The sequence below is a fragment of the Streptomyces sp. NPDC048521 genome (assembly GCF_043199855.1).
GTDB lineage: Bacteria > Actinomycetota > Actinomycetes > Streptomycetales > Streptomycetaceae > Streptomyces.
This window is the reverse complement of sequence record NZ_JBICWR010000013.1, coordinates 114,580-229,922: the sequence shown is the minus strand read 5'-3', so window position 1 is coordinate 229,922 and position 115,343 is coordinate 114,580. Positions and strand designations below refer to the sequence as shown.

At 70.0% G+C, this 115,343-nt stretch carries 87 protein-coding genes and 15 pseudogenes (1 of these 102 running past the window's edge); 46 read left to right on the top strand and 56 right to left on the bottom strand.

Features of this window, described 5'->3' with window-relative positions:
* Window positions 1-28, bottom strand: partial view of a polymorphic toxin-type HINT domain-containing protein gene (locus ACGFRF_RS28305; RefSeq protein ID WP_393744595.1) — the 5' end (the start) only. It extends 7,157 nt beyond the left edge of the window; the window shows 28 of its 7,185 coding nt (coding positions 1-28); the start codon lies at window positions 26-28; its stop codon lies off the left edge, out of view.
* A 584-nt stretch (window positions 29-612) separates the two neighbouring features.
* Here ACGFRF_RS28305 and ACGFRF_RS28300 point away from each other — a divergent pair.
* On the top strand, window positions 613-4,044 hold the full coding sequence (locus ACGFRF_RS28300; protein WP_393744683.1) for a DNRLRE domain-containing protein: 3,432 nt from the start codon (window positions 613-615) through the stop codon (window positions 4,042-4,044).
* A 96-nt stretch (window positions 4,045-4,140) separates the two neighbouring features.
* On the opposite strand, the gene ACGFRF_RS28295 is transcribed toward ACGFRF_RS28300, so the two are convergent.
* Complete coding sequence (locus tag ACGFRF_RS28295; protein WP_393744681.1) at window positions 4,141-4,542, bottom strand: hypothetical protein; 402 nt, start codon at window positions 4,540-4,542, stop codon at window positions 4,141-4,143.
* Window positions 4,543-4,736: 194 nt separating this feature from the next.
* Here ACGFRF_RS28295 and ACGFRF_RS28290 point away from each other — a divergent pair.
* Window positions 4,737-5,990: pseudogene (locus tag ACGFRF_RS28290) on the top strand (IS701 family transposase).
* Window positions 5,991-6,209: 219 nt separating this feature from the next.
* Window positions 6,210-7,778 carry an alpha-L-arabinofuranosidase B gene (locus tag ACGFRF_RS28285; protein ID WP_393744593.1) on the top strand — a complete coding sequence of 523 codons (1,569 nt, stop codon included), beginning with the start codon at window positions 6,210-6,212 and terminating at the stop codon, window positions 7,776-7,778.
* Between the two features lie 78 nt (window positions 7,779-7,856).
* On the opposite strand, the pseudogene ACGFRF_RS28280 reads toward ACGFRF_RS28285, so the two are convergent.
* Window positions 7,857-8,051: pseudogene (locus ACGFRF_RS28280) on the bottom strand (LLM class flavin-dependent oxidoreductase); the annotation flags it as partial.
* A 19-nt stretch (window positions 8,052-8,070) separates the two neighbouring features.
* Here ACGFRF_RS28280 and ACGFRF_RS28275 point away from each other — a divergent pair.
* Window positions 8,071-8,459, top strand: a pseudogene (locus ACGFRF_RS28275) (transposase); the annotation flags it as partial.
* Window positions 8,460-8,489: 30 nt separating this feature from the next.
* Here the strand turns inward: ACGFRF_RS28275 and ACGFRF_RS28270 are convergent.
* The gene (locus ACGFRF_RS28270) at window positions 8,490-8,966 is read right to left on the bottom strand and encodes an ATP-binding protein (protein ID WP_393744591.1); all 477 of its coding nucleotides are present in this window, start codon (window positions 8,964-8,966) and stop codon (window positions 8,490-8,492) included.
* Window positions 8,967-9,090: 124 nt separating this feature from the next.
* Here ACGFRF_RS28270 and ACGFRF_RS28265 point away from each other — a divergent pair, with 124 nt between their 5' ends.
* The 3 genes and pseudogenes from ACGFRF_RS28265 to ACGFRF_RS28255 all read left to right on the top strand — a co-directional run.
* Window positions 9,091-9,222: a hypothetical protein gene (locus ACGFRF_RS28265; RefSeq protein ID WP_393744589.1), complete on the top strand. Its 132-nt coding sequence runs from the start codon at window positions 9,091-9,093 to the stop codon at window positions 9,220-9,222.
* Window positions 9,223-9,680: 458 nt separating this feature from the next.
* Window positions 9,681-10,436 (top strand): ANTAR domain-containing protein, encoded by a 756-nt coding sequence (locus ACGFRF_RS28260; protein WP_393744587.1) that lies wholly within the window; start codon window positions 9,681-9,683, stop codon window positions 10,434-10,436.
* Window positions 10,437-11,268: 832 nt separating this feature from the next.
* A pseudogene (locus ACGFRF_RS28255) lies at window positions 11,269-11,400 on the top strand (transposase); the annotation flags it as partial.
* Window positions 11,401-12,195: 795 nt separating this feature from the next.
* On the opposite strand, the pseudogene ACGFRF_RS28250 reads toward ACGFRF_RS28255, so the two are convergent.
* From ACGFRF_RS28250 to ACGFRF_RS28240, 3 genes and pseudogenes are all read right to left on the bottom strand, one after another.
* Window positions 12,196-12,643, bottom strand: a pseudogene (locus ACGFRF_RS28250) (leucine zipper domain-containing protein); the annotation flags it as partial.
* Window positions 12,644-12,774: 131 nt separating this feature from the next.
* Entirely contained in the window at window positions 12,775-13,839 is a 1,065-nt protein-coding gene (locus ACGFRF_RS28245) for a CU044_5270 family protein (protein ID WP_393744585.1), read from the bottom strand.
* Complete coding sequence (locus tag ACGFRF_RS28240; protein ID WP_393744583.1) at window positions 13,836-14,474, bottom strand: RNA polymerase sigma factor; 639 nt, start codon at window positions 14,472-14,474, stop codon at window positions 13,836-13,838. Before ACGFRF_RS28240 ends, ACGFRF_RS28245 begins: the two co-directional genes overlap by 4 nt.
* A 641-nt stretch (window positions 14,475-15,115) precedes the next feature.
* Here ACGFRF_RS28240 and ACGFRF_RS28235 point away from each other — a divergent pair.
* Complete coding sequence (locus ACGFRF_RS28235) at window positions 15,116-15,241, top strand: hypothetical protein (protein WP_393744581.1); 126 nt, start codon at window positions 15,116-15,118, stop codon at window positions 15,239-15,241.
* 101 nt (window positions 15,242-15,342) lie between these two features.
* On the opposite strand, the pseudogene ACGFRF_RS28230 reads toward ACGFRF_RS28235, so the two are convergent.
* The 5 genes and pseudogenes from ACGFRF_RS28230 to ACGFRF_RS28210 all read right to left on the bottom strand — a co-directional run.
* Window positions 15,343-15,492, bottom strand: a pseudogene (locus ACGFRF_RS28230) (helix-turn-helix domain-containing protein); the annotation flags it as partial.
* An 806-nt stretch (window positions 15,493-16,298) separates the two neighbouring features.
* Window positions 16,299-16,439, bottom strand: a complete 141-nt coding sequence (locus ACGFRF_RS28225) for a hypothetical protein (protein ID WP_393744579.1) — start codon at window positions 16,437-16,439, stop codon at window positions 16,299-16,301.
* 351 nt (window positions 16,440-16,790) lie between these two features.
* Entirely contained in the window at window positions 16,791-17,561 is a 771-nt protein-coding gene (locus ACGFRF_RS28220; protein ID WP_393744679.1) for a GNAT family N-acetyltransferase, read from the bottom strand.
* Between the two features lie 216 nt (window positions 17,562-17,777).
* On the bottom strand, window positions 17,778-18,404 hold the full coding sequence (locus tag ACGFRF_RS28215) for a hypothetical protein (protein WP_393744577.1): 627 nt from the start codon (window positions 18,402-18,404) through the stop codon (window positions 17,778-17,780).
* A 17-nt stretch (window positions 18,405-18,421) separates the two neighbouring features.
* A complete protein-coding gene (locus tag ACGFRF_RS28210) occupies window positions 18,422-18,838 on the bottom strand; it encodes an MmgE/PrpD family protein (protein ID WP_393744575.1) in 417 nt (138 codons plus the stop codon).
* 20 nt (window positions 18,839-18,858) lie between these two features.
* On the opposite strand from ACGFRF_RS28210, the gene sigJ (ACGFRF_RS28205) reads away from it, so the two are divergent.
* A complete protein-coding gene (gene sigJ, locus ACGFRF_RS28205) occupies window positions 18,859-19,803 on the top strand; it encodes an RNA polymerase sigma factor SigJ (protein ID WP_393744573.1) in 945 nt (314 codons plus the stop codon).
* A gap of 93 nt (window positions 19,804-19,896) precedes the next feature.
* Complete coding sequence (locus tag ACGFRF_RS28200) at window positions 19,897-21,090, top strand: NAD(P)/FAD-dependent oxidoreductase (protein WP_393744571.1); 1,194 nt, start codon at window positions 19,897-19,899, stop codon at window positions 21,088-21,090.
* 518 nt (window positions 21,091-21,608) lie between these two features.
* Here ACGFRF_RS28200 and ACGFRF_RS28195 read toward each other — a convergent pair.
* From ACGFRF_RS28195 to ACGFRF_RS28185, 3 genes are all read right to left on the bottom strand, one after another.
* Window positions 21,609-21,971 carry a DUF1304 domain-containing protein gene (locus ACGFRF_RS28195; protein WP_393744569.1) on the bottom strand — a complete coding sequence of 121 codons (363 nt, stop codon included), beginning with the start codon at window positions 21,969-21,971 and terminating at the stop codon, window positions 21,609-21,611.
* Window positions 21,972-22,316: 345 nt separating this feature from the next.
* Entirely contained in the window at window positions 22,317-22,871 is a 555-nt protein-coding gene (locus tag ACGFRF_RS28190) for a hypothetical protein (protein ID WP_393744567.1), read from the bottom strand.
* 358 nt (window positions 22,872-23,229) lie between these two features.
* Complete coding sequence (locus ACGFRF_RS28185; RefSeq protein ID WP_393744566.1) at window positions 23,230-23,367, bottom strand: hypothetical protein; 138 nt, start codon at window positions 23,365-23,367, stop codon at window positions 23,230-23,232.
* A 652-nt stretch (window positions 23,368-24,019) separates the two neighbouring features.
* Between ACGFRF_RS28185 and ACGFRF_RS28180 the strand changes: the two genes are divergently transcribed.
* Entirely contained in the window at window positions 24,020-24,625 is a 606-nt protein-coding gene (locus ACGFRF_RS28180) for a dihydrofolate reductase family protein (RefSeq protein ID WP_393744564.1), read from the top strand.
* Window positions 24,626-24,690: 65 nt separating this feature from the next.
* Here the strand turns inward: ACGFRF_RS28180 and ACGFRF_RS28175 are convergent.
* Together ACGFRF_RS28175 and ACGFRF_RS28170 are read right to left on the bottom strand one after the other, a co-directional pair.
* Window positions 24,691-25,046: pseudogene (locus ACGFRF_RS28175) on the bottom strand (response regulator transcription factor); the annotation flags it as partial.
* A gap of 168 nt (window positions 25,047-25,214) precedes the next feature.
* Window positions 25,215-26,774 carry an AMP-binding protein gene (locus ACGFRF_RS28170; protein ID WP_393744562.1) on the bottom strand — a complete coding sequence of 520 codons (1,560 nt, stop codon included), beginning with the start codon at window positions 26,772-26,774 and terminating at the stop codon, window positions 25,215-25,217.
* 492 nt (window positions 26,775-27,266) lie between these two features.
* Here ACGFRF_RS28170 and ACGFRF_RS28165 point away from each other — a divergent pair, with 492 nt between their 5' ends.
* Window positions 27,267-27,410, top strand: a complete 144-nt coding sequence (locus ACGFRF_RS28165; protein ID WP_393744560.1) for a hypothetical protein — start codon at window positions 27,267-27,269, stop codon at window positions 27,408-27,410.
* A 151-nt stretch (window positions 27,411-27,561) separates the two neighbouring features.
* A complete protein-coding gene (locus tag ACGFRF_RS28160) occupies window positions 27,562-31,800 on the top strand; it encodes a carboxypeptidase regulatory-like domain-containing protein (RefSeq protein ID WP_393744558.1) in 4,239 nt (1,412 codons plus the stop codon).
* A gap of 379 nt (window positions 31,801-32,179) precedes the next feature.
* Here ACGFRF_RS28160 and ACGFRF_RS28155 read toward each other — a convergent pair whose 3' ends face one another.
* The gene (locus ACGFRF_RS28155; RefSeq protein WP_393744556.1) at window positions 32,180-35,077 is read right to left on the bottom strand and encodes an ATP-binding protein; all 2,898 of its coding nucleotides are present in this window, start codon (window positions 35,075-35,077) and stop codon (window positions 32,180-32,182) included.
* A 243-nt stretch (window positions 35,078-35,320) separates the two neighbouring features.
* The gene (locus tag ACGFRF_RS28150; RefSeq protein WP_393744677.1) at window positions 35,321-35,764 is read right to left on the bottom strand and encodes an MFS transporter; all 444 of its coding nucleotides are present in this window, start codon (window positions 35,762-35,764) and stop codon (window positions 35,321-35,323) included.
* A 28-nt stretch (window positions 35,765-35,792) separates the two neighbouring features.
* Here ACGFRF_RS28150 and ACGFRF_RS28145 point away from each other — a divergent pair.
* A pseudogene (locus ACGFRF_RS28145) lies at window positions 35,793-36,267 on the top strand (transposase family protein); the annotation flags it as partial.
* A 37-nt stretch (window positions 36,268-36,304) separates the two neighbouring features.
* Here the strand turns inward: ACGFRF_RS28145 and ACGFRF_RS28140 are convergent.
* A complete protein-coding gene (locus tag ACGFRF_RS28140) occupies window positions 36,305-37,258 on the bottom strand; it encodes a GlxA family transcriptional regulator (protein WP_393744675.1) in 954 nt (317 codons plus the stop codon).
* Between the two features lie 164 nt (window positions 37,259-37,422).
* On the opposite strand from ACGFRF_RS28140, the gene ACGFRF_RS28135 reads away from it, so the two are divergent.
* The 12 genes from ACGFRF_RS28135 to ACGFRF_RS28080 all read left to right on the top strand — a co-directional run bounded on the left by ACGFRF_RS28135 (window position 37,423) and on the right by ACGFRF_RS28080 (window position 53,233).
* Window positions 37,423-38,061 (top strand): HD domain-containing protein, encoded by a 639-nt coding sequence (locus ACGFRF_RS28135; RefSeq protein WP_393744554.1) that lies wholly within the window; start codon window positions 37,423-37,425, stop codon window positions 38,059-38,061.
* Between the two features lie 84 nt (window positions 38,062-38,145).
* On the top strand, window positions 38,146-39,531 hold the full coding sequence (locus ACGFRF_RS28130) for an MFS transporter (RefSeq protein WP_393744552.1): 1,386 nt from the start codon (window positions 38,146-38,148) through the stop codon (window positions 39,529-39,531).
* Window positions 39,524-40,414 (top strand): RNA polymerase sigma factor SigJ, encoded by an 891-nt coding sequence (sigJ, locus tag ACGFRF_RS28125; RefSeq protein ID WP_393744550.1) that lies wholly within the window; start codon window positions 39,524-39,526, stop codon window positions 40,412-40,414. Before ACGFRF_RS28130 ends, sigJ (ACGFRF_RS28125) begins: the two co-directional genes overlap by 8 nt.
* A 181-nt stretch (window positions 40,415-40,595) precedes the next feature.
* Window positions 40,596-41,516 (top strand): NADP-dependent oxidoreductase, encoded by a 921-nt coding sequence (locus ACGFRF_RS28120; RefSeq protein WP_393744548.1) that lies wholly within the window; start codon window positions 40,596-40,598, stop codon window positions 41,514-41,516.
* A gap of 22 nt (window positions 41,517-41,538) precedes the next feature.
* On the top strand, window positions 41,539-42,012 hold the full coding sequence (locus ACGFRF_RS28115) for a cupin domain-containing protein (RefSeq protein WP_393744673.1): 474 nt from the start codon (window positions 41,539-41,541) through the stop codon (window positions 42,010-42,012).
* 124 nt (window positions 42,013-42,136) lie between these two features.
* Window positions 42,137-42,595 (top strand): carboxymuconolactone decarboxylase family protein, encoded by a 459-nt coding sequence (locus tag ACGFRF_RS28110; RefSeq protein ID WP_393744546.1) that lies wholly within the window; start codon window positions 42,137-42,139, stop codon window positions 42,593-42,595.
* A 939-nt stretch (window positions 42,596-43,534) separates the two neighbouring features.
* Window positions 43,535-44,500 carry an SGNH/GDSL hydrolase family protein gene (locus ACGFRF_RS28105; RefSeq protein ID WP_393744544.1) on the top strand — a complete coding sequence of 322 codons (966 nt, stop codon included), beginning with the start codon at window positions 43,535-43,537 and terminating at the stop codon, window positions 44,498-44,500.
* A gap of 219 nt (window positions 44,501-44,719) precedes the next feature.
* A complete protein-coding gene (locus ACGFRF_RS28100) occupies window positions 44,720-47,638 on the top strand; it encodes a BTAD domain-containing putative transcriptional regulator (RefSeq protein ID WP_393744542.1) in 2,919 nt (972 codons plus the stop codon).
* 136 nt (window positions 47,639-47,774) lie between these two features.
* Window positions 47,775-48,017: a hypothetical protein gene (locus tag ACGFRF_RS28095; RefSeq protein ID WP_393744540.1), complete on the top strand. Its 243-nt coding sequence runs from the start codon at window positions 47,775-47,777 to the stop codon at window positions 48,015-48,017.
* A gap of 66 nt (window positions 48,018-48,083) precedes the next feature.
* Window positions 48,084-48,326 (top strand): putative ATP-grasp-modified RiPP, encoded by a 243-nt coding sequence (tgmA, locus tag ACGFRF_RS28090; RefSeq protein WP_393744538.1) that lies wholly within the window; start codon window positions 48,084-48,086, stop codon window positions 48,324-48,326.
* Complete coding sequence (gene tgmB / locus ACGFRF_RS28085; RefSeq protein ID WP_393744536.1) at window positions 48,326-49,294, top strand: ATP-grasp ribosomal peptide maturase; 969 nt, start codon at window positions 48,326-48,328, stop codon at window positions 49,292-49,294. Before tgmA ends, tgmB begins: the two co-directional genes overlap by 1 nt.
* Before the next feature lie 486 nt (window positions 49,295-49,780).
* On the top strand, window positions 49,781-53,233 hold the full coding sequence (locus ACGFRF_RS28080) for a phosphodiester glycosidase family protein (RefSeq protein ID WP_393744534.1): 3,453 nt from the start codon (window positions 49,781-49,783) through the stop codon (window positions 53,231-53,233).
* 433 nt (window positions 53,234-53,666) lie between these two features.
* Here the strand turns inward: ACGFRF_RS28080 and ACGFRF_RS28075 are convergent, their stop codons facing one another.
* The 14 genes and pseudogenes from ACGFRF_RS28075 to ACGFRF_RS28010 form a co-directional block, all read right to left on the bottom strand.
* Complete coding sequence (locus tag ACGFRF_RS28075) at window positions 53,667-57,035, bottom strand: S8 family serine peptidase (protein WP_393744532.1); 3,369 nt, start codon at window positions 57,033-57,035, stop codon at window positions 53,667-53,669.
* 249 nt (window positions 57,036-57,284) lie between these two features.
* Window positions 57,285-57,440 (bottom strand): annotated as a pseudogene (locus ACGFRF_RS28070) (peptidoglycan-binding protein); the annotation flags it as partial.
* A gap of 271 nt (window positions 57,441-57,711) precedes the next feature.
* A complete protein-coding gene (locus ACGFRF_RS28065; RefSeq protein ID WP_393744671.1) occupies window positions 57,712-58,677 on the bottom strand; it encodes an alpha/beta hydrolase in 966 nt (321 codons plus the stop codon).
* A 286-nt stretch (window positions 58,678-58,963) separates the two neighbouring features.
* On the bottom strand, window positions 58,964-60,181 hold the full coding sequence (locus ACGFRF_RS28060) for a cytochrome P450 (protein ID WP_393744530.1): 1,218 nt from the start codon (window positions 60,179-60,181) through the stop codon (window positions 58,964-58,966).
* A gap of 886 nt (window positions 60,182-61,067) precedes the next feature.
* Window positions 61,068-62,363, bottom strand: a complete 1,296-nt coding sequence (locus ACGFRF_RS28055; protein WP_393744528.1) for an MFS transporter — start codon at window positions 62,361-62,363, stop codon at window positions 61,068-61,070.
* A gap of 51 nt (window positions 62,364-62,414) precedes the next feature.
* Entirely contained in the window at window positions 62,415-63,173 is a 759-nt protein-coding gene (locus ACGFRF_RS28050; RefSeq protein WP_393744526.1) for a GntR family transcriptional regulator, read from the bottom strand.
* A 617-nt stretch (window positions 63,174-63,790) separates the two neighbouring features.
* On the bottom strand, window positions 63,791-63,985 hold the full coding sequence (locus ACGFRF_RS28045) for a hypothetical protein (protein WP_393744524.1): 195 nt from the start codon (window positions 63,983-63,985) through the stop codon (window positions 63,791-63,793).
* A gap of 15 nt (window positions 63,986-64,000) precedes the next feature.
* Window positions 64,001-64,987: a hypothetical protein gene (locus tag ACGFRF_RS28040; protein WP_393744669.1), complete on the bottom strand. Its 987-nt coding sequence runs from the start codon at window positions 64,985-64,987 to the stop codon at window positions 64,001-64,003.
* Window positions 64,988-65,047: 60 nt separating this feature from the next.
* Window positions 65,048-65,252 (bottom strand): annotated as a pseudogene (locus ACGFRF_RS28035) (IS5/IS1182 family transposase); the annotation flags it as partial.
* A 288-nt stretch (window positions 65,253-65,540) separates the two neighbouring features.
* Window positions 65,541-65,777, bottom strand: a complete 237-nt coding sequence (locus ACGFRF_RS28030) for a hypothetical protein (RefSeq protein WP_393744523.1) — start codon at window positions 65,775-65,777, stop codon at window positions 65,541-65,543.
* Between the two features lie 339 nt (window positions 65,778-66,116).
* Entirely contained in the window at window positions 66,117-66,959 is an 843-nt protein-coding gene (locus ACGFRF_RS28025; RefSeq protein WP_393744521.1) for an ABC transporter ATP-binding protein, read from the bottom strand.
* Window positions 66,956-68,035: a FecCD family ABC transporter permease gene (locus ACGFRF_RS28020; protein ID WP_393744519.1), complete on the bottom strand. Its 1,080-nt coding sequence runs from the start codon at window positions 68,033-68,035 to the stop codon at window positions 66,956-66,958. The genes ACGFRF_RS28025 and ACGFRF_RS28020 overlap by 4 nt, the downstream gene beginning before the upstream one ends.
* Window positions 68,032-69,036 (bottom strand): FecCD family ABC transporter permease, encoded by a 1,005-nt coding sequence (locus ACGFRF_RS28015; RefSeq protein ID WP_393744517.1) that lies wholly within the window; start codon window positions 69,034-69,036, stop codon window positions 68,032-68,034. The genes ACGFRF_RS28020 and ACGFRF_RS28015 overlap by 4 nt, the downstream gene beginning before the upstream one ends.
* 30 nt (window positions 69,037-69,066) lie before the next feature.
* Window positions 69,067-70,122, bottom strand: a pseudogene (locus tag ACGFRF_RS28010) (ABC transporter substrate-binding protein).
* A 590-nt stretch (window positions 70,123-70,712) separates the two neighbouring features.
* Here ACGFRF_RS28010 and ACGFRF_RS28005 point away from each other — a divergent pair.
* Entirely contained in the window at window positions 70,713-71,375 is a 663-nt protein-coding gene (locus ACGFRF_RS28005) for a hypothetical protein (protein WP_393744515.1), read from the top strand.
* Window positions 71,376-71,751: 376 nt separating this feature from the next.
* Here ACGFRF_RS28005 and ACGFRF_RS28000 read toward each other — a convergent pair whose 3' ends face one another.
* The 3 genes and pseudogenes from ACGFRF_RS28000 to ACGFRF_RS27990 form a co-directional block, all read right to left on the bottom strand.
* The gene (locus tag ACGFRF_RS28000; RefSeq protein ID WP_393744667.1) at window positions 71,752-72,873 is read right to left on the bottom strand and encodes a cytochrome P450; all 1,122 of its coding nucleotides are present in this window, start codon (window positions 72,871-72,873) and stop codon (window positions 71,752-71,754) included.
* 132 nt (window positions 72,874-73,005) lie between these two features.
* Window positions 73,006-74,376: pseudogene (locus ACGFRF_RS27995) on the bottom strand (NAD(P)/FAD-dependent oxidoreductase); the annotation flags it as partial.
* The gene (locus tag ACGFRF_RS27990) at window positions 74,373-74,600 is read right to left on the bottom strand and encodes a ferredoxin (RefSeq protein WP_393744513.1); all 228 of its coding nucleotides are present in this window, start codon (window positions 74,598-74,600) and stop codon (window positions 74,373-74,375) included. The gene ACGFRF_RS27990 and the pseudogene ACGFRF_RS27995, both read right to left, overlap by 4 nt.
* A 705-nt stretch (window positions 74,601-75,305) precedes the next feature.
* Between ACGFRF_RS27990 and ACGFRF_RS27985 the strand changes: the two genes are divergently transcribed.
* Window positions 75,306-75,863, top strand: coding sequence for a GNAT family N-acetyltransferase (locus ACGFRF_RS27985; RefSeq protein ID WP_393744511.1), 558 nt, complete (start codon window positions 75,306-75,308; stop codon window positions 75,861-75,863).
* Between the two features lie 96 nt (window positions 75,864-75,959).
* Here the strand turns inward: ACGFRF_RS27985 and ACGFRF_RS27980 are convergent, their stop codons facing one another.
* Window positions 75,960-77,111, bottom strand: coding sequence for a cytochrome P450 (locus tag ACGFRF_RS27980; RefSeq protein ID WP_393744509.1), 1,152 nt, complete (start codon window positions 77,109-77,111; stop codon window positions 75,960-75,962).
* 382 nt (window positions 77,112-77,493) lie between these two features.
* Between ACGFRF_RS27980 and ACGFRF_RS27975 the strand changes: the two genes are divergently transcribed.
* Window positions 77,494-77,736 (top strand): hypothetical protein, encoded by a 243-nt coding sequence (locus ACGFRF_RS27975; protein ID WP_393744692.1) that lies wholly within the window; start codon window positions 77,494-77,496, stop codon window positions 77,734-77,736.
* The gene (locus ACGFRF_RS27970; protein ID WP_393744507.1) at window positions 77,733-78,578 is read left to right on the top strand and encodes a hypothetical protein; all 846 of its coding nucleotides are present in this window, start codon (window positions 77,733-77,735) and stop codon (window positions 78,576-78,578) included. The genes ACGFRF_RS27975 and ACGFRF_RS27970 overlap by 4 nt, the downstream gene beginning before the upstream one ends.
* A gap of 89 nt (window positions 78,579-78,667) precedes the next feature.
* On the opposite strand, the gene ACGFRF_RS27965 is transcribed toward ACGFRF_RS27970, so the two are convergent.
* The gene (locus ACGFRF_RS27965) at window positions 78,668-79,054 is read right to left on the bottom strand and encodes an ArsR/SmtB family transcription factor (protein ID WP_393744505.1); all 387 of its coding nucleotides are present in this window, start codon (window positions 79,052-79,054) and stop codon (window positions 78,668-78,670) included.
* A 93-nt stretch (window positions 79,055-79,147) separates the two neighbouring features.
* On the opposite strand from ACGFRF_RS27965, the pseudogene ACGFRF_RS27960 reads away from it, so the two are divergent.
* The 5 genes and pseudogenes from ACGFRF_RS27960 to ACGFRF_RS27940 all read left to right on the top strand — a co-directional run.
* Window positions 79,148-80,341, top strand: a pseudogene (locus tag ACGFRF_RS27960) (HAD-IC family P-type ATPase); the annotation flags it as partial.
* A gap of 1,040 nt (window positions 80,342-81,381) precedes the next feature.
* The gene (locus ACGFRF_RS27955) at window positions 81,382-81,999 is read left to right on the top strand and encodes an NADPH-dependent FMN reductase (RefSeq protein WP_393744503.1); all 618 of its coding nucleotides are present in this window, start codon (window positions 81,382-81,384) and stop codon (window positions 81,997-81,999) included.
* 709 nt (window positions 82,000-82,708) lie between these two features.
* A complete protein-coding gene (locus ACGFRF_RS27950; RefSeq protein ID WP_393744501.1) occupies window positions 82,709-84,628 on the top strand; it encodes a PQQ-binding-like beta-propeller repeat protein in 1,920 nt (639 codons plus the stop codon).
* Complete coding sequence (locus tag ACGFRF_RS27945) at window positions 84,625-85,899, top strand: MFS transporter (RefSeq protein ID WP_393744499.1); 1,275 nt, start codon at window positions 84,625-84,627, stop codon at window positions 85,897-85,899. The genes ACGFRF_RS27950 and ACGFRF_RS27945 overlap by 4 nt, the downstream gene beginning before the upstream one ends.
* A gap of 58 nt (window positions 85,900-85,957) precedes the next feature.
* On the top strand, window positions 85,958-86,104 hold the full coding sequence (locus ACGFRF_RS27940) for a hypothetical protein (protein WP_393744497.1): 147 nt from the start codon (window positions 85,958-85,960) through the stop codon (window positions 86,102-86,104).
* 134 nt (window positions 86,105-86,238) lie between these two features.
* Here ACGFRF_RS27940 and ACGFRF_RS27935 read toward each other — a convergent pair whose 3' ends face one another.
* Window positions 86,239-86,553, bottom strand: a complete 315-nt coding sequence (locus ACGFRF_RS27935) for a hypothetical protein (RefSeq protein ID WP_393744495.1) — start codon at window positions 86,551-86,553, stop codon at window positions 86,239-86,241.
* Window positions 86,554-87,000: 447 nt separating this feature from the next.
* Here ACGFRF_RS27935 and ACGFRF_RS27930 point away from each other — a divergent pair, with 447 nt between their 5' ends.
* The gene (locus tag ACGFRF_RS27930; protein WP_393744493.1) at window positions 87,001-87,903 is read left to right on the top strand and encodes a TIGR03619 family F420-dependent LLM class oxidoreductase; all 903 of its coding nucleotides are present in this window, start codon (window positions 87,001-87,003) and stop codon (window positions 87,901-87,903) included.
* Between the two features lie 15 nt (window positions 87,904-87,918).
* Here ACGFRF_RS27930 and ACGFRF_RS27925 read toward each other — a convergent pair.
* Window positions 87,919-88,141: pseudogene (locus ACGFRF_RS27925) on the bottom strand (IS5/IS1182 family transposase); the annotation flags it as partial.
* A gap of 196 nt (window positions 88,142-88,337) precedes the next feature.
* Here ACGFRF_RS27925 and ACGFRF_RS27920 point away from each other — a divergent pair.
* The gene (locus ACGFRF_RS27920) at window positions 88,338-88,811 is read left to right on the top strand and encodes a hypothetical protein (protein ID WP_393744491.1); all 474 of its coding nucleotides are present in this window, start codon (window positions 88,338-88,340) and stop codon (window positions 88,809-88,811) included.
* A gap of 329 nt (window positions 88,812-89,140) precedes the next feature.
* Here ACGFRF_RS27920 and ACGFRF_RS27915 read toward each other — a convergent pair whose 3' ends face one another.
* The 4 genes from ACGFRF_RS27915 to ACGFRF_RS27900 form a co-directional block, all read right to left on the bottom strand.
* Window positions 89,141-89,503: a DUF1304 domain-containing protein gene (locus ACGFRF_RS27915; protein ID WP_393744489.1), complete on the bottom strand. Its 363-nt coding sequence runs from the start codon at window positions 89,501-89,503 to the stop codon at window positions 89,141-89,143.
* 243 nt (window positions 89,504-89,746) lie between these two features.
* Window positions 89,747-90,169: a CU044_5270 family protein gene (locus ACGFRF_RS27910; protein ID WP_393744487.1), complete on the bottom strand. Its 423-nt coding sequence runs from the start codon at window positions 90,167-90,169 to the stop codon at window positions 89,747-89,749.
* 291 nt (window positions 90,170-90,460) lie between these two features.
* Window positions 90,461-90,997 carry a cysteine hydrolase family protein gene (locus ACGFRF_RS27905; RefSeq protein WP_393744485.1) on the bottom strand — a complete coding sequence of 179 codons (537 nt, stop codon included), beginning with the start codon at window positions 90,995-90,997 and terminating at the stop codon, window positions 90,461-90,463.
* Window positions 90,998-91,293: 296 nt separating this feature from the next.
* Complete coding sequence (locus ACGFRF_RS27900) at window positions 91,294-91,572, bottom strand: GlsB/YeaQ/YmgE family stress response membrane protein (protein WP_393744483.1); 279 nt, start codon at window positions 91,570-91,572, stop codon at window positions 91,294-91,296.
* An 875-nt stretch (window positions 91,573-92,447) separates the two neighbouring features.
* Between ACGFRF_RS27900 and ACGFRF_RS27895 the strand changes: the two genes are divergently transcribed.
* From ACGFRF_RS27895 to ACGFRF_RS27875, 5 genes and pseudogenes are all read left to right on the top strand, one after another.
* Window positions 92,448-92,819, top strand: a complete 372-nt coding sequence (locus ACGFRF_RS27895) for a phage holin family protein (RefSeq protein WP_393744665.1) — start codon at window positions 92,448-92,450, stop codon at window positions 92,817-92,819.
* A complete protein-coding gene (locus tag ACGFRF_RS27890; RefSeq protein WP_393744481.1) occupies window positions 92,816-93,262 on the top strand; it encodes a DUF3618 domain-containing protein in 447 nt (148 codons plus the stop codon). Before ACGFRF_RS27895 ends, ACGFRF_RS27890 begins: the two co-directional genes overlap by 4 nt.
* A gap of 277 nt (window positions 93,263-93,539) precedes the next feature.
* Window positions 93,540-93,737, top strand: coding sequence for a hypothetical protein (locus tag ACGFRF_RS27885; RefSeq protein ID WP_393744479.1), 198 nt, complete (start codon window positions 93,540-93,542; stop codon window positions 93,735-93,737).
* Window positions 93,738-94,250: 513 nt separating this feature from the next.
* Complete coding sequence (locus ACGFRF_RS27880; protein ID WP_393744477.1) at window positions 94,251-95,081, top strand: alpha/beta fold hydrolase; 831 nt, start codon at window positions 94,251-94,253, stop codon at window positions 95,079-95,081.
* A gap of 95 nt (window positions 95,082-95,176) precedes the next feature.
* A pseudogene (locus ACGFRF_RS27875) lies at window positions 95,177-95,840 on the top strand (transposase family protein); the annotation flags it as partial.
* Window positions 95,841-96,045: 205 nt separating this feature from the next.
* On the opposite strand, the gene ACGFRF_RS27870 reads toward ACGFRF_RS27875, so the two are convergent.
* The 6 genes from ACGFRF_RS27870 to ACGFRF_RS27845 form a co-directional block, all read right to left on the bottom strand.
* Window positions 96,046-96,633, bottom strand: coding sequence for an isochorismatase family protein (locus ACGFRF_RS27870; RefSeq protein ID WP_393744475.1), 588 nt, complete (start codon window positions 96,631-96,633; stop codon window positions 96,046-96,048).
* 625 nt (window positions 96,634-97,258) lie between these two features.
* The gene (locus ACGFRF_RS27865; RefSeq protein WP_393744664.1) at window positions 97,259-98,074 is read right to left on the bottom strand and encodes an urease accessory protein UreD; all 816 of its coding nucleotides are present in this window, start codon (window positions 98,072-98,074) and stop codon (window positions 97,259-97,261) included.
* Window positions 98,075-98,184: 110 nt separating this feature from the next.
* A complete protein-coding gene (ureG, locus tag ACGFRF_RS27860) occupies window positions 98,185-98,880 on the bottom strand; it encodes an urease accessory protein UreG (protein ID WP_393744473.1) in 696 nt (231 codons plus the stop codon).
* A gap of 30 nt (window positions 98,881-98,910) precedes the next feature.
* Window positions 98,911-99,585, bottom strand: a complete 675-nt coding sequence (locus ACGFRF_RS27855) for an urease accessory protein UreF (RefSeq protein WP_393744471.1) — start codon at window positions 99,583-99,585, stop codon at window positions 98,911-98,913.
* Between the two features lie 69 nt (window positions 99,586-99,654).
* Window positions 99,655-101,490 carry an urease subunit alpha gene (locus ACGFRF_RS27850; RefSeq protein WP_393744469.1) on the bottom strand — a complete coding sequence of 612 codons (1,836 nt, stop codon included), beginning with the start codon at window positions 101,488-101,490 and terminating at the stop codon, window positions 99,655-99,657.
* A complete protein-coding gene (locus tag ACGFRF_RS27845; protein ID WP_393744467.1) occupies window positions 101,474-102,136 on the bottom strand; it encodes an urease subunit gamma in 663 nt (220 codons plus the stop codon). Before ACGFRF_RS27845 ends, ACGFRF_RS27850 begins: the two co-directional genes overlap by 17 nt.
* Before the next feature lie 727 nt (window positions 102,137-102,863).
* Here ACGFRF_RS27845 and ACGFRF_RS27840 point away from each other — a divergent pair.
* Window positions 102,864-103,397: an EF-hand domain-containing protein gene (locus ACGFRF_RS27840; protein WP_393744662.1), complete on the top strand. Its 534-nt coding sequence runs from the start codon at window positions 102,864-102,866 to the stop codon at window positions 103,395-103,397.
* A gap of 151 nt (window positions 103,398-103,548) precedes the next feature.
* On the opposite strand, the gene ACGFRF_RS27835 is transcribed toward ACGFRF_RS27840, so the two are convergent.
* From ACGFRF_RS27835 to ACGFRF_RS27815, 5 genes are all read right to left on the bottom strand, one after another.
* The gene (locus tag ACGFRF_RS27835) at window positions 103,549-104,454 is read right to left on the bottom strand and encodes a class I SAM-dependent methyltransferase (RefSeq protein ID WP_393744465.1); all 906 of its coding nucleotides are present in this window, start codon (window positions 104,452-104,454) and stop codon (window positions 103,549-103,551) included.
* An 80-nt stretch (window positions 104,455-104,534) separates the two neighbouring features.
* The gene (locus tag ACGFRF_RS27830; RefSeq protein WP_393744660.1) at window positions 104,535-105,641 is read right to left on the bottom strand and encodes an NAD(P)-dependent alcohol dehydrogenase; all 1,107 of its coding nucleotides are present in this window, start codon (window positions 105,639-105,641) and stop codon (window positions 104,535-104,537) included.
* Between the two features lie 2 nt (window positions 105,642-105,643).
* The gene (locus ACGFRF_RS27825; RefSeq protein WP_393744463.1) at window positions 105,644-107,047 is read right to left on the bottom strand and encodes an aldehyde dehydrogenase family protein; all 1,404 of its coding nucleotides are present in this window, start codon (window positions 107,045-107,047) and stop codon (window positions 105,644-105,646) included.
* An 8-nt stretch (window positions 107,048-107,055) separates the two neighbouring features.
* Window positions 107,056-107,811 (bottom strand): (5-formylfuran-3-yl)methyl phosphate synthase, encoded by a 756-nt coding sequence (locus tag ACGFRF_RS27820; RefSeq protein ID WP_393744658.1) that lies wholly within the window; start codon window positions 107,809-107,811, stop codon window positions 107,056-107,058.
* A gap of 466 nt (window positions 107,812-108,277) precedes the next feature.
* On the bottom strand, window positions 108,278-109,549 hold the full coding sequence (locus tag ACGFRF_RS27815) for an MFS transporter (RefSeq protein WP_393744461.1): 1,272 nt from the start codon (window positions 109,547-109,549) through the stop codon (window positions 108,278-108,280).
* Between the two features lie 1,461 nt (window positions 109,550-111,010).
* Between ACGFRF_RS27815 and ACGFRF_RS27810 the strand changes: the two genes are divergently transcribed.
* From ACGFRF_RS27810 to ACGFRF_RS27800, 3 genes are all read left to right on the top strand, one after another.
* Window positions 111,011-112,441, top strand: a complete 1,431-nt coding sequence (locus ACGFRF_RS27810) for an MFS transporter (RefSeq protein ID WP_393744459.1) — start codon at window positions 111,011-111,013, stop codon at window positions 112,439-112,441.
* Between the two features lie 602 nt (window positions 112,442-113,043).
* On the top strand, window positions 113,044-113,844 hold the full coding sequence (locus ACGFRF_RS27805) for an SDR family NAD(P)-dependent oxidoreductase (protein ID WP_393744457.1): 801 nt from the start codon (window positions 113,044-113,046) through the stop codon (window positions 113,842-113,844).
* Between the two features lie 193 nt (window positions 113,845-114,037).
* Window positions 114,038-114,838 carry an SDR family NAD(P)-dependent oxidoreductase gene (locus ACGFRF_RS27800; RefSeq protein ID WP_393744455.1) on the top strand — a complete coding sequence of 267 codons (801 nt, stop codon included), beginning with the start codon at window positions 114,038-114,040 and terminating at the stop codon, window positions 114,836-114,838.
* Window positions 114,839-115,343: the final 505 nt, after the last annotated feature.

The window sequence follows — 115,343 nt, the reverse complement described above, 5'->3', positions numbered from 1 at the left end:
GGAGTCCCACCAGCAAGACGGCTGCCACGGTCGGCAGCGTCGTACGGGTGAGGCGGCGACGGGCGTACGAAGGGCGCTCGAACACGACGAAGTCCCCCGGACCACTTCTAGGCGGGCCGGTGACGGACCACGCGACGACTTAAAGACAGCGTGAATTCTGTGGTTCTGCTGTGAAGAAACGCCAGACCGTTGAGTCCTATGTGAAAACGATCACGGTGCGTAGCGTGTGATCACCATGCGAAAACACCACAGGTGAGCTTTCCGGCAACGAGCGGGCCGTACTCCGTTTTTGACGACTTCTCAGCAAAAATTTGCACCGAGGGGTCCAAAACCTCGACCGCTCGTCCCTTTTTGGGTAAGTTCGCTCCTCCACAGGTCGACAGCCGTCGCCACTGCGGCCGCCCTGCGACCGCCACCGTCCGACGGTCATCGGACGCGTTCGGACGCGCGCACAGGATGACGACGCCACGGCGATGGGTCATCATCAGCTGCCCGGCGGGGTGCCGTTCCGTCTTCTTTCTCGTCGGGTCCGAGGAAAGCTTTGAGGTGAAGGGAACTCGCCCGGTGACGCGTACCTGGCACCGAAGGCCCGGTCGCCGGGCCACCGCCACCATGCTCGCGAGCGTGCTCGCCGCGACCGGCATCGTCTGCGCGGGACTGACACTGGTTGGTGACGACTCGTCGGATACGGCGGGCCGGCATCGGCGCACCGAGCCGGTCACCGAATCCGCAGCTCTCGCGCGGGCCGCGCAGACCAAGCGGAACGTCGAGGTCACCGCGGCGCGCACCGCCCACTCCACCACCTGGGCACGACCCGACGGCCTGATGGTGAAACAGCTCTACTCTTCCCCGATCCGCGCGAAGGCGGACGGCCGGTGGCGGCCTATTGACCCGAGTCTGCACCGCACCGAGGAGGGATGGGAGCCAAAGGCCACCAACACCCGGATGGTGTTCTCGGCCGGCTCTGGCACGACGGGCTCCGGCGAGCACAGACGCGCTTCCCGGGCCCAGGTGCGGCGGATCTCCCTGTTGAGATCCGCCGCGGACACCGGCACACCCTTGGCGACCTTGTACGTCGGCGGGGGCGACGACGCCATCCAGCTGACCTGGCCGGGCGTGATACCGACGCCGGTCGTCGACGGCAACCGCATCCTGTATCCCGAGCTCTTCCCCGGCGCTGATCTGGTGCTGACCGCCGACGACGACGGTTTCGCTCAGGTGCTCGTACTCAAGAACCGTCAGGCTGCGGCCGACCCTCACACGCAACAGCTCGCTTACGGCCTGCACTCGTCCAGTCTTACCTTCCGGCTCGACCCCGCCTCCGGCATGGTGAGTGCCGAGAACGGCCACGGTGACGAGGTCGCCGTCTCGCCGACTCCGCTGATGTGGGACAGCAGTGGTCAGCCCGCCGTCACCGACGGGGCGGTCGGGACCAGCGCCCAGCCCACCTCACCCGAGTCGCCCAATCCGACCGATGCTGTAAGCGAGTCCCCTTCGGACACGTCGAGTCCGACCGAGGAGCCCGTCGAGTCGGACGAGCAGGGCGACACGGACGTCGAGGTACTCCCGTCGGCCAGCGACGGCCCCGAACCGACAGTGTCGGAGTCCCCGCAGCCGACCGCACCCGCCGAGCCGACGCCCGATCCCTCTCAGACCGGTTCCGCGGCGACCCTGAGCCTGCCGTCCCTGGACGGTCCGTCCCCGGATTCGCACGGCGATCTCGTCGAGGCCGATCTCAACGGTGGCCAGTGGACGCTCACTCCTTCCCGGGAATTCCTCGACGACCCGGCCACCACCTACCCGGTCTTCATCGACCCGGCGGTCAAGAAGCACGTCCAGAACTGGACCACCGCCTACGACCGGCACCCCAACGCCACCTTCTATAACGGCAAGGGCTTCAACAAGGGCGGTACACACGAGGCCCGGGTCGGCTTCGAGTCCGACACGTGGGGCACCTCGCGGTCCTACTTCAACATCGGCTTCGACGAGGACCTCAAGGGTACAAAGATCACCAGTGCCAAGCTGCGGATGCTGGAGACGTACGCCTGGTCGTGCCAGGACCGCTCGATGAGCGTCCACCTCACCGGTGAGATCGACGCGCACACCAACTGGAAGAACGCCCCGAAGCTGCACGACGGAAACAAGCTCACGACCAAGAGCTTCGCCCACGGCTACAAGTCCGGCTGCCGGGACGCCTTCGAGGCCTTCGACGTGAAGAAGGGCGCCCAGAAGGCCGCCGACAAGGGCGAGGACACGATCACCTTCGGACTGCGCGCCCGCGACGAGAACGCCCAGTACGCGTGGAAGAAGTTTCAGGCCGACGGCGATTACCCTCCGGTGCTCGAACTCGTCTACAACCGGAAGCCGGCCATTGTCTCCAACTCCCTCGACCTCGGACCCGACGGCAAGTGCACCACTACCAAGCCGTACGTCCGCATGGGATCCGGTGACCTGACGTTCACCGCGAAGGCCACCGACAAGGACAAGAACCTCGACCACCTCGACTTCGACCTGTGGGAGACGGGCCACTGGGACACCACCGGCGACCTGCTGAAGTCGACCGGCAAGGTCTCCGTGGGCTCCGACACCGACAGCGCGCTGCGCACCACGTCGCGGTTCGCCACCAGCGGATTGAAGAGCGGGGGCACGTACTCCTGGCGGGTGCAGGCCAAGGACGACGCCAACTCCACGTCCGGCTGGTATCCGAAGACACCGTGCCGTTTCGTCCTCGACACCACCGCGCCGCGGCCACCGAAGGTCAGCTCCACCGACTTCCCCGACGCAGACGGCAACGACAACGGCTTCGGCAACGACGCCGAGGACGCGAACTGGTCCACCAAGAAGTTCGGCACGCCCGGATCGTTCACCGTGCGCGCCCTGAACGCCGACGTCGTACGGTACGAGTACGGGTTCAACTCGGCCCTCTACACCGGCAGCCTGGCACGCACCAGCGGCACGTCCACCAGCGTCAGCGCCCTGATCTCCAACGCCAAACCGCCCACCGCCGGACCGAACGTGCTGTACGTCCGGGCCGTCGACGGTGCGGGCAACCCCTCGGAGCCGACGAAGTACTTCTTCTACGTCACCCCGCGCGACCAGGCCGACAAGCCCGGCGACTTCACCGGCGACGGGCTGCCCGACCTGATGACCGTCACCGAAGCCGGCAACCTCGCGCTCTACCCGTCGCAGGCCGACAAGGACGTCCTCAAGGGCACCGGTGACCTGGACTACTCGATGCCGGGCGCCTACCGCGGCAACCCCGACAAGGACCCCAACGGCGACGACCTGCCCCCCTACGTGCCCGCGCCGAGCGGCCACTTCAAGGGTGCTCTGATCACCCACAACGGCGACATCTACGGCGGGGACGGCCTCCAGGACCTCGTCGTGCGCCTCGACGGCAAGCTCTGGGTGTATCCCGGCGACGGTTACGGAGCGGTCAACATCGACAGGAGGCGGGAGATCCTCCTGCCCTCCGGTGCGCCAGCCCCGGACACCTTCACCCAGATCGTGGCCGCCGGTGACGTCACCGGTGACGGACGCACCGACTTCTTCGCCACCGTCCGCAGGAGCGACGGAACCGACGACGAGCTATGGGCCTTCACCGGATACCACGGCGCCACCGTCGACCAGGCGATTCGGCTGTCCGGCTCGGCGTGGAAGGAACGCGACATCGTCCTCGCCCAGGACATCTCCGGTGACAAGGTGGCCGACCTCGTCTACCGCAGCGACGCCTCGGGCAGGCTGCTGCTCCGCACGGGAATCGCCGCGTCCGGTGGCGGTGTCGACCTCACCTCTCTGGGATCGGCCGCGAACTCCTCCGGCGGCGCCGACACCTACTGGACCGGCACCGGCTGGCTCACCACCGCCATACCGCACATCCTGGGCACCCCGGACGCCAACGGCGACGGCATCCCCGACGTGTGGACGGTCCGGTCGGACGGCACCGTCCGCTTCTACGCCGGCGGCCGAGACGCCATGACCGGCTCGGGAACCGAGATCATCGGCCCGAGCGACTGGTGGAAGACCCGCATCGCCGTCGGCTGAGTGCTCCCGCACTGCCGCTCAGGGCCCCGTTCCCCGGTCTCGCCCGGGAAGCGGGGCCTTCGGCGGTCGGACCCTCGGTTCGGTACGTCGCCTGGCTCACCCAGCGAGGACGGTGGCTGTTGACCGTGCTCGCCGCAGCCCTGCACCTCCGCGGCGGGCCACCTCGGGTTCGGGAAGTGCGTCGACCAGTCGGAGCACCGTGCTGCGACTGATGGATACTCCGAGAACTCGGGCGAAGCCGGCTCCGGCCCGGCCTGCGAGTGCCAGACCGACCGCGGCCAAGGTGGAGCGCAAACGCTCGGTCCGCTGACCGTGCCGACGCGTCAGGCCAGGTATCTGCTCGACGAAGGTACGGCGTGCGCGGCCCGAGTTCTCACAGGTGAACGGGCGGACTCTCAGCTGGAGGACAGCGCTTCGGCCACCGCTCGGCACATCGGCGGGAAACCGCAGGTAGGAACCATGAACTCGGTTCGACCAGACTCCGCAAACTGGACACACAGTGCCGCCCGCGATGCTCTGCGCGTTAACGCGCACTATCTCGATGTCAACGTCCACCGACAGCACCGCGGCGTTGGGGATTGACGGGAACAACAGCTCCTTCAGCCGGAGCGCGACCTCTTCCACGGCCCCGAAATGTCAGCCCGACTGCCTGGGCCACGGACCATTTTCGGGCGACTTCGCGGACGGTTCGAATGAGTCCGTCTGTTACTCGGAGTGGCCGCATCACAGAAGTTGTGCCAGAACCCGTGGCTGATGTGTTCGCGTCGGTGCCGCGCAAGGACCAACGAGGCAAGGGCGACTGCTACTCGCGGGGACTGATGCTGGACGGTCGCCGCAATTCGATCCAAGCCATGGCCTCGAGGCTGCCGGACGGCAACGAGCAGAACCTGCAGCAGTTCGTGAACCAGTCCACCTGGGACCCGGTTCCCGTGCAGCGGCGGATCGCAGAGCGGATGCTGCCGCTGGTCAATCCGGCGGCCTGGGTGATCGACGACGTGTCGGTACCCAAGGACGGAAGAATGTCGGTCGCCGTGGCCCCGCAGTACCGCGGGGCGCTGGGCAAACGCGCCAACTGCCAGGTCGCGGTCAGCGTCCACGCCGCCACCGACACCGCCTCCTGGCCGCCGCAGTGGCGGCTGTTCCTGCCCAAGGAGTGGGCGGCGGACACCGACCGCCGCGCCCCCACCCGCGTCCCGCCGGAGGTCACCCACCGCCAGAAGGGGCGGCTGGCCTAGGACATGCTCGACACGCCGGCCGACGGGGGCATGCGCCCACCGGTTGTCGTGGCCGACGCCGCCTACGGCACCAATGCCCACCTGCGGGCCGGCCTGGCCGAGCGGGGAATCGACTACGTGCTGGCCGTCCACGCGGACGTGAGTGCCCACCCGTTCGACGCGAAGCCCGTGGCCCCGGACCGCAACGGTCCCATCGGGTGCTGGACTCAGCCCCGCTACCGCCAGCCCGCACCCTCGGTGGCAGCCCTGGCCGCCGGCCTCGGACAGGAGGCATTCACCTCCCTCACCTGGCGGCAGGGCTCACGCGGCGCGTTACGGTCGCGCTTCGCCGCCGTGCGCGTCCGCCCGGCCGGCAAGGCCGTCGAGCGTCCGATCCGGGCCGCCGCCTCGGCCGAACAGGGCTGGTGGGACGGCATCCTGCCCGACTGCTGGCTGCTGGTCGAGTGGCCCGAAGGCGCCGAGGCGCCCACCGACTACTGGCTGTCCAGCCTGCCGGCCGACACTCCGATCACCGACCTGGCCCGTCTGGCCAAGGTCCGCTGGCGCATCGAGCACGACTACCGCGAACTCAAGCACGGCCTGGGACTGGACCACGTCGAAGGCCGGTCCCGGCCCGGCTGGCACCACCAGGTCACCCTCGTGACCGCCGCCCACGCCTTTCTCACCGGACAGCGGCTGGCCCGTCCTACTAGGGCAGGCAGCGCCTGGTGAGCGGGTGCGCCCCGTCCCGCGACGGGGCGCACCCGCCCAACCGCGCACCATGCTTTTCGTACCCGTGTATTGACTGCCCGTCACGGTGTCACTACGGTCTCGACGAATTCACGAACGACGTTCGGTATAGCGAACGCACCGAACAGCCGTGAATGTCATGTACATGACTAAATGAAGAACGGACTCCGCTCCCCCATTCCCAATCCCAGGAGACCGCCCATGTCGGTGAGATCACCCCACACCTGGCGGGACAAGCCGCTCGTCCTGCTCGCCCTCGCACTGGCCCTGGTCAGCGCCGTGTTCGCCACCCAGACCTCCGCGAGCACCAGCGCGGCGGCCGCCGGCTCGCTGCCCTGCGACCTGTACGCCGCGGGCGGCACCCCCTGCGTCGCCGCCCACAGCACCACCCGCGCCCTGTACTCCGCGTACAACAGCCGCCTGTACCAGGTGAAACGCGCGTCCGACGGCGCCACGCGGGACATCGGCGTGCTCAGCGCGGGCGGCTACGCCGACGCCGCTGCACAGGACGCCTTCTGCGCCGGCACCAGCTGTCTGATCACCGTCGTCTACGACCAGTCGGGCCGCGGCAACCACCTCACCCAGGCCCCGCCCGGAGGCTTCCAGGGCCCGGCCGCCGGAGGCTACGACAACCTCGCCGAGGCCTCCGCCGCACCCGTGACCGTGGGCGGCCACAAGGCGTATGGCGTCTTCATCGCGCCCGGCACCGGGTACCGCGACAACAGCACCAACGGAATCGCCACCGGTGACCAGCCGGAAGGCATGTACGCCGTCCTCGACGGCACCCACTACAACGGCGGCTGCTGCTTCGACTACGGCAACGCCGAGACGAACAGCCGCGACAACGGCAACGGCACCATGGAGACCATCTACTTCGGCAGCAGCAGGACCTGGGGCTACGGTTCCGGCAACGGCCCCTGGGTCATGGCCGACCTCGAGAACGGCCTGTTCTCCGGCGTCAACCGGGGCTACAACGCGGGCAATCCCAGCGTCAGCCACCGCTTCCTGACCGCCGCTGTCAAGGGTGGACCGAACCACTGGGCCATCCGCTCCGGCAACGCCCAGTCGGGCGGCCTGGCCACCGCCTACGACGGTCCGCGCCCCAACGCCACCGGCTACAACCCGATGAAGAAGGAAGGCGCGATCATCCTCGGCATCGGCGGCGACAACAGCAACGGATCGGCCGGCACCTTCTACGAGGGCGTCATGACGTCCGGCTACCCGACCGACGCCACCGAGGACGCCGTCCAGTCCAACATCAACGCGACCGGCTACTCCACGTCCACCGTGGCGGGCGCTCCCGCCGTCGGCTCACGCGTCTCCCTGCGGGCCACCACCTCCTGCTGCACCGCCGACTACCTGCGGCACAACACCGCCGACGCCAACGCCGTCATCGCGGCGACGTCCTCCTCCAGCCCGGCCGCCGAGAAGGCCGCCGCCACCTGGACCGTGCGCGCGGGGCTGGGCGACGCCACCTGCGTGTCGTTCGAGTCCGCCGACAAGCCGGGCCAGTACCTGCGCCACTACGACTTCCGGCTGCGGGTCGACACCGTCGACACCGCGCTGGCCCGGCTGGACGCCACGTTCTGCCCGCAGGCCGCCCACAACGGCCAGGGCGTCTCACTGCGGTCCGCCAACTACCCCGCCGACTTCGTCCGCCACTACAACTACGCCGCCTACGTGGCCGCCGACGGCGGCACCAACACCTGGGACAGCGCCACCTCCTGGGCCGACGACACAAGTTGGGTCGTGACCTCACCCTGGGCCTGACCCCTCAGTCCTGACCCCTGTCGCGCAGGACGGCTGTGCCACCCGCCCCGGTGGCACAGCCGGTCGCCCGTCGGCCGGTCAGCGCCAGCCGAGTCCCGGCGCCACGTGCGTCAGGCTGCTGCCGATGACATGCGCGTTGTGGTCGACACCGAGCTGGTTCGGCACGGTGAGCAACAGCGTGTCGGCCGCGGCGATCGCCTCGTCCCGGGCCAGCTGGTCGACGAGTACGTCGGGCTCGGCGGCGTAGGACCGGCCGAAGACGGCGCGGGTGGTCGGGCTCCATCTCATCGCCGGGCAGGCCAGTGACGCGCCGGCCTTCACGGACGTCGTGGCCCGGCTGCGCGTTCCCCGCCGTCGTGGACGGCCCCGCACCGGGCCGGACATGGTCCTGGCCGACAAGGCGTACTCCTCCCGCGAGATCCGGGACCACCTGGGCAGACGCGGTATCCGCAGGGTGATGCCTGAACGGGCCGACCAGCGGGCCAACCGGATGCGGCGGGGACGGGGCGGGGCAGACCGCCGGCCTTCGACCCGGAGGCGTACAAGCAGCGCAACACCGTCGAACGGTGCATCAACCGCTTGAAGCAGTGGCGCGGCATCGCCACCCGCTACGAGAAGACCGCGACCATCTACCTGGCCGGACTCCACATCACAGGCATCTTCCTCTGGTCCGCACGCTGATCCCACACGAAACCGCCTAGCGGCCTGATGTCACAGGGCCTGACGGCCGGCCACGTCGCCGTCGGGGTCGTCGGCGAGTACGACGGACGCGGTGATCCGCTTGCCCACCGGTTCCCGGTGGATGCAGAAGCTCTGGGACACGGCCATGACGATCTCCAGGCCGTGCTGGCCGACCCGGTCCGGGTTCGTCTCCTGGACCGACGGCAGGATGGTGGCGCTGTCCCACACGGTGATCTGGACGGCGCCCTCGCTGATCTCCAAATGCAGCAGGCACGGTCCCGGCGCGTATTTGCGGGCGTTGGTGACCAGCTCGCTCACCACCAGCTGCACCATGCCCATCGCGCGAGCCGACACCGGCAGCCCGTGCTCGGCCTGCACCGACGTCAGGAAGCCGCGGGCCATGTCACGGGCCTCGGCGATCTGCGCGCTGCCCTCGAACGCGGCGGACGCCGCGATCGGACGGTCGACGAGCGGCTCCTGGCCCTCGTATTGGGCAGCAGTATCCATGGCCCCGCCTCACTTCCGAAGCGCCGAGCAGTGCCCACCCGGCTACCCCGGAAACTTCGCAGCATCCTCACACCAGCGAGGTCTGTTTCTGGAAATTCTCTGCGGGTATTCCCAGCAGCGGATCGTGGAGGAGCAGGCCGGGAAGCTGGGCTTCCTCACCACCCACGCCCGCGTGCTGCTCGTCCTCGCTCGCGACCTGGCAGCCGCCTTCGCGACATCGCCGCGGCCCGCCACGTCACCGAACGCACCGCACTGAGCATCGTCACCGACCTCGACCAGGCTGGATATCTGCACCGCGAACGCGACGGACGGCGCACGCGCTATATCCTCAACCGGGACAGCACCCTCCGCCACCCACCGGAAGCACACGTGCCTGTCCGGGAACTGCTCGAACTCTTCACCGCAGACGACAACCAAGACTGAAGCCCGACGACAAGTCCACAAGCCTGCAACTTCGAACTTCCAGCAGGGGAGGCCCTGTATCGAGCTGGGCGGTGGTGTGTTTAGGCTGAGGGTGAGTGCTTAGGCCACAGGCACACCGCGGGACGCATCACGAGCAAGCGTGCGTTCCTGCGGTTCTGTCATGTCCTAATGCCCTCAGGAGGTGCCGTTGTGATCGACGGAAGTCAAGGGATGTCCGGCTCCTTGCCGGTCGGTCCCCACACGGACGGGCCTTGTGAGGGCGTACCCACCGCTGCGCCGGGTGCACTTGAGGTGCGCAACCGGCAGCTCGCGCGGGCCGCGGTCGAACCGGCGCAGCGGATCCTGGTCCACCGCTACCGTCTGGCCAGTCCCGCCGCAGGGTTCGAACTGCTGAAGCAGACGTCTCAGCGCTTCAACATCAAGCTGCACACGCTCGCCGATGCCGTGGTGCGCATCGCCGGCCCGGACGCCGGTGCCGGGCAGTGGTTTCCGCGCCGGGCCCGCTTCGTCGCCCCCGCGCTGCCGGATCTGGCGCTGCAAGGGGCAGGGGCCGAAAGTCAAGCAGTGGTTCTTCGGGCAGCGCTGCGACGGGTCCTGCACGTCACCGAAACCGATATGGGCAACGTCCAGCTCGCCGAACACGGGATGCTGCGCCTGGAGAAGCACACCGGCCTGAACCGGTATTTCACTGACTTCTTCGCCTTCGTCCAGGATTCGACCACCTTGTGCGCGCAGGCCGCCCAGCAGCGTCAGCAGATCACCGTGAAAGACGTCGAATCAGCCGACATCTTCGATGACGACTCCCGCCACGCCATCCTCCAGGCCGGCAGCCGCGCCGCCCACAGCCTCCCCCTGACCAGCCGTGGCCACGTGCTCGGCATGATCTCCTCCCACCACGAACAGCCCCTGGCAGGCCTCAGCCAGACACAGCTCACCGCCTTGGAGAAGACCGGCACCACCGTGGGCCGATGGCTGCACTGGCACCGCCACACCGTCGTCCTCGACGCCCTGGAGCACCTCCACACCACCGCGCGCAATCACCACTGACCGTTTCGTGTCGGGCCGGTGAGGAAAGTGTGCTCAAGACGTAGGCCGGGCGCGCTGGCCAAAACGCTGCTTGTGATGACAGGGTGGGCAAGGGGGTGCAGGCTCTGGTCGAAACAGAGACGGCCCCTCGCAACCGGGGCTCGCTTAGGAAGACAGGCGAGAGCCGTCAACTCTTATTGAGGTGGACGGCTGTGCGTCCGCTCGACCGTGCTCAGTGCCTGGCCCCGCAGATGCATCCCCACCCACCGCGGCACCGACGCTCTCGCCCGCCTGCGCACCCACGCCGGCCCCGGCCACAGCGCGGTCGTCAGCCGTTCTCGAACAGGTGCGCCACCTGCGCCGCGAACGCGTAAGGATGGCGCACACGCTACATCCTCCGCCAGGACGGCGCACTCCGCCATCCAGCAGAAGCGCACGACCTCGCGGTCACCCTTGCCGCCCCGACGGTCGTCCTGTCCCGGCCGGACGGCAACCTGGACGCATCCGCTCCCGGGGCCGCCGTGCACGGGCTCTTCCACGCCGATGTACGGGCGGTAAGTGTGCTGCGCGTGACGCTGCACCCCGATCACGCAAGACGCCACCCGCCGGCGGGGAGGGCGCGGGGACAGGCGCGGGCGAGACCGTCGACGCGGACTGGCTGCCGGTCGTCTCGGTCATGCACGCGACGGGCGGGCCCGGCCGCAGCCGTTTCGTCGGCCTCGCCCAGGCCCTCGGCGACGCCGTTCCCGACCCGACCGTCCGGGTCGACCGGCGGCGCACCGTCACTCCCGGCCGGCTCGTCGGCTCGTCGGCTCGGCGGGAGAGCGGGGCGCCGAGCCCGACTTGGTGTGCTCCGGTCGAGGTGAAGGTCCCCCGGGACATGGCCGGCACGTTCGAGCCGCAGCTCGTCAAGAAGCGGCAGCGGCGCCTGACCGGCGTGGACGAGATGGTGCTGTCACTGTCTGCGAAGGGGCTCAAGCACGGGGCCGCGCCCGGCAGTTCCTCGCGCAGCTCGGCCATGATCCGGACGGCCGAGCGCAGCGAAGAGGGCGAGGTCGGGCGCGCCTCAGCACAGCCATGCGGTGGCCGGGGAGCCCCCGCTGCTCACCGACCGGGCCCTGGGACGGCATCTGGCGCGGCCCTGCACCAGCGCCTGCTGCCGTGGAGCCGGAACCGCCCGACGGCATGACCTCACCTATCTGAAGAACACAGCCCCTTCAGCCCCTTCCTTCCTGGAAGGACCGGTCCTGAGCTGTGCTTTCGTTCAGGGACTGGAAGGGCAGGGGGTGGAAGCGGCAAGCCGGCCCAGCCCCGTCACCCCGGCGGTCACTGAGCAGCAGACCGATCGAGTCGAGGCCTTCTTCCGGAAGGCGACATGGGGCCTGCGGGGCGGCAGAGCTCCGCCGCTCCCGCTCGGTCACACCGCCCACCACGCCCCCGGCTCGGCACGGTTGTCAGGGGGCTCCGCCAGGCAGTCGGTGGGCACCGGGTATCCCGTGCAGCCGGTGACCGCCGGTTCGCGGGCCTGTTCTCCACTTGGAACCCGCAGGGGTGGCGATCACAAGGGAGAGCGACCGCCACCCCGTGCGGTGAGTGATGATCGCGTTGACGGCCTGGTCGAGGGTGGTGGTGGGGCGTCCGAGGACGTTCTGGAGGTCGTCGGTCTGCCGTTCCTGTGCTTTGCCCCGGACCTGGTCCTCGAGCCAACCCTGGGCACCGGCTACGCGGTCAAGCCGGTCCCGGGTGACGACGGACCTGCCGGAGACACGGCTGAGGGCGTCGGGGATATTGCCGAGCTTCTTGATGTCGGCATGCACCAGCTCGCCGGGGCGGTCGCGTTCGTAGCGGCGTATGACATCGCCCGTGGCCCGGTCCAGGTGGGACAGGCGAGCCAGGCCGTAGCGGGTCAGCACCCGGTGTACGGTCCAGGGCACCAGGTGCAGCACGTGTGCGATGCGGGCCGGCCCCCAGCGGCGCAGGAGGCGGACCTTGGTGATCCGCCGTTCGGCGCGGGTCGGGGTGCGGCGCGGGCTCGTACGCGGGCGAGAGGACAGATCGGCCATCCCTTGCTCACCCCGCGTGCGGTAGCGGTCGGCCCACCGCTGAGCGGTGGTAGGCGACACCTGGAAGCGTTCGGCGGCACGGCGAAGAGTCCAGCCGTCCTCGACCACGCAGCGGGCCGGCCGCAGGCGTCCGGTCTCGGTCAGAGGTGCATCACGGTGGGACACGAGGGCCTTTCGGTCGGTGCAGACGTCGCAATCCACACCGACCCCGGAAGGCCCTCACCCGTTCAAGACCCCACAGCCGAGACCTGGCTCACCCGTCCGCAACCTCCCCGGACAGAACAACTAGAGCGTCCTCACGCATCGGTACCTTGCGCGCCCGGGCGCTGCTTCTGGGCGTCGACGACGGCCCGCTCCAGCACGGCGGTGTTCTCGAGGACCGTGCCGGGCTTGATGCCGTCGGCCTGCTTGACCTGCACAGCGCGGCTGCCGAGATACGCATATGTCCTGCGGTCGAAGATCCACTCGGTGCGATCGCCGCTCTGCTGGTCGACGTGGGCCAGGGCGATGCCCTCGCGTCCCGCGGCGTCCTTCACATGCTCCACCACCACAACGCCGGGGATCTTGGCCGCGGCCCGGTACAGCGCCGCGTTGAGCTTCGCAGGTGCGAGCTGCTCATCGAGCAGGTCGCCGACCGTGGTGAACGCCTGCTGGTCCGGGGAGTTCCCCTTGCCCTTGGTCTCCTTGTAGATCTTCTTCAGCAGGGCGTCCGGGTCGGTGGGCAGCGTCTTGAGGTAGTCGTAGGAGGGGGCGTTCAAGCTGCGCTCGACGTCGCTGTTGAGGGTGATGCCGCCCTTGGGATGGTAGCCGGGCTCGTCCAGCCAGCCCTGCTTGCCGTCGGGAGAATTCCAGACCTCACGGATGTGCAGGGGCTGGACCAAGGTCTTGGACTCGTCTGTGTCGGTGTGCGAGACGGTGAGGTAGGAGACCTTGCTCTTGATGTAGATGTACTGGCCCGGGCCGGGTTCGGGCGTCTTGCCGGCCGAGGCGGCGGCGGCGATGTGCTCGACGGTGGAGGCGAGCTGGGCGGTGCTGCCGGGTTCGATGTGGACGACCGGGGCTTCGACCGGGGCCGGGGTGGTCGCATTCGTGTCGCTGCCGCTGGAACTGGTCAGCGCGGTGAAGGCGAATGCGCCGGCCAGGGCGGCGGCGGTGACCGGGACACCGATCAGCAGGACACGGCGTGCGGGGCGGCGGGACGGCGCGGGGGCGGGTGCTGTTCGCTGGATCTCGTTCATCAGGTGCTCCTCGAGAAGCTGGTGACGGTCGAGCGACAGGTGCGGGTCTCCGGGCGCCGGCAGCAAACGGGCCAGCTCCGCGTGGTCCAGCGATTCTTCACGCCGCGACTTCTTGCGGATCATTCGGACCTCTCCTCGTACGACTCGTGTGACCGGGCCGCAGGAGTGCGGCCGCCCTGTACTTGTCCGTTGCGCGGCGGCGGTTCCCTGCGCTTTTCCAGTTCTTCCTCAGCCAGCTTGCTCAGCCGTCTGCGGGCGCGGGACAGGCGCGAGCGCACGGTGCCGACCGGCACGCCGAGCACGGCTGCTGCCTCCGCGTAGCTGAGCCCGGACCACACACAGAGTGTGAAGACCTCCCGTTCACTCCGGCGCAACTTCTCCAGTGCCCGCTGGGCGGCGGCCAGCTCGTCGGCATCGGCTATCCGGCCGACGAGTTCGTCGGCGAAGTCCGGGACCGTTTCCTTGACCGGCAGACGCTGCAGGGCCCGCTGGTGGCGGCGCGCGGCGCGGGTGGTGTTGCGCAGTACGTTCACGGCGATGCCCATCAGCCAGGGGCGCGGGCTGTCGCCCTCGTCCCGCAGCTTGGTGCGCAGTCGCCACGCCTCCAAGAAGGTCAGCGAGACGATGTCCTCGGCGACGGTCCAGTCCCCGGTCACTCGCACCGCGTGCCGGTGGACCAGCCGGGCGTGGTCACGGAAGAGCTCGCGGAACGCCTCGGGGTCGCCTGCCCGTATCCGGGTGTGCAATGAGTAATCCACGTCCAGCCTTGTCCACGTGTCGACACAGGTTCCTGTGGCGTGCGTCACACGACCCCCGTCCGTATCCGGCAGGGCGTTCAACAGGTGTTCGGGTGCGGTGACGACGGCCGGGTCGGGAACAGCGCATCAGCGGGGCGGCGGCGGTGGCGGCCCGGGTGAGCGGCTCCCGCACGGCGGCCACGGTCTGCTTGCTCGCCGCCCGTCCCGGGCTCAGCATCTCGGCCACGCGTCCGAAGCCCACGAGCCCGTTCTGCACGTCTGTTCCGCCGGCGATCCGGGCGCGGGCCACACCCCAGCGAAGGCGAGCGCAGTCAGCGGCAACGTGCGGCCGCCCTCGGCCGGCCCCTCCCACTGCAGCCGGTCGGCTACGGCCGTGCCCTGTAGTTCCATCACCGCCACCGTCATCGCATGCTCCTGAACCGAAAAGGCCCCGATCGTGGCTTGCTGCTCCTGGTGGTTGCGGGCGCGGCCGGTCAGCCATCGGTGCGCGCCGCCGGGACGAACCGGTGGCTTCCCGAATGACGTTGTCACTCTGCGCTGACGGTCGGCGGGGGCCTTGGCAGGTTGTCGCGAAAGGATGATGGCTGGTCTCCCCGAGCCTGTGGCGTGTCGGGCTTCGGGGTCAGATCTGTCCGACAGCGGTGGCAGCGAGCCAGGCAGCGGCTTCGGCGTCGGCGGCGATCACCGCGCACGCCGAGCAGGCCGCCCTGGACGGGTATCAGGTCGAGATGGAGCTCAAGCGGGTCGTGCGGCATCCTCCACGGTGATCTGCCGTCCATCCCACACCAGAGTGTCCCCGAGGCTCGCGACGACTGGCAGCTCGCTGCCGCGCTGCGCGATGACGCCCATGGCTCCCCTGCTGGAGATACTATGCCGGCCCCTGTGACCGCAGAGCCCGCGGACCGCCCTCATCCCACATCCGCCGCCACCGCTGCACCGGGCGGACGCTGACCCGCAGGTCCCTGGCGATCACCGAGCTCGCCTCGCCCTGGGCGAACCTCTCGGCGGCCTTCAGCCGTAACTCCTCGCGGAACTACTGCCGTTCGGCGGTCAACCCGCCCCCTTGTGTCGCACGGATACCGCATGCCCCGGTGATACCGCACAGGCGACGAACCGTCAGCCCCTACGACTCCACGAGTTCAACCTCAGGTAGATCGGCGACTGATCCGCAGGCGCAGATGAACAGCGATCGACCCTAGCCCCGATCTTTTGTGAGGGTCCGTCGACGGAGTCGGCGGGCCTTTTCGGTTTCCGGGGCGGGTGGCGAGCGAGCAGGCCGGTGGCCCGGCTGTCGCGTCGGGTGGGCGCCGGTTCCACTGCCCCGGGGTCGGGTGGTGCTGTCGTTGGGACGGGAAGTCTGCTGGTCAGCCCGGAGTGGGCAGGAGCGCGAGTCGTTCGAGGGCGCCTGTGATCTCACCTGTCCAGGGCCAGCGCTTGGTGAGGCGGAGGATCCTGGGACTGTCCCGTCCCGGCAGCCACACACGATGGGCCGGCCACCCCGGCACGGCAGTGAGTTCGTCTTCGTACAGCCCGACACCTGGGGCATCCCGAACACCGAGACTGTCAACGTTCCGTAGGACTGCCCGGCTGCGGGCAGTGCGCCGACGACCAGGTGACCTGGCTGACGGAGAACCGCACCACCCTCGACCTCGCTCCGGGCCACTCGGCGCGGATCAGGGGTCACCGGGGACGGTTCCGCCGTCGCCACGCCGGGAACGTACTCCGGCGTCCTGTCCCTGACCGCCGACTCGCCCTACGTCAACCCGCCCGTCCCGTTGAAGTTCCTGGGCGAACGGCACACGGTGCTGGCGTTCTCGGGAGTGGTCAGTCCTCGAGCACCAGGCGGACCACCTCCAGTTCCCGGGGCGAGGGCTGGTCGCCGTAGCCGCGCTGACCGCGCCGACCGGTGTCCGGCGTCCCCTGCGGCGAAAGGCCCCTCAGTCGGTCGCACGTGGCCCTGGACATGTGCGGGAACCATCCAGGCACCGCCCCGGTCGCACGGTGGGACCGGACCAGTGCCGCCGAGACCGGCCACGTGCCTCGGGTTCGGCTCAGGGAGCCGGCGCTTTCCGCCAGGGCGACGCACCCCGCGGCATCAGGGCGCCGTTCGCATCCGTGTCCGGCCGGGCCGCCGGTGCGAGACGGCCGGCAGCCAAGGCCACCGAGCCGAAACGCACGTGTGTCGCTGCCGGATTCCGCCCGGCAGCGACACACCGGCCACACCGCCGGCATCAGTCACCGGCCCTCACCCTTCGGGCCAGCGCGGGCGCGGCGGTCCGGTGCGCGCGGGCGGGACCCACCGGAGGGCCACATGTGTCAGCGTGTGTAGAAGGTCCAGAACTCCTCGGTGCGGAAACCCAGCCGCTCGAAGAGGGGCAGCCCCTCGTCGGTGGAGTGCAGATACGCCGTGCGCGCTCCGGAGGCGTGCCCGTCCCGCAGGATCCGCTCGGCGACGGCGCGGCCCAGGCCCTCCCCGCGGTGCTCGGGCACGGTGCCGATGTTGACGAGGCCGACGTGTGCGCCGGTGCGGATCGCGATGCCGGCCGTGGCCGGTACTCCGTCCGTCTCGGCCACGTAGCCCTGGACAAAGGGCAGACCGAGGACGAGCGGGGTGAACAGGCTGGTGATGACCGCCGGGGGTGCGCCGAAGGCGGCTCCCATGACAGCCGCCAGGATCTCGTGCTCGTCGTCGCCGAGCGGACGCACGGACTCCGCCTGCGCAGCCGCCTCCCGTCCGGGCCGGCCGTCCCCCAGTGCCAGCAGCATGAACGGACGCCTGCTGACCGTGTTGAGGCCGTGACGGGCGGCGAGTGAGGTGAGGTCCTGCCCTGGTTCGCCGCGTAGCCGGATGCTCCAGGGCAGGTTGTCGACATGGGAACCGGCCTGCTCGCAGAGCGCGGCGATCTCCGCCGGGTCCGGGACCGGGGACACACTCATGACTCCGTTGAAGACGGGGAAGTGTGAGCCGGTCGTGGCCAGCAGGGCGCCGCCCCGGCCGCGCTCGTGGAACCCGCCGGGTATCGCGGCCGCGAGGCCCTCGACCGCGTCCTGGAAGGCTCGCGCGGCCCCGGCAATGTCATCTTTCATAGTCACACGTATGAGTGTATGGCTTATATCCGGAAACATGTTTCCGCGGACTTCCGCGGTCGGGTGGCGGGCGAGGTTCCCCCAGCCGCGCTCGAAGTACTCCGTACTCCGGCTGGACAACCCGCGGCCATGGTGGGGTCTCCGCGCGGCAGCTCGCCGAACACCGCGTGGTCCGCGCGGACGTCAGGCCTGCGGTCAGTCCGCGCCGACCGCGTTTCAGGCCGTGGGACGGCCGGGCACGCCGTAGTGCTTCGTCACCGCACGGACGGTGTCCTGCTCCTCCAGGGTGGTCACGGCGGTCAGCAGCGCGGCGGCGCGCTCAGCGGGAAGGAGCCCGTCGACCGCTGTCAGGAACTTGCGCTCGATGTCCTGGCGGGTGGCGGGCCGGCTGGCGTGTCCCGGGAAACCGGCCTGGTAGGCGCTGAGAACGGTGCCGTCCCGCAGTTCGATGTCCACCTTGGTGCTGAAGACGGGGTCGCCCTCGGGAATCGGCATCGGGTACGACTCGACGAGATCACCGATGGCGAGGATCTCCGGGTCGGTCCAGCGGGAGGGCTCGAAGTAGTCGGCGGGGGCGTTGCGGCCCGTGACGAACTGCAGGCCGACGCTGAAGGCGAGGCTGAACTGGGCGGAGATGGCGTCGCTGGGCCGCGTGATGCTGCCGCCGTGCCCGATGGCGAAGTCGACCAGACCGATCCGGATCCGGGCGACGTCGGCCGCCTTGATGCCGTGTCGCCTGCGCAGTTGTCCTACGACGTCCAACGGGGCGTGGTTGGTGGCCACGCCGGGGAAGAACCGGATCATCGTGTCAAGGATGAGCCAGCGGTTCCACAGCGGCTCCATGGCCGCGATGTCCCCCCTCAGGCGAAGAGGTTCAGCAGCCCCTTCGGGCCGTCGTAGATGGTGGCCGGGCCGGTGAGGCCGAGTCGCGCCAGTTGCGCCGCTTCCACGCCGGACCGGGCGGCCGACCCGGGGTGCGTCCGCTTGACCTCGCCCCCGTGCTGGGCGTACTCCACCGTGCCGCCCGAGTCACTGCCGGCGATGCCCAAGGCGTTGGTCTGCTGTTCCGGCGTGAGACCGAGGATCACTCCGGCCGCTGCGGCCGCGCCGTGCACGCCGAGCACCTTCGCGCCGTGCCAGCCCGCGGCCAGCATCTGCGGGGTGCTGGCGGACCCGATCAGCGCCATCGTCTGGACGCCCGCGACGACGGCGGTGATGAGGTCACGCCCGTCCCCGACGTGCGGCGGGGCCGCACTGCCGAGGCCGGCCGGCACCACGGGGGGCTAGGATCCGAGCCATGGCCCTGACGGTGAACGACGTGGACCGGTTCGAGGCGTCCAGGCCCCGCCTGGAGGCCATCGCCTACCGTCTCCTCGGCTCCGCGGCCGAGGCCGAGGACGCCGTGCAGGAGACGTTCCTGCGCTGGCAGGCCGCCGACGTCGACCGTATCGAGGTCCCCGGGGCATGGCTGACGAAGGTCCTCACCAACCTGTGCCTCAATCAGCTCTCCTCCGCCCGCGCGCGGCGCGAGACCTACGTGGGCCAGTGGCTGCCCGAGCCGCTGCTCGCCGGAGACCCGATGCTGGGCCCGGCCGACACCGCCGAACAGCGCGAATCGGTGTCGTACGCAGTCCTCGTCCTCCTGGAGCGCCTCTCCCCGAACGAGCGGGCCGTGTACGTGCTGCGGGAGGCCTTCGACTACCCGCACCGGGAGATCGCCGCGATCCTCGGCACCACCGAGACCGCCAGCCAGCAGATCTTCCACCGCGCCAAGAAGCACGTCGCGGCCGGCAAGGCACGCAGCGAGGTCGACGAGGCGGCCGCCCGCCGGATCGTCGACGAGTTCCTCGCGGCCGCCACCAGCGGCCGCACTGAGCCGCTGGTACGGCTGCTCACCCAGGACGCCGTCTCCATCGGTGACGGCGGCGGGAAGGTCCCGGCCCGCGCCAAGGCGTTCGAAGGCGCCCTCGCGGTCGCGAAGTTCCTCCGCGGCCTGTTCAAGCCGAGCGCGGCCAAGCGCGCTCTGGTCGGCGGCCCGGCCGAGGTCCACGCCACGACCGCCAACGGCGACCCCGCCCTCGTGGCGGTCGTCGGCGGCCGGGTGGTCGGAGTCATGTGCCTGGAGGTCACCGCGGGCGGCATCGCCGCGTTCCGCAACCAGGTGAACCCCGACAAGCTCGAGCGCGCCACCCGGCGGTGGGCGGCCGCCGACCACGGCGAGCCCCTGCTCACCGCGTTCTGACCGCGATGTGAGGTGCTTCACACCCCGTTCCTGTCAGGAAACGGCGGGCCGCCCGGTTCAAGGGGCGAATCCGCTCAAGACAGGAGCCCGGAAATGCAGCACCGCATCGTCGTCCTCGGAGCCGGATACACCGGAGCCATCGCCGCCGGACGCCTCGCCAGGCGGCTGAGCCGCGAAGACGTCACCATCACGCTCGTCAACGCCGAGCCCGACTTCGTCGAGCGCGTCCGCATGCACCAGCTCGCGGTCGGCCAGGACCTCAGGCCCCGACCCTTCAGCGAGATGTTCGCGGGCACCGGCGTCGAACTGAAGCTCGCGCAGGTCACCGGCGTCGACGCCGACCGCAGGTCCGTCGCCGTCACCGGCGCGCACGGCGCCGAGGACCTGGAGTACGACACCCTCGTGTACGCCCTCGGCAGCGGCTGGACGGACCACGGAGTCCCGGGCGCCGCCGAGCACGCCCACGAGATCGCCAGTCGCCCCGGAGCACTGCGGCTGCGCGAGCGGCTGGCCCGCCTGGCCGCCGGGGAGCCCGTTGTCGTGGTCGGCGGCGGTCTCACCGGCCTGGAGGCCGCGACCGAGATCGCCGAGGCCCGCCCGGACCTCGATGTCGCCCTCGCCGCCCGTGGCGGCCTCGGCGACTGGCTGTCGCCCAAGGGACGCGCACACCTGCGGAAGGTCTTCGGCACCCTCGGCATCACCGTCCACGAGCACGCCGTGGTCACCGCCGTCGAGGCCGACCGCATCACCACCGCCGACGGCACGTCCGTCCCGGCCGCGGTCACCGTCTGGACCACCGGCTTCGCCGTGCACCCGATCGCCCTGGCCACCACCCTGGAGGTCACCGACACCGGCCGGATCGTGGTCGACCGGACCATGCGCTCGGTCTCGCACCCGGACGTGTACGCCGTGGGCGACGCGGCCATGGCCCTGGGCTCCGGCGACAGGCCGCTGCGGATGTCGTGCGCCTCGGGCGTTCTCATGGCGTGGCAGGCCGCCGACGCCATCGCGGCGCGACTGACCAGCGGGAAGCTCCCGAACGTGCCGCTGCGCTACTTCAACCAGTGCATCTCGCTGGGCCGCAGGGAGGGCCTGATCCAGTTCGTCACCGCCGACGACCGCGCCGTGCGGGCGGCCCTGACCGGACGCACGGCCGCCGTCTACAAGGAGCTGGTCTGCAAGGGCGCGGCCTGGGGCGTCGCCAACCCGCTCCTGCTGCCGGCCCGCCGCCGCCGTGTCGTACGGGAGCGGACCCAGGCGGACGCGACGGTCGAGGTACCGGCCTGACGGCGGTACCGGGCACCCACGCCGCGACCGAACCCGAGACGGGGAGGCTCACACAGACCAGCCTCTTGCCGCTGCGGCGCTCGCTGTTCCTGCGGCCGGACGAGTAGGAGTGCGTACAAGCCTTTGCTCAGCATGCAACAGAGATCGACACGTTGCTCCGGACGGGGTCGAACGGTGATCGTCCTACCGGTGCAGAGTGGTGGGCGGCCTCCCGAGAGCCTCCTTCCGCACCACGTCGCGTCCACGGCAGCGGACCAACTCAGGCTTTTGACCGACAAGTCGGGTGAGCGCTCTGCGGCAGTGACGCAAGGGGAACACGAATAGGCCTGCTGAACCCGTGGCGACCGCTGCATGGAAATGTGCTCTTGAGCAGGCTTCCACTGGATGCTGCATTCGCTGTCGTTCCGGCAGGGCAGCAGCGAAGTGCACACAGCAAGTGGTCCCATTGCGTAGCGTGCTTGGGAACCGTGGTCGGCGGATCCGGGAGCGCCGGCCCGGGCTCCGCCACAGGGCGTCGGTCAGTGGGCCAGGAACACGAGCGTGAGGCCCAAGGCCGCCGGGAGCGTCTGGACGTACAGGATCCGCCGGCTGGAGCTGGCGGCCCCGTACAGGCCCGCCACCGCGACGCACACCAGGAAGAACACCTTCACCTGGAAACCCACCGGGTCGGAGGCCACCGCGCCCCACGCCAGGCCGGCGGCGAGGAAGCCGTTGTACAGGCCCTGGTTGGCCGCGAGCGCCTTCGTTCGGGAGGCGAACTCGACACTGGTCCCGAAGGCCGCCCGCGCTCTCGGGCCGGTCCAGAGGAACATCTCCAGGACGAGGATGTAGGCATGCAGGCAGGCGACGGCCCACACCACGACGGATGCTATGAGTGACATGCCGACCATGATCGGTCATGCCGCGGGTGCGGAGCACCGTCTCGGCGAATTGACGCGCTGTCCCCGGCGCGCGGTCTGTGTTGCGGCCTGGAGCGGGTTGCCGCGCCCAGTTCGGTCATCAGCCGGAACGTACGCTGGGCAGGACGTCGTCGCGCAGGCGGCCCGGCCAGTCCACCGCGGAAGAAGTCCGGACGACCGCCGGTACACACTCAACAACAACGGATGGACAGCCCAATGACGCTTCGCCCTTTGGGTTGGCCGCCTCCGAAACGGTGTCACTCCACCCACTGGTCGGTCGGGTGACCGCTTCCGGCCATCATGTGCCGGCCAGGACCTGTCCGACCGTCACCGGACGGCTGCAGCTCTCGGATCGACCTCGCAGTGATCGATCGCGTCCACGCGTCCCGAGCCGGCAACGGGCACCCGGAAGGTTGTTCTGTCCTTCGCGGGTACCGGCACCTGATCGCCAGTGTCCATCATGGTGTAGCCGTGCTTGTCCTTGAACCTGACTTTCACGGTGAAGAGGCCGTCGCGTCCGTTCGGATTCCTGATCTCGACGGTCGCGTACGGGTCTTCCATGCTTGCGCAGTGCACGAGCACGGCGGTGCCGTCCTTCAGGGGGCGGGCGGTACCGCTGGAGGGGGACGCCGTGGGGCTGGGCTGTGAACTGCCGCCGCTGCCAACGGTGCTGGTTCCGGAGTCGTGCGAGTCACTGGGTGAGCCGCTGGACGAACCACGGTGCGGGTCGCTGCCATGCGAGCCACCGCCGCCCGACGTCGAACTGTCGTGGTCCTGGCTGGAGTTGCTGCAACCGCCGCCGGAACTGCTGTCCTGGCTGCTGTTTCCTTGGCCACGGCCCGACGAGAACCCGGTCAGGGCCAGCACGACCAACGCCGACACCGCTGTGCATCTGAGCCTGCGCCCCCGTATGTGCATGCCCCCACCCTAGCCGCGGGCGCCGTACCGGTCTGCATCGGTCGTCTTGCCGGACTGGCGAGGTTCTCCGCGATCTGCGGGAGGTTCGGGCGCCGTCCTCGGACTGGTTGCGGTTCAGTTGCTCCAGGGAGGCGTGGGCCAGGGCCGTGGCCCGGGTGAACCACTCCGTGATGACGGCCAGTTCCTCCGCGGAGTTGCCGCCGAACAGGCCGTCAGGCGCTGGTAGCGGCCCGCGAAGCCTCGACCCGGCTGACCGCGTCCGCTACGCGCGCAGCTCGGAGCGTGCCGCCGGCACCGATGGGACGGTCGCCCAGTAGGGGTGTCACCACAGTCGTACGGACAGGAGCAGCAGGCGGCGGCGCAGGGCGGTGGCGTCGCGGGGACGGGATGCGGCGAGCGCTTGGTAGGTGGCGTTCCAGGCGTGCTGCGTCCGCGCCAGGTCGTCGGGTAAGCCGGTCACGCCCATACCGGCATGAGATCGCTTGTTCGATTTGCGTGTCACTTCGGACGCGCTTCGACGGCCCCGCGGTCGGGGTCGCACCGGGCATGGTCGGCCTCATGGTCGGGCCTGTGGTCGCCGCCACCACGGCGCCCGGTGGGGACTGTAAATCGTTCGGTGTAACTCCCGATCATGGAGGATGCATCGAACTGGCGTTGCCTCCCGCCGTGCGGGCGCCGATGGCGCGGGGCCGGGCGGTGCCGTCCCCGGCGGCTCCGGCGGCGGCGCGCGGGCGCCGCTGTTCAGCGCTGCGGCCAGCGGTCACGTCGGATCGCCGCATCCACACCATCGGCGGCTCCGGGAGCCAGGGCATGGACGAGCGAGACGACGCGGTCGGGGCGTCCCGCGGGTGAGGTCGTTGATCCAGATCATCAAGGTGCAAAGGCGGCCAACGCGTCTCATCTACGGCGGGTGCACCGCCTGAGACTCCCGCACGGGCCACGTCGCCGTCGGGCACGAGAGCCTGGCTCAGCTCGATGGCCGCGGCGGCGTGACGGGGGTGCCGTTGGCACCGGCGTCGCCGTTGTGAGGTCGTAGGTGTAGGACCACTCGGTCTGGTGCCGATGAGTTTCCGGCGGTCGTGCGGTCTACCCGTCGACGAAGGGAGCGCACCATGCGCAAGGTCATCGTTTGCACGTTCCTGACACTGGACGGCGTCATGCAGGCGCCGGGCGGTCCGGACGAGGACACTGAGAGCGGCTTCGAGCACGGCGGCTGGCAGAAACCGGTGTCCGACGACGAGGTCGGCACGGCCATCGCCGGTTGGTACGAGCACTCCGACGCGATGCTGCTCGGCCGCAAGACGTACGACATCTTCGCGTCGTACTGGCCGACCGCCGATCCCGACAACCCGTTCACCCATCGGATGAACACCATGCACAAGTACGTGGCGTCCCGGACCCTGACGTCCGTCGAGTGGCAGAACTCCACGCTGCTGGAAGGTGACGTCGTCGAGGCCGTACGCAAGCTGAAGGCGTCCGACGGCGGCGACATCAACGTCGTCGGCAGCGGCGACCTCGCCCAGACCCTCATGCAGCACGGCCTCGTCGACGAGTACCGGCTGACCATCCATCCGGTGATCATCGGCACCGGCAAGCGGCTGTTCGCCGACGGAGCGATCCCCACCGCGCTGGACCCGGTCAGTGTCTCGACGACGAAGGGCGGCACCATCGTCGGCGTCTACCGGCCGAACGGTCAGCCCAGCTACGACAGCTACTAGGCGCATTGCGGCTTGTGGCCTGCCGCCTTCTGTGCGCCCGTCGTAGGACAGTTCGGTGGTGTGAACTACGGGGGCAGGTGCCGGATCTGACTGCTGTCCTTGGGCCGCCGCACGACAGCGCCGGGGGGGCCAGGGCTCCGCTTCGATCTACGTCTGCTCGGTGGACCGCTGGCGGCTCCGTGTTCGCCGGCGCTGACCAGCCCCGTCTCGTAGGCGACGATGACGGCTCTGACACGATCACGGAGTCCGAGCTTGGCGAGGATGCGGGTGACGTGCGTCTTGACGGTCGCCTCGGCCAGGTGGAGACGTGTGGCGAGTTCGGCGTTGCAGTCCTGGCCGGCAGACCGAGGACCTCCAGTTCGCGCGGGGTGAGCGAGGCGAGGTCGCGGTGGAGGGCGGGGGTGTCGCTGCCGCGAGGGGTGCTGTGCCGATGCTCGCCTGCGGCACTGAATCGATGTTCAGTGAACGTCAGGATCAGAGTCCATACCCCCGGCCCCACCGCAAGCAGCGATGGGGGCCGGTTGGCTGGTCCACTCCGAAGCCAGGTGGGGCGTACCGGACATGGCTTGTACGCCGCACCCGAGGGGTTCTATGCGCCGGATGCCAGCAAGGACGCGCGGAGGGCCTTTTTGTCGATCTTGCCGACGGTGGTGATGGGCAGGGCGTCGGTGATCGAGTAGGAAGCGGGAGTGTAGAGGTCACCAAGGGCGTCGACGATCTCGCGACTCAGCCGGGCGAGGTCCGGGACGTCGGCCCGGTCCTCGAGTACGAGGACGACGTGCACGGTCTCCTTGTCGTCGTCGCCGGGCAGGCCGATGGCGGCGGCGTCCTTGATGGCAGGCTGTGCGGTGAGGAAGTCGTCCAGAAGCCGGGAATAGACGTTGTCGGCCGTGCTGCCCGTCACGATGATGTCCCGTGCCCGGTCGACGATGTACAGGTAGCCGTTCTCGTCCTCGCGCGCGATGTCCCCGCTGCGGAACCAGCCCTCTTCGTCGAGGACTTCAGCAGTACGTTCCGGGTCGTTCCAGTACCCCTCCATGACCGTGCGACTACGCACGAACAGCTCACCGAGTTCCCCCACCGGCACCGGCTTGCCATCGTCGTCACGCAGCTCGATCTCGACTCCGGGTGCTGGGCGTCCGCAGCTGGTCAATGACTGGGGACGCTGCAAGTCGTGTTGCTGGGGGGTGAGTTGGGTGACGAGTCCGTTCTCGGTCGCTCCATAGATCTGGTCCAGAATCGGACCGAAACGCCCGATTGCTTGTCTGAGGCGTGCGGGGGATGCGGCCGCACCGGTGTAGTGGAGGGTGGTCAACGCAGGAAAGCGACCGGCGAGACAGCCCGGGTGATCGAGCAGCTCGTAGAGCATGGGTGTCACCACCACCATCCTGGTGACACGCTCGCTGTCCATCACGGACAGGGCCGTGCCGGCGTCGAATGTCCTCAGCAGCACGATGGTGTGGCCGCTCAGGACGCCCATCAGGAAGGCGCCGTGACCGCTGGTATGTGTCACCAATGTGCCGATCAGCACTGCGGGATCATCGGACTCGCTGTCGGAGAACGCGGCCGACGCCTGCACATAGGTGTCGTAGAAGCCGCTGCGGTGGACGACCAGCTTGGGCAGTCCGGTCGTACCGCCCGTGTAGAGCAGCGTCGCGATGTGGCGGCCGTCTGCGGCGTCGCGGAGCGAGAGGCCCGCGTTGCCGGAGGCTGCCGTCAGGAAGTCGGCCGCGATCGAGGACGCGCCGATGCCGAAGAGATACGGGATGTCGATCCGGCCGGCCAGCCGCTTGGTCCGCTCCTCGAAGACCGGGTCGAACAGGAGCATCCTGACGTCGGCGCGCTCGACCAAGGCTTCCAGTTCACTGTTGCCAGGCTCCGGCGGCACGAAGACCAGTCGACAGCCTGTGAAATGAACCGCCAGCTGGAGCAGAAGCGCCTCCGGGGAGTTCTCCACGAACAGAGCGACTCCGTCCCCCTCCACCAGACCGCTGCCCCGCAGCGCCGCAGCGAAGCGCAGGACCGTGCTGACGGCTTCGGCGCCGCCGACCCGCCGCGACCCCGCGACGATCGCGTCACGATCACCTCTCTCCGCAAGGCGTTGCAAGACGGAGACCGTGTAGTTCTCGCTGCCAGTGACCGCGTTCATGATCCTTCTTCGTGCTTGAGGGTGCATCTGGGGCCCGGCGGCCCCGGGCATTGCCTGACTACCCATTGAGAAACCGTGTCGAGGCGCCAAGAAGTTCATCGAGGTGACGGGAAGTCTGGCAATCAGTAGGAAAGTGACGTTTGTGCGTGGCGGCAGGTGTCGGTGAACCGTCGAATGCCGACGGATATGGCGAGCGTTCAATGAACCCGGACATTCCGGCGCCCGACGGCGACGCCGGATGCGGCCACCGAGACGGGGAGCGGCATGGCCGAGGCGGCGGCGGGTGCGGACTTGCGTGGCTGCCGACCGGGTCGGCCTCATGCCGCCGGTTCGGCTCGACGGCCGCGGCCCGTACACCGGCTCGTCATGCTCGCGTGGCCCACTGGTCACCCGAGCTTTAGGTCATTTGCCCAATCGTTCCCGACGACGGGCCCGGCCATACTCGCCCCGTGACGCGCCCCGCCCCGGGGTGCCCTGGTGGAGAGGCTGCCGATGATCGGTCCCCTGGACGGCCAACCGGATTCCGATGAAGTGCGCGACGGGACACCCCCGTCGCTGACCGAGGCCGACCTGGAGCCCCTTCCCGGCCAGGAGTCCGCCGAGCACGATCCGGCGCCGGGCTACGAACCGCTGTGAGCGCGCACCGCCCACCCGGGCCCGTGTTCTGACAAGGCCCCGGCCGCCCTGCTCCGCTTCCCCGCACTGACAAGGCCCCGGGCCGCCCCGCCCCCCTTCCCCGCACGGGTCGTACCCCAGCCCCCTCCCCCGAAGGAAAAGGAACTCCCCCATGTCTGGACGTGGGCGCGTGCGCGCGCCTGTCTCGCTGTTGATAGCGGCGTGTCTGAGCCTGTTCGTCGCCGCCCAGGCCCCCGTCGCCGCAGCGGCCTCCGAGCCGGCCACCGCCGAGGCCGCATCCATCACGGGGTCCGCGTCAGCCGACTCCTCCGCGGAAGCGCCGCTGGACGTGGCCTCGGAACAGGCCGACTACAGGCCCGCGGACTGCAACAAGCCCGCGCCCGACCCGGACACCCCCACCGCTCGCTGCTACGCCCTGATCAGTACGGAAGCCGGGCAGAGGAAGGAGTCCGCCGCCACCGGCCCTGCGGCCACCGCGCTCACCCCGGACGACATCCGCTCCGCGTACGACCTCCCCGACGGCGGCAAGGGCCGTACCGTCGCGATCGTGGATGCCGGCGGCTACTCATCGGCGGAGGCCGATCTCGCCGTGTTCCGGAAGCAGTTCGGGCTGCCGGCCTGCACGACCGACAACGGCTGCTTCCGCAAGGTCGACCAGCGCGGCGGCGTCGACTACCCGGTGGACGACCTGGGATGGGCCGAGGAGACCGCTCTCGACCTGGACGCCGTCTCCTCCGCCTGTCCGGCCTGCCGCCTGCTGCTCGTCGAGGCCGACTCGGCCGGCGCCTACGACCTGGGCGCCGCGGTACGCACCGCCGTAGCCCTCGGGGCGAAGTACGTCTCGAACTCTTACGGCATACCCGGTGAGGACCCCGGGCAGGCGACCCTCGACGCCTGGCGGCAGCCCGGTGTGGTCGTGACCGCCTCGGCCGGCGACACCGCCAACGTCGTCAACTGGCCCGCGTCCGACCCCGATGTCGTTTCGGTCGGCGGCACCCGCCTCACCCGGGACACCGACACGGCGCGCGGCTGGACGGAGAGCGCCTGGTCGGCGAGCGGAAGCGGCTGCTCGGCGTACGAACCGCGGCCCGCCTACCAGCAGGATGTCGCCACCTCGTGCGCCCGCAGGGCCATCTCCGACATCTCGGCCGTCGCCGACCCCCACAGCGGGCTCGCGGTCTACGACTCCCTCGGCCACAGCGGCTGGCTCCAGGTGGGCGGCACGAGCCTGTCCGCTCCGCTGGTCGCCGCGATGTACGCGCTGGCGGGCGAACCCGCCGCCGACACGTACCCGGTGACCTATCCGTACGCCGACCAGGGCCACCACCTCTTCGACGTCACCGAGGGCAGCAGCGGGACCTGCGCCACCGTGCTGTGCGACGCGGGCACGGGATGGGACGGGCCGACCGGCCTCGGTTCGCCGAACGGCGTGACGGCCCTGGCGATGGGCCCGCACGGCACGGTGACAGGCCGGGTCACCGACACCGCCGGCGCTCCCGTCGCCGGTGCGAACGTGCTGCTCACCGGCAAGGACAACGGTCGCGTCTACCACGCGACGGCCGACGCGAAGGGCGCGTTCCGCGCCATCGTCGGTGCCGGTCCGTACGAGGCGAGCGCGACCGCCTTCGGCTACGCGGACGCGGGGCACGCCACGCTGACCATCGCGGACGGCGGCACCGGCAGCACCGTGATCACCCTCCGGAAGCTGCCCAGTCACACCGTCTCCGGAAAAGTCACCGACGCCTCGGGGCACGGCTGGCCCCTCTACGCCACGATCGCCGTCGACGGCTACCCCGGAGGAGCGCTGCACACCGATCCCAGAACCGGTGAGTACAGCGTCGAACTGCCCGATCACGCCTCCTACACCCTGCGTGTGACGCCGGATCAGCCCGGCTACGCCACCGACACCGCCACCGTCGCGCTCGGCTCCAGCGACACCCGCGCCGACTTCCCTGTGAAGGCCGACCAGACCATGTGTGTCGCACCCGGTTACGCCTACCCCGTGCGGGCGGACTTCGAGGGATGGACCGGCGCGCGCAACGGCTGGACCGTCGTCGACCACGGCTCCTCCGGCAACGCCTGGGAGTTCGGCGACCCGCACCAGCAGTGGAACTTCACGGGCGGCAGCGGAGACTTCGCCGCGGTCGACCCCTTCGACAACAACGGCACCGCCGAGGACGCCGACCTGCTGTCCCCGGTCCTGGACCTGACCCACGAGACCGACGACCATCTGCGCTTCGACGCCGGTTTCGCCCACACCGACGGCAGCGAAGCGGACGTCGCGTTCAGCCTCGACGGCGGAGCGACGTGGACCACGGTCTTCCGCACTGGAAGCACCGACTACGCCGGACCCGTCGACGTCCCGCTCAAGGGCGCGCTCGGCCACCGTGACGTCCGCGTCCGCTTCCACTACTCCGGCTCCGGAGGGAGCATCTTCGAGATCGACGACGTCTCCGTAGGCAGCTGCGGCACCCTCGCCGGCGGCATCCTGGAAGGCACCGTCACCGACGCCAACACCCACCGACCCCTGGTGGGAGCGACCGTCAGCGACGGCGCGGCCGTCACCGCCTCCGTCGCCACCCCCGACGATCCGGCGCTGAGCGACGGCTTCTACTGGCTGTTCAGCCCGGTCGCCGGCAAGAACACCGTCACCACCACGATGCCGCGCTACAAGACCGCCACGGCAGAGACCACGATCACCGCGGACTCGGTCCGCGTCCATGACCCGTCCCTCGCCGCGGGCCGGCTCGCGGTCTCCGGCGGCGACATCACGGTCGGCGCGGAACTCCGCCACCGCGCCTCCCGCGAGATCACCGTGAAGAACACCGGCGGGGCACCCCTGCATGTGACCGTCAACGAGCAGAACGCCGGCGGCGACACGACCGTACCGGCCGTCTCCGGAGCGGCGCCCCAGTTCGTCAAGGGCGTCTTCCCGGACGGTCCCGCCACTCCCGCGGCCCCCGGCACGGCTCGGCAGGCGGCTCCCTCCAGCAGTCCGGCCGCCGCTCCTGCCACGTCGTCCGGCTCCCCCTGGCAGATCCTGCCGGACTACCCGGAACCGATCATGGACAACGCCTCCGCGACGTTCGAGGGCAAGACGTACTCGCTCGGCGGCATCGACAAGGTCAAGGGTGGTCACTGGACCAAGAACTCGTACGTCTACGACCCGGCCGCGGCCACGTGGGCGCCGATCGCTCCCCTGCCCGTGCCGCTCGAGTCCCCGGCCGCGGCCTTCGTCGACGGCACTCTCTACGTGGTCGGCGGCTGGGCCGCGCAGGGCACGAGCGCCACGGCCGTCTCCACGGTGTACGCCTACCACCCTGCGAGTGACACGTGGTCGCGCGTCACCGATCTGCCGACACCCATCGCTGCGGCGAGCACGGCGGTCCTCGACGGCAGGCTCTACGTGGTCGGGGGCTGCCCGGACGGGTGCGGCACAGTGAGCGCACACGTCTACCGCTACGACCCGGCGTCGGACAAGTGGCGACAGCTCGCCGACTACCCCGTCCCGGTGCACTGGGCCGGGTGCGCGGGCACCAGTGGCGCCGTCACCTGCGCGGGCGGTGTCAATCTCAGCACCACGGGGCACGCCCGTGCGCTGAAGGGCACCTACGTCTACCACCCGCGCACCGACACCTGGACCAAGGGGGCGGACGCGCCGTACGCCGTGTGGGGCATGGCGGCCAACGGCGGCAACGGACGGCTCCAGATCGTCGGCGGTGTCACGGCCGACGGGGCGACCAACAAGGCTCTGCAGTACGACCCGCTGGGTGACGTCTGGAGCTCCCTGCCCAACGCCGCCCAGCCGATCTTCCGCTCCAGCGGCAGCGGCTGCGGGCTCGCCCAGGTCGGCGGCGGTGTCTCGCCGAGTGCGCTGGAGTTCCCCGTGGGAACCCGCACGGTGCAGAACCTGCCCGGCTTCGGGCAGTGCGCCGACGACCAGGTGACCTGGCTGACGGAGAACCGCACCACTCTCGACCTCGCCCCGGGCCACTCGGCGCGGATCAGGGTCACCGCGGACGGTTCCGCCGTCACCACGCCGGGAACGTACTCCGGCGTCCTGTCCCTGACCACCGACTCGCCCTACGTCGACCCGCCCGTCCCGGTGAAGTTCACCGTCACGGCGCCCGCGTCCTGGGCGGAGGTGACCGGCGCCGTGACCGACGCGGCGACCGGTACGCCACTCGCGGGGGCCACGGTCACCGTGCACGGCCCGGGCGGTGCCGCGACCGTCCTGCACACGGACAGAGAAGGCACCTATGACGTGTGGCGGCGGCCCGGCCCGCTGACCCTCACAGCCGAGGCGGCCGACCACCGTGCTCGCACCGTCCGGCTGACACCGAAGCGCGGCTCCCGCACCACGGTCGGCCTGCCCCTCTCCGGAGCCTGACCGGCCGGACCGACTGCGGTGCCCTCATCGACAGGCACTGTCAGTGGGTCTGGGGCCCGCGTATCGACTGCCCGCACGACCCCCGTGGGGTTGTGCGGGCAGTCGTCGTGTGCGGGACGGATGCGGGTCGTCGCAGGGGTGGAGGTGTCGCGGATCGCCAGGGGACCGGCAGCGTCGCCCATGGTGATCGCCGACTCCGGCCCACCCCCCTCGCAGCCGCCCCCGCCGCGTCGCACTTGTCCTCGGGAGAACGGCTCACGTGCGGTGCTCTCCAGCATCCGCCGTGTGCGTGCGGGACATGTGCGCGGCTTGTGTCGCCACGGCACGGCGGACGGATCGATGGGGCGACTGCCCAGGCAACGCGGCACCCCCGCTGGGGCTACGCCTCCTGACCGGTCTCCCCCGCCCGGACCTCGGGTGTGATGCCCGCCCGCAGGGCGCTCACGGCCAGTGCTGTGCGGGAGGTCACCCCGTGTTTACGCATGGCGGACTTCAGCTGCGCGGCGATGGTCTTGGGCGAACGGCACAGGGTGCGGGCGATCTCGGGAGTGGTCAGTCCGGCGAGCACCAGGCGGACCACCTCCAGCTCCCGGGGCGAGAGCTGGTCGCCGTAGCCGCGCTGACCGCGCCGGCCGACGTCCGGGGTTTCATGCCGCGCGAGGGCCTTCAGTGTCTCGGTGAGCCGCTCGACGTCGTATGCGGCACCCAGCTCGCGCAGCCCGTCCCGGATCCCCGGCAGCAGCGCGAGCGCCTCGCCCGGCGCGCCCGCGGCGGCCAGACATCGCGCTCGCGCCTCCCGGGCGAGCAGCGCCGCGTACGGCCGCGGCAGCGCCTCGTACGCATGGGCGGCTGACGCCCAGGCGTCGGCCGCACGCGCGGGTGGCTGCTCAGCCTCGGCCAGGTGGGCCCGGCAGACGGCCAGGGACGCCTCGACGACAGGGGCAGGACAGCCACGCGCACCGCGAGCGAAGCCGGAGACCAGCTCCGCCACGTCCGTATGCCGGCCGGCCGCCACCAGTGCCTGCGCGCGGGCCGGGGCGATCTCGGCCGCGGCCAGCCAGATGCCCTTGCGCAACACCGAACGCCAGCCTTCCTCCGTCACCGTCAGGGCCTCGTCCAGCAGTCCCTGTGCCAACCGCACGCGGGCGAGCGCGGCGGCGGACTCCAGCGACATGCCGAGGATGCCTCTGCGGCGGCTGTCGGCGAGTACGTGTGTCAGCTGTTCGGCGGCCGTGTCCAGGTCGCCGGCCGAAGCGGCCAGGAGTCCGGTGACGAGCGTGGTGTCGAGCTGGATCAGCGGCTCGTCCGGGGCGGCGGCGGCGAGTTCGGCGGCTCGCCTACCGAGGCCGTCCCACGCGCCGGTGTGCCAGTCGAGGTGGACCAGGGTCGTGGCAGCCATGTCGCGCAGCCGAAGCTGTCCCTGCGCCTGGGCCGACCGGTGGCCGGAGGTCAGGCGGCGCCTGGCCTCGCCGTACCGGCCCCAGTGCATCGCCGCGTCACCGATGTTGAGGTCCGCGCGGGTCAGGTCGACGGCCTCCTGGGGCGAGGCGGCAGTGACGGGGATCTCCCGTGCGGCCTCCCAGCCGGCGGGGTCTCCCATTTCCAGCAACGCCGTGACCTGCTCACCCTGGAACGTCAGCCGCTGCTCCACCGGCAGCACGGTCCGGGCCAGCTCCGTGACCCGTTGCAGCCAGCGGCGCTGGGCCGCCACCGGCCACGAGGGCGCCGTCAGCCGGGCCAGCGCGCTCATCGCCGACGCCGCCTCCAGCGGACTGTCGGCGAGGTCCGCGACCGCCCGCTCCAACTCGGCCGAACCGGCCTCGTACTGGCCGGTGTGCAGCAGCATGCGGCCCAGCTGGACGCGCACCCGGCCGCGCTCGGCAGGGTCCAACGCCGCGTCGTCGATGAGTGAACGCAGCGTGCGGACCAGATCGGTGCTGCCGAGGTAGCCCGAGAACGCGAAGACAGGGAACTTGCGGCACACGCGCACCACGTCCGCAGCCGGCAACTCGCCCTCCTCCAGCACCGCGTGCAGCATCGCGACCGCGGTCTGGTGGTCGCCGGAGGCCAGGGCCAGGTCACCGGCCCGCTCAGCGTACTGGCACCAGCGCTCCCGGGCGCCGGCCTCGCGGAAGTGGTGGGCCAGCCGGGACAATGGGGCGGGCGTGACCTCTTCCAGGACCTGCGCCGCCCTCAGATGCAGGGCACGACGCGGGCCGACCGGAATGTCGTCGTGCACCGCGCGGGCGGCGAGGACGTGCCGGATGCGCAGCCGCCCGCGGGCGTCCTCGACCAGCACCCCGCCCCGGACAGCCGCCTCCAAGGCTGCCGTGGTGCGCCGCTCGGGCAGGCCGGCGATCTGGGCGATCACACGGTCGTGCGCGGGTTCGACGAGGACAGCCGTGGCGCGCACCACTTCCTGCACCTCCGGATCCAGCCGTGCGAAACGTTCCAGCACGGCGTCTCTGATGGTCGGCGGCACACTGATCTCTCCCAGCGTGCGCCGCACCCACTCGCCGCGGGAGCGAACCAGGTCGGCCCGGTCCCGCAGGAGACGTACGGATTCCTCCAGGGCGAGTGGCAGGCCCTCCGTGCGCTGGTGCAGGAACTCGGCGAAGGTGTCGGACACGTGCTCGTCGTCGAGCATGGAGGAGACCAGCTCGGCGCACTGGGCCACAGACAGGGGGCTGAGGCATGTCCGGACGTGCCCGGCGCCGACGGCGGGCCGTGCGGCCAGGGACAACAGGGCGGATCCGGTGGGCACTTCCTCGGGCCGGTAGGTGAGCATCAGGCTGACGCTCCGGGTGTGCTGCGCGGCCAGGAACAGCAGGAAGCCGAGCGTCGCGTCGTCCGCCCAGTGGACGTCCTCGATGACGAGGACGCCAGTGCCGAGCCGGTCCAGCAGTTCGGCGAGCGCGCGGAACAGCCGGTGCCGCGCGGCGCCGGCGTCGTGGAAGGGGTCCGGGGCCGGCGGCAGGTCGTGGGCCCACTCGGGGAACAGCGGCCGCAAGGCTCCGGCCAGGGTCGTGAACCGTAGGTCGGCCAGGGTCGTGCGGGCCTGGCGTACGGCGTCCACGACCGGCTGGAGGGTCAGCGCCTCGCGGTAGGGCGGGCAGGAGGCCACCAGCGGTCCGAGCGACTGTACCTCGGGGACGCGCAGAACTTCCTGGAGCAGGCGGCTCTTGCCCACGCCCGCCTCGCCCTCGATCAGCACCGTCGCCGGGGCCCGGGTCAGCGCCTGGACGATCTGCTCCAGTTCGGTGCGACGGCCGATCATGCGCGGAGGACGTACAGGGACGAACTCCGGTGCACCGTCTGCCGTCCGTCTCTCCACTGGACCCCCTCCCGAGATGACCACCGATGGGGCAACAGTCTGACTCTTTCACACCTCGCGCTACGACGTTCCAGGTTGGTGTCCGGTTGCTCGGCCCCAGGGCGGATTCGTCACCTCCGTTGTCTCACATGTCGGCCGGAAGGAGCCTTCGACATGTGAGGGAAACCTGGCGGGTGGCGACCTGACCTACCGATCTGGTTCCGGAGACGTCCCCGTGGGCTTGCCGGTGTCGAGTTCCTTCCAAGCGGGGAACATCGTGTTCGCCAGAACGACGGCGAAGTACAGGGCAGAGCCCGTCAAGAGCACCGCAGGTGCGCCGAGAGTTCCGACCAGGATGCCTGCGGGTATCCCGCCGAAGGGGATGCCCGCGTATGCCATCGCGTCAGCGATACCTCCGACACGTCCCAGCATGTCTCGGGGGATACGTTCCAGGACTGCTGCGCCAAGGACGGGGTTGAGCATGCCCTCCGCGAAACCGCTGATCGCGATGATGACGAAGACCCAGCTCACGGATACATCGAGTCCGAGGATCAAGAATCGAGGGCCACCGGCGATCAAAAGGGCGCCGAGGAAGAGAGTTCGGCGCGGGAGCCGGTGAGCGAAGGCGGCTGCAACGGCGCTGCCTGTGATCGCGGCGGCGGCCGGCGTGCCGCCAAGTGATCCCGAGTACGAGCTGCTCGACGGAACACTCGCCGAGTGCGACCGCGTCGGTGACGGCCGGGCCGACTTCTCGCAGAAGCACCGCCGCCACGGCGTGAACGTGCAGGTCGCTGCCGATCCCGCAGGCAACCTGCTGCGGACCTCCGCACTGTCAGGCCGCACCCATGACCTGACCGCGGCCCGCACCTACCGAGTCATCCGGATCTGCGAGCGCCAGAGCATTCCGGTCCTTGCCGACCGCGCCCACATCGGGGCCGGCTCCTGGGTGACCACGCCGATCGGGCGACTTCCGCACCAAGACCTCAGCCCGACCCATCGGAGGGTCGACCGGGGCCCTGCCAGCGGCACGTGCACCAGTCGAACGAAGCGTCGCGGGACTGAAGTCCTGGCACGTCTTCCACAAAGCCCGCATCAGCCCCCACCGCATGACGTCAGTCGCCAAGGCCGTCCTCGCCCTGGAGTGGCGAGGCTGAAGTGGCGAAGCCGAGAAGGGTCAGTGGCAGCTTCGTCCTACTGCTGCCCCTCGTCGGCTCGGCGCGCTGTGCTGAAGCGTCGCTGATAGGCGGCGGGACTGAGTGACAATTCCCTCACGAAAACTCTCCGCATACTCTCGTAATTCGGGAATCCGGCAAGGGATGCCGTCTGCGTTGCGGTATGCCCTTGGTCGAGGAGAGCTTTCGCCATGTCGAACCGGATCATCTCCACGTGCCGGGCCGGCGTCGTGGACAGCTCGTCGTGAAAGAGTCGCGTGAGATGCCGAGGGCTCACATTGAGGTGCTTGGCGAGTTCGCCCAGTGAGTGGTTTCCTCCGGGATTCGCCGTGATCAAGTCCGTGATTCTACGGACGGCCGGAGACCGGGGCGGCGGTCCTTGCAGTGGGGCGGAGAACTGTGACTGGCCGCCCGAACGCTGCAGATAGACCACCAGGGCGCGGGCGACGTCGCGGGTGAGATCAGGGCCGTGATCCTCCTCGACGAGTGCCAGTGCCAGGTCGATGCCGGCGGTCACGCCCGCCGAGGTGTAGGTGGTGCCGTCACGGACGTAGATCGCTTCGGGGTCGACACGGCTGGCCCGGCAGCGGGCGGCGAGCTCGTGCGCGACCTTCCAGTGCGTCGTAGCACGCTTGCCGTCCAGGAGGCCGGCGGCGCCGAGGATGAATGCTCCGGTGCAGATGGACGCGACCCGGCCGGCCCGGCCCGCCAGCGTTCGCGCGGCCTCGACCAGATCACGGGGGACTGGCGTGCGCGGGTAGATGTCCGCGCCGGCCACCAGGAACGTGTCGGGAGCAGGCTCCGTGGCGGCGGCGTCGTCGACCGCGATCCGGATCCCGATGGACGAGGTGACATCGCCACCGGTCGGCGACACCAGCACGATCGTGTAGTCGGCACCGAGCCGGTTCGCCTCCCCGAACACCTCGGCTGGGCCGGCGACGTCCAGGAGTTTGACCCCGTCGTAGACGAGGATCGCAACCCGATGCGGGGCGGAACCCGCAACCCCGCTGCCTGCCTGTCCGGATTCGGGTGACTCATGGCCGGACCGAGGGAGCGCCGGACGCCGGGTGGTCGGCAGTGTGGAGGACGGACTCACCATCCATTCGTAACACACTGATATCGGAAGGAGCAGAGGTCATGAGCGAGATCATCGCGGGGGTAGAGATTCCTGAAACGGCGGCGGTCGCCGAGGCCACCCGCCTCATGCAGGAGATGACCAGCCCCCTCATCTACCACCACTCCCGGCGCGTTTTCGTCTTCGGCGCCATGCATGCTCACAGGCTCGGCCTGGAGCCCGACCCGGAGCTTCTCTACCTGTCCGCCATGTTTCACGACACCGGCCTTTTGACCCCGTTTTCCGACGTTGAGCAGCGCTTCGAGGTCGATGGAGCCGACCACGCACGTAAGTTCATGCTCGACCGCGGTTTCCCGGCCGGGGCCGCCGACGTGGTGTGGACGGCGATCGCGCTGCACACGACCCCGGGGATTCCCGGGCGGATGGGCCCGGAGATCGCCATCACGAATGTGGGGGTCCTGACCGACGTGCTCGGCCTGGGCCTGAACGAGCTGGATCGCGGCCAGGTGGACGAGATCACCGCCGTCCATCCGCGGGGTGACTTCAAGAACGAGTTTTTGCAGGCCTACCTCGAGGGACTCAAGCACCGCCCGGAGACCACGAACGGAACCGTGAACTCGGATGTGCTGGAGCACTTCATTCCCGGCTTCCAGCGCACAACCACGGTCGAGCGCATCATGGACGCTCCCTGGCCGAGCTGATCAGGGCGCCATGAAGGCAATGCGATGAAACGTGTGAGTCGCCCTCGCGACGGGCGTCGTCTCGGGCGAGGTGCGGCCTTCGCCGTGCTGGCCTGCGCCCATGTGGTGATGATGGCCACGGCAAGCGCACCGTCACCGATCTACCCGCTGTACAGGGAGCGTTGGGGCCTGTCGGTCACGATGCTGACAATGATCTTCGCCGTGTATGTCGTGGGTCTGCTCGGCGCCCTGCTGACGGTCGGATCACTGAGCGACCAGCTGGGTCGCCGCCCGGTGCTGGTCGCCGCCCTTCTGGTGGCGGCGACCAGCACGGCGGTCTTCTGGACGGCCGACGGCGTCGTCTCCCTCCTGATCGCTCGGGTGGTGCAGGGCATCGCCACGGGGACGGCCACGGGCGCTCTTGCCGCCGGACTGGTCGAGCTCTCACCCAAGAGACGTCCGCAGCTGGGACCCACGACGACAGCGGTGGGCACGAGTATCGGCATGGCCACCGGCGCCGGAGTGGTGGGACTGCTGGTTCAGTCGACCTCACGCCCCGACGCGTATGTCTTTCCCGTCTTCACGCTGACCTTCCTCGTTCTGGCCGCGGTCGACCTCACGATCCCTGAGACGCTCGTCCCGCGAGCGACGGGACTGCCGTCGTTGCGACCGAGCGTCCGGGTTCCTCGGGAAGTCCGGCCGGAATTCTTCGCCTCCGTTCCCGCCCTCGTCGCGGGGTGGTCCGTCACGGGTCTGTTCCTCGCGCTCACTCCGTCCCTGGTGAGCAATGTCCTGCATGTGCGGTCCGGCGCTGCGGGCGGGCTCAGCATCACGGCGCTGTTCGTGGCCAACAGCGTGGGCGGGTTGTGGTCCGTTCGGCATACGGCACGGCTCGCCACCTTGCTGGGGGCGGTCCTCCTGACTCTGGGTGCGTCCGGACTGGCGGTGGCCATGGCTGTTGCGTCGCCGGCCGTATACGTGGGCGGATCGGTCGTCGCGGGGCTGGGCGTCGGTCTGACGTTCAACGGCAACCTCCGCGCCATCAGCGCGGTCACCACCGTGAAGTCGCGGTCGGAGGTCTTCTCGGCCGTCTACGTGATCAGCTATGCGGCGTTGAGTCTTCCGGCCCTCGCGGCCGGGCTCGCGGCGCCCTCATGGGGGCTGGAGACCACCGGTTATCTGTACGTCGGCTTCGTCGGGGTGCTGTCCTTGGGTGCGGCTCTGTACGCCGGACGATCACGCGCTCAGAGGCCCACCGGCGATCCGGTCACACCCGGGCCGGGAAAGCGGACCTCGCAGCGAACAGACCCTCTGCTGAGCACGCCGCACGTCCCACGCCGACACCATCCCCCACAGCAGCCTGATCAGGACTTACGGCTCCCGTGTCGGAGCGGGTCTGCTCGCTTCCGCGGAGCTGTCTTCGAAGATCCTGAGATCGACATAGCTACGCTGCGTCCGCAAACTGGAGGAGGTTGCGATCTGTATGGGTGACGGGGACGGGCACGGAGGGTCTGAGCAGGAGAACCCGCTCGGAGCCGAATGGGAGAGGCACCGGCCCGCGGTCTTCGGCGTGGCCTACCGGCTGCTGGGGACTGTGGCCGATGCCGAGGACGTCACCCAGGACGTGTGGCTGCGGGCGGCCGGAGCGGACCTGCAGGACATCGGTGATCTGCGGGCCTGGCTGGTGAAGGTGGCCGCACGACGGTCGTACGACATTCTCAAGAGCGCCCGCTTCCGCCGGGAGACCTATGTCGGGCCGTGGCTGCCGGAGCCGCTGCTGACAGGGCCGGACGCGGCGCAACCGGTACTCGTCGACGAGTCCGTCAGCTCGGCGATGCTCCTGATCATGGAAGAGCTGAGTCCGCCGGAGCGGGTGGCATTCGTCTTGCACGATGTCTTCGGCATCGAGTTCGGCCGGATCGCCGAAGTGCTGGAGGTCTCCGTGCCGGGTGCCCGGCAGCTCGCCTCGCGGGCACGACGGCGGGTGGCCAGAGCGAAGCAGTCGATGCCGCAGGCGTCGAAGACGGAGCGCGAACGCGTCCTCACGGTCTTCCGCGCCGCCTACGAGGCAGGGGACCTGGCCGGCCTGGTCAGGCTCCTGCACCCGGACGCCGTCTACGTCACCGACGGCGGCGGCAAGGTCTTGGCGGCACGCAAGCTCATCCACGGCGGCGACCGCATCGCCGAAGTCATGGTGCGTACGGGGCGCCAGTGGCACCCGGACCGCATCGACTTCGCCGAGGTCGGCGGCGAGCTGGCCCTCGTGTTCCACCGGGAAGGCCGGGTCTACTCCGTCGACACGGTCCAGATCACAGACGGTCTGATCACCGCGTACCGCAGGGTCCTCAATCCCGACAAACTCGTGCGCGTCTGAGCTGTCACACCCGGAGGGGCTACCTCGTCTCCCTGATGACAACGCACAACGGGCGACGAAGGAAGACGCCAGAGCAGGTGAGATCGACCATGCGGCACGGCATACATCCACCTGCAGCCGCTACGAGCCCTGCGCGCGAGCGCTCTGCGCTCGGGTCGCCCCTCCGCAGTAAAGGACCTCTATGCAAGCCATCACTGTGCGAGACCGTGACGTCGGCCTTGCCGGGATGTCCATGACGGACATGCCCTACCCCCATGCGGCCGAGAACGACGTCATCGTGAGGGTGCACGCCGCCGGCTTCACCCCTGGCGAGCTGGACTGGCCCGCCACGTGGACCGATCGCGCAGGCCGCGACCGGGCGCCGAGCGTGCCCGGGCACGAGCTGTCCGGTGTCGTCGCAGAGCTGGGGTACGGCACCACCGGCCTGAGCGTCGGGCAGCGGGTGTTCGGCCTGGCCGACTGGGCCCGTAACGGCACGCTCGCCGAGTACACCGCTGTGGAGGCCCGCAATCTTGCCCCGCTGCCGGCGGACATCGACCACACCGTGGCCGCCGCGCTGCCGATCTCCGGGCTGACCGCCTGGCAGGGCCTGTTCGACCACGGCCGCCTCACCACAGGCCAGACCGTCCTGATCCATGGTGCCGCGGGCGGCGTCGGCTCGATCGCGGTACAGCTCGCCCGCGAGGCCGGCGCCCGCGTCATCGGCACCGGCCGGGCCTCCGGCCGGGACAGGGCACTCGCACTCGGCGTCGACACCTTCATCGACCTGGAGACCGACCGGCTGGAGGACGCCGGCGACGTCGACCTCGTATTCGATGTGATCGGCGGAGACATCCTCGACCGCTCGGCCGCCCTGGTCCGCCCCGGTGGCACGCTGGTCACCATCATCATGCCGCCCAAGGTCCAGCCCAAGGACGGGCGGGCGATCTTCTTCGTCGTCGAACCCGACCGCGTCCGGCTCGCCGATCTCGCCACGCGGCTGAGGGACGGCCGGCTCAAGCCGTTCGTCGGCGCTGTGCGGCCACTCGCCGAAGCACCCTCCGCCTTCGCCCCCGGCAAGCGCCCCCCAGGCAAGACGATCATCCGCGTCACGGAAGACTGAACAGGAGACGATCGTGATCGGCATGCGAATCGCCGCCGGCTTCCTGGCTGTCGCCACGCTGACTGCGGCCACGGCCTGCTCGACGTCGGACGAGCCCACCCACGCCAAGGGCACGACCGCGGCCGTGGCATCACCTGCGGCCATGGCATCGACACGCCCCACCGAAACCCTCAAGCCGCTGCTCCAGCAGGCCCTTCCGAATGTGAAGGGCAAGACGTTCACCTCGCTGATCGTCGACTTCCCGCCCAACGCACGCGCGATGCCGCACCGGCACAGCCAGGCATTCGTCTACGCCTACGTCCTCGAAGGCACCGTGCGCAGCCGGCTCGCCGGCAAGCCTGCGCTCACCTACCACCAGGGCGACAACTGGGTCGAGCCGCCGGGTGCCCACCACCTCCTCACCGAGAACACCAGCCCGACCGAACGGGCCAGGCTCCTGGTCGTCTTCGTCTCCAACACCGGAGAAAAGCTCAAGGTCGACGACCCGGCGTCGTAGCCCGGGGCACGCAGCGGGCGGCACCGCCCCGCCGAACACTCGGCCCCCGCCAAACACATCCGACCGGCCACCCCCACGCATGCCAAGTGCGCGGCGCAGACCACACGAACGAATCGAAGGAATCATGACCGACCCCCAGCGCGTCAACATCGGCAAGCAGCACCCGGCCGCCTACAAAACCCTCATCGCCCTGTCGTCACAGGTGGAAGAGGCCACCGCCGCAGCGGGCCTCGACCCGCTCCTGGTCGAACTGCTGAGGATCCGCACCTCCCAGATCAACGGCTGCTCGTTCTGCCTGCGCATGCACACCCACGACGCCCTCAAGAAGGGCGAGAACCCCGACCGGATCGCCGTGCTGCCCGCCTGGGCAGAGACCGGTTACTTCTCCGAGACCGACCGCGCCGCCCTCCGTCTGACCGAGGCGATCACACGTGTGCAGGACGGACACGTCAGCGACGAGGACTTCGACGCCGCCGCGGCCGTACTCACCGCAGACCAGGTCTCTGCGATCGCCTGGCTGGCAACCGTGATGAACGCCTTCAACCGCGTCGCGATCACCAGCCGGTACCCCGTCGGCAGCTGACCTCGACGGCGACACCGGCGGTACGGGGAACGGCCAGGGAGCCAGGTCGATCCGCTCGTCCATGTCGAGGCGGAAGGTGCCGTACGGGTCGACGCTGGACCAGAACGGTCCGGCGACCACCGCGACGGCCGCATGGTCGGCTACGCCGTCCTCGGCCCCACCGCCAAGCGGATCGGCGTCGAGCACGCCAACGCCGAACTACGGCAGTGGTGCCCGCTCCAGCGCTACACCGGCCCACGCGAGGACTACCCCGCAACCCACGAGGCGATCGCTTCGCCCGGCGCCGCACGACGCGGCGGCCAATGCGAGCGGGGTCGGCCGGCTCGCGGGGCGCGGGGCGAGCGGTCGGCGCGCGGTGCGCCGGGGCGGCCAGAAAGAGGTCATCGCCGGCCTTGATGCGTAGTGCGGATTCAGGAGCGGGCCGCCGCCAGAGCGCTGGACGACGGCCCGCTGAATTGAGCCGAAGCACGATGGTGGTCAGCGGCGACGCTTGATGAATCGGCGGGCAGGACCGGTCGAAGCATCCTGCCAATGAGGCAATCGGCGTGTCACAAGTGCGGATTCGGCAGTCCTTCCGTCACCAGTGCCGAAGACCCAGAGTTTCCGGACATTGTGGGCGAGTCCACCAGTAGTCCCGAGGTCATGCTTTCCAAGGCCGCTGGCCGCCGGGGCGAGATCGCTGGTGATCGAGAACAAGACAGCCCACGGGAGAACATGCGGCCGGCGGCATCCAGCAGTCGATCAAGACACTTCCCCTGCTGCGCAAGTACGCGCCAGAACGGTCGCCTGTAAGGGGCGAGCGGTCGGGACATTGAGCCCGAGTCACCCACAGAGACGCACCTCACTCCTCGACTATGACTGTCCGTATTGGATCTAGTGCTTTGAGTGACGACCTCTTTAAGGTCAAAGCGATGCCAACTCCGTGTCCCTGGAGGATTCGTGGCACGCTTCCGCACTCGTCTGGCCCTGCTAGGCTCGGCCGCAGCCCTCACTGCCGCCGCTTTCGTCCCCGCACAGTTCGCCGGGGCTCAACCCGCCGCTGCCGCGGACCTTCAGTGGGTCGCCCTGGGCGACTCCTACACCGCCGGGGTCATCGAGGCCGCGGGTGACACCTTCGAAATCCCGCGAGACGGCTGCGAGCGCACCGACCGGTCCTACCCCCAGGTCATCGACCGCGACCTCGGCGGTCTCTTCGAGCTGACCAACGTCAGCTGCGGCGCCGCCACCATCGAGAACGTCACCGACACACCCCAGTACCCGATTGGCCGTCACCTGCCGCCCATCTCCGAGGACCCCGACTACCCCTTCCCCCCGGTGCCCCCTCAGTCCGAGGCGGTGGGCCCCGACACCGACGTCATCACCGTCGGCGTGGGCGGCAACACCCTCGGCTTCGCCGACATCCTCGCCAAGTGCCCGCAGCTGGGCGGCGAAAGCGACGGCGCGGGCACCCCGTGCAAGGACGCCCTGGGCGCCGGCATCCCCGCCCGGCTGAAGAAGGTGCGCCAGGACTACGACCGGATGCTCACCGTGCTCCACGAGCGCGCCCCGAAGGCGAAGATCCTGACCGTCGGCTACCCCACGCTCATCCCCCAGGACGCATCCAGGTGCGGCTACGGCGACCTGACGCAGTTCGGCACGATCACCCAGGGCGACCTGGCCTGGCTGCGCCAGGACGTCCTGAAACCCCTCGACAAGACCATCGAGGACTCGGCCGGCACGCAGGAAGCCGCCGGCTTCGTCGACCTCTACACCTCCTCCCAGGGCCACAGCGTCTGCGACGACACCAAGTGGGTCGAAGGCTTCGTCACCCTCCCTGACCAGCTGTCCTTCGTCCACCCCAACGCCCTCGGCCACCGCAACGCCGCCGACCACGTCGAAGAAGCGATGCTGAACATCATCAGCTGAGCCGACCCACACCCGGCCCAAGCCGACGACCCCACCACGCACTGGCCTCCGGCACCAGCCGGAGGCCAGTGCACGACCCGCTCGACCGAACTTGAAGTTCCGCGCCAACGGTCAACCCTCCGTGCGCCCGAGGTCTCGCCGGTGACACAAGGCCTGCCTATGTGACAACCAGCGTGCTTCGGCCCGTGAATACGGTTGCCCCGACCTACACTCTGCAACGTGCCATCGAAGGGGCAGATGTCAACGGGCGGCAGCGGACTGCGGTTCGCCGTGCTCGGACCGCTTCGCGCCTGGCGCGGCGACGCACAGCTGGACCTCGGGCCGGTGCGCCAACAGGCGCTGCTGGCAGCGCTGTTGCTGCGGCCGGGCCTGACCGTCAGCCGACGGCAGCTGCTCGACGGCGTATGGGGTACGGAGCCGCCGGGCACCGGTGCCAAGGTGATCCCGGTCTATGTGCACCAGCTGCGCAGACGTCTGAGCCCGGAGGGAGGGGGCCCTTCCGGCTCGCCGATCGTGACCGACCGGGGTGGCTACCGCTTCGACCCGCACGGCGTCTCCACGGACGTGGCCCGGCTGAAGGAGATCGTCGCCGAGGCGCACGCCGCGCGGGACTCCGGGGACCTGGCCGCCGCGGTGCGCGCGTGGTCCGCCGCCCTGGATCTGTTCCACGGCGACCCCCTGGCCGCCCTTCCGGGGCCGTTCGCGGAGGCGGAGCGTCTGCGGCTGTCGGAACACAGGCTCACGCTGGTGCGGGACAAGGTGGAGTGCCGGCTGCGGCTGGGCCGCCACGCCGACGTGGTCGGAGAGCTGTTCGCCCTGTCCGAGACGCATCCCCATGACGAGTCCCTGGCCGCACTGCTGATGCGTGCCCTCTACGCCGCCGACCGGCGGGCCGACGCGCTCTCCGTCTTCGCCAAGGTGCGCCGCCGTCTGGTGGAGGAACAGGGGGCGGAGCCCGGCGGTGCGCTGCGGCGGGTGCACGAGGCTGTGCTGCGCGCCGACGACACCTTCCTCACCGGCGCGCCGCCACGGGCCCGCCGATCGGCGGACCAGGCGCCCCCGGCCGCTCTCCCCAGCCGGCGCGTACGGAACGAACTGCCGGTCGACGTCGGCGGTTTCACCGGGCGGGACCACGAACTGGGCGTGCTCCTCGAACCGCCGGACGAGCAGGTCGTGACGGTCCGTGCGGTGGACGGCATGGCCGGGGTCGGCAAGACCGCGCTGGTGGTGCGCGCCGCACGTGCGCTGCGTGACCGCTTTCCGGACGGTTGCCTGTTCGTGGACCTCCACGGCCACCGCGCGGGGCGGGAGACGGCACTCCCGCAGCACGTGCTGCGCAGGCTGCTGCGGGCCGTCGGCGAGGTCGGTGAGGGCGACGACGGACCGGCGGGTGATCTCGACGGCCTGGCGGCGGCCTGGCGGGCGGCGACCGCGGCCCTCCGGCTGATCGTGGTGGTCGACGACGCGTCGGCCGCGGGACAGGTGCGTCCCCTGCTGCCCGCCGGTCCGGGCAGCCTCGTGCTGGTGACCAGCCGTCAGCGGCTGACCGGTCTGGATGCCGACCGGAGGGTCTCGCTGGCACCGCTGGACATCGACGAGGCGGTGGCCCTGCTGACCCACGTGGTCGGTGGTCCCGGTTCCGGTCCGGAGCGTGCGGCGGTGCGCGAACTGGCCCGCCTCTGCGACCGGCTGCCGCTGGCCCTGCGGATCGTCGGGGCCCGGATGCAGAGCCGGCCGGCGTGGGCGTTGCAGCGCATGGCGGCCCGGCTGGCCGACGAGGAGCACCGTCTGGGTGAGCTGGCGGTCGAGGACCGCAGCGTGGAAGCGGCGTTCCGGGTCTCCTACGACCGGCTTGCGGAGGCGGAACGCCGGGCGTTCCGGGTGATGGGCCTCTCGCCGACCGTGGAGTTCGACCGGCTGGCACTGGCCGCCATGCTCGGCGTCCCAGCGTCCGACGCCGAGCGTGTCCTGGAGGACCTGGTCGAGGCGAGTCTCGTCCAGCAGTCCGTCACGGGCCGCTACCGCCTGCACGACCTGGTCGCGGTCTACGCCCGGCGCGTCGCCGCCGCGTACCCCGCCGAGGCCGCGGAGGCCCGTGCCGGGGTGTTCCGGCTCTACGTGGCCACCGCCCGCCTCGCGAGCGACTGGGGCCCCTCCGCCTTCCCGACCGGTCCGCGCGCGGACACGGCCCCCTTCGCCGACGGGGAGGAGGCTTCGGCGTGGCTGGACGCGGTGGGCGGCGAACTGGTCGACGTGGTCGCGCACGCGGTGGCCGCGGGCCACGTGGACGACGCCGGCCGGCTCGTCGAGGGACTGTGTGACTACCTCACCCGGCAAGGCCGGTACCACGAGTGCCGGGTGGCCGCCGAGACCGTGCTGCCGCTCGTGGCACAGGCCACCGACCGGCGGCTGGCCTCCCAGCTGCGCACCTGTGTGGGCATCGCGTACGGGCTGCAGGGCCGCTACGAGGAGGCGCGCCGCCGGCTGAGTGCCGCGCTGGAGATCAGCCGACGGACCGGAGACGTGATGGAGCAGGCCCGGGCTCTGGGTTCCCTCGGGATCTTCGCGAACGCGGCGGGGGAACCGGCCGAGGCCGCCACGCTTCTGTCCGCGTCCGCGGACCTCGCCCAGGGCGTCGAGGACGACTGGCTCTCGATGATGTACCTGGCCAACGTCGGCGCCGTCCACCATCAGGTGGGCCGGCACGAGCGGGCTCAGGAGTGCTACGAGGCGTCGGTCGGCTTCGCGGAGCGGATCGGCAGGCCCAGGATCCTGAGCAAGACGCTCTTCCGCATGGGGACGCTCCAACTCGACCGCGGGCGGTACGCGGAGGCCGCCGACGCGCTGAGCAGAGCCGCCGCACTCGCCGAGCAGGTGGGAGACGTCCCGTTGTTCGCCGCGGTGCTCGGCAGACTCGCCACCGCCGAGGAGTGCCTGGGCGAACCGGCCGCGGCGGCGGAGTTCCGCTCCCGGGCACTCGCGGCGGTCGGGAGACGGCCCGGCACCGGACTGAGGGCCGAGATCCGCAACCGGCTGGGCTGGCACCAGGCCGCGACGGAGGACCTGGTCCAGGCACGCGACCGGTTCGAACGTGCCGTCACCCGCTCCCGCCGCACCGGATCCGGGGAGTCCGCGTAGCCCGGGCGGCACCGCCGTGTCCGACCACCGAACCGGGATTTCATCCTTTTTTCAACGCCCCTCGCGAAGATGAACCCATCGGTGTCCTGCGCCGACCTTCCCATCTCCGGAACGACCCGCATCGAAGAGGACCGACATGGGGCTGCTCCACGCGTGGCGCATGCAGAAACTCACGTCCGACGCCAGAACCGCTTTCGCGAGCGGCGACATGACGTTCGTCGCCGGGTTCGACATCGACACCCGCGCCAGGGTGTCCATGAGGGCGATCCGCAAGGAGATCGACAAGATCATCACAGCGGTGGAGCCGATCGGTTGGGAGTGCGTCGGCGTGCAGCCGTTCCTCGCTTCGGTGCACATCGAATTCGTCCGGAGAGCGTGAGGACGACGGCCTCCCCGGTCGAGGAAAAAGCATCCGCACCACAGTCGAGAACGAAGGAGTGGAACGATGAACAGGCGAAACCACGGTGAGCCCTGGGGCACCACACGCATGGCGCCCTACGCCGAGACGGGCACGGTCGTCCCGGGCACGCCGGCGATCGACCCCGAGACCCAGATCGCCGGCGTCGTCGACGGGCTCGGTCGTACCGTCGAGCTGCACAACACCGGCAGCGGCACCTCGGGTTCCACGAGTACGAGCACCGCCGACAGCTACGACTCCGACAGCGCGTCGGACTCCGACCACGACTGATGGCGGCAGGCCCGAGCGGGTCGGTGCTGGTGCTGACCAACCCTCATGACGTGACCACCGACGTGGTGCTGCGGATCCTCGCGGAGCGCCGGGTGCCGGTGGTCCGTCTCGACCCCGGCACGGACCCGCACGAGGGCGCCGCGCTGAGCGCCACGTACGGCACGGGTGATCAGTGCGGCGTCCTGCGCACGCCGAGCCGCGAGCTCGACCTCACGCGGGTGCGCTCCGTCTGGACGCGCCGTCCCTCGCCCTTCGACGGTCCGCCCGGACCGGACGGACCGGAGCGCCGGTTCGCGGCGTCACAGTCCCGGTGGGGCGTCGGCGGCATCCTCGCATCGCTCCCCGGAGCCCACTACGTCAACCACCCCTGGAACAACCGGGCGGCGGAGTACAAGCCGGCCCAGCTGGCCACGGCACAGCGCAGCGGCCTGTCGGTCCCCCGCACCCTGATCACCAACGACTACGAGCGGGCACGGGCCTTCGTCCGCGAGCAGAGCGGCGGAGTGGTCTACAAGCCGCTCTGGAACACGCCCTACCTGGTCGACGGCCAAGCACACCATGTGTGGGTGCGCGAGGTCCTGGCGCATGAGATCACATCCGCCGTGGCCATGTGCCCGCACCTGTTCCAGGCCAAGGTGGACAAGGCGTACGACGTACGTCTCACGGCCGTCGGCGACCGGCTGTTCGCGGTCCGGATCGACAGTCCCGATCTCGACTGGCGGCGACGGCAGTCCCTGATGGCGTGCGCACCGATCGCCGTCCCCGACCGGGTGGGGCGCTCGGTGTCCGCCTACCTCAACGCCTCCGGACTCGTCTTCGGCGCCTTCGACTTCGCCGTCACTCACGCCGGCGAGTGGTACTTCCTCGAGTGCAACCCCAACGGACAGTGGGCCTGGCAACCCGACGCGGTCACCGGCTCCATCGCCCGAGCCCTCGCCGACCAGCTCCAGAACGGCCCCGAGGCGTGAGCGGGGCGCCCGGCCGCACGCCGGGCCGGTCCGCACGAGGCCCTGCGGGTGTCCGTCGATCATGTGCCGTGCCGAGCCAGATGAGTGTGCCGGCCAGGGTGACGGCGGCGAGGTATCGGCCGGGCTGCTTCTCGTAGCGGATGGCGCTCCCGCGCCATTGCTCGAGGCGGTTGAAGCAGCGTTCGACGACGTTGCGGCGGCGGTAGACGGCCCTGTCGGAACCACAGGGCCGTTCACGGGCGCCGACGAGCGGTTGCCCGCCGGCGCCCACTGGGTGGCCGGGGCGGTGGAAGAACCGCTGGCAGCGCAGCACACCGCACCACACGCAGAGCCAGAATTTTACTCAACTTGACCAAATGCGGTGCGAGAGCATTCCTGCTGCTCACCTGCGTGGCCCGGTACGGAAACCTGTGATCCGTCGAGCCCGTGTGCGGTGGTCGTGCACGCCGGTGTCCACCGGAGTGCACGTCCATGAGGAAACACACGATGAAACTTCGCGCAAAGAGACCTGCGGGAGCCGGCACCCGCCGTACCGCAGTGGCGGCCGCGGCGGCGCCGGCGCTGGCCGGTGCCGTGACGGGAGCGGGAACGGCGGATGGTTCCGCCGCCCAAGCGGCCGCCGCCGGCAGCCACACGGCACACGGGAACTGGCTCCCGGACACACCGGAGAACTGGCCGCTGGTGGTGGACTACAGCCGCACGCCGGCCGAGACCGTCACTCGCGGCCTGGAGCACTACAGCGAGACCTACGACACCGTTGGCGGTCGCCAGCACATCCAGGTACTCAAGGCCGACCTCGGCGACCCGAACCTCCGGGTGGGCATGGTCCAGGCCGGCGACACCATCACCAACCCGGCGGACGAGACCCCGTCGTCCATGGCCCACCGCACCCACGCGGTCGCCGGTGTCAACGGCGACTACTTCGAGATCCACGCCAGTGGGCGCCCGCTCGGCGGCATCATGACCGACGGCCGCCTGCTCAAGAGCCCCAAGCCGGGCTTCGCCTCCCAGCTGGGCGTCAGGCCCGACGGCACCATGGTGATGGGCCCGGAGACCTTCTCCGGGACGATCACCGCCGGCTCCGCCACCCGCACGCTCACCTCGGTGAACACCGTGAACGACGTGGCGTCCGGCGGCATCACCGAGGTCACGCCCGCGCTCGGCGAGATCCCGGGTCTGGCCGAGCCCGCCACCCTGGCGCTCGGCCACACCACCGACGACGGGTTCGTCGTCGACGGCATCCGGACCGGAGTCACCACCGTCCCGCGACTGACCGCCGGCCAACTCGGCCTGCTCGGCGCCGGCGACGGCGGGCAGTGGCTGACCGACAGCCTGCACAGCGGCGACCTGGTCGGTGTCACCACCCGGCTCTCGCCCGACAACGATCTCATCCAGCTGATCAGCGGTGTCGACACGCTGGTGAAGGACGGCAAGGTCTACAAGGACCCGACCGGCACCCCGCCGAGCGGCGCCAACCCGGAGACCGCCGTCGGCATCACCAAGGACGGCAAGCACGCGATCGTCGTCGCCGTCGACGGCCACGGCGGGGCCTCCACCGCCTTCGGTGTGACCCGCGACGAGGTCGCCGGCTACATGGTCGCCCACGGCGCCCACTCCGCGATGCTCTTCGACGGCGGTGGCTCCACCGGCATGGTCAGCCGCGCGCCCGGCGCGCACCAGGCCGAGTTGGTCAACACGCCCTCGGACCTGCCCGGCAACACCGAACGTCCGGTCGCCAACGGCATCTTCTTCTACTCCACCGCCAAGGAGGCCGGACCGGCCGTCAAGGTCGTGGTGAACGGCGGGGAGAAGGTCACCACCGTCGCCGGCGGCTCCGTTCCGCTTCCGGTCCACTCGGTCGACCGGTACGCCAACCCGTCGGCCGGTGACGTCCACGTACGCATCGTGCCCTCGTCCCTCGCGTCGTACGAGAACGGCAGGCTCACCCCGCACCGCGCGGGCACGGGCCGGATCATCGCCTTCGACGGCAAGGCCCACACCTCGGAGAAGCTCGAGGTCGTCAGCAGGCTGGAGACCCTCACGGTCTCGCCGGACAAGGCCGACCTCGACAACGGCGCCACCCAGCAGCTCACCCTCTCCGGCACCGTCAAGGGTGGCGACGAGGTGCAGATCCCCGCCGAGGCCGCCACCTGGAAGGTCACCCCGGACGACCTGGGCGCCGTCGACGCGCACGGCCTGTTCACGGCCGACGCCGACCACGGCGGACTCGCGGAGGTCAGTGCCCACGTCGCGGGCGCCACCGGCACCACGTCGATGGCCGTCGGCAGCGTCAGCAAGGTCATCGACCCGATGACCAGCCTCGACGTCTGGCGACTCAGCAACAACACCACCGGCAAGCCCGCCACCCTGGCCGCCGACCCCGGCGTCGTCCCGCCCGCCTCCACCGAGTCCGGCTCGCTGCGCCTGGACTACTCGATGCCGGCCGGCTCCGGCGTCAAGCAGCTGGTGCTCTCTCCGCGCACCACCCTGAAGACCGACACCCACGAAGGCCAGGTCCCCACCGGCATCGGGGTCTGGATCAAGGGCGACGGCAACGGCATCGAGCTCGCCGAGAAGTACATCGGCGTCAACGGCACCTCCACGACGCTGTATCCGACGTTCGTCACGTGGAAGGACTGGCACCTGGCCGTCGCCCAACTGCCCGCCGGCATGCAGTTCCCGCTGACGATCAGCTTCATCGACTTCCTGGCCATCAGCCCGAGCACCGCCTACAGCGGCTCGCTCAACGTCGCCGGGCTGCAGGCGCTGTACTCGCCGCGACCGGTCACGGTGCCCGAGTACCACGCGATCCCGGACAACCCGAAGTGGCTGTCCTTCGAGGAGAACTCGGCCGACTTCGCCAGGAAGGGCACGACCCTCCTCGCCGGCGACGACGCGCACATGCTCGCGGGTGACCCCGGGTCGGTGAGCAGCAACGTGATGGACTCCATCGCCGAGCGGCTGCCCGCCCTCAGCCCGCAGGCCCGCCCGGACGCCGCCCAGTTCCTCGGCGACATGTCCGACGACGGCAGACTGGCCGACCTGCGGTACGCCAAGTCCAAGATGGACGCCCTCGGCATCCCCGAGCGCGACATCGTCGGTAACCACGAGATCACCCAGGGCGCCGACGCCGAGAACGGCAACTACAGCGACACCTTCGGTGACACCCACTACGCCTACACGCAGGGCGCGGCGCGGATGATCGTCACCGACAACTCGCACGGCAGCCTGCAGTCCTCGGACCCGTTCCAGGACCCCGAGGGCGCTCAGTACCCCTGGCTGGTGCAGCAGTTGACGGACACCACCGCCAGGGACGTCCTGGTCATCACCCACATGCCCGCCTACGACCCACACCCGGCCGCGAACAGCCAGTTCACGGACCGCTGGGAGGCGCGGATGTATCTGCGTCTGGTACAGCGCTACCAGGAGACACACCCGAAGCAGCACGTGATCATGATGTACGGTCACGCCCGCGGCTTCGCCGAGCAGATCCTCGACCCGGAGGGACGCAGCACGACCGTCGACCAGGGCGGCATCCCGCAGTTCACCTTCGCGGACCTCGGAATGCCGGCCTATGCGCCCGCCGACCAGGGTGGCTTCTACCACTTCGGTCTGATCCGGATCGGCGACGACGGCGACCTGCAGTTCAGCGTCGAGCCGGCCCTGGCATCGATCACCGTCAAGGGCCCCGAGGACCCGATCGCCAAGGGCGACCGGGTCACTCTCACCGCGACCGGTGACATGATCGCCGGCGACAACATCGCACCGCTCACCATCCCGATCGCGGACCCGGCCTCCCACGTCTGGTCCTCCAGCAACCCCGAAGTCGCCTCGGTAGACCCCGCCACCGGCTACCTGACCGCCCACCGCGCCGGCACCGTCACCATCTCGGTGACCTCCGGCGGCGTCACGGGCAGCACCCAGGCCATCGTCCGGTGACCTGACGCACGACGGGGTGCCCGAGCATGCTCGGGCACCCCGTCGGACTGCGGCTGCGCTGCTGTCCGGACCTGTACCAGCCGCTCGACACCGATGCGGGGCGGACAGCCACGATGCCGTGAGACTCGCATCGACCGGCCGCAGTCGGGGCTCCGGCAGCCACGGCCGGGTCCTTGGTCGGGGACTGCGGGAAATCGTGGTCGGGGTGGCGGAAGGCGTGGGCGGGGTGGACTTGGCCCCTGCTGGTCGGCCGCCGGCCGCGCCGGGGAACTCGGCCCCCTGGACGCCGTCCTCGCCACCGTGCTGGGGGCGAACGGCGGGACGACGTGTGTGTGCGTACTGGACGTCCAGGTGCCGCTGAACGGGGCGCAGCCGGGGCAGGCGGCCGGCCGGGCGGTGGAGCCCCGGCCGGCCAGGTGGGAACCGCAGCGGGTCACGGGGTGGTGAGGTAGGCCCGTTCGATCGTCTGGACCAGGGTGTTGCCCCCGGCGTCGGTCAGCTCGGCCCGCAGCGAGACGGAGCCTGGCGTGGCCGGGTGCTTCAGTGACAGGTGGGTGCCGCCGACGGCCTCGGCGGGCTGCCAGGTGGTCCCCTCGTCGTACGAGACCTCGAAGGCGAGCTTCTTGAGCCACTTCCCGGCGGCGGCACCCTCGATGTGGAACGGCACATCGACCGTCCGACCGGCCTTCGCGGTGCTGGCCAGGGTCAGCTCGGGGGAGAAGCGGACCACGGACAGCGGCAGTGCGGACCAGGTGCCCTCGGGCGTCTCGGCGGAGCGGAAGGTCCATTCCGCCTTGACACGCGTGCTGACCGGCGTACGCGCCGGGTCACGGGAGGTGTCCACGGTCAGCTTGTAGGCGCTGTCCTGGGCGGGAACGGTGTATGTGGCGACGTCGTCGGTCGGGGAGATGCCATGCGGGTCGGAGATCTCCTTGCCGTCGGCCTGGAGGGAGGTCTCCGCCGGGGCGCCGGCGATGGTGTTCCAGTGCCCGGCGCCGTCGTTGAACTGCGGCAGGTACGCGCTGATGACGTTCCCGTTCCGCGCGATGCCGGGGGTGAACACGGACGGCGCGGTGTCCGTACCGCCCAGGGCCGGGCCGAAGACGCCGGCGTTGAACCGCTCGGTGTAGCTCTTGCCGGCCTGGTACGTCCCGGTGCTCCAGAACTGGGCGTCGGGGCCGTCGCCCGGGAGAACGATGAAGCTCCACTTGACGCTGTTGCCGAGGACGTAGTCGGTGCCGCGCAGCGGCAGGTCCACCGTGACGGGCGTGCCGACGGTGGTGAACTCTCCGCCGGGTGCGAAGGTCTGTGCCTGGATGTCCGCCGTCTTCCCGGCGACGGGTGAGCCGACGCGCAGGTTGACCGTCGCGAGCTGCCCCTGCTCGACCTCGGCGCTGAAGCCGCCGAGCCGGCCGGTACGTTTCCAGGCCAGGTGGTAGTTCACCGGCGTACCGGCGTCCTGGTCGCTCCAGGTGCCCGAGTACTGGGCGAAAGCCTGGTCCGCGGGCAGTTCGGAGCCGAGCTGTCCGACCGTGAAACTCTGGAAGCCGGGGAAGCCGTAACTGACGAGGCCCTTGCCGAGCCCGTCGCCGCGCTGCCATCCGACGGCGACCGCGGCGTCGATGTTCTTGGCCGCCGGGTCCGGCAGGGTGGCCCGGACCGGCTGGGCCTGCCGGGCGTCGATCGTGACGGTGGTGTCCGCGTCCAGTCGCAGCCTCGGCTGGAACAGCAGCGCGTGGGTGGGAGAGAAGCCCGGGTGGATCATGCCGCTCAGGGAGTAGTCGCCCTTGGGCAGCCGCACCGTGAGTTCGCCGTCCTCCTCGTCGGCGTAGGAAGCGTAGAAATCGGTGTCCACGCCTTGGACGTCGGTCGCGGCGTCACCGGTGGGCTCGCCGTACTCGTCGATGTGCTTCAGCGTCAGGTTGAACATCTCGACCTCGCGCTCCGCCCCGACGGCGGTGCGCACCCTGACCTTGCCGTCGGCGGAGGTGGCGGACACCGAGCCGCCGAACGTGCCGTCGGTGCTCCCGGCTCGGGTGTCGGCCGTGACGGCGGCGCTCGCCTCGCCGCCCGCCGGCACGGTGACCCGCTGCGGCGAGACGGTGAACATACCCTCGGCGGCGGGTTTGCCGTCCACCGAGAGGGCGTCGACGGACAGGTCCAGGGTGACCGGCTCCGTACCGAGGTTGCGGTACGTGAGCTGCTTCGTCACCGGCTTGTCGTCGTCGTGCGGCCACTCCTGCTTGCCGAAGTCGAGCGGTCCCTGGTCGGTGACGACGCTCTGCTCGATCGCACGGGCCACATCGGTGCGGCCGGTGCCCTGCTGGAACGAGCTGTACGGGCCCGGCTCCGCGGAACCGGTCAGTACCGCCTTGATCCGCTCCCCGTCCCAGTCGGGGTGCTGCTGGGCCAGGAGGGCGGCGGCACCGGCCACATGCGGGGCCGCCATGGAGGTGCCGTCGAGTGTGAGGTAACCCGGTGTGCCGGAGGGGTTCGCCTCTTCCAGTCTGCTGCCGGGGGCCGAGGCGGCCGTGATGGCGACACCGGGCGCGGTCAGGTCGGGCTTGACGCCGCTGTCACCGACGCGCGGGCCGCGGCCGGAGAAGTCCGCGAGCTGGTCCGACTTGTCGACGGCGCCCACGGTGAGCGCGGCCTCGGCACTGCCCGGGGAGTCGACCGTGTGCTCGCCTTTCCCGTCGTTGCCGGCCGCGATGACGAACAGGGTGTCGGTCTCGGTGGAGAGCCGGTTGACCGCTTCCTCCAACGGGTCGATGCCGGGGGTGTCCTCGCCGCCGAGGCTGAGGTTGACGACGTCGGCGCCCTGGGCCACCGCCCACTCCATGCCCGCGATGATGCCGGATTCCTCGCCCAGGTTGTTGTCGTTGAGGACCTTGCCGTTGAGGATCTTCGCGCCCGGGGCGACGCCCTTGTACTTGCCGCCGGACTTGGCCCCCGTCCCGGCCACGATGGACGCCACGTGGGTGCCGTGGCCGAAGTGGTCGCCGCTGTCCGAGGAGCCGGAGAAGTCCTGCTCCGCGATCACCCGGCCCGCCAGGTCGGGGTGCGTCGTGTCGACCCCGCTGTCCAGTACGGCGACCTTGACGCCGGTGCCGTCATAACCGGCGGCCCAGGCCGCCGGAGCGCCGATCTGCGGCACGCTCCTGTCGAGGGTGCCCCGGCGCTTGCCGTCCAGCCACACCTTGTCCACCGCTGTCGAAGCGGTGAACTCCGCCCTGGCCCGAGCACCGCCGTCAGCGCCGGTGCCGGTCATGGAGTCCCAGAACTCGGTGCCGCGCTTCTTGACGGTACGCACCGCCGTGCCGTTGATGACGGGCAGCTCACGGTCGATCTGCGCCCCGGAGTTGGCCAACGTGCTCGTCGAGCGTGCCTTCCGGTTCCGGAACGTGACGATCAGCGGCAGGTCGGAGCGGTGGGCGTCGTCGTAGCCGTCCGCCACCAGCTCAGTCACATCGAAGAGCCGTTCGTCCAACTTGCCGGCTGCCAGCAGCAGTTCCGCGTCACCGGGCACCACACGCGTGTGCCCGGCGACCTTCCGGATGGAGAACGGCACCCGCTCCCGGCCCTTGGCCCGCTTCACTCCGGTGACCTGGCCGGTGCCGTCCATCATGACCCGGTCGCCGGTGATGAGCGTCACCGAGTCCGCCGCCGCGCCCTTACCGGTCCCGCCCGGGCCGCCCTGGGCACCGCCCGGCGGCGCCGCAGCGGCTCCGCCGACTAATCCTGAGGTGAGCGCCATGGCGATGGCGATGGCGCCCGCCAGATGTCCGCTGAATCTGCGCATGGGAATCGTCCCCTACTTTCCGTGGGAGAAAGCACCAAGGTTGGTTCGACCATGTGTTGATCTCATGAGCGGACGATCACGGTTCGGCACAGCAGCGCGGCGATGGGGGCAGGGCGGCCGTCGCGATCGACGTCCGCGCCCGCCGCACTGTCCGTGACCGCCCCCGGGTCCGCGTCCGGGGTCGGTCCTTCCGGGCCAGCCTTCCGGCTCACTCGTCGGGGTCAGCCTTCCGGGACAGGCGACGGTGAGGCCGGTGCGGGATTCCAGGGCGCTGCGGGTGTCGTCGCCGTGGACGCGGCGTTCGTCACCGCTGACGCCGTACCAGATCTGGAAGCGCTGGACGGCGGCGGTGAGAGCGGCGTCGTAGGTTCCGCCGGTGGAGCCGTCACGGTATACGCTCCTCACGCCTGAGAACGCACGGCACCCGCTCGCCGCGACCACCACCGGCGGCGACCACGACGAATGTCACCCGACCGATCCCGCTGATCCAGAGCGTTCCGCAAGTTTGATGCGGGAGCGGCCGGTCACTGCGCCGCCTCAAGCACCAGTACGCCGACCGGAGGCAACGCCCCCCGGAAGCAACCTGCGACTGCCAGGCGGGGAATGACCGGTCGTCCGGCGAGCATCAGACGTCACGGGGCCGGTGGGGAGCGGGGGGTGGGGAACGGGTGTGGGCTCACCGGTTGAGGATGCGGCGTAGCCAGCGGACGCGGGCCTCGCGGGCGTCGCGGGCGACGGCGGTGTCGGGTGCGATCTGGTCGGAGCCGTGGAATGCGCCGGACCAGACGTGGAGTTCGGCGTCGCCCCCGGCTTGCCAGACACGGGTGGCGTAGGTGATGTCCTCGTCGCGGTAGGTCTCGGCGGCGCCGGCGTCGATGTAGGCCGGTGGCAGGCCGGACAGGTCGGTGGCGCGGGCGGGTGCCGCGTACGCCGGGACCTGGTCGGTGCCGCGGGCCTCGCCGAGCAGCGACGTCCAGCCGACCTCGTTGGCGCGCCGGTCCCACACGCCGCGGCCGGCCATCTGCCGGGCGGAGTGGGTGTTGTCGCGGTCGTCGAGCATGGGGCACATGGCCAGTTGACCGGCGAGGTGTGGTCCGCCCCGGTCGCGCGCCATGAGCGCCACGGCCGCGGTCAGCCCGCCACCCGCGCTGCCGCCCGCCACCACGATCCGCTCCGGGTCGCCGCCGATCTCCGCGGCGTGCCGTGCCACCCACACCAGGCCTGCGTAGCAGTCCTCGACGCCCGCCGGGTACGGGTGCTCGGGGGCCAGACGGTAGTCGGCGGAGACTACGACGAGCCCGAGGGGTGCGGCCCACTCGCGCAGGATGCCCGGCATGCCGGTGCGGGCGGTCCCGCTGATCATGCCGCCGCCGTGGAGGTGGTAGATGACGGGTGCGGCGCCGGACAGTCCCGCCGGGCGGGCGATCAGCAGCGGGACGTCCGGTGCCCCGTCGGGTCCCGGCGCCGCGCGCTCCACCACCTCGAAGCTCCCGCCGTCGCGCAGTTCCTCCGGTGTGGGATCGGGAGCGGTCTCGGCGAGGTGCGCGCGCCACCGTGGCACGTCCGCGGGTGACGACGGCTCGGCGCCGCGCAGGTCGCCCAGCCCGTCCAGGACGGTTGCTGCTTCCGGGTCGAACGGCACGGGAGCGAGCTGGTCTTCCTGATTGGCCGGAGCCGCAGGGGTCTCGGGGGTCTCGGGAGTGGTGGGGGCCGTCGGAGTTGCGGAGGCCGCCGGGTCGGCCGGGGCTGCTGGGCCGGTGGTTCGTGGGGGCGTCGCGGGGGTCTGTCGCGGGTCGTCGTTCGGCATGGGGCAGGTGTTCATGGATCTCTTTCTGGACGGGTATGGGTTGTGTGCCGGTGCGTGCCGGATGCGCGGGCGGCGAGGAGCACGTGGGTGGCGGGGGCGCGCAGGCGGTGGGGGGTCCAGGTCACCAGGTGACGGGCAGTTCGTGTACGCCGTAGGCGATCATGTCGTGTTTGAAGCGGATGTCCTCGTCCGGGAGGGTTGTGCGCAGTCCGGGGAAGCGGCGCAGCAGGGCCGGGTAGGCGAGTTGGAGTTCCTTGCGGGCCAGGTTCTGCCCCAGGCACTGGTGGACGCCGTAGCCGAACGCGAGGTGTCCGCGTACGTCCGGCCTGCCGACGTCGAACCGGTCGGCGTCGCGGAAGACGGCCGCGTCGCGGTTGCCTGAGGCGTTCGGCACGATCACGCCCTCGCCCGCGCGTACGAGCTGGCCTGCGATCTCGACGTCTTCCGTGGCGACCCGGGAGAGCCCGTTCTGGGTGATGGACAGGTAGCGCAGCAGTTCCTCGACGGCCGAGGCGACCAGGGCGGGGTCCTCGCTGTCCCGGACGACGGCGAGCTGGTCGGGGTTGCGCAGCAGCACCAGGGTGCCGAGGGCGAACTGGTTGGTGGTGGTCTCGTGTCCCGCGACCAGCAGCGTCATCGCGGTTTCGACGAGGAGCGCGGGAGTGAGTTCGCCGGTGCGCATGCGTGTGACGACCAGGGTGCTGAGCAGGTCGTCGCCCGGATCGTCGTCCTTGCGTCGGATCAGGTCGCCGAGGAAGTCGGCGAGTTCGGTGCGGGCGGCGGTGAACTCTTGCACGGTGCTCTGCCGGGAGATCATCGTGCCGGCCACGCGCTGGAAGAGGGCATGGTCCTGCCGGGGGACGCCGAGCAGTTCACTGATGACCAGGGAGGGCATGGGCAGCGCGAAGGCTTCGACGAGGTCGGTCGGCGGCCCTGCGGCCTGCATCCGGTCCAGCAGGTCGTCGATGATCTGCACCAGCCGCGGAGTCATCGCGGCGACCTTTTTGACCGTGAAGTGCCCGATGAGCATACGGCGTTGACGCGCATGCTCCGGATCGTCCTGCATGCTCAGGGCCTGCACCTCCTCGCGGCCCTGGGCTTTGAAGCCCTCGGTCGGTGCGGGGAAGCCGGGCCTGCTCGGGTCGGCGCTGAAGCGCGGGTCGGCCAGCACGGCGCGCTGGTCCTCGTAACAAGTGACGAGCCAGGGCGTCTGTCCGTCCCAGATCCGTACCCGGACGAGCGGGGCCTGCGCGCGCAGGGCGGCGAGGTGCGGCGGTGGGTCGAAAGGGCAGCCGGGAGCGCGGTCGAGGGGGAAGTCGGGAATCGTGGTCTGCGGCACCGGTGTCTCTCCTGTGATCAAAGCGGGATGGGGGAAGCGGCCGGCTGCGGGTCCGGCGCCGGTTCCCTTGGGCTCGTGGTGGACTGCGCAGGCGGGCAGGCACGATCGCCTCGGGCAGCCGAAGGCCGGCCGGGGCGGGCCCGCACGCGGAGCAGCAGGTGCGAAGGTTCGAAGGCGGGGAGACGGCCCCACGGCACCACACGGACGTGCCGGTCGGGTCGTGTTCCGTGAGGGGACCGATACAGCGCGGCGCGGCTGTCCCCCAAAGCGCCCAGCGCGGCCGGGCCTTGACCAGTACCGCCCAGCGCGGCGCCGCCGGTACCCGCGCGCCCTTCGTCGCCCCGCACCGGGCACGAACAGGATCAGTGCACACGGTGTGGAGGAAAGGGCGCGGCTTCCACGAGAGGACCGATGACGACGCTCACGGCCTGGGAAGAGGGTGACAGCACGCACCGAAGCGGCCCCGCGCCAAGACGGGCGGTACAGCACGACACGTGGTGAGCGTGCACCCGGGAACGCCGCCTTGGAAGCGGCTACAGTCTGTCAACCTCGATGAACACAGAGGCATGCTAGCACTGTCCGGCCGTGGAGACTGGGCACGCATCGGGATGCCCGCTGGCGGAGTGGCCGAAAAGAGCGCACAGTGCGTCGCAGTTTTGGTGAAGGTGCGTGGGGTCGAGCCAGGCCTCGTAGTGGTTTGCAGACAGACAGCGCGCCATGTCCGCCGCATTGTTGATCCGGTGCTGAGCGTGTCCGTGCCGGGCCCGGATCTGCGGCCGGGCTGGGCGGGGGGAGCCGAAGTGGGGCGGTTCTCCAGACACCCGCAAACTGCCTCGTCCAGGGGAGGAACGCTCCGGCAACCGTGCAACTTGGTTTCTGGGTTCCCTTATGCGTTGGCGTCTGGCACATGAGCTTCGAGGTCGGGCGGATCAAGTGCAGCAGGAGTCCATCTGTCCGCTGTGTGCGCCGTACGAAGAGGTGACAGGAGCGTCGGGAGGGCACTCAGCGTCATTCCGGCTGCGCCGGCCCACAGGGCGGCTGTTGCCCCCAGTGCGGAGCCCAAGGTTCCACCGAGGAGTCCACCGAGAGGGATGCCGGTCCAGGAGATGAAGCGGGCTGTCGCGTTCATCCGGCCCAGCAGCCTGTCGGGTGTGCGGGCTTGCTGGTAGCCGGACTGCGCTACTACACGGATGACTCCACCCAGCGAGAGAGCCACGAGCCCGGTCGCGGCCACCCACACGCTCCACCCTGGCCGGGCAAGCGGCATCAGGGCGGTCAGCGGACAGGTGACCAGAGATGCCAGCCAGATGACCGGACCCTGTCCGACCCACATCGCGACGGTGTTGGCCAGCAGTGCGCCCAACAAGGCGCCGCAGCCCATCCCCGAGAGAACCAGGCCTGTGCCGAAAGGCTGCAGGCCGGTCTCCCGCTCGAGGAAGACGAGCAGCATGGCCTGGTACATGGCCAAAAAGAGGTTGAAGGCCGCGTCTCCGAGCGTGATGGCGCGCAAGACGGGGTGTCGGAGTACGAACTTCAGTCCCTCGTCGATCTCTCGCTGCAGAGCGGGCTTTCGGCCTGGTGGTGGCTTCGGTTCGTGTTGGCGGATCGTGGTCGCGAGCAGTCCCGACAGGGCCATGCCGGCGGAACTCGCCAGGAGTGCGGCAGGTGCCCCGACGACGCCGATCAGTGGTCCCGCTGCTGCCGGCCCGCCGATGCTGGTCACCGAGCGCACGGCCGACAGTTTCGCGGTTCCCTCCACGACGTTGTCGCGTCCTACCAGGTGCGGAAGATGACCCAGGTACGCGACGTCGAAGAACACGGTCAACGTGCCATGCAGAAGGGCGACCGCGCAAAGCCACCAGAAGGTGAGCCGGTCCGCCCACCAGGCCACGGGAACGGTCGCGAGGACCAGCGCACGCGCAAGGTCGGTGACGATCGTCACCGACCGCTTGCGCATACGGTCCACCCACGCGCCTGCCGGCAACCCGACCAGGAACGAGCCTGCCGAGGTCATCGCAGCCAGGAGGCCGACCTGGAACTCGTCAGCGTCCAGGGCCGCGATGGCGACGAGGGGCAGCACCAGGAACACGACGCGATCGCCGAACTGGCCGAGTGCGGTGGCGAGGAACAGACGACCGAAGTCCCGGTCCCGTAAGAGTCCGAACCGTACCGATGCAGACACGGGTCTCCTGAGGTCGACGCGAAAGACGGATCGCTGGCATGGCTCCAGCGGCTACGGCCGGTCGATCCCGAACTCGTAGACCACTTCCCGGCGCATGTCCGGGATGACAATGTCGGCGGTCTCCACCGGCCGGCCACCGATGTCGTAGATGGTTCGCTCGATGAGCAGCACCAGGTCCCCCGCGCCGATCCCAAGGAGGTGGGCCTGCACCTGAGTGGCACGGGCCGGGCGTGGCACCTCGACCACCGTGTCGACGGTGATGCCGATGGCGCGCATACGCTCCACCACCCCTCTCCCCGCCAGGGGCCCGTTCTCGGGCAGCATGATGGGCGTCCCCTGCGTGATGGCCATCGGCTCCCACGACGCGGAGAGCTGGACGGGCTGCCCGTCGGCGAGGAACTCGTAGTGCGTGGCGACGCACAGCTCCCCCGGGGTGAGAGCAAGCCGCTCGGCGATCCGATCCGGAGCGGGAACCCGCGGCTGGCTGTGGGCATCCCAAGCGCTGGCCCCACCCCGCTCCCTCATTCCGGCATCGAGAGGAGAGCCGTCTCTGCGCTCGCGGTGTCGGGAGCGGATCAGGCGCAGGCGCTCCCTCGGTTCACAGACATAGGTGCCCGAGCCGGCACGTCCTTCAAGCAGACCATCGACGATCAAACGGTCCATGGCCCTCTGCACGACGTTGCGGCCCACCCCGTACTCCTCGGCGAACCGGACCCGGGACGGCAGGCGCTCCCCGATCCCCCACTCCCCCGCCAGCACCCGAGCGCGCAGAACATCGGCCAGGGCGACGTACGGCGCCTGTCGGGGCATTGACGCTCCTTCCGTATCGCTCATGCGCGACGACTGGTCGTCTGGACTTCGGCAAGCTACTGCACCGGCGAAAAGCTGCTGGAGTAGAAGCACACACTGCGCTCATGCGGATCGGAGGCGTCACGGCATCCGGCTGACCAGGACAGCCGGAGGTGTCTCATGAGACTCCGCGCAGTCTGGAGAAGGACGGGTGGCGGGCCCTGCTGCCAGTGGACGCCGGGGTCGTCCAGCAGCGGGCGTCCGGCGGTTGCGGCCCACCGACCGCTGGATCCGGGGTGAGCAGCTCGACGCGCTCCGAAGCCAGGTGCCGCCGTGCGTGCACTGCCGACCGGACACGGCTCTCGGCATGGTGCCCTGGAGCGACTGCGCCCCGGCCAGCGTGCCGGCCGGGGCGCACCCGCAAAGGGGTGTGATCGTGAAGGGCGGTCGCCTACGCGGCGAAAGGCTATGCGAGGCTTCAGCCGAACGATCGTCCTCGCATGCGATAGATGAGGCCCGGGGACACAGTTCCCTTCACCATCACGCCCATTGCAACCACACCGGCCCGGCGAGCATTCCCGGTGCGGCAGGAGATTCTCGTGCGGGCCGACACGGGTCGTGGGACGCCCGCCACACGGTCACGCGGCGGTCTTCTCGCGGCGACGACCGCTGCGGGCGAGGGCGCCGGTGAACTCATCGCGGCTCATCTTCGAGCGGCCCGTTCCCGTGATGTGGGGGTGGGGATGACGGGGCTGGGTGAAGACGGCCCGCTCGGTGCGCGGGCTGAGGACCGGGCCCGCCAACGCCGCCGCGCTGCGGGCCCGGGAGCGCACCGCCTCCCGTATCCCTCATGACGGCAGGCGCTCGAACGGGACATCGTCCCGAACCCTTGCAAACCATTCCCCGGCAACTACCGCGCCGGATGCACCACAATCGTGCGGCATCGCCGCAACCGTGTCCGAACGTGACGAGGTCGCGGTGGGGGCATACGGGCCCCGGGCCCCAGCCGCCCTCAGGCGTTGCGACCAGGCATGGAAGGCGTTCATGAGGCCCCACGCAAGAGCCGATGGCGGCCGGCCCGATGGAGCCGGGTCCGAACTTCTTCCGGATGCGGTCCATGGCCTCCTCGGCGACCAGCCGGGACCCCGGGTGCCGTCCAGGCCGATCTGCTCGGTGACCTGGCCGGCATCGATGAGGAGGTTCTCGGCCCTAAGGCCGATCCCGGTCAGGCGGGCGCGTTGCGGGCCGGCGGCGTCCATCAGCTGGTAGGCGAGCGTGCGCAGGTCCTCCTCGTGGCCGGAGGGTCCGGGCAGGCGTCGGGCCTTCTCCCGAACGGTGCCGCCCGCGAAGCGCAGCGTCAGGGTGACCTCGCGGGCGGCCTGACCGCGGCGGCGCAGCTGGAGACCGAGCCGGACGACGAGGTCGAGCAGGGCGCCCCGGACGACGGCGCCGATCCCGGGTGTGGCTGGTGAAGTGGTGGCGTACGGCGGCGGAGGCCGGCAGGTTCCGGGACGACGGGGCGGGGGCCGATGCCGCGGGCGCGGTCGGCGGCGAGTCGGCCGGCCTTCTTGCCCAGCAGACGTTGCACGGTAGCTGAGGAGACAGCGGCGAGCAGTCCGACCGTATGGATGCCGTCTCGAAGCACGGCTGTCTGGCGGGGTCCGATCCCGTGCGGGGCTTCTACCGGCAGCGGAGCGAGCCAGTCGGCTACCCGTTCGGGCGATGGCGAGGACGCCGCCGGGACCGGTGATCTGTGCGGAGGCGGTGGCCGCGACGGTGATCGTGGGCCCGATGCCGATCCGGACGTCGACTCCCAGGTGCGAGATGTTCCGCACGTGCAGGATCTCGGCCAGGTGAGCGACATCGGTGCCGTGGTAGCGCAGGGCGCCTGTCAGCTCGACGCGGGGCCGCGGACGGCGGCAGCCGCCCAGCCAGGAAACGGTCCGTTCGACCGCCCAGCGATGCCGGCCGAGCCGCTGCGAGCACTCGACGCCTTTGCGGGCGATGCGGTGGCGTGCCGCGCTGGGCAAGCCATCGGCGCAGGTGGTTGTGGTCGTAGCCCTTGTCGCCGTCGTGCCCGGCCCGACCTCTCCCCCGCCGACCTTCCCCGCCTGACGGCGCCGCCGCACTGATGACGGCACGGCGCGGCGGCCACGGCCGACGCGCAACCGGCTGAGCGCGCCTTCGATCCCCGGCCGTGGCCGCGCCGCCCATCCCGCCCGCTCCTGCGTCTCACTCCCGCCAGGGACGTGCGCGGAAGCGGCCGCAACGGGGTTGTCAGCGCCCTGACCACGCTGTGACAGCGTGGTCAGCTGCCCGGACACGGGCACGGTCCGACGGGCGCAATCCTTGTCGCAATCCGGCTCCTCGCGTCTGGTGAGCGGGGCTTCACGCCGCCCGAGTCGCTCCCTGGGTGCGGGCCATCTGCCGCAGCTCGGCGCGCGCCGCCGGCGCCGGGCGGGTGGTCTCCCAGTACGGGTGCCACCACAGCCGCACCGACAGGCGCAGCAGGTGGCGGCGCAGGGCTGTGGTGTCACGGCGGTGGGGCGCGGCGAGCGCGTTGTAGGTGGCGTTGAAGGCGGCTTGCGTCTGCACCAGGTCGTCGGGGAAGTCGATGGCGTCCATACCGACATTAGATCGCTTGTTCGAATTTGCTGTCATCTCGAACACGCCGCCACCCCGTCCGGCCAGCCGTGGTCGGGACTGCGCGCCTGCGAGCACAGGCGTGGTCGGCCTCGTGATCGGGGTGCGCCGTAGCCCCCCGACCGTGACGGGCGGGTGATCTTCCTTCGCGTACGCGGGCGCAGCCCTGGCGGCGCGCCTCCAACTTGCCCATTCCCAGAGACTATTGACAGTCTCAGGATGCTCTGCCATGTTTTGTCCGCCGCTTTCGGCGAGCGAGCGCACAGGCACAGAGCACAGGGTCCGCGTAGCGGCGGCTCTCCGGCCGGGTCCGTCCCGCCGTCAGCCGGACCGTTCCGCCGAGACGGGTTCTTCCCCGGGCGCGGGCCGCCAGGTGCGGGACGGGACGACGAGCGGGCCACCGGTGACCGGGTCGGGGACGACGACCGCGGGCAGGCCGAAGACCTCCTGGACCAGTTCCGCTGTGACCACCTCGTCCGGCGGGCCCTGGGCGACGATCCGGCCGGCCTTCATGGCGACGAGGTGATCAGCGTAACGAGCGGCCTGGTTCAGGTCGTGGAGTACGGCGACGACCGTACGGCCGCGCTCGTGGTTCAGGCGCCGGATCAGGTCCAGTACCTCCACCTGGTGCGCGATGTCCAGGTACGTCGTCGGCTCGTCGAGCAGGAGCAGGTCCGTGTCCTGGGCCAGGGCCATGGCGATCCACACCCGCTGCCGCTGGCCGCCGGACAGCTCGTCCACCGGGCGGTCGGCGAGGTCGGCGGTGTCGGTGCGCTCCAGTGCCTCGGTGACGGCCCTCTCGTCCGCCTGCGACCACTGCTGCCACCACTTCTGGTGCGGCTGCCGCCCGCGCGCCACCAGGTCGGCGACGGTGATGCCGTCGGGTGCGGCCGGCGACTGCGGAAGGACACCCAGGGCCCGCGCGACCTGACGGCCGGGCAGGCCCGCGATGTCGGCGCCGTCCAGCAGCACGGCACCCCCGCGCGGCCTGAGCAGCCGGCCCAGCGCACGCAGCATCGTCGACTTGCCGCAGGCGTTCGGGCCGACGACGACCGTGACCTTGCCGTCGGGTATCTCCAGGTCGAGGCCCTCGACGACGGTGCGGGCCTCGTACGCCAGGGTCAGATCCCGCGCCACGAGACGGCTGGGGAAGGTACGGCTCATGACGGATTGCCTCCGGAGCGGCTGCGGTTGCGGGCGACGAGCCACATCAGGTACGGGGCGCCCACCGCGGCGGTGAGGACGCCGACGGGGAGTTCCACGGGGGAGAACAGACGGCGGGCCAGCAGGTCCGCGAGCACGACGACCAGCGCACCGGTCAACGCCGAGGACAGCAGCGAGACCTGGGCCGTGCGGGTCAGCCTCCGCGCGATCTGCGGGGCGAGCAGCGCGACGAAGTCGACCGGGCCGACCGCACCGGTCGCCACCGACGTCACGACACCGAGCAGGGTCAGGCCGAACCGGACGCGGTCCAGCCTGACGCCGAGCGCGGTCGCGGTGTCGTCGTCGAAGTTCGCCCCGCGCTGCGCCCGGGCCGCCCACAGCGCCGCCGGGACCGCCACGACCATCAGCAGCGCCAGGGGCCGTGCCTCCTCGTAGCCACGGCCGTCGAGGGAGCCGGTCAGCCAGATCTTGGCCTGCTGGGCGGCCAGATAGTCGCCCTTGGTGAGCAGGAGCTGGGTCAGCGAACCGAGGGCGACGGACACGCCGATGCCGACCAGCACGAAGCGCGAGGCGTGCAGTCCGCGCCGCCAAGCGAAGGCGTACACCAGCGCGGCCGCGGCGAGGCCGCCGGCGATGGAGACGTAGGGCAGCGCGTCGTAGGCGATGGCGGTGAAGCTCATCGCGGCGACCGTGGCCGCGCCCGCGCCATGGGTGATGCCGATGACGTCGGGGCTGGCCAGCGGATTGCGCGCCACGGTCTGCACCAGCGCGCCCGCCACTCCGAACGCGGCCCCGGCGAGGAGGCCGACCACCAGCCGGGGCAGTCGCAGCGTGCCCACCACCAGCTCGTCCGCGCTCGGCCGGCCGAGGAGTACCCGCACGACCTGCGACGGCGACACGAACGACTCGCCCACACACAGGTACACCACCACCGCGCAGCCGAGCAGCACCGTGAGCACCGCCGCGACGACGGCCGCCCGCCGGTGTACGAGGAAGCTGGCGCGCCCCACACGCAGGACGCCGTGCCCGGCCGGGCGGCGGCCCGGTCGGACGAGGGGGGACGTGGTGCTGCTCACGCGGCCACCACCGTCCGCCTCCGCACGAGGGCGATCAGGAACGGCACACCGATCAGGGCGGTCATGACGGCCACCGGCACCTCCGAGGGCGGGAAGAGGACACGGCCGAGCACATCGGAACCGAGGATCATCACCGGCCCGAGCAGCGCCGCCAGCGGCAGCACCCAGCGGTGGGCGGTGCCCACCAGCGCGCGGGCGACGTGCGGGACGGCGAGACCGGTGAACGCGATCGGACCGGCCGCGGCCACCGATGCGCCCGTCAGCACCGTCGCGCCCAGCGCGCCGAGCAGTCGCAGCGAGCCGACCTTGTAACCGAGGCCGCGGGCCGCGTCGTCGCCGAGCGCCAGCGCGTCCAGACCCCGGGCCACCATGGCGACCAGCACCAGGCCGGCCAGCACGAACGGCCAGATCTGGCCGATGACCTCGCTGCCGCGCCCGCTGATCGAACCGACCTGCCAGAATCGGAACTCGTCCAGCATGCGGGCCTCGACGGCGGAGATCCCGGACACGATCGAGGCGAGGAAGGCGTTCATCGCGGCGCCCGCGAGGGCGAGTTTGACCGGGGAGGCCCCGCCCCGCCCGGAGCTCGCGACCGCGTACGCCGCCAGCGCGGCCAGTGCCGCGCCGGTGAACGCGAACCACACGTACCCGGTCAGGGTGTGCACCCCGAGGAACGCAATGGCGCACACCACACCCACCGAGGCGCCCTGGCTGACGCCGAGGATGCCGGGTTCGGCGATGGGGTTGCGGGTGATGCCCTGCATCACCGTCCCGGCAACGGCGAGCGCGACGCCCACGAGCACGCCGATGACGGTCCGTGGGACCCGCAGTGACCGCACCGCCTGGGAGTCGTTGTCGCTGCCGCCGTGCAGCAGGGCCTGGAACACCTCGGTGGGGGCGATCTGGCGGCTGCCCACGGCGAGGCTCAGCAGAACCGCGACCAGTAGCATCGCCGCGCCTGCCAGCAGCCAGCCGGCCCGGCGACGGGTGGGTGACGACATGCGCCGCGCTCACTCTCTCTTGCCGGGCCGTCAGGCCTTGAGGTACTTCTGCAGGTCGTCGAGGACCGAGTCGGCCGCGGTGACGCCGAGACCCAGATACCAGGTCTCGTCCGGCACGTCACGGGCGTGGCCGTCCTTGACCGCCTTCAGGTTCTTCCACAGCGGGTTGCCCTAGGCCTTGGACTTGTCGGTGGCCTTGGGGTCGCCGTAGACATCGGTGAAGATCCAGTCGGCGTCGGCCTGGTCGATGTTCTCGGCGCTGATCTCGGCGGCCAGAACCTCGATGTCCTGGTTCTTCGGGCGCGGGATGCCGACATCCTGCAGGATCGTGCCGATGAACGAGTCGTTGCCGTACAGGCGGATGACCCCATCGGGCATGTAGCGGACCATCGAGACCGTCGGCTTGTCCGCGCCGAGCTTCGCGCCGAGCTCCCTCGCCCGGGTCTCGTACGCGGCGAGCTTGGCCTTGGCCTCGGCGGTCTTGTCCAGCGCGGCGGCGTTCAGCAGGAAGTTCTGCTTCCAGGTGAAGCCGGGGCGGATCGAGAACACGGTCGGGGCGATCTTCGACAGCTCGTCGTACTGGGCAGCAGCGCGCAGCTGGCTGCCCAGGATCAGATCGGGCTTGAGGGCCGCGATCGCCTCCAGGTTGAGGCTGTTGATGGTGCCGACGCTCTTCGGTGAGCCCGCGTCTTTCTTCAAGTACGACGGCAGCTCGGGGGAACCCTCGGTGGTGGCCAGGCCGACAGGCTTGACGCCGAGGGAGACAACGTTGTCGAGCTCGCCGACGTCCAGCACGACGACACGCTTGGGCTGCGCCTTGATCACGGTTTCGCCCATGGCCTGCTTGATGGTCCGCGGCCACTGCCCCGGCTTCGCGTCCGTGCCGAGCGCGGCGGTCTTCGCGGCGTCGGCGAAGTCTTTGCCGCCCTTCGCGACCGACTTGGAGTCCTTCGTCCCCGAACCGGACTGGGCGGAGGTGCTGCTGCCCTTGCCGTCCATGGAGGAGTCGCTGCCGCACGCCGTGAGGGAGAGAGCGGCGACGACGGCGAGAGCGACGGCGGCGGGGCCGCGGCGCCGAAGTGACATGGGACAGCTCCTCGCTGCGGTCAACGATCAAATGAGGCGAGGCTTGCGATACACAAGTGAGGGTGCCTTCGCGGAGGCACACCACGGCGGAAGCGAGATGCCTGCTCCAGGTCGCTCCCTCGAAAACCGACGAGGTAACGGCTTCTCCTCGTCAGCCCAGAACTGGCCGACGTCGTCAGCACGATCATTGCCCGCGTCCGTGCCACCGGTGTCCCGCCAACTGATCCGCAACGACAAGTACCGCCGCCTGCTGCGACAACGCGGAATTCGACCGGTCATCGCGGAACGAGGCCAGGCACACGGCAGCGGCCTGGGCATCTTCCGCTACGCGGTCGAGCGCACCATCGCCTGGCTGCGCGGCTTCCGCCACTTACGCATCCGCCAGGTACGACCCGACGACATCCACGAAGCCCTTCTCGGCCTCACCACCTGCCTGATCACCCCACACCGCCAGGCCCAACGCCCTTGTCAGACCTGTCAACCGCAACGGCCGGCAGATCACTCGAGACGGCGGCTGACGGTCGCGGTTCGCGGGCGGCGCCTTCTGGGCGAAGACGGTCCGCGTAAGATCACCGCTCGAAGGGGGTGGCATGACCATGAGGAACTACCGGTGGTGCGTGGCGATCGCGGCGTCACTGCTGCTGGCCGGCTGTGGCGGTGGCGCGGAGAGCGACGGCGGGAACGGCAAGGCGGTGGCGCTCACGAAGGAACAAGTACGGGAGACGTTGCCGGATGGCGAGGCCATGACGGGCTGGAAGGAGTCCGCTCGGCCCACGGCCGTGGAGACGGACAAGCTCTACCGTTCGGAGGCCTGCCCCATCAAGGGCAACGCGGGCTGCGAGAACTCCCGTTACTTCGGCGCCTCGACCTTCCAGCACGACGACAACGCCGCCACCGTCACCTTTCTGATCATCGCCTACGACAGCGAACAGGCCGCCCGGGAGGCGTACGACGTGCTCTGGGACGGCTACTACGGCAAGAAGGCGGGACAGAGGGCCAAGACGTTCGGGATCGGCCCGATCGGTGAAGAGCGCGACGCTCGATTCGGTTCCTCCGGCTTCTACGGCGAGCCCGGCGCCGTGACCCAGACCCGGGTCGGCACGACGCTGCTGTGGACGCTGGCGGCTTCCTCGGACAAGGACAAGGACCACATCGTCGACGAGGACGGAGTCCGGGACCTGGCCACGATGCTCGCCAAGCGGGCCCGACAGGCCCAGAACGGGGACACACCTTCCGCCGCGCTCGACGGCTGACCGGGCGGCCACACCGGGACCCAGGGCTTCGGCAAAGTCGGATGATGTCCGTTTCATGATCATGTGAGCTGTATGAGGGCGAGCGGACGGTTCCCGCTCAGGGGTGTTGCGCCTTGGAGCCGTTGTGTCTCCCTGGCTCGTGGGGTGGAGCGATCCGACTGCGCTGGGGGATGATCCCTGGCGTGGGTGAGGAAGCGGGTGCAAGTGCGGACGACGCTTGTGCATGGGATGAGCGACCGGGCTCGGCATTCGGTCTGATAGCGGATGATCCGGCTGAAAGACATTGGCGTCTGGTGCCCGTTGGCCGCCTGCGGCCGAAGCGGACCTGCAGCCCGCCGAACGGGCGCGACCTTTTCAACTGCCCTCGGCTGCCGTGTCAACCGTCACCCTGCTCGATGTCGAGATGGATCGGACCCCGGAGAACCGGGCTGGGCCGGTACGGCGGCGGGTCGGTGACCAGCCTGGGGCGGTCGAGCCGGCGTACCAGCTCGGTCAGCGCGATCTGGGTCTCCCGCCGGGCCAGCGGGCCGCCGAAACACAGGTGGATGCCGCTGCCGAACCCCAGGTGCTGGTTGTCATGCCGATCCGGGTCGAAGCGGTCCGGATCGTGGAAGCGCTTCGGATCGCGGCTGCCTGAGGCCAGCATGAACATGATCTGGGAGCCCTGGGGGATGACGGTGTCGGCGACGGTGATGTCGCTGTATGCCGCCCGCCAGGGAATGATGTGCACGGGGGGCTCGTAGCGCAGCAGTTCCTCGACCAGTGGCACGACGAGGTCCGGTTCGTCGCGCAGTCGCTGCAGCACCTGGTGGTGGCGCAGCAGTGTCAGCATGCCGTTGGTGATGAGGTTGACGATGGTCTCATGGCCAGCGATGAGGAGCAGTCTGGCGGTGGCGACGATTTCGGCGTCGGCCATCCGACCGTCGGGCCCGTCGTCGTTGGCCAGTCGTGAGAGCAGGCCGTCTCCCGGCCGGCTGTGGCTCTGTTCCACCAGCTCGCCGAGGCACTGGCACAAGTCCTTGCGGGCCTGTACGCCCTTGTCCAGTTTCTCCTTCGGGTCGGTTTCAGGGTTGTAGTCGACCGAGTTCATCAGGTCGCTCACCCAGCGGTGGACATTCGGTTCGCCCTCGCGTGGCACGCCGAGCAAGCGACAGGTCACGGTCACGGGGAGCGGGAAGGCGAAATCGTCGACGACGTCGATCTGCTCCTTGCCCGCGAAATCGTCGATCAGGCCCGCGACGATGGCGGTCAGGTCGCCTTCCATGCCGGTCACCAGCCCCGGAGTGTGCGGGGGGCCGAAGTGACGCATCGCCATGCGCCGCAGGCGATCGTGCTCGGGCGGGTCCATGTGGATGAACGACGACGTGGCCCCTCCCTCGACCGGGGGCATCGGATGCGACAGATTGCGCAGGTCGGAGCTCAGATGCGGGTCATTCAGCGTGTCCGTGATCTCACGATGGGTACTGATGACGTAGCTGCCGTCCTCCTGCCGAGCCACCGGCGTCTCACGCAACTCGGCATACAGCGGGTAGGGGTCGGCCCGGGCGGAGTAGTCGTAGATCCGTTGCAGGGTGCCGGGCGTCTCGGTCGTGGTCGTCCGGTCTTCCGCCTGCCGATGCTGGTGCACGGCCGTGACGCGGCGCCCACCCGGGTCTTGGCCGGTGACGACCACGGTGGCGCTCTGAGCGAGCAGGGTGGGGCCGGGGAGGTCGACGGGAACCGGTTCCATGTCGGCCGGCTGGTCCGGCGTGGGGCAGGGGGGCGGGAAAGGTGCGGCCGTCTCGATCAGCCGGCGGTAGTGGTCCAGCCACTTGCCGTTGTTGAAGCTCACGGCAGCCGTGACGCGGCCCCGGTAGCCGTATGCGGTGACGAAGCGGTGGTCGTCCAGCGATCCCTGGGTGACGGCCACCTCGTCGGCGAAGGTCGGCACGCCGACGGACTTGATGTTGACGCCGAACTGGATCGACCAGAACAGCGGGATGGACAGGTGGGGCCGGCGGTCCGCCGTGGCGCTGACCATGTTGTGTGCCGCGACCTCTGCCTGCTCCACGGCGTTGGCCCAGTGCTCCATCGAGATGAGCCGGTTTTCGTAGATGGGGTTCGGGCAGCGTGCCACGTCTCCCGCGGCGAAGACGTCGTCGGTGACGCGGCCGTCGATGTCGAGGGCGCGGCAACCCGTGTCACAGGTGACCCCCCACTCGCCTGCCGCCAGTCCCGATTCCCGCAGCCACTCGGTGTTTCGGATGCTCCCGAGTGCCACCACCGCCACGTCGGCGTCGACCGTGCTGCCGTCGTCGAAGTGAGCACGGCGGAACCGTCCCTGCGCGTCGCCCTCGAGCCTGGCGACTCTGACACCGCACCGCAGGTCGATACCGTGAGCACGCTGCAAGCTGGCCGCGACATCACCGATCATGGCGCCGAGCGCCCCGACGAGCGGGGCCGGCGCGAGTTCGGCGACGGTGACCGGGATGTCCCGCTCGCGGCAGACGGAGGCGATCTCGGAGCCGGTGAAGCCCGCACCGATGACCAGCACACGGGAGGGCCCGCCGGCGAGGGCTCGCCGCAGGCTCTCGGCATGCTCGCGTGTACGTAGGACGAACACGCCGTCCAGGGCCGCCTCGGACTCGACGGACCACGGCCGGGCCCGTACTCCGGTGGAGATCAGCACTCGGTCGAAGGGAATCTCGCGTCCGTCGGCGAGTCGCACGTACTTCGTCACGAGGTCCAGCCCGCTGGCGGGCACGCCCCGCAGCCACTCCGCGTCGATGCCACGACGGCGGGGCAAAGTGGTGCCCCCGGCCGGCACCCAGCCGGTCAGTACTTGCTTGGACAGGGGAGGCCGGTCGTAGGGCTCGCCCAGCTCGTCACCGATCATGGTCAGCGATCCGGTGAAGCCCTCGTCCCGCAGTGCCTCGCCAGCCCGCAGCCCTGCCAGGGAAGCCCCGACGACCACGATGCGGCCATCGCGCTTGAACGCACGCAGGTTGTCGGCACCGGTCATGACGGTGCCGCCTCCGCCGGTGCGTGCCGCGCCTCCAGCTGGTCGACCAGGATCGCCTGGACCGGGCAGGCCGCCGCGGCGCGTAGCACCTGCTCGCGCTGGGCGTCGTCGGGGTTCGGGTCGTACAGGAGCGCTTCCTCACCGTGTATCCGGAACGCCTCCGGAGCTAGGAACGCGCACTGCGCATACCCCGCACACCGGGAAAGATCAACGACGACTTTCACCCCGGCCTCCACAGGGAGTGGGAGCTGCAGACCCTCGAGTCGGCGTCACTTCGGCGCGCGAGGGAGCATCCGGCCACTGCCCACCCCTGCGAAGCGCACGGGGCGCACCGCGCTCGTCGGGTCCCCATGGAGAATTGATCACCGCGGCCCAGGCGACCGGCGCCTGACCAGGGACGCATCCATGGTGTGGCTGCATATCGGTTACGCAAGCGGCGCTCTTCTGAAATGCGGTTTCGATGGAATTCATGTGGCGCGGTACGCCGGAAAACCATCACAGAGCCAGCGTAGACAGCGGCACCGACACCGGCGAGTCCGATGGCCCGGGAGACGAACGCCTGACACCCGACGTCGACATCAACGGCGCTGGACCGCGGCGTATCTTGGTGGAGAACCGGCGTACGCGGCACGGCAGCGAGACGCCGAGTCTGTAGAGGTCGGATTGAACTCCTGGAGCGGTGGCCGGCAGCAGCCCCATGTCCGTCGCGTGCCCGCTCGGCAGGACTTGGCCAGCGGCGCTTGAGCAGTAGCGCGGCAGCGCCGACACCCAACACACGACCCTGTCCGACGCAGTCGGACTTGCGTCCGCTGCACGACCTCGCTACTCCGGACGAGGACGACGATCAGCGGTGAGAGAGGCACGGCGGGCAACGCCTGCATCGGCGTGCCTGTCGGCCTCGCGCGCACAACAGCGTGATCAAATGGGGCATGGCATCGTCCTGGACCGGTAATCGGGTACGCCTGCGCGCCGTCGAGCCCGACGACTGGACGGCGTTCGCGCGTTTCGCCGACGACGACGGGACGCGAGCGGGTCGGCTGGATCTGCCGAGGTCCGCCGAGAGCTTCCGTGCCTGGGCGAAGGAGCAGGCCGTGGCCGAGTGCGATGACGACCGGTTCCGGTTGGCGGTCGAAGCGACGGCCACGGGAGAGCTGGTCGGTACAGTCGGCTCACATCGCACCGGCCCTCGCTCAGGCTGGTTCGAGTTCGATATCACCATCAGCGCCGGCCACCGGCGCAAGGGCTACGCGGCGGAAGCCGTGGTGCTGCTGCTGCGCTTCATGTTCGCCGAGCGGCGCTATCACAAATGCCTGGCGGCGGTTTTGGCCCACAACGAGGCATCGCTGGCGCTTTTTCGTGGGCTCGGCTTCACCGAGGAGGGGCGCTTGCGGGAACACGTTTTCTTCGCCGGCCGGCACCACGACCTCGTCATGATGGGCATGCTCGTCGACGAGTTCGACCGGCGACACACGATGAGCGGACCATGAGCCGGTGATCCGAGCGTGTGTGGAACGGCACTCGGACTTGATCGACGTTCGTTGTTCGCGGGTGGAGGCGGCCTGCCACCGAAAGTAGGACTGCCCTCAGCCGCGCGCGGTGGCGCGCAGGTGCAGGCCGGCGGTTGCGAGACCTTCGAAGGTGGTGACCCGGTAGCCGGGTTCCGCGCCGGGCGGCTCGCTCAAGTGGTAGCGGCGGGCTGTCTGCGCGGTCATGAGCGTGAGCATGGCCATGGCCAGAGTGGCTCCCTCGCAGCCGTGCGGCCCGGTACCGAAGCCGAGGAAGACCCCGGGTTTCGCCGGCGAGCCCGACTCGTCGAGCCAGCGTTCGGGCCGGAACCGGTCCGGTTCGGGGTGTTCCCGTGCGTCGCGGTGGGCGGTGTAGGGGCAGACGAGAACGGTGGATCCGGCGTCGATGGTGTAGTCGGCGAGCTGAGTCTGTCGCGGGGCGCGCCGGGTGAGCAGCCAGCTCGGGGGGTGCAGTCGGAGCACTTCGCGTACCAGCGCCTGGGTGTATTGCAGGTTGTCGAGGTGGGTGCTGGTCGTCGTGGCCGGGTCGGCGGGCAGCAGGGCGGCTTCGGCCGCGACGCGGTCCGCGGCCTGGGCGTATCGGGCCAGGTGGAGCAGGATCCATCCGGCTGCCCGGGAGGGTGTCTCGAAGGTGGCGACGGTGATTCCGGGGAGGGTGTCGAAGATGATTTCTTCCGACAGCGGGTCGTAGCGGGGGGAGGGCCGGAGCATCTGTCCCAGCACGTCGTCTCCGAGCTGGCCCGATGAACGGCGTCGGCGGACGATGGGCCGCAGAGCGTTGGTGAAGGCGACTTGCTGACGTGAGCGGAACCGCCGTGCCGGTGTGGGGACCCAGCGGGGCCAGACCCAGTGCGTGGGGCGTACGAGCACCTCCCGGGCCACGAAGAGCTGCCAGGCGAAGGGCAGCAGGGTGGGAGCGTCTTCGGAGAAGAGGTAGCGCACGCCGATCTCTGCCAGGACGGGCCGGACCAGGGGCAGAATCTCGACGTCCCGGCCCGTGGGCCACTGGTCGGCAAACCGAGCGGTCCCGGGCGCGATCTCTCCGATCCGGGCCGCAACCGCCTGCGGGCGCAGTCCGTGCATGCGGGCGGCGCGAGCGTGCGCCCGCTCCTCGGGCTTCGGCGCTCCGCCGGCCCGCTTCAGCGGCGGGAAGAGGGGTGAGGACGGCTTGGGGAAGTCCTGCGCGCGGTGCAGGACCGATTCACACACCCGGGCCGTAGCGGTTACGTAGACACCCGGCTCCAGCTGCCAGACGTCCCCGCATTCGTCAGCGCCACGGCGCGCTAGTGCAAGCCGGTCGCGGCTCCAGGCAGCGAAGCTGCCTCCGGGCAACTGCGGCGGCTCATTCACTCGGCCCATGGGATCGCCCCTGACTTCTCGTACCAGTCAGGCCGCTATGTCGGCACCGTGGCCAGGAGCCGGCGGGAGCCCGGGGCGCCCGCCGAACGTGTGGTCAGGCCCTGTCGTCGCCGGTGTGCGTGCCCCAGTCGTGGGCCCCGTACGCACCGTAGTTGCGGGTGAAGGACAACTTGGCGAGCAGCTTGGCGATCATGAGGCACTCCTCTCGCTTGCCTTCAGCACCATGTGCACTATGTCCGAGTTTTTCGCATATCACACATGGAATCAAGGCGCGTACTTGCGGGCCGGGCCTGCCAGCGTCGCCCCGGTGAAGCGCGTCTACATGGCCATCATGTCGCTCGACCCCACCGGCAAGGGGCAGGTCCGCCGGGCCATGCGCTGGAAGACCGCGCTGAACGCCTTCGACATCACCTTGGACGGCCGACTTCAGCAGCCCGCCAGTAATCCAACCAACCTGGTTACACCGTTCGTTTGACAGACCCGTCGATCGGGGCCGCCATCACGGACGACGCCATGCTCGCCGTCGCACTCCACCTCTACGCACAGGAACTGAGCCTGCGGGAGATCGCCGAGCGGCTCGTCATCTCCACCGGGAAGAAGAAAACCAAGGACCAGGAGGAGGACGTCGTGGATGGGGTGTCCGGCTACGCCCGCCGAGGGATGGCCGCGGCACTGCGCAGTCTGTTCCGGGCGCTGAAGCGTGAGCGCGTGATCTTCCGCGATCCCGCCCGGGGTCTCCCGGTCGGCGGTATCAGGGGCATCCCGCAGTCCATTCCCTCCGATCTCCTGATGGGACTGCTGGATCAGGCGACGACCCCGCTCGGCCGCCTGGTCGTCGCCTTCGCCGCCGTTGACGCGCTGCCGGGCATGGAGATCCGGGCCCTGCACACAACCGGCCTCGATCTCTCCCGAGGCACGCTCGAAGTACAGCGCGGTCCGCTGCGGCACACCTTCTATCTGGAGGTGCTCACCCACCAACTCGCCGCTGATTGGACGACCTATCGCCACCGGTGCCGGCCGGCCTCGTGCAACCCCCATCTGCTGGTCAGCCAGAAGTCCGCGGTCGACCCCGATCACCCGGCCGTCAGTGTCGGCACCCTGAGCGGAGCCCTTCCTCGCGGGCCAACCCTGAGCGGCCTGAGACAAGACCGCATCCTCAACGAAGCGGCCGAGAGCGCCGACCCGCTCAGGCTGATGCGCCTGTTCGGCGTCACCGAGCAGACGGCCATGCGCTACGTCACCGCCGCCACCCCGAACGCACCGCCAAGCTGCCCCGGTAGCCGGAAGTCCAGACCGCGCCGGCCGGGAACGCCCTGACACAATCAGCCGAGGCGGCGAGCTCGACCGAGGAGATGGGCAGGCTGGCGGTCAGCACGGGGACCGGTCAGCGGCCAGTGCTGCCGTTCTCAGTCAGCGGTGACGGGCTCGGGCAGGTCCGCAGGAACGTCGCGGACGCCCAGACGCAGGTGCTCAACGTGGTAGAGCGCCTGGTCGAGCAGTTCGGCAACGTGGTTGTCGTAGAGGGCGTAGATGATCGACCGCCCTCGCCGCTCGCCGGTGACCAGACCAAGGTTGCGCAACAGCCGGAGTTGGTGGGAGCAGGCGGAGGCTTCCATGCCCACAGCCTCGGCGAGCTCACCGACCGAGCAGGGCCCCTCTTGGAGTCGGGCCAGGATGTGCAGCCGCGACGGGGTGGCCAGGGCCTGGAGGGTCGCGGCGACGTCGGCGGCACCGACCGCGTCAAGGCGTTCGCGGGTGGTGGCGCTGCTGGTGGTGACGCGTCCGTGGCCCATGCGTCCATCATAACGATGACATTTGAAGACCTGTTCAGATGTTTCTGTACGGTGGAGATATTGCCCTGCCCGCCCGTGAAGGGTTGTTTTGTCATGTCTTCAGTCCTGGACCAGCGGTCCGTGCCGCCGGCCGACGTTCCGCGGCCGTCCGCGCCGCGGCGTCGCACGCGCGTCCTGGCGCTGCCGGAGGCCCGGTGGGCACTCGCGGCTCTGGTGCTGTTCCTGCTCGCCCTGCCCGTCTACCTGGCCGGCGGCCCGGCCTGGTTGTGGGGGGCGCTGTTCGCCGCGACCTACGTCACCGGTGGCTGGGAGCCGGGCGGGAAGGGTCTCAAGGCGCTGAAGGACAAGACGCTGGACGTGGACCTGCTGATGGTCGTTGCCGCCCTCGGCGCGGCGGCGATCGGCCAGGTCCTCGACGGGGCGCTGCTGATCGTCGTCTTCGCCACCTCCGGCGCCCTGGAGGCGGTCGCCACCGCCCGGACCGCCGACTCCGTGCGCGGCCTGCTCGACCTCGCTCCCACCACCGCGACCCGGCTGCTGCCGGACGGCACCGAGGAGACGGTGGACACCGAGCACCTGGCGGTCGAGGACATCATCCTGGTCCGCCCCGGCGAGCGAGTCGGTGCCGACGGCCAGGTCCTGGACGGGGCCAGCGACGTGGACCAGGCCACCATCACGGGCGAGCCGCTGCCGGTGGCCAAGCAGGCGGGGGATGAGGTGTTCGCCGGAACCGTCAACGGCAACGGCGCCCTGCGCGTGCGCGTGCAGCGGGATCCGTCGGACTCGGTGATCGCCCGGATCGCGAAGATGGTCGAGGAAGCCTCCGAGACCAAGGCCCCCACACAGCTGTTCATCGAGAAGATCGAGCAGCGGTACTCGCTCGGCATGGTGATGGCGACCCTCGCCGTCTTCGCCGTCCCGCTCGCCTTCGGCGACGAACTGCAGTCGGCTCTGCTGCGGGCGATGACGTTCATGATCGTGGCCTCGCCGTGCGCGGTGGTGCTCTCCACCATGCCGCCGCTGCTGTCCGCCATCGCCAACGCCGGCCGCCGCGGAGTGCTCGCCAAGTCCGCCGTCGTCATGGAACGACTCGGGCAGATCGACACCGTCGCTCTGGACAAGACCGGCACCTTGACCGAGGGCACCCCCTACGTCACCGACCTGCGTCCGCTGCCTGGCAGCGGCGTGGACGAGGCGAAGCTTCTGCAGCCGGCGGCTTCCGCCGAGCACCCCAGCGAGCACCCGCTCGCCCGGGCCGTGGTCGCCGCCGCCCGTGAACGCGGCCTGCCGGGCCAGCCGGTCGGCGAGGACGCCATCCGCGCGGCACTGGCCACCGCAACGCGGTAGCCGTCAATTATCACGGACCGTGATGTGGTCCGGCCGTGCCATGCCCCCGCCCGGTGGGTACCGGGCGGGGGCATATCTCGCACGCAAAGGCGTCGAATCCAGTGCCGAAGTGGCGGCGGCCCGGAGCTACTGGACGGACCTTCTCAAGGGCTCGGGCTCACTCACCTGCACGCCGGCCACCTCACTTGGTTCGCGACGACACTGCGCACAGTGACCGGGACACCCGACTTCTGCGTCGGCTCCTCCTACGCGGGCCGGGAGGAGTCGACGAAGGCGCCGTCGGATATTTCGTGCGCCCTGTTCCTGTGCGGTTCTCGGGAAACTTGGACGTGCGGGACCAGTGGCTGAGGTCCGTCGCTCAGGTCCCACTATCCGTGCAGGACCTGATGGCCTGGCTCCGATGGCAGGGCGGCGACCGGGCACGCCTCCCGTCTTCCAGGCCGCCTCGACATACCAAGACGTTGCTCCTGCCAGGATCCAGGTTCCCGGCCGGAACGTCCGCCGCGTTCAGGTCACCCCGCTCGCATCTCCCTTCCAAATGCACCTGGAGGCACGGCCTTTGGCGGACCGCGGTGCGGCGGTCGAGTTGCAGTGGGACCCACGCATGGTGGCCACGGGATGCGTCCATGGGCTGCATGACGTGCTGCTGTCCGACGCGGCTATCCTGGCGTAGGCGTCCGGAGGCGGAGGCGCTGCGGGCGTACGCGACCGAGCAGAACCGCCGCTGGTTCCGTGCGAACCCGAACGGCGTGGACGCGTCCTGACCGACCGGCACCACCCGTTCACGATGGCCCACTCCTTCGACACCCACTGGTTCATGAACGACCGCACGAGCGACTGAGCCGCCGCCCACGGCCTTTCTCCCCCTGTCCCCCGCGCCCGGTAACGGATCGGTATCGCGTCGGGAACCCGCTCCGACACTCTCAAGTCATCGGAAGGCGGTCCCGAAGGGGAACCGTCCGAACGACAGGGAGACCGGGGTGACCAGGATCGTACTGATGTCGGGCAGTCTGCGGCGCGGCTCGGTGAACAGCACCGCCGTCGCGACGATCGGCCGACTGCTGGCGCGGCGGGACGCGCAGGTGCACACTCCGCTGCTGGATCTGCGGACGCTGCCGTACTACGACCAGGACCTCGACGCGGCCGACGGCCCGGCCGCGGTGGCCAAGGCGCGGCGGCTGCTCGGATCGGCGGACGCCCTGGTCATCAGCACCCCGTCCTACAACGGAGGCGCTCCGGGCGTCCTGAAGAACGCCCTGGACTGGCTCTCCCGTCCCTGGGGCGACAGCGCCCTGACCGGATTGCCGACCGCGCTGATGAGCGCATCGCCCGGGCCCCGCGGTGCGGCGGACGCCCAGCCGGGACTGCGGGTCAACCTCGAACGCTCCGGAGCGGTCCTCATCGACCACCGTCCCCTCGCGCTCGGCGACGCGGAAGCCCTGCCGCGCACGGATCAGGGGTTCACCGATTCCTCGGTGCTCGCCCTGCTGGAGGAACTGGCCGACGCCGTATGGGCGGCAAGGCGCGGCGCGGCCGGCGCCGAGGTGATCCGCCCGGCAACCGGTGACGGTGGCCTGCGCCCCGCGGCCGTCGCCTGAGACAGGCCTGCTCCGGCGCGGCGCCGTGACGCGCCGCGTCCCTCACAGACTTGCCCCGTGCGTGGTGCCCACAAGGTACGCGTCGGCGGCAGGAACGCCCGTCCGGCCATGGACGGCACTTCGCTTCGGCACCACGCCATGTGGAGCCCGGACTCCTGAAAGGGGGTGCCCCTCATGACGAACCTCGTCCGCCGCGTGACCCGCCCCGCCATCTGACGCGCCCTGTCAGTTCCCTTCCCACCAGACAGCAATGCGAAGGAGGTGCAGTCCCATGACCAAGCTCGTCCGCCGCGTGACCCGCCCCGCCATCTGACGCGCCCTGTCAGTTCCCTTCCCACCAGACAGCAATGCGAAGGAGGTGCAGTCCCATGACGAACCTCGTCCGCCGCGTGACCCGCCCCGCCATCTGACGCACCCTGTCAGTTCCCTTCCCACCAGACAGCAATGCGAAGGAGGTGCAGTCCCATGACCAAGCTCGTCCGCCGCGTGACCCGCCCCGCCATCTGATGCGTCCTCACCCTGTAGCGCAGTGAGGAATCGCCCCCTGGGGCCGGGTCACCCCAGCCCCGGGGGGCACGTCCACGTCCGCACGGCACATGCCGCGGCCCGCGTGTCGTACTGCACGCCGTACCCTCCCCTTTTTTCTTCTCATTCACCCTGCGCACTTTTGTTGCCGCTTCAACCCGTCCGACGAGAGTGGAGTCTCACCATGGAGATCCCCGAGATCCCCGAACGGATCACACGGATCGTCAGCCTGCCCGGTCGCGGGCTCTTGGCCTGTGACGTCCGCGGTGGCCTGCACCGCCTCGACCACGACCTGACCCTGCGCCGGTCGTCCGGTCTGCCCGCCGTGGCGCAGGATCCGGCCGGCTGCCCGGTGTACGGCGTCGCCCTCGCCGGCGACTGGATCATCACCCGCGACAAGACCGGCACCATCTGCCGCTGGCACGCCGACACGCTGCGCCTGACCGACCGCCTGGACGCCCGCACCACCGCCGACCACTCCCTGCTGCTGGAGGGCGAACAGCCCTCTCCCACGATGCTGCGCGGCATCGGCGTGTGGAACGGCAAGGCGTACGTGGACAACGGGTACTTCCAGGTCGTCGTACTGGACGTCGAGACCTTCGCCGTCGAGCGCATCGTCCCCTGGCCGCACGGCTACGACATGCTCGAATGGTTCTGCACCGACGCCCCGGGCGTGCACGCCGTCGCCGACCGGCACGGGTGCGTGCACCTCGGCTCGCTGGAGGAGTGGTCGTTCCCCACCACGGTGCGCATCGACACCTCCAACGTGCACCGCGTCGTCTACGACGCCCGGCACCACCGCTTCTGGGCCATCGGCGACGCCGGCATCGGCGACACCCGCAACGTCTCCAACGGCGTGGTGACCATCGGGCTGGACGGCACGATCGACCAGCGCATGCACTTCGCCCGCAACGACGTCGAAGGACTCGTCTTCTCCCCGGACTTCACCACCGCCTACATCGGCGGCTTCGACGGGGAACTGCTCCTGTTCGACAACACCACCCCCGAACTGACCGTCCGCAAGCGGGTCACCGGCTTCAGCCACCAGATCATCGACGTCACCATCGACGAGGAGGGGCGCGTCTACACCCTCACCCAGGACGGCGAGATCACGGCGTTGTCCCCGGAGGGCGAGGTGCTGCACCGGCTCGATCACACCCGCCAGTGCGTGTGGGACCTGCGCCCGCTGCCCGGCGGCGCGACCACCGTCCTGGCCGCCACCGACGACGGAACCGCCGTGGTGCGCCTCGACGCCCGCGGCGAGCACGCCCGGCTGGACCTGGTCGAGGAGTATCACGGTGCGCCGGGCTTCGCCCGCCGGGCCGAGCCGTGCGGCGACGACCGGGTGGCGATCTTCTGGCCCGACACGGTGCGCCGGTTCCACCCCGACGGCACCACCGTGTGGGAGGAGCGCCTGCCCGGCATCGTCCACACCGTCTCGGTCTCGCCGGACCACAGCCGCGTCCTGGTGGCCTGCAACGCCGGCGGATACGAGTTCGACGCGGCCACCGGCCGGCAGCTGCTGCACATCGACGGGCTGCCCGCGAGCGCGTGGGCGTCGGCCTATCTGCCGGACGGGCGACGGGTGCTGGGTTGCCGTACCGGCCGACTCGCGGCCTACGACGAGACCGGCCGCGTCTCCTGGGAGACGGAGCTGGACAGCTACCCCAAGCGGCTGCTGGTCGACGGCGACCAACTGCGCGTCACCGGGGGCGGCGGCGTCAAGGAGCTGGTCGTCGGCGAGGACAAGCCGCGGCGGCAGTTCGTGGAACTGCTCGACAACACGGCCGAGAACTGCGCCCTGATCGACGGCACGCTGTGTGTGGTCACCTACGGCATGCAGATCGCCGCCTACGACCACGACAGCGGCGAACTGCTCGCCCTGCACGAGGACCTGCCCGACTTCCCCAAGGGGATGACAGCGCTGCGTGGCGACGACGGCCGGGCGTACGTTGTGGTCGGCGGCCGGGGCGGCTACCTGCGCCTGTACCGGCTGGACCGCAGCGGTGAGGGTCCGGTGCTGACCGTACTGCGCGACCTGTGGCTGCCGCGTTCCTCCGGTACCCGTCCCTTCCCCGCCGCGGCCGGCGCGGCCCGGCCGTGACCACGGCCGGCCGGGTGCGCGCCGGGCACGGCACCGCCCGCGGCGACGAGGTGGTGGAGCCCTCCCCGTTCACCGAGCGCCGCTTCCTCGTCTTCGCCGCCGGGAACGCCGTCAACAACGTCGGCGAGGCCCTGTACGCGACCGCGCTGCCGCTGCTGGCGTACCGGCTGACCGGCTCGCTGTCGGTGATGGCGTGGCTGGCCGCCGCCGTGCCGATGAGCATGCTCCTGGCCCCCTGGTTCGGCTCGGTGGCCGACCGGCGCGGCACGTCCGGCCTCGTCCTGTACGGGCTGCTGGCGCAGGCCTCGGCGGCCCTGGCGATGAACCTGCTGCTGTGGCAGGGCCATCCGCAGACCTGGACGCTGTTCGTGTGCGCCCTGGTCGTGGCGGCCGGCGGGGTCGCCTACCGGACCGGCTGGATGACGGACGTACCCGTGATGTTCCCGCGCTGCCCGGCGCGGGCCCGCGGCACCCTCAACAGCCTGTTCCTCGCCACCACCCTCGCAGGGCCGGTCCTGGTCGCCGCGACCCTGCCCCTGCTTGGCTACCTGGGCGTGCTGTGGCTGAACCTGCCGACGTTCTTCGCACCGCTGGCGGTGTGGGCGGTGGGCGTGCGCCCGCCGCGCCGCACCGCCGCGGGCGCCCGGCGCCAGCAACCGGCGCGCCTGCGCAAGGTCTGGCACGACATCACCGCCGACCGGCGCATCGCCGTCACCCTCGTCCTGCAGATGGTGCTGGAAGCCGTCTGCGGCACCGGCCTGACGTCCCTGGTCCTCTTCGAACTGCGCCACTCCTGGCGGCTGTCCGGGCAACAGGCCGGCTGGGTCGTCGCCACCGTCAACCTGAGCCTGCTGACCGGCAACCTGCTCGTCTCGCAGCGCGAACGACTGCGCCCCAGAACTCTGTTGCCCGTGGCCCTCGCCGCCCGCGCCGCTTCCCTGGGCCTGCTGGCGGTGCCGGTGTGGCCGCTGTTCCTCACCGCCCTGGTCCTCGGAGCGGTCGCCCAGGGAGCGCTGCTGGCCGCCGTGGTGATGCTGCGGGTGCGCTACCTGCCGCAGGCCGTCATGGGGCGGGCCTCGGGCCTGATGTGGCTGCTGAGCGGATCGGCCGCGCTGCTGTCCCCAGTTGTGATCCCCCCGCTCGACCATGTTGCGGGCCCGCACGCCACGTTCCTGGCGCTCGGCGTCGTCTCGTCGGTGGTGATGGTCCACCTGCACCGCGCCCGCACCGCCTGGACAACGACGAACCCGGCGACGACCGAGCCGGCCTAGGAGGAGGACGACACAACCGGGCCACCCCAACGACGAAGTCCCGGTGGTCTTGGAGGAAATGCGTCAGCAGTTCGTCAACAGCGGCCAGACGCTCCCCGCCACCACGTCGGACCGCGCCTACCTGGCTGAGATGGACAGCGTCCTCCAGGACATGATCGCCGCCTGGAAGCGAGCGCTCGACCTCGAGTGGGGTAACGACGGCTGAGAGCCTGCTCGTCGGCTTGGACACGCAGCAGCAAGCCGACCAGGGGAAGGCGGCCGGTGCACGACGATCAGCGCACTGGTCACGCCTCCCAGCGTCCCCTAGGCCGGGTTGGTGGGCGGGTCCGCCCGGGACGGTCAGGCAGTGTCGCCGGTCCAGTCCCAGCGGTCCGGCTCGCCAGGGCGCGGGTCGTACAGGGCCCGGCCGCCGGCGCCGAACTGCCCCAGCTCGGTGGCCGGCGCGACGCCGGTGTCGACCTCGTCCTGCGTCCAGCCGGTGATGTCGAGCAGCAGGCCGCCCAGTGTGCCGTCGACCAGTTCGGCGCAACGCCGGTCGGGCCGCGGGCCGGGGTGGTCGTGGTCGGGGCGAGGGCCTTGGTGCGATCGGGCGGTACCGGCCGCCGCTCGACGCCGATCGTCGGATCGCCTTCTATCCAGCCATGACGCCGCCACCAGTGCAAACCTTCGGGTGTTGGCGGGCTGTGTGACCCGTACGTGAGCGATAGGGACGTTCTTCCCGCTCCTATAAAGTGAAGATCCGGTTCAGGGTGCCCGGGTGCCCCGGTACGCCTCGCGGCAACTGTTCCTGCCCTCAGCAGTGAACGCCCATGAAGGATCACGAAGGAAGCAGCATGTCGATCTGCGCCGCTCGGCTCTCGGGCCACTTTGGGCGGCAAGCACACGGCTGTGCTCCTGATCGACAGCTCCGCCACGTTCCTCCTGACCGCCCCCCTATCCGTGGTTTGGTGTCCGCCTTGTCGCGCTGTGGTCACGGGCGGAGCCCCGGCCTCCGTTCGGTTTTCCCGGCACGTGCTCCGCCCCGGCGCCCGCCCCTCCCATCGGACATGGCACGCAAGGGCCGACGCCGACAGGCCGGCCCGAACCATCTGGAGAAGAGACATGCACGTAGGTTTCGCACTGCCGCAGTTCCACCTGCAGGCAGAAGGAGTGGCACGTACCGCCGAATTCGCGGGCGAGGCGGAGAAGGCCGGTGCCGCGAGCCTGTGGGTGGGCGACCGCAATCTGGCGGCCGTCGACCCGATCGTCGGCTACGGCGGCCAGGGCAGGACCATCCCGGCCGAACTCAACGCCGCCGCCGACCCGTTCGTCCTGCTGGGCATCGCGGCCGGTGCCACCCGGCGGGTTTTGCTGGGCTCGCACGTGCTCATCGCGCCGCTGTACCCGCCCGTCCAGCTGGCCAGGGCCCTGACCACGATCGACCTCGTCAGCGGGGGCCGACTGCTGCCGGGCTTCGGTATCGGCTGGTCGCCCGAGGAATACCAAGCGGCCGGCGTCGACTTCACGCGACGGGGCGCGCGTATGGAAGAGCTCCTCGATGCCCTGGAAGCGATCTGGACCACCGATCCGGCCGCTTACGAGGGGACCTCGCTGAGCATTCCGGCCCACCACTCTCCCCTGAAGCCGGCCCGCAAGCCCCGCCCGCCGTTCTACCTGGGAGCGCTGTCCGAACGGGCGTTGAGGCGTGTCGCCCGCCGCGCCGACGGCTGGCTTCCGCTCTGCGTCGTGCCCAGCTATGTCGACATCGACGGTCTCGCCGCCCAGCGCGCTCTGCTGGACCGTCTGGCGACGGAGGCCGGACGCGATCCGGAGAAGATCGACACCGTCCTGCGGGTCAACATCGACGCGGGCACCCCGACGACGGACGTCGCCGACACGATCAAGAGGATCCATGAGCGCACGGGGATCGACCACTTCATGGTCGACTCCATGTACGACGTGGCGACCGTCGACGGTTCCCTCGCCCACGCCCGCGACGTGCTGGAGCTGGTGGCCAAGGGCTGAGAAGGCCGACCGGCCTGCCTCGCGATCGAAAGCGGGTGGCCTGCCGCCCCGGCTTCCCCGCCGCAGGCGGTGGCCGCGTTGGTCGGCCGGAACGGGGATGACCGCCCGGGTCCCGCGCTTGCGCAGATGCTCGCGGATCGCGCGCGAGGAGTACGCCTTATCGGCCAGGGCCACGGGCCACCTCCGGCCTGGTGCGGGGCCGTCCTCGCAGTCGAGGAACGCGAAGGCGGGCCATGACGCCGGCGGGCGGCTGGGGGCAGCATTCGCCCTCGCCTCCCGCACGCTCGAGGCCGGCCTTCAGTACCGGTCCGGGCGGATCGTGAAACGCGCCCGTGCGGTGCGGCGCAGCCTGACCAGCGCTTCCCCGCCCAAGGTGGTGCGAGACTTCGACGAGCGCCTGCACGGCGTCTCCTTGCAGGAAGGATGACCACGGCATGAGGGTGGGGATCACCGGGCACCGCGGACTGAGCACGCGGGTCGAGGAGCAAGTGCGGGCTCTCCTGGCCGACCGGGTCAAGGCGTACGACCCGGCCGAACTCGTTGGCGTCTCGTGCATCGCCGACGGCCCTGACTCCTGGTTCGCGTCAACCGTCCTGCAGCACGGCGGCCGCCTTGAGGTCGTCATCCCCGCTACCGCGTACCGCCAGGGCCTGCCCGACTGGCACCACCCCGTCTACGACCGGCTCATCTCCCGCGCGGCCGACGTTCACCACACCGGCATCACCGAGTCGACCTCTGAAGCCCATCAGGTGGGATCCGAGATCCTCGTCGGCCTGGTGGATGAGCTGATCGCCGTATGGGACGGGAAACCAGCGCGGGGATACGGAGGCACCGCGGACGTGGTGGCGTACGCCGAACGGACCGGCGTCCCAGTGCGCGTGCTGTGGCCCGAGGGCGCCAGCCGATGACAGCAGCAGGCGGGCTGATCGCTCAGCTCGCCTGCTGCTCAGCGTCAAGGCGTCGGCCCGCGAACCTTGCCGAGCGAATCGTCGGCGGACATGTACCCCTTCGCTGTCGGCCGGCCTGCCGCGCCGAACGGATCAGGTGCCGCTGTGGGCGACGGCCGGACTCGCGCTGCATCGCCATGGCCGAGGCCCTCGTCCCGCTCCTGCGCCGGGCCTGCTCGGAGGGTGCCGCGCGGATACGGCGGCTACTACCAGGTGGACTTGGACGATGAGGGGGGACCGTGGCTGGCGGATCCGGGAGCGCCGGCCCGGGTTCCGCCACAGGGCGTCGGTCAGTGGGCCAGGAACACGAGCGTGAGGCCCACGGCCGCCGGGAGCGTCTGGACGTACAGGATCCGCCGGCTGGAGGTGGCGGCCCCGTACAGGCCCGCCACCGCGACGCACACCAGGAAGAACACCTTCACCTGGAAACCCACCGGGTCGGAGGCCACCGCGCCCCACGCCAGGCCGGCGGCGAGGAAGCCGTTGTACAGGCCCTGGTTGGCCGCGAGCGCCTTCGTTCGGGAGGCGAACTCGACACTGGTCCCGAAGGCCGCCCGCGCTCTCGGGCCGGTCCAGAGGAACATCTCCAGGACGAGGATGTAGGCATGCAGGCAGGCGATGGCCCACACCACGACGGATGCTATGAGTGACATGCCGACCATGATCGGTCATGCCGCGGGTGCGGAGCACCGTCTCGGCGAATTGACGCGCCGTCCCCGGCGCGCGGCCTGTGTTGCGGCCTGGAGCAGGTTGCCGCGCCCAGTTCGGTCATCAGCCGGAACGTACGCTGGGCGTTGGAGCTCGGCGCGCGGTCGAGGGCCACCAAGGTAGGACACCGTCCGCCGCCGTGCTGCCTCCCGACGCTGACGCGGCACCAACCTCATGCGGCATCATCGCTAGTGGGGCGACCGCGTCCTCACGCATCGGTACCTTCCGCCGGGGCGCTGCTTCTGGGCATCGACGACGGCCCGCTCCAGCACGGCGGTGTTCTCGAGGACCGTGCCGGGCTTGATGCCGTTGGCCTCTTGACCTTCACAGCGCGGCTGCCGAGATAGGCATATGTCCTGCGGTCGGAAGATCCACTCGGTGCGATCGCCGCTCTGCTGGTCGACGTGGGCCAGGGCGATGCCCTCGCGTCCCGTGGCGTCCTTCACATGCTCCACCACCACGACGCCGGGGATCTTGGCCGCGGCCCGGTACAGCGCCGCGTTCAGCTTTGCCGGTACGAGCTGCTCATCGAGCAGGTCGCCGACCGTGGTGAACGCCTGCTGGTCCGGGGAGTTCCCCTTACCCTTGGTCTCCCTGGCGCCCCGTCGCAACCCGCCCGCCGGTCCTCCGTTCAGCTGACATGCAGCCCGCGCGTCGGGTCACGCGTCCAGACCAGGGGGAAGCTCATGCGCGTCCCGCAGTTCCGCAGGGTTTCGGCCGCCGCCGCGGTGCTGGGGGCGGGCATCGCGTTCACCGCCTGCAAAGGTGGGGGACAAACCGCCGGTGGATCGCGGCCGTCGGCGCGTTTCTGGCCCTGCTGCTCTCGGCGGTCACCCTGTCCGTGGCTCTGCGGCGGCGTCCAGGGCGGTGAGGACCAGGCAATCAGTGCCGGCACCTTGGTTTCACGTCCAGAGTTCCTGGCTTCCGCACACGCGCGCACCCATGTTGCGCTCCATCATCCGCAGTGCCGCCTGAGCGAGATCCTCGTGAATGTGCGCGACGGCGTCGTGCGGAACGATGACTTCGAAGTGCCGGATGTGAGCATCCAGGGCGGAGTACAGAACGCACTGTTCGGTCACCTGCCCGGCGAGCACCAGCCGGTCGACACCCTGCTGCTGCAACAGGTAATGCAGCGGTGTCTCGAAGAAGATCGAGTGGCGGGCCTTGAGCACGAAGAGCGAGTCCGCATCGGGCTTCAAAGGCTCGACGAGATGGGCATGCGGAGTGGCCAGAGCCCGCTCAAGCAACTCGCCGTGATGTGAACGCCATTCTCCGAAGTTGTCATTGACGTAGATGACCGGTACCCCGCGACCACGTGCGCGCCGCAGTAGATCGGTCAGGACCGGTACGACCGGTTCTGCCGAGCGGATCAGCTGGTCGGCGTCCTTGTGGTCGTAGGTGTTGATCATGTCGATGACGATCAGCGCTGTCTTGCTCATACGACCAGCGTTCCACCGATGGGCAGCGAGCCCACTCCTACCCGCCGGGCAAGACGCGGACGGCTCACCGTCTGGGTCCGTGGAACAGCGTGGCCGTCGGAACCATCGCGAATCCGGACCGCCGGAAGGGCCCGTGTGCGGGAAGCGGCAGCCCTGCCCGCGCCCGTGGGTCGGCCGTACTGCTGCGTCCCTCCCCGGGCGTCCTGTCGCGCGGCCGGCTCGTACACGGCGATGGCTCCCCCTGCGGATCCGGGGGAGCCATCCAGAGACGCTCGACCACGTGCCGCGTCAGTGGATCACGCGTGTCGGTGCGTGTGGCGGTTGCCGGCGATGAGGCGGTACACAGCGAGCAGGATGAGGGAGCCGACGATCGCGGCGATCCAGGTGGAAAGTTCGAAGAACCCGTCGACGGAGTCGACGCCGAAGATCACCTTGCCGAGCCAGCCGCCGAGCAGGCCACCGGCGATGCCGATGAGCATGGTGATGATGATGCCGCCGGGGTCCTTGCCCGGCATGATGGCCTTGGCGATGGCGCCGGCGAGCAGGCCGATGATGATCCACGCGATGATGCCCATGATGTGTCTCCGTCTCGCTGTATAAAGACTGTGTTAGCTCCTCGTCTGTACCGGCCGCGCTCATACAAACGTGGGATCGCGATTTTCGTCTCCTGGAGTCGGTGCGCGCCGCCGGGACGATCAGGTGGCTTCCCCATGACGGTGTCAATCTGCGCTGACGGTCGGCGGGAGCCTTGGTAGCAGCGGTTGTCGCGAAGCATGGCCCACAAGACGTTGACGCGTCGCTGGGCGACAGCAAGGACGACCTGCGTGTGCCGTTTGCCCTCGGTTCGTTCGCGCTGGTAGAAGCGGCCGGATTCGTCACACCATCGGACGCTGCTGAGGGCGGGGTACCAGAAGACCCGTTGCAGGGCACGGTGGTAGCACTTGGGCCGGTGCCGGTTGCCGCTGATGCGCCCGGAGTCCCTGGAGCTGGGGCGAGCCCGGCCATGCAGAGGTTCCGCGGCCCCGCCGCAACGGCCAGCCGTCATCGACGACACACCGGGCCAGACGCAGCCTGCCGGTCGGAGGCAGCGGGGCCTCCCGGTGGGACACGAGGGCCTCCTGCGGTCGGGCGTAGACGTCGTGATCCACACCGAACCCAGAAGGCCCTCACCTGTTCAAGCACCCCGCACGCGTGTCACCAACGTCCCGGGACAGCTCACCCAGCAGGTTCGGGGAGAGCCGGGAGACAGGCTGAAGCGGGCAAACATGGGGACCGTACGCCCGTCCTGAACTCGCCTGATCGGGGTACTCGCGCCCTCATCGGATGGCCGGGCGCATGACGCAGTCCGGCCGGCAGAAGCTCAGAGGGACAGGAGGTGGCCGCCTTGTCGAGCACGCAACCGCACCATGCCGAATCCGGCCAGAGTGCGGGCCGCTTGGGCCAGGAGCCAGTGGGCGAGCTGGTGCAGCGGGCCTCGCAGCAGCTGACCGAACTGGTGCGCGGCGAACTGCGCCTGGCGCAGGCGGAGATGAAGGAGAAGGGCAAGCGCTACGGCAAGGGCGGCGGCCTGTTCGGCGGCGCCGGCGTGGTCGGCTTCCTGATGGCGCAGGCGCTGGTCGCCACCGTGATCGCCGCGCTGGCGGTGGCGCTGCCGGTGTGGGCAGCTGGGCTGATCGTCACAGCGGTGCTGGGCGTGATCGCCGCAGTGATGGCCATGAGTGGAAAGAAGCAGGTCGACCAGGCCGCGCCGCCCACGCCCGAGCAGACGGTCGAGAACGTGAAGGCCGACGTGGCCGAGATCAAGGAGAGCGCACACCGATGACCCAGCCGCCTCACGACGAACCCACCGCCTCCAGCCCCGAAGAACTGCTCGAGCAGGTCGAGCAGACCCGGACCGAGCTCGGAGAGACGGTCGAGGCGCTCGCAGCGAAGACCGACGTCAAGGCGCGTGCCCAGGAGAAGGCCGCCGAGGCCAAGGAGCAGGCTGCTGCGAAGGCCGACGAGCTGAGGAAACAAGCCGCGGTAAAGGCCAGGGAACTGAAGGCGAAGGCCGCCGACCTGGCCCACCAGGCACAGGACCGGCTGCCCGATCCAGTCAAGGACAGGGCCGCCCAGGCCGGTCAGCTGTGGCAGGAGAAGGCACCCGAGCCGGTGCGGGCGAAAACCGCCCAGGGGGCGCAGCTGGCGCGGGATAACCGCAAGGTGCTGCTTGCGGCAGCGGGTGTGGCCGTCGTGATGTGGCTGGCCTGCCGCCGGAAGGGGTGAGCCGGGTGAAGGCGTCGAAGATCGCCTGCAAGCCGGTCGGTCTCGCGCACGTCCACCACTGCTGGCAGCAACTCCGAATACGCGCCGACCCACCCGAGTGATCCACCCGTGGGCGTTGGCGATGCCCCCACGCCCGCGGCAAGGCGAGTGCCCACCCGTTCGCGGTGCAGGTAACCGCCTTCGCACGCGGCAGGCTCGCCCCAGACGGGGGCCACGGCGGTGCTCGTGGGAGGAGGCCGCCCAACGGTCGGCGGACGAGGTGTGACGCGGAAGGGGGGTGCCGCTGGTTGCGGCGCCCCCCGACCAGGCCACCTACCAGCTGCAAGGCTTCGGGCTGCGCTACCAGATGTCCGGCATCAACGCCGCCATCGGCCTGGCGAACTGGGGATGGGCGAAGGAAGGGTACTTGACACAGACGTCCACCGACGGGGACGGAAGCGGAACGATCGTCAGGAATAACGCGGTGAGTGCGTAGTACACGCCCTTGCAGAGCGGGAGCACGCGCCAGCCGTCATGACGCCGTGTCGCCGGTAGATGACGACCGCTGTCGGCACGAACATCCTCAGACGCAACGTTCCCACATCGAACCGAATGCCCAAATCCCGCCTCAGACGCGGCTATCAGCACCCATCCGCCCATTGTGTTAGCCGTTGTAAGCGCTCAACGCAAGTGATCGAACACTGAACGTAAACAACAAGCACGGAGGCGAGAGAACGATGCGGGTTGGGCGCGCAGGAAATGAATACATTAAACTACGCCAGCTCATGATTCCGGAACAGACGCCGCCCGCCCCCTCGGCAAAGAAGTCGAGTAACGGCGCATGTCCGCCCCCGACATGCGCCGCAATTGATATACGCGTACCGTGGCAAGCGTCGACCGGATCGCAGTCCGCGCCCTGAGATGGCAGTGTCCCCATGCAACTGACCTGCTTGGCAGCAGACCGAATCCGTGCGTGCATCAGTTGCAATACTCCGCGAAGGAAGCAGACATGAGCACGGTTACAACGCCTGATGGCACTACCCTCTTCTACATTGACTGGGGTCCCCGCGACTCACAGCCGATTTTCTTCCACCATGGTTGGCCTCTTAGCTACGAAGACTGGGACAATCAGCTCCTGTACTTTCTGTCCAAGGGTTACCGCGTCATCGCCCACGATCGCCGCGGTCACGGCCGCTCCAGTCAACCGTCGTCAGGCCATGAGATGGACACCTACGTCACCGATCTGAATGTTCTGACCGATGCCCTGGATCTCCAAGGGGCAGTGCACATCGGGCACTCCACCGGCGGGGGCGAGGTCGTCCACTACGTAGCGCAGGCCAAGCCGGGCCGTGTAGCCAAGGCCGTCATCGCCAACGCCGTGCCACCAGTAATGGTCAAGAAGGAAAGCAACCCCGAGGGCACCCCCATCGAGGCGTTTGATGAGCTACGTGCGGCCCTTTCCGCTAATCGCGCCCAGTTCTATATTGACATCCCAGCGGGGCCGTTCTACGGCTACAACAGGCCCGGCGCTGAGGTGTCCCAAGGCCTCATCGATCGTTGGTGGACCCAGGGCATGATGGGCGCCGCTAACGCCCATTACGAGTGCATCAAGGCTTTCTCCGAAACCGACTTCACCGAAGATCTAAAGAAGATCGAGGTCCCTGTGCTCGTCATGCACGGCACAGACGATCAAATCGTGCCCTATGAGGACTCTGCACCAAAGTCGGTCGAACTGCTGAAGAACGGCACCCTTAAGTCGTACGAGGGTTACCCGCACGGGATGCTGTCGGTGCATCCAGATGAGCTGAACCCCGAAATCCTCGCCTTTGTCAAGGCTTAGACTCGCGCCGACGCGGTTCTCGTACTCGCGACGGGCCGGGGCGCCCTGGGCGCCGTCACGGAATGGACAGCGGGCGAGGAGTCCGCGGTGCACGGATGGCAAGGAGCTCATATGCTTGTCTACCGTCGGGCGTCGACGTGTCCACTTCTGCCCTACGCTTCCTGTCCACCCGTCTGCGGCTGTCGCGCGATCGGCTCCCACCTGGCGGCGTCTGAGCGCCGGCCGGCAGGCCCTGCTCACGCTCGCCCACCTGAGGGTGGGACACACGCATGCCCAGCTCGCGGCCGGGTTCGGCGTCGGGGTCACGACCGCCTACCGGTATGCCACCGAGGCCTCGCGCCCACTCTGACCGACGCGATACGGACCGCGTCGACGAAGGCGTTCGTGATCCCCGACGGCACGCTCCTGCCGATGGACCGCACTGCCGCCGACCGGCCTTTCTACTCTGGGAAACACCAGAAGCACGGCATGAGCGTCCAGGACCTCACGGATCCCTTCGGCCGACTGCTGTGGGCCTCACCGGCCCGGCCCGGCGCCGTCCACGATGTCCGCGCGGCTCGCGAACATGGCATCGTCGATGCCCTCGCCGAGACCGGCGTAGAGTGCCGGGCGGACAAGGCATATCGGGGCGTCGGCGGCACGATCCGTAGCCCCGGCTGGGGTCGCTGGGAAATCCTTTCCGCCGGTCAGAAGGCCGTAAACCGGTCCCACGCGAAAATCCGCGCACTCGTCGAGCAGGCCATGGCCACCCTCAGGTCTCTGCCTCTCACCTGAGACTGCGGTAGGGGGCGAGCCGGCGCGAGCGACCCACGATGGCGTATCACCTGAGGCACGGGGGAAGCTGACCTCGCGGACAGGATCGATCGAAGGGCAGCCGCACCGGGCCCGCAATGTCCGCGGCTGCCGAGAATGACCTTCACGGGTCTTCCCCCGGGCCCGGTGGCCCCGGAACTACTTGTGGGACCTACTGCGCGACGGCACCGGATACAGCGACGCCGGCCTGCTGGAAGTCCTCCAGGGTCGTGGCTGTGGTGTCGGGGGCGACGCCGACGCAGTAGTCCAGGAGCACGCGTGCGCGGAAGCCGGCCTTCACGGCGTCCAGTGCGGTCGCGCGGACGCAGTGGTCGGTGGCGATGCCCACCACGTCGACGTCCTCCACTCCGCGTTCGCGCAGCCAGTCGGCCAGGGGTGTGCCGTGCTCGTCGGCCCCTTCGAAGCCGCTCTTTGAGGCGCTGTGGGCGCCCTTGAAGAAGACCGCGTCGACCTTGCCGCCGTCGACGACGGGGGCGAAGTGGGGGTGGAACTCGCCTCCCTCGCCTCCCGCCACGCAGTGGACGGGGAAGCTGTCGTGGAAGTCGGGGGTGTCGGAGAAGTGGCTTCCCGGGTCGATGTGGTGATCCCGGGTCGCAACGACGTACTGGTAGTCACTACCCGCGCTCTGCTCGACGAGCTCGGCGACCGCCGTCGCGATCCGCGCGCCGCCCGACACGGGCACACTCCCCCCTTCGCAGAAGTCGTTCTGCACATCCACGACGATCAAGCCTCGGCTCATTACGTACATCCTTCGCAACGACGAAACGACCCTCGCGTTCTACGGGTTTCTCACGTCCGCCGGAGGGCATGGCGGGTCCTCATCACCCGCACGGCTCACGGACATTCACCGCAGAAACGATTCGCACGATGGAGGTGACCAGCACCCTCTGACGCGGCGTTCAGGCCTCACCCCGGCATCCGACGACGCCGCACCAGGCCAAGACTGATCGGCGTGGCGTTCGGGTGGCATGGGGCGAGACCTGTCACTCCTGCAGAGGCAGCCGGTCGGCTGTGGCACCGACCGTCAGGGATGCGTAGTGGGATGGTCCAAGGGGTGGTGGACGTTGATCTGACCGCCCACGGCGGGTCGAGTGGCGTGAACGCCCGCAGCCCAACAACCCGGCCGATCGCCAGGGTGGGTGGCGTTGAAGTCAGCGATCGCTGCGGCCTCACCAGGCCGTCGTCGTCCAGGTGACCGTCCACGCCTGGCCGCGACCGGTCGGCGCATTCTGCGCACCCCGGCGACCGAGACGCAGGTACCGGCGCCGGCCCTGTACGCGGTCCGGGCCGGATCACCAGCTATTTCCTTACCGGCAATGCGCCAAGTGGTGCGGGCCTTCCCCCGCGCCTCGCGGCGCCGTGGGTTACGTCTTCACGCCGGATAGGCGGGCCAGGGCCGCGTCGAGAAGGTGGCGCAGCTGTTCAGGCGTTGCTGCGACGGCGGTGGCGAGAAGTGCCGGGCTGTCGGCGAGCGGTGCGAGAACGCAGTGTCCCTGGACCGGGTCGCCGAGGACGACGGGCGCTGGAGGCGGATCCATCTCAGGGTCGACAAGGAGGATTTGCCCGATTGCGCGGTGGTTACCCAGCACGGCGGGCGAGTCCCAGGCCGGTGCCGGGGCACCGTAGGCGGTGTGCTGGTCGAGGATCGGTCGGCCGTCGCGTCGCACGGTCAGCCGGGTGGACAGGTGGCCTGGCGGCTCGGCGGTGCGTCCGAGGAGCTGTTCTTCGCGCAGGAGCAGTTGGGAGGTGCCGGCGAGTTCTACGCGGTAGGTCTGGTGCACGGTGCTGCCTTGAGTGCTGATCAGCGGCTGAGGCAGCCAGTGCAGGGACGCGTGTTCGCCGACGGTGAGCTGTACGTCGTAGGTGGCAGGGTCGGGGGTGGAGCCCCGCAGGGCGATGGTGGCGGCGGCGGCGGTCACCTCCAGTCGGGCGCGTGACAGCGCGGTGATGTCGAGGGCGAGTCTGTCTCCGCCGAGGGGTGCGCTCATCGCGCCCAGTACGCAGACCCGTGCCCGCTCTCCACGGGGCCGCAGCCGGCGCAGATGGAAGGGTCCGTCGCTGTGCAGGAGCGGAAGCGTGGTGGCTCGGCCGTTGTGGGCGGCTGTGATGCGGGCGGTGGCATGGACACCGGCGGGGTGGGCGATGGCCGGTTCGGAGGGCAGCGAAGCGGTCCCGGGGATATCTGGTGTGCCGACCTCGGCCGACCGCCTCCTGCGCGCGCCGCCCTTGTTGTCCGGCAGAAGGTCCACGGCCGGCGCTTGGGTGGCGGCCGGCAGCTGTGCGGCGGCCCTCACCGGGTGACTCCCGAGTGCCAGGCGGCGAGGCACTCGGTCACCCAGTCGGCGACGGGGCGGATTCCGTCGGCCGCGGTGAGGCTGGTGAAGGCGAACGGCAGGTCCTTGCGCTGCGCGCGGGTGTCGGCCGCCATGGTGTCCAGGTCGGCACCGACGTACGGGGCCAGGTCGGTCTTGTTGACCACGAGGAGGTCGGCTGTGGTGATGCCGGGGCCGCCCTTGCGGGGAATGTCGTCGCCGCTGGCCACGTCGATGACGAAGACCTGGGTGTCGACCAGTCCCCGGGAGAACGTCGCGGTGAGGTTGTCTCCCCCGGACTCGATGAGGATCAGGTCGAGCGGCTCCAGACTCTGCTCGAGGTGCTCGACCGCCTCGAGGTTGGCGGAGATGTCGTCGCGGATGGCTGTGTGCGGGCAGGCTCCCGTCTCCACGGCGGTGATCCGTTCCGGTGGCAGCACGGCCTCGCGGCGCAGGAAGGCGGCGTCCTCCTGGGTGTAGATGTCGTTGGTCACCACGGCGATGGACAGTCGGTCGCGAAGTGCGCGGCACAGTGCGGCGACGGTGGCGGTCTTGCCGGAGCCGACCGGCCCGCCGAAGCCGATCCGCAGGGCGCGGCGGCTGCCGTCCGGGCGTTGTGGGGCGGCGCTGTGGGTGTGGCGCTGCGGCATGGTCACGGGATGGTCCAGATGCACGGAAGCTCCAGGTCATCGGTGTGGGCGTGATCAGGAGGCGAAGAGGCGGACGGTCCAGGCGGCGTGCTGCTCGGCGGTGATGTCCAGCAACGGAGCGGAAGCGGCGGGCAGGACGGTGACGCCCTCGACGGCGACGCGCTCAGCCGCGGCGGCCGCGGCGGCGGCGACGGTGTCGAGGTCATCGGCAAGCCTGGCCAGCACTGCGGTGGCCTCGAAGGGGTCGAGGCTCAGCAGGCGCACCGCCGCGGTCGCCGGGCCGCCGACGCTCTCGTAGGCGGCGGTGTGGGCGGCGTCGAGCGGGGTGAGTCCGGCGGCGCGGGCCGTGACGCCGAGGACGACCGGCTGGTGGGCTCCTTGTGGTCGGTGGTGGGCGAGGTGGTCGAGGCCGGTGCAGGGCCAGGTGGCGCGGGCGGCGCGCATCAGTTGCCGGCCGAGGCGGCGGGCGATACGGCGCAGCGCCGGTGCGGGTGTACGGGTGTCGGCGGCCTCGTCGAGGGCCAGGGGGTCGTAGCCGGTGGCGGCCGCGGCGGCGAGACCGGCGGCGGTCAGTCCGGCGGTGTGCAGCCGCCCGCGGCAGAACGTCTCCAGGCTGTGGTTGTCGTGCACGGTGCGGGAGGCGACGGCGGCTTCCATGCCTCCGGAATGGGCGTGTCCGCCGGCGGGGAAGCGGCCGTCGGCCAGGATGAGCAGGGCGGCGCGGCTCATGGCGTCGCTGGTCCGCCTTTCGCGGTGAGGCCCCCGGGGGCTGTTGACACCCCAGGGGGTGAGGGAGGATCAGAACAGGAAGTACCGCTGCGCCATGGGCAGCTCGGTGGCGTAGTTCCGGCCGACCTCTTGCCCGTCCACGCTGGTGCGGACGTCGGACGTGGTGGCGCCGCCGATGGTGACGTCGAAGGTGTCGGGGTCGATGACGATGTCCGGCACGCCGTTGTTGTGCACCATGTCGGCCTTGGTGATCTGCCGGGTGGACCGGATCGCGCGCAGGGGCTTGAGCAGTCCGGATCCGGCGAGTTCGCCGTCAAGGGCTGCCTCCGCGACGAAGTTGAAAGAGTTGGCCGCCGGGGAGCGGCCCGTAGAGCCCCAGACCGGACGCGGCAGGTAGGGCTGGGGTGTGGGGATGGAGGCGTTGGCGTCGCCGATCTGCGCGTAGGCGATCTGACCGCCCTTGATGACCATGTGGGGTTTGACGCCGAAGAACTTGGGTTCCCACAGGACCAGGTCGGCGAGTTTGCCGATTTCGACGGAGCCGACCTCGTGGTCGATGCCGTGGGTGATGGCCGGGTTGATGGTGTACTTGGCGATGTAACGCCGGGCCCGGAAGTTGTCGGCGTCGGCGTCGTCTTCGCGTAGATGGCCGTAGCGGGACTTCATGACGTGTGCGGTCTGCCAAGTCCGCATGATCATCTCCCCGATGCGGCCCATGGCCTGGGCGTCGGAGGACATCATGGAGATGGCGCCCATGTCGTGCAGCAGGTCCTCGGCCGCCATGGTGGAGGGCCGGATCCGCGAGTCGGCGAACTTCATGTCCGCCTCGACCTCAGGGTTGAGGTGGTGGCACACGATCATCATGTCGACGTGCTCCTTGACGGTGTTCACCGTCAAGGGCCGGGTGGGATTCGTCGAGGCGGGCAGCACGTTCGGCTTGCTCACGAGGCTGATCATGTCGGGTGCGTGGCCGCCGCCGGCGCCTTCGATGTGGAAGACGTGCAAGCTGCGGTACTTGGCGTCCTTGGTGTTGAGGTTGCCGTCCTTGGTCGCGGCGAAGGTGTTGTGCACGAAGCCGGACTCGTTCAGGGAGTCAGCGTGCAGAGCGACCTGCACCCCGGTCTCCTCACACACCCTCAGGGCCGCGTCGATCACGGCGGGGGTCGCGCCCCAGTCCTCGTGGATCTTGAAGCCGAGGGCGCCGGCGGCGACCTGATCGTGCAGCGCCTTCTCGGAGACCGTGCTCCCCTTGGCGAGCAGGCCGATATTCACCGGGCAGGCGTCGAGTGCCTCGAACATCCGCTGGATGTGCCACTTGCCGGGCGTGACGGTGGTGGCCGTACTGCCCTCGGCAGGACCGGTACCGCCGCCGATCAGCGTCGTCACGCCCGAGGCGAGTGCCTCATGGATCTGACCCGGGCACAGGAAGTGCACGTGGGTGTCGACGCCGCCCGCGGTCAGGATCCGTCCCTTTCCGGAGATCACCTCCGTCTCGGGCCCCACGATGAAGTCGGACGCGCGCGGGTCGTCGTTGGGGCGCGGCGACATGGTCTCGGGGTTGTAGGCCTTGCCGATGGCCTGGATGCGGCCGTCGCGCAGTCCGACGTCGGCTTTCACCACGCCCCAGTGGTCCAGGACCAGGACGCCGGTGATCACCGTGTCGACCGGCATGCGCGGGTCGTCGCGGGGGATGTGCGACTGGCCCATGGACTCGCGGATCACCTTGCCGCCGCCGAAGACCATCTCGTCGCCGCTGCGTCCCGGGCCGCCGCACCAGTCCTCTTCGATCCGCACAACGAGGTTGGTGTCGGCGAGGCGGACCTGGTCCCCGATCGTGGGGCCGTAGAGGTCGGCGTAGCGGGAGCGCAGCAGCGGGTCCCAGGGCTTTTCAGTCCTGTCGGGCATCGAGGTGCTTCTCCTTCTCGCTCTTGCCGGCCTGGAGGCCGGCCACGATCCGCTCCCCGGCGATGGGCACCAGCATCACGGTCCGGTTGTCACCCGGTTCGAATCGCTCGGATGTGCCGGAGGCGATGTGCAACCGCATTCCACGGGCCTTCTCGCGGGGGAACTCGAGACCCTCGTTGGCCTCGGCGAAGTGGAAGTGGGAACCGACCTGGATCGGCCGGTCCTTGGGATTGGACACGTCCAGCGGCACGGGCCTGGCGCCCTCGTTGAATGCCACCCGGTGCTCGTCCTCGTCCGGCAGCAGTTCCAGTTTCCCCGGATGGACATCCACCTCGGTGGCCGCTTCGTCGAACGGGTCGTGGATGGTCACCAGCTTCGTGCCGTCCGGGAACGTGGCCTCGACCTGCACGTTGTCGATCATTTCCGGGACGCCGTCCATGACCTCGCTGCGCTGCAGCACATGACGGCCGGACTCCATCACCGCGTCGACCGTCGCTCCGGCGCGTGCCTCCTCGTAGACGTGCGCCGTCAACAGCGCCATCGCCTCGGGGTAGTTCAGTAGCAGACCGCGCTCACGTCGCCGCCGGGCGACATCTGCCGCCACGTGGACCATCAGGCGTTCCTGCTCATGCGGAGTCAGGTGCATGCCGTCCCCTCTCCTGCTCGTCGCTTCATCTGCGCAGCACGCCTTCACCGATGTGGCGCCACGTGGTGACACCACCGCGGCCTCAGCCGCCGCACATCGATCCTCAACGAGGTGAAGGACAGAACCATCCGAATTGGCTTAGTCAGCCCTTATGGGATGAACCAGAGTCACGAGGCGCACTCGGGGCGCATCCACAGGCTCGCCAACCGCCCTGACGGACTTCACCGCGCCGCACGGACCGACGGCGTCCCAGCGCCGTACGACGTGGCGGCCGATGCGGGCGTGGTGGACCGGTTCGCGGGGCGCGGCAACCCGAGGGGCGAGCGGACGGCGCGCGGTGCGCCGGGGCGGCCAGGCTTGGTCAAGTCGGCCTCGTGTGCGTAGCGCGGAATCAGGGGCGGGCCGTCGCCCGAGCGCTGTACGACGCCCCGCCGAATGCTGAGCCGAAGCTCAGGAGTTACCAGCAGCAGGATCGTATGAGCTGACGAACGGGATCGGTCGAAGCAGTCTGGTTGCCACAGGGGAGGCATCCGATTTGTCACACACGCTCATTCAGCAGTCCTTCTGTCACCACAAGCGAAGATCGAGAGTCCACGGCTCTTCATGGCGGTTCTATGGGTCGTGGCCGCTACACGCGCCGGGTTGGACGTGTGTCCCCACACGGTGAAGTAGAGGCACTCATCGGGCAGGCCCGGAATCGTCGGGTCACAGAAGACAGGTGATGGACATGCGAACTGAGGCCGCCAAGCGGGTCGAACTGGTCTTCTCCCTCTTCGACGCCAATGGCAACGGAGTCATCGACTCCGGAGACTTCGACCTGATGACGGGCCGTGTTCTGGAGGCGGCGGCCGCGTCGGACGACGGCGCCAAGGCCGCCATCCGGGCCGCGTTCCGCCGCTACTGGACGACGCTGGCCACTGAACTGGACGCCAACGGCGACGGTGTGATCACCCTGGACGAGTTCCGTCCGTTCGTGCTCGACCCCAAGCGTTTCGGTCCCACGATCAGCGAGTTCGCCGACGCGCTCGCCGCACTCGGCGACCCCGACGGGGACGGCCTGATCGAGCGCCCCCTCTTCGTGTCGCTGATGACGGCGATCGGCTTCGAGGAGGCGAACATCCACGCCCTCTTCGACGCCTTCGGCCCGGACGCCGAGGACCGCATCACTGTTGCTACGTGGGCCGCCGGCATCGAGGACTACTACGCGCCGGACCTGGCCGGGATCCCGGGCGACCAGCTCGTGGCTGCCCGGGCCGTCTGACACGGCCCGTCAGCGGCATCGCCGGGCGTGGGCGGCAACCGCTGCGACGCAACCGAGCTGCCGCCTCCCTCGGGACGCGTCCCACCGAGCGGGGCCTGCGGCAGGCCCCACCCTCAGCCCCGTGCGGACGTCGTCGTGAGCGCTGCGGGCGTCATGGCCGGGGCTTGTACGCGAACACCCACCGGTTTCCCTCCAGCGCGTCGTTCGGCTCGGGGAGGGGCCCACGTCCGTGCCGACGGGTGAAGTCGAAGGGCGTGTACATCGACGTGGACCAGCCCTTGGCCGTCAGGGCGCCCGCGGAGTCGGGTCGCGGCCCCTTGTCGAAGAGGTGGAGCAGGTCGATGCCGGTCTGTTCCCGCGTCGCCGTGTAGGTCGGGCTGTCGCGGTACACCAGCAGGTCCTTTTCCAGCTTGGCCTCGAAGGCCAGAGCGCTGCCTTCGGTGGTCAGCCTGTCCACCGTGTCGATGAGGTACGTCTCGGCGGGGCCCGGTAGGTAGAAGAGGAGTCCCTCGGCCAGCCAGACGCTCGGTGCGGCCGGGTCGAAGCCGACGGTGGTCAGCGCGCTGACCCAGTCCGCGCGCAGGTCGACCGGTACGGGGACGCGCTTCACCTTCGGGGTGGCCGCCAGGTCCGTGAGCACCTGGTGCTTGAACTCCAGCACGCCCGCCCGGTCGATCTCGAAGATTTCGCAGCCGGACGGCCAGTCCAGCCGGAAGGCGCGGGTGTCCAATCCCGCTCCCAGCAGGACCACCTGCCGGGGGCCCGTCCGGACCGACCGGAGCAGGAAGTCGTCGAGGACCCTGGTCCGCAGGCCGAAGTAGCGGGTGAACCGCCCCCACAACGGGTTGCCGTCCCCGTCCGGGACCTGCTGGATGCGCACCGGCCAGTCCGCGCACGCCGGGGCGGCGCGTACGAAGTGTTCCGCGTAGGCGTCCTGGGCCAGGCTGTCGTCGCGGTGGGTCTCGATCGCCCGTGCCGCGGCGACCAGGAGGGCGGTCAGGCCCACGCCTCCGTCCACGCCTTCCACGTCCGTGTGCTGAGGCGCCGTGCCGGTCATGTCTCCTCCGTTGGCGGGAGTGGGGATGGCGAGCTGACTGCTCGTCGGATGCGGTGGGTCCGCGGTGCTGGGTGCCGCGCTCACCGGCTCCTTCCGGTCGGGAGCAGGACGGGTTTGATCACGCGGCCGGCGTCGCAGTCGCGCTCGGCCTCGTTGATGTCGGCCAGCGGGTAGGTGCGGACGAGCTGGTCGAAGGGGAAGCGTCCGGCCTGCCAGAGCCGGGTCAGCAGCGGTATCAGCAGTCCGGGGACGGCGTCCCCTTCGCAGATGTGGCGGATGCTGCGACCCCGGTCGAGCGTGCCCGGTTCGAGCGGCAGCCCGGTGTGGAGCCGTGCCACCAGGCCGAGGCTGCCGGTGGGGCGCAGTGCCCGGAGCGCGTCGTTGATGAGCGGGGCGGAGGCCGTGGTGTCGAGCGCGTACTGCGCGCCGCCGCCGGTGAGCCGCCGGATCCGCTCGGCCAGACCGGCCGTTTCGGCGGGCAGCGGGATCGCGCCGAACCGTTCGGCCAGGGCCAGCCGTCGGGGGTGCCGGTCGACGGCCACGGTCAGCGCGCCGGCGGCGGTGGCCGCCATCACCGCGGCCAGGCCCACGGCTCCCGCGCCGAGAACGACGAGGGTGTCGCCCGGGCCGGCGGCGAAGGTGTTCAGCGCGGCTCCGGCGCCGGTGAGGAAGCCGCAGCCGAGCGGCCCGAGCAGTTCGAGGGGCAGCGCGGGGTCGACCCGGACGGCGTTGCGGGCCGAGACGAGCGCGTACTCGGCAAAGGAGGATTGGCCGAACCACCGGGGGGCCAGCGCTCCCCCGGCCGCGTCGGTGAGCCGCGGCGCGTCCTCCTCGCGTCCCCCGAAGAGGTTGAGGGAGGCGAAGGAGTCGCAGTAGGCAGGGGCCGCGCCGCGGCAGTTGCGGCAGTGCCCGCAGGAGTCGAAGCTCAGCACGACGTGGTCACCGACGCCGATCGCGGTGTCCGGGCCGCCGCCCGTCCGCACCACGACCCCGGACCCTTCGTGGCCGAGCACCGCCGGCAGCGGGCTGCTGCCGGCCGATCGCCGGACCGCGAGATCGGTCCGGCACATCCCGCAGCCGGCGATCTCGACCAGGACCTCACCGGCGGCGGGTTCCGCCCGCAGGGCCACCTCCTCGAGCGTGAACGGATCCTCGTACGAGCGCAGTACGGCCGCCTCGAACCTCACCATCACGCCTCCCGCGGGCGGTGGACGACGAACGGCCGCAGGTTGCCGTACAGCCCCCACGGTCCGCCCGCCACGCCGACGCCGCTGTCCTTGACGCCCGCGAAGGGCTGGGCGAGGGACAGTTCGGCGTGGTGGTTGATCCAGGCCGTGCCGCATTCGAGCCGGTCGGCCACCGCCTCGGCCCGATCGAGGTCGGTGCCCCACACGGAGCCGCCCAGTCCGAAGCCCGTGCCGTTGGCGGCGTCGACGGCTTCGTCCAGGCTCCGGTACGGCAGCACCGGCAGGACCGGCCCGAACTGCTCCTCGGTCACCACCGGGCTGTCGGGCGGGACGTCGGTGAGGATCGTAGGGGCGAAGAAGTACCCCGGCCCGGCCGGCCGGTGACCGCCGGCTGCCGCCCGGGCGCCGTCAGCCAGGGCCCGCCGCGTGATCTGCTCGACCCGGGCCAGCTGGGGGGCGTTGTTGACCGGTCCCAGCCGGGTGTCCGGGTCGAGGCCGGGCCCGACGGCGACGGCCCTGGCGCGCTCGGCGAGGGCTTCGACGACCTGGGCGTGGAGCCGGGCCGGGGCGTAGACGCGTTTGACCGCCATGCAGACCTGCCCGCAGTTGCGGAAGGCGGCCCAGAACAGCCGGTCCGCGATCAGGTCCACCTCGACGTCGTCCAGCAGGACGGCGGCGTCGTTGCCGCCCAGTTCCAGGGTGACCCGGGCGAGCGAGGCCGCCGCCGCTTCGGCGACGGCCCGCCCGGTGGGCACCGAGCCGGTGAAGGTCACGTGGCGGATGCCGGGGTGGGAGGCGAGGCGGGCGCCGAGCGGTTCGCGGCCGGTGACGACGGTCAGCACGTCCTCGGGCAGGACGGCGGCGAGGACGGAACCGAGCAGCCGGGTGGCGAGCGGGGTGAAGGGGGACGGTTTGAGGACCACGGTGTTGCCCGCCGCGAGCGCGGGCGCGAACTTCGCCGCCGCGAGCTGGAGGGGGAAGTTCCACGGCACGATCGCGGCGACGGGTCCGAGGGGTCGCCAGCGTATCTCGCTGTGCACGGGCCGGCCGTCGGTGATGCGCCGGGTCCTGGGGGCCAGGTCGGCGAAGTAGCGCAGGCGGGCCGCCATACGGGCGATCTCCGCGTGCGACTCGGCCAGGGGCTTGCCCTGTTCCCGGGTGAGCAACCGGGCGAGGTCGTCGCCGGCTGCCTCCACGGCGTCGGCCGCCGCGCGCAGCGCGGTGGTACGGGCGGCGGGATCGGCGCGCCAGCCGTGCCAGGCCCGGCGGGACCGGTCGACAACGGCGTCCAGCGTGTCCGGCTGCTGGTCGGGGGCCTCGTCGAAGACCTCCCCGGTGGCCGGATCGACGACGGCCAGAGGCGCGGCCCGGCGTCCGGGGACGCGGTCGGGCTCGGAGGTCGGCATGCCGGCGGTCAGCTCACGGCGGTGACGCCGGCCGCGTGCTCCCGGGCCTGCCGGTCCATCTCCGCCCGGAAGGCGGCCACCAGGTGCGGCTGGATCCGTCCGGCGTTGCGGTCGCCCCCCTCGCAGACCGCTCCGCGCACCCCAACGATGTCCGTGCCGATGCGGGTCAGCGGGCCGAGGTCGGTCTGCTTGACACTGCCCGCGAGGGCGGCGAGCAGGCCGGCCGCGTGGGCCAGCCGGACGAACTCGGCGCAGGCATCTGGCGGCACGTGGTCGAACAGCCGGGTCCCATCCTTGATCGCGGTGTCGAGCATGGCGGCGTCGGCGCCGGAGCGGGCGGCGATGTCGGGCAGGGCGAGCGGGTTGACGCAGCCGATCCGGTGGGCGTCGGCGTAGCCGGAGGCGACGACGAGTGCCTCGGGGCGGTGGTCCTTCACCGCCCGGACGACCGCGCGCATGACGTCGATGCCCTGGTCGGGCGTCGTGCATCCGTAGAGGCCGACCTTAATGTACGTGGCGCCGGAGACGACCGCGCCGAGTGCGGCCTGCGCCACCGTGCCGGGCTTGTACGGGACATCCCCCACGGTCGCGGACACCGGTTTGTCCGCCGGTACCGCGTCGCGGATCTCCCGGATGACCCAGGGGAAGTTGGCGCCGAGAGAGCCCTCGTCGGGCTTCTTGACGTCGACAATGTCGAGATGCTCCGCCGCCTTCGCACAGTCGAGAGCCTCCTCGACACCGTCCGGGGAAATGAGAAGCAACACCGTGAACTCCTTCCGCCGCCAGTCCGCCCTGCCGAGGCACAGGGGACCGCGGATCACCTGGTTCATGTGCGGTGTGCTCATCATTTCCGTCACCCTCGGGAACGGGGAGGGCGCACAGAGTGCCCATTGGCGCTCATGCCCACGTGTGGTGCGCCGTGCATAGCGGAGCAAACCGGCCCCAATGGCAACGTTTCGTCCGGCCGGACGCGCCACTGCTTGAGGCTATCCAGGACACCACCGCTCGGGATCCTCCTCGGGAGGAGGAACACCCCCGCTGCCTGAAGTGTCCGTCCGTCGGCGAGTTCTACCCCGCGGAGTGCACCGCCGCCGGCGAGCGGTCGGGGCACCGGCCCCTCCATCACTTCGACTCCGCGGGCCCCAGGACAGCTCCGTCGCCGCTGGGAGCGACATGTCAACGAGCAACGCCCCCGCCATCGGGCAGGGGCGTTGCTCGAGACGGTCTGTTTCAGGATGCCTTTTGGTCGGCGGGCTCCTCGATCTCGGGGGTCACCCGTGCCCGTCGGAAGATCACCGGAAGCCACAGGAGACATGCCAGCAGGGGGACCGCGGCGTAGGTGGCCATGCCCACACTGGAGCCCAACCCGTCCATGAGCGCGCCGAGGACGAGATAGCCGATGCCGATGAGCGCCGACTCCACGAATGCGATCAGCGACAGCAGGCTCGCCCGGTGGCGCGACGGCACTGCCTCGTTGAACACGTTGTCCACGAGCACGGCGGTGATCTCGGGAATTCCGACCAGGACCAGGAAAGCGGCGACGGTGACCCAGACAAGGCCGAGGCCGCTCAGGCCGAGCGCCACGGTGAGCGTCAGGAGAGAGACCGGGACGACGACCCGATACCCGATGCGCCGGTCCGCGCGGTCCGACAGCAAGGGAGTGAGTCCACCGACGAAGAATCCCGCCGATATGACCACGCTGACCAATGCGGTGCCCGCCCCCTGATCGGAGAGGGTCTTCTGCGTAAAAATGATGTACGGCGTCAAAGTCGCATGCATCAATCCGGACACCACGGCAAGCGTCACGAGCGCCGGCGTGGCGACCCGAAGAATCGCCCGCCATGCTGTGGCGTCGCGGTGCTCCTTCTCGGCTCCGTCCTGCTCGTCCACCGCGTCCACGCCGCGGATCTCGGGCACCCGTGACATCAGCACCACAACGGCCAGGACGAGGCACAGCGCCGAACCGACGTAAACGATTCCCCAGGAGAACCGCTGCAGTTGGCCACCGAGGGCGATGGCGACTCCCGAGGTGACCGTCCCGAGCATGGTGAACCGGGACTTGATCTTGACGTAGCCGGCCGTTGCACCACGACGCACGAGCAGGTCGTACAGCAGGGCGGTGTCCGAACCGGACACACATGCCATGCCCACGCCCTGGCCGATGAACAGCGCAAGGAACACCCAGTAGTTGGAGGACGTCACCTGACCGAGCAGGCATCCGGCTATCAGCACCTGGCCGATCACGATGCTGGCACGCCTGCCGATTCGGTCGGCGATGACTCCCGTCGGCAACTCCGCAAGTCCGCTGACCAGGTAGAGCAGTGTCTGAAGGAGGGCCACTTGCCCGGCGGAGAAGCCTCGCTGCTGAAGGAAGAGGACGAATACCCCACGCTGGAACAGCGAGTTGGCGAGCACGGCGTACACGTAGAACGGGCGCGTGACGCTTCGTGCTGCATCGTCGACTGCAGCCGACCCGCCAAGGGCCTCCGTGGTGCCGGTCATGCTGCGGGCTCCCCCTGGTGAATCGGTGATCATTGGTGTCGGGCCTCCACCGTCGACCGGAATCTCCAGTCCGTACTTCGCGCAGGACATCGGGCCGACCCTCCGGGAACCGTTGCCGGCGCCGCGGCCATCCTCGGTGGGGGTGTCAAGTGCTGGAACCGGTAGCGTGCATCTCCTGGAAACGGTTGCGCACCTCTTGGAGGCAGCGTGGGCGTGAGGTCAGGAAATACCGGATCTCGTCACTTGGTTCCCGGCAGGACGGCCGTGGGCGGCGACTGCGTCCTGTGAGGGTACCGGAGCCTGGTCGGCTCGCACGCGAGTTCTGTGACCGCCTGGAATCAGGATTTCCGCCGTCCTGAAGAAGCGCTCAGAGCGTGTTCGAGCGGAAGGCCTCGTTCGTACGGGAAGTACGGGGGCGGCGTTCCAACGTAGCAGGGGCGCGTGCCAGGCATACCCGGACGAGAGCGCCGAAGACCTCGAGAAGTCACGCGCTCGAGCCGTCTTGAGCGCGGAGCGTCGGTGATCACGGGAGGCTGCAACCTCCGGGCAGGGTCGAGTGGCCCGCTGATCCGGCCCGCCGATGTCCCGGCCTTCGTCGCGTCACGCCAAGAGGCAAAGGCCACGGCCGGAGCCGCGGTCACACCGGTGGCGGCCTCGTTCGGCCCGGTCAATACGCTGGTGGGAGCGACGATGGGCCGTGATCTCATCTTCGGCATACTCGGTGTGAGCGCCCGAACGACTTCGCATCGCATCGAGCTGCTGGGGACGGCTATGACCTGAGAGTGCGGAAGGTGAGCTCTGGCCTCGATCTTTCGTGAGGGCCCGTCAGCTTTTCGGCGGACCTTTCGGTTTGCTCCGGTGGGGTTCTTGGTGTGCGGGCATCCAGGCCGGCAGGTCGAGAGCGATCTGCAGGATCTCCAGCCACATGCGGTTCCGTGTGGTGTGGTGGAGGAGGCTCGTTCAGGAGCATGCGCAGTTGCGTTCCGGGCCGGCCATCCGCCACCGGTCGGGGCGGGCTCGAAGACCGACAGGTGCGTCGCGTCCACCCGCGCATCGGGCACACCCGTCGCCGCGAACACCCTTCGCCGGACCACCTCGCCGGACTGCACCCCGAACAAGGGAGGCCGCACATCCGCGGAAGCCCCCCCCGCAGGCCAAGCCCCATCAAGGTCGCGACCTCGGCCGACGGACACCGGTTCACGCGTGCCGTCCGGTCCACTCACGACTCGAACGCCTCGCCCGCCCGCGGAGCCGTGACCAGCGCTGATCGCCGTGGCGACACGCGCCCGCCCGAAGGCGACCCCGTCACTCTCATCTAGGGGTTCACGCTCTCAAGTGCACTACCGGGTTGGGGTTCACACTCTCATTCTGACTTTCGGCTCTCACCTCCGAGCGTCGCTCACGAGCCGCCGCCGCGACATGTTAAGGCTACCTGTTCAGTTTGCCTGTAGTATTGAGGCCATGAAGATACGCAAAACACCATCGGCCCGCCACGCGGCCGGCAAGACGGGCGGGCGGCCACCCGAACCCCATGAGGCCGCAGCCCCGGGCTGGCGGTTCACTCTCCCCCTCATGCTCGGGTCGTCCCTCAATCCGATCAACAGTTCGATCATCGCCACGACGTTGATCGCCATCGGGCACACCTTTCACGCCGGCGCGGCCTCCACCATCTGGCTGGTGTCCGCTCTCTACCTGGCCAGCGCGATCGGCCAGCCCACCATGGGGCGGCTCGCCGAACGCCTCGGTCCGCGTCGCGTCTTCGTCGCGGGTCTGACCCTCGTCGGGGTCGGCGGCGCGCTGGGTACCGTCGCGACGAACCTGCCGACCCTGGTCGCCGCCCGCGTCATCCTCGGCGTGGGCACGTCGGCCGGCTACCCGACGGCGATGGTGATCGTGCGCCGCTGGGCTGCCGACCGCGAGCCGGCCCGGACGGGCGGCACACTCGGCGCGCTCGCCATCGCGGCGCAGGTCACGTCGGCCCTCGGTCTGCCCCTGGGCGGCCTGCTGGCAGCGGCGGCCGGATGGCGGATCACCTTCTTCATCAACGTCCCGCTGGTCCTGATCGGGGTGCTGATGACGTTCGCCTGGGTGCCGCGTGACCTCCCCCGTGCCGAGCGGACCGGCGAGAGCGTGCCCCAGGCCCGGCTGGACCTCCCCGGCATCGTCCTCTTCTCGGGCACCATCGCCTCCTTGCTGTTCTTCCTCAACGACCTGCACCACCCACGGTGGTGGCTCTGCGCGCTGGTGGTGGTCCTGCTCGTCGCCCTGGTGCTGTGGGAGCGCCGGACGGACGATCCGTTCGTCGACGTGCGCATGCTGTCCAGGAACAAGCCGCTGAGCGCCACCTACCTGCGGGTGTGCCTCACCTTTCTGCTCAACTACTGCATCCTCTACGGCCTCACTCAGTGGCTGCAGGAGACGCGCGGTCTGTCCGCCATCGGCGTGGGCCTGCTGATCCTGCCGATGTCCGTGTTCGCCGCGCTCATCTCCCTCCCCTTCGCTCGCCGCAACCTGGTGCGTTCCGCGCTGTACTGCACAGCCGCAGCGGCGGTGATCGGACCGGCCGGTCTGCTGCTGTTCACCTCGACCACGCCGATCTGGGTCCTCGTACTGATCACCATGGTCTTCGGGGTCGTCTCGGGCCTGGGCGTGATCGGGAACCAGGCCGCCCTCTACCAGCAGGCACCCGCCGAAGCCGTGGGTGTCGCCGCCGGGCTCATGCGCACCTTCACCTACCTGGGCGCCGTGCTGTCGTCCAGCCTCATCAGCCTCTCCTTCGGAGACCGGGCCACGGACAGCGGCCTGCACACGATCACCTTGGCCCTGCTCGGCCTGGGCGCGGTCCTCCTCGCCATCACCCCGTCGGGAGCCCGCAAGCTCAAGGCGTCCTGAGGGCGTTCGCAGCGGCGCCGGCCCGACGGGTGGGTGACCGCCCCCCCCACCGCCGCCCGCTGCGCCTGAGCGGAAGTTCTTCCCCGTCCACCCCCGTCGTCCGAGAAGCCGCCGCACCTCCCCCGCCGGCTTGCGCTCCGTGTGCCGAACGCCACGCCCGGTGTGGGCGCATACGCCGGTCCGGACCGGCCGCACACACACTTCGCGGGCCGCCCGATGCCGTGGGGCCCGGACCGCCGCACCGGTACGTGTCGGACGGCGCGGCTCGACTTGATACGGAATGTTGCCTCCGCTAATATGGAGGAACGCCTCCGGTTTAGGGCCGGCCTTCGGAATGCCGGCAGGCGGCCTCCACCCCGTCCGGCCCCGTGATTCGCCGCTCCGGCTGTGGCCGCCGCCCGAAACACCCGTGGCGGAGGACCCTTTCAGTCAGCAGTCACCCTCCGTCGGGCGGGGTTGCTCACCAGAGGCGCCAGGGGGACCGAGCACCCCGCGCGACGCATACGGATGCGTGCCGCTGACACACGCGCTCAGCACCCGGCAGCCACGTCTTGCCGGGTGCACACTTCGAAGCACATGCCTGAAACGGGAAGGACATACCTATGGATATGCAATTGACCGGAAAGCGGGCCCTGGTGACCGGATCGAGCTCCGGACTCGGCCAGGCGATCGCCGAGGCACTCGCCCGCGAAGGGGTCACCGTCGTCGTGCACGGCCGCGACGAGGCGCGCACCAAGGGCACCGCCGACCGCATCCGGGCCGCGGGCGGCCGGGCCGACGTGGCGGTCGGAGACCTGAGCACGCAAGAGGGCGCCGAGGCCGTCACCGAGAAGGCGCTGAGCGGCGGCACGATCGACATCCTGGTGAACAACGCCGGCACATATGACCAGGTCGGCTGGATGGACGCCACCCCTGAGATCTGGGCGCAGACGTATCAGACCAACGTACTCTCGGGCGTGCGGATGGTCCAGAGCCTCGTACCGCGCATGCGTGAGTCCGGCTGGGGCCGGGTCATCCAGATCGGCGGCGGTCTGGCGGCCCAGCCGATGGCGGCCCAGCCCCACTACAACGCCTCGCTCGCCGCCCGCCACAACCTCACCGTGTCCCTGGCACGCGAGCTGAAGGGCAGCGGCATCACCTCCAACACGGTGGCGCCCGGTGCGATCCTCACCGAAACGGTCCGCGACCTGCTGTGGCAGATCGCCCCCGCTCACGGCTGGGGCGACACATGGGAGGAGATCGAGCGCGCGGCCGCGGAGAGCTGGGTGCCCAACGACGCCAACCGGCTCGGGCGGCCCGAGGAGATCGCCGCCGCGGTGGTCTTCCTGGCGAGCCCTCATGCCGGCTACATCAGCGGTGCCACGCTGCGCGTGGACGGCGGAACCGTCCGCTACGTGAACTGACGCCACGGACGCGTCCTGCCGCCCGGCCGGTGCGCTGTCACCCCCGCGACCGCGGTCCGCAAGCCGGGCCGTGCCGGCAGAGGAGACAGAGAAGTCTCCCACCGTAGACTTAGCAAGTCTACCGGTGTATACTTTATGTCAGATACTTCCCCCTGCCATGCCGAGGCGGGAAGTCCGAGAGAGGGAACAGAACATGGACCTGAATCTGAACGGACGGCGCGCGCTCGTCACCGGTTCGAGTGCCGGACTCGGCGAGGCCACCGCGAAGCTGCTGGCGGCCGAGGGCGCGGCGGTCGTGGTCCACGGCCGCGACAAGGAGCGCACCGAGAAGGTCGCACAGGACATCCGCAACGCCGACGGAACCGCGACCACGGTCCACGGCGACCTGGCGGACGACGCGGTCGCCGCGGAGGTCGCCCGCGCCGCCACCGCCGACGGCCCCATCGACATCCTCGTCAACAACGCCGGCTTCTACCGCCACCTGTCCTGGGCCGAGGCCACACCGGACGAATGGCGCGACACCTACAACATCAACGTCGTCTCCGGCGTCCGCATGATCCAGCACCTCGTACCGGCCATGCGCGAGCGCGGCTGGGGCCGCGTCATCACCATCGGCGGCGGCCTCGCCTCCCAGCCGATGAACACCCATCCCCAGTACAACGCCACCCTGGCGGCCCGCCACAACCTCGCCGTCAGCCTCGCCCGCGAACTCAAGGGCACCGGCGTCACCTCCAACGTCGTCTCCCCCGGAGCCATCCTCGTCGAGGCGACCAAGGAGCTCGTCACGGAGATCGGCCCAGCCCGCGGCTGGGGCAACACCTGGGAAGAGATCCAGCCCAACGCGGTCAACGCCCTGATCCCCAACGACCAGGAACGCTTCGGTGACCCCGACGAGATCGCCGGCGCGGTCGCCTACCTCTGCAGCGAGTACGCCCAGTACATCAGCGGAGCCACCATCCGTGTGGACGGCGGCCTCATCCGCTCCGCCTTCTGAACCACACACCCACGCACGGCTCGCACCGGTGCGGGCGCCGGAGCGACAACGCAACGGCGCCCGCACCGGTGCTGCGTGGTCACCTTCGCGCTCCGAACATCCCCGCCCGCCGAACGGCGAGGTGTTCGCTACGGTCGTGAGCCGCTCGCAGCACCGGTCCGCCAGGGCATCTTTCTCCACGCCGCCGTGTCGACATGCAACCCCAGTCCATGGCTCAGACGTTGGCCGTACTGGGGAAGCACGCCCTGGTCACCCATAGTCCGGGACCCGACCGACCGCCGCCGCGTGCGCTTCTCGGCCACTCAGCGGGGACGGCAAGAGGTGGGCCGCCGGCTCGCTGCCCGCGAGGCCTGGACCACCGACGCGGTGGCACGGACCCTGACCATGGAGGAAGGGGTCCCGCGCTCGTGGGGCTTCTGGAGTGCCTGGCCGATTCCGTGGCCCGGTCCGCACCGCGCCGCGGCCCAGTGGGCACGTTGGACGAACACCGGCACGGTCCGCGACC

Bases quoted from the DNA above. Each gene is read 5' to 3' on its own strand.
- ACGFRF_RS28300 (WP_393744683.1), top strand. From the start codon at position 613: ATGCTCGCGAGCGTGCTCGCCGCGACCGGCATCGTCTGCGCGGGACTG.
- ACGFRF_RS28285 (WP_393744593.1), top strand. From the start codon at position 6,210: ATGTCGGTGAGATCACCCCACACCTGGCGGGACAAGCCGCTCGTCCTG.
- ACGFRF_RS28270 (WP_393744591.1), bottom strand. From the start codon at position 8,966: ATGGATACTGCTGCCCAATACGAGGGCCAGGAGCCGCTCGTCGACCGT.
- ACGFRF_RS28245 (WP_393744585.1), bottom strand. From the start codon at position 13,839: ATGATCCGCAAGAAGTCGCGGCGTGAAGAATCGCTGGACCACGCGGAG.
- ACGFRF_RS28225 (WP_393744579.1), bottom strand. From the start codon at position 16,439: ATGTCCAGGGCCACGTGCGACCGACTGAGGGGCCTTTCGCCGCAGGGG.
- ACGFRF_RS28220 (WP_393744679.1), bottom strand. From the start codon at position 17,561: ATGAAAGATGACATTGCCGGGGCCGCGCGAGCCTTCCAGGACGCGGTC.
- ACGFRF_RS28215 (WP_393744577.1), bottom strand. From the start codon at position 18,404: ATGGAGCCGCTGTGGAACCGCTGGCTCATCCTTGACACGATGATCCGG.
- sigJ (WP_393744573.1), top strand. From the start codon at position 18,859: ATGGCCCTGACGGTGAACGACGTGGACCGGTTCGAGGCGTCCAGGCCC.
- ACGFRF_RS28200 (WP_393744571.1), top strand. From the start codon at position 19,897: ATGCAGCACCGCATCGTCGTCCTCGGAGCCGGATACACCGGAGCCATC.
- ACGFRF_RS28195 (WP_393744569.1), bottom strand. From the start codon at position 21,971: ATGTCACTCATAGCATCCGTCGTGGTGTGGGCCGTCGCCTGCCTGCAT.
- ACGFRF_RS28180 (WP_393744564.1), top strand. From the start codon at position 24,020: ATGCGCAAGGTCATCGTTTGCACGTTCCTGACACTGGACGGCGTCATG.
- ACGFRF_RS28170 (WP_393744562.1), bottom strand. From the start codon at position 26,774: ATGAACGCGGTCACTGGCAGCGAGAACTACACGGTCTCCGTCTTGCAA.
- ACGFRF_RS28165 (WP_393744560.1), top strand. From the start codon at position 27,267: ATGATCGGTCCCCTGGACGGCCAACCGGATTCCGATGAAGTGCGCGAC.
- ACGFRF_RS28160 (WP_393744558.1), top strand. From the start codon at position 27,562: ATGTCTGGACGTGGGCGCGTGCGCGCGCCTGTCTCGCTGTTGATAGCG.
- ACGFRF_RS28155 (WP_393744556.1), bottom strand. From the start codon at position 35,077: ATGATCGGCCGTCGCACCGAACTGGAGCAGATCGTCCAGGCGCTGACC.
- ACGFRF_RS28135 (WP_393744554.1), top strand. From the start codon at position 37,423: ATGAGCGAGATCATCGCGGGGGTAGAGATTCCTGAAACGGCGGCGGTC.
- sigJ (WP_393744550.1), top strand. From the start codon at position 39,524: ATGGGTGACGGGGACGGGCACGGAGGGTCTGAGCAGGAGAACCCGCTC.
- ACGFRF_RS28120 (WP_393744548.1), top strand. From the start codon at position 40,596: ATGCAAGCCATCACTGTGCGAGACCGTGACGTCGGCCTTGCCGGGATG.
- ACGFRF_RS28115 (WP_393744673.1), top strand. From the start codon at position 41,539: ATGCGAATCGCCGCCGGCTTCCTGGCTGTCGCCACGCTGACTGCGGCC.
- ACGFRF_RS28110 (WP_393744546.1), top strand. From the start codon at position 42,137: ATGACCGACCCCCAGCGCGTCAACATCGGCAAGCAGCACCCGGCCGCC.
- ACGFRF_RS28095 (WP_393744540.1), top strand. From the start codon at position 47,775: ATGGGGCTGCTCCACGCGTGGCGCATGCAGAAACTCACGTCCGACGCC.
- tgmA (WP_393744538.1), top strand. From the start codon at position 48,084: ATGAACAGGCGAAACCACGGTGAGCCCTGGGGCACCACACGCATGGCG.
- tgmB (WP_393744536.1), top strand. From the start codon at position 48,326: ATGGCGGCAGGCCCGAGCGGGTCGGTGCTGGTGCTGACCAACCCTCAT.
- ACGFRF_RS28080 (WP_393744534.1), top strand. From the start codon at position 49,781: ATGAAACTTCGCGCAAAGAGACCTGCGGGAGCCGGCACCCGCCGTACC.
- ACGFRF_RS28075 (WP_393744532.1), bottom strand. From the start codon at position 57,035: ATGCGCAGATTCAGCGGACATCTGGCGGGCGCCATCGCCATCGCCATG.
- ACGFRF_RS28050 (WP_393744526.1), bottom strand. From the start codon at position 63,173: ATGCCCCGACAGGCGCCGTACGTCGCCCTGGCCGATGTTCTGCGCGCT.
- ACGFRF_RS28030 (WP_393744523.1), bottom strand. From the start codon at position 65,777: ATGGACGCCATCGACTTCCCCGACGACCTGGTGCAGACGCAAGCCGCC.
- ACGFRF_RS28025 (WP_393744521.1), bottom strand. From the start codon at position 66,959: ATGAGCCGTACCTTCCCCAGCCGTCTCGTGGCGCGGGATCTGACCCTG.
- ACGFRF_RS28015 (WP_393744517.1), bottom strand. From the start codon at position 69,036: ATGTCGTCACCCACCCGTCGCCGGGCCGGCTGGCTGCTGGCAGGCGCG.
- ACGFRF_RS28005 (WP_393744515.1), top strand. From the start codon at position 70,713: ATGACCATGAGGAACTACCGGTGGTGCGTGGCGATCGCGGCGTCACTG.
- ACGFRF_RS27985 (WP_393744511.1), top strand. From the start codon at position 75,306: ATGGCATCGTCCTGGACCGGTAATCGGGTACGCCTGCGCGCCGTCGAG.
- ACGFRF_RS27975 (WP_393744692.1), top strand. From the start codon at position 77,494: ATGTCCGAGTTTTTCGCATATCACACATGGAATCAAGGCGCGTACTTG.
- ACGFRF_RS27965 (WP_393744505.1), bottom strand. From the start codon at position 79,054: ATGGGCCACGGACGCGTCACCACCAGCAGCGCCACCACCCGCGAACGC.
- ACGFRF_RS27950 (WP_393744501.1), top strand. From the start codon at position 82,709: ATGGAGATCCCCGAGATCCCCGAACGGATCACACGGATCGTCAGCCTG.
- ACGFRF_RS27940 (WP_393744497.1), top strand. From the start codon at position 85,958: ATGCGTCAGCAGTTCGTCAACAGCGGCCAGACGCTCCCCGCCACCACG.
- ACGFRF_RS27930 (WP_393744493.1), top strand. From the start codon at position 87,001: ATGCACGTAGGTTTCGCACTGCCGCAGTTCCACCTGCAGGCAGAAGGA.
- ACGFRF_RS27920 (WP_393744491.1), top strand. From the start codon at position 88,338: ATGAGGGTGGGGATCACCGGGCACCGCGGACTGAGCACGCGGGTCGAG.
- ACGFRF_RS27915 (WP_393744489.1), bottom strand. From the start codon at position 89,503: ATGTCACTCATAGCATCCGTCGTGGTGTGGGCCATCGCCTGCCTGCAT.
- ACGFRF_RS27905 (WP_393744485.1), bottom strand. From the start codon at position 90,997: ATGAGCAAGACAGCGCTGATCGTCATCGACATGATCAACACCTACGAC.
- ACGFRF_RS27900 (WP_393744483.1), bottom strand. From the start codon at position 91,572: ATGGGCATCATCGCGTGGATCATCATCGGCCTGCTCGCCGGCGCCATC.
- ACGFRF_RS27890 (WP_393744481.1), top strand. From the start codon at position 92,816: ATGACCCAGCCGCCTCACGACGAACCCACCGCCTCCAGCCCCGAAGAA.
- ACGFRF_RS27880 (WP_393744477.1), top strand. From the start codon at position 94,251: ATGAGCACGGTTACAACGCCTGATGGCACTACCCTCTTCTACATTGAC.
- ACGFRF_RS27870 (WP_393744475.1), bottom strand. From the start codon at position 96,633: ATGAGCCGAGGCTTGATCGTCGTGGATGTGCAGAACGACTTCTGCGAA.
- ACGFRF_RS27855 (WP_393744471.1), bottom strand. From the start codon at position 99,585: ATGAGCCGCGCCGCCCTGCTCATCCTGGCCGACGGCCGCTTCCCCGCC.
- ACGFRF_RS27850 (WP_393744469.1), bottom strand. From the start codon at position 101,490: ATGCCCGACAGGACTGAAAAGCCCTGGGACCCGCTGCTGCGCTCCCGC.
- ACGFRF_RS27845 (WP_393744467.1), bottom strand. From the start codon at position 102,136: ATGCACCTGACTCCGCATGAGCAGGAACGCCTGATGGTCCACGTGGCG.
- ACGFRF_RS27840 (WP_393744662.1), top strand. From the start codon at position 102,864: ATGCGAACTGAGGCCGCCAAGCGGGTCGAACTGGTCTTCTCCCTCTTC.
- ACGFRF_RS27835 (WP_393744465.1), bottom strand. From the start codon at position 104,454: ATGACCGGCACGGCGCCTCAGCACACGGACGTGGAAGGCGTGGACGGA.
- ACGFRF_RS27825 (WP_393744463.1), bottom strand. From the start codon at position 107,047: ATGCCGACCTCCGAGCCCGACCGCGTCCCCGGACGCCGGGCCGCGCCT.
- ACGFRF_RS27815 (WP_393744461.1), bottom strand. From the start codon at position 109,549: ATGACCGGCACCACGGAGGCCCTTGGCGGGTCGGCTGCAGTCGACGAT.
- ACGFRF_RS27810 (WP_393744459.1), top strand. From the start codon at position 111,011: ATGAAGATACGCAAAACACCATCGGCCCGCCACGCGGCCGGCAAGACG.
- ACGFRF_RS27805 (WP_393744457.1), top strand. From the start codon at position 113,044: ATGGATATGCAATTGACCGGAAAGCGGGCCCTGGTGACCGGATCGAGC.
- ACGFRF_RS27800 (WP_393744455.1), top strand. From the start codon at position 114,038: ATGGACCTGAATCTGAACGGACGGCGCGCGCTCGTCACCGGTTCGAGT.